Origin of the sequence: Amycolatopsis sp. NPDC101161 (assembly GCF_044768185.1) — a bacterium.
Lineage (GTDB): Bacteria > Actinomycetota > Actinomycetes > Mycobacteriales > Pseudonocardiaceae > Amycolatopsis.
Map to the genome: position 1 here is coordinate 486783 of NZ_JBIWPI010000003.1, position 112842 is coordinate 599624.

The window sequence follows — 112842 nt, forward strand, 5'->3', positions numbered from 1 at the left end:
GATGCAGTTCGAAAACGTTGTCGGGTACCGCCGAATCGGCTTCGGAGCCGCGCTGGTCCGCGCGGTGCGCCTGAGCTTCCGGCCCCGCGGGCGGGCCTCTCGGCCGGAGTTCTGGTACTTCTTCCTGGTCTACGTGCCGCTGGTGCTGATCCTCGGCGGCGTCGAGAACGTCGTCGACGAGGAGTGGCTCTACACCGTCGGCACGATCCTCTACCTGCCGTGGCTGGTGCCGTTCGTCAGCGTCGGGATCCGGCGGCTGCACGACACCGGGCGGTCCGGCTGGTGGTGCGTCGGCGTCATCTCCTGCATCGGCTGGATCATCCTGACCGTCTTCTGGAGCGAACGGGGCAAGCCGGGGGAGAACCGGTACGGCCCGCCACCGGGATGAGGAGTTTCGTGGACCGCCCGCGTGAGCGCGGGGCGCGTCGTGGCCGGCCGGTATCGGCTGGCCGAAGCGCTCGCTGGATGGGGACGCCGGGCAGAGGCGCCGATCGGTGCCGGGATGCGCGTCGGCCTGCGCAGGCGGCTGCTCGCCGGCGCCGCGGTGGCGGTGGCCGCGCTCGCGGCCGGGTTCTTCCTGTCGTGATGCGGGATGTGCCGGGACCGGTCCCCGGCGCCTGCCGCCACAGTGTGGTGTCGTCGTGAGAGGGATGGAAAGCGAGGTGCCCGTGACAGCGGATTCGGAACTCGGCGAGCTGCTGGCGATGCATCACACCCTGACCCACCGCCGGGGGTGGCTCGCGGTTGCCCTCCTGATCGCGGGGGTTCTCCTGTCTCTGCCGACTTGGGTGCTGTGGCTGCTGAACGCCACGGCCGGCGAGGACCCGTTGGATCATCTCGGGCCGTTGTCCGGCGTGCTCGCAGGCGCGGCGATCGGCATGCTGGTCGCCGCGGTGTTCTTCGGTGTCTGGGCGCTACGCCACCGCGGTGAGGTCTACGAAGTTCATCAGAACGGCCTTCGCGTGGAGCGCGCCGGCCGGATACGGACCTACGACTGGACCGAAATCGTGGTTGTGGAACCGCAACCCATCGTCAGGGATACTGCTTTCACGCAGTGGACCGGCGGCGACTTCCGGTGCTTCATCCACTTGGCGGGCGGCGAGAAGATCGTCGTCACCGGCCTCACCTATGCCGCACGCGATCTCGTGGCGAGCATTGAAACGTCGACCGGCCGGTGACCGTTCGTGCTCCGGTGCGGGCACGGCCGACCGGGTGATAACTGGTTCCGCCGACCGCAGCAGTGACGCGGTGTCAGCATATCGACACGGCTTTTCGTACACTCCCCGGGTGAGCAAGGGACGAGTCGTGGCCAGCCGCTATCGGCTGGAGGAGGAGCTCGGCCGGGGTGGCATGGGCGTCGTGTGGCGGGCGGTCGATCTCGAGCTCGGCCGGCAGGTGACACTCAAGCGGGCGCTGGGCGAGGACGCCGGGCAGATCCGCCGTGAGGCACGGATCGGCGCCGGGCTGCTGCACTCGAACGTCGTCACGGTGTTCGACACGGTCGTCGACGGGGACGCCCGGTGGCTGGTCACGGAGTACCTGGCCGCGCGGAGCCTCGAGGAGCTCATCGACGACGACGGGCCGCTGCCCGAGGACCGGGTCCGGCGGATCGGTGTCCAGCTCGCCGCGGCGCTCGCGGACATGCACGCCCGCGGCATCGTGCACCGCGACGTCAAGCCGGGCAACGTCCTGGTGACCGCGGACGACGTCGCGAAGCTCACCGACCTGGGCATCGCCCGCTGGACCGAGGTCACCCGCACCGGCGGCGCGCAGCTGACCGGCACGCTCGGGTACGTCGCGCCGGAGGTGGCCGACGGCGCCGAAGCCGGCCCCGCGTCGGACGTTTTTTCCCTGGGTGCCACCCTCTACGCCGCGATCGAAGGCCGGTCGCCGTGGGGCTCGGGCGAGGACGGCCCGTTCGCGCAGATGCGCCGCGCCGCCGCCGGACGGCCCATGCCTGCCGAGCGCGCCGGGCGGTTCGCGCCGGTGCTCGCCGCGCTGATGGCGCGGCACCCGGCTGACCGGCCCGGTGCTGCCGAGGCGGTCACGCTGCTCACGGCGGACGCGCCTGCGCCCCGGCCGCCGCGCCGCCGCCTGCGCCGGCAGTTTCTCGCCGGGGCCGCGGTGGCGGCGGTGGCCGCGCTGGTGGCCGGGTTCGTCCTCGCCCGGCCGCTGTGGACCACCACCGACGGCGGCACGGCCGGGCCGGCCAGCCAGGCCCCGGCCGGCGCGAACACCCTCGGTGCCGATCCGGCCGCGACGGACCCGTGCGCGGCGATCTCGCTCAACTCGCTCACCGGGTTCGGGGAACCGTTCGTGGACCCGGAGGTGCTGAACTTCGGCAGCTGCGTGGTCACGACCACGTTGGCCGGCAAGGCCGGGCAGGTGCAGACCCGGCTCGATCTGACCGGCCCGCTGCGGTACCCGCCCCGGCCGCCGGTACCCGGCAAGATGGGCGAAATCGAGTATCCCGAGGCCCACGACGGCTCCTGCGAACGCGCCATTTCGCTGGCGGACGCCAATCGGATCGTCATCACCTCGCGCGCGGTGACGGACGCGAAGGACGCGCCGTTCTGCTCCTTCTCGGAGTCGGTGCTGTCCGGCGTGCTGGCCACGCTCGCCAACGGCCCCCTGCCGCGGCGCACCCAGCCGTTCCCGGACCGGTCACTGGCGCACGTCGACGCCTGCGGCCTGCTCGACGACGCCACGACGTCGGGTGTGCTGGGCCGGGTCAAGAAACCGGACCGAGGGTTCGGTGGCTGGGACTGCACCTGGGAGCACGATCCGCGCACGATCACCGTCGAGTACAGCCGGGAATGGCCGATCGAGGGGGACGAGGACGTGCCGGGCGACCGGATCCGCATCGGGAACCGCAACGCCGTCGTGGCGCCGGTGCCGGGCGGGCACCCGGAGTGCGCGGTCAAGGTCGTGCACCGCTCCTACACCCCGGCCCTGCCGGTGCTGCCGGGCACTCCGCCGAACCGGGAGGAAGTCGCCGTGGTCTCCGTCGAGGACACCTCGGCGGCCGGTGGGGACGCGCTGTGCGCGACCGCGCGCTCGCTGGCGGAGGTCCTCGTCCGGCGGCTTCCGTGAACCGGGGACCGGTCCCCGGCGGTCCCCGCTAGAAAGAAGCGGAGCCGGAACCGGCCGGGGAGGGACGAGAAGTGACGATTCGGGTGCTGGCCGGTGTCGCGCTCTTGATTGCGGCCACTGCCGGTCCGACGGTCGAGGGGGCCGCCGGACCGGGGCCGCGCACCCGGCATGTCGGGCCGCAGGGGACGTACCCCAGCGTCCAGGCGGCGGCCGACGCGGCCCGGCCGGGGGACACCGTCGCGATCGAGGCAGGCAGCTATCCAGGCGGGCTGACCGTCCACCGCGACGGCTCCCCCGGCCACCCGATCCGGTTCACCGGCCTCGGTGGTACCGCGGTGCTGACGGGCGCCGGCGGCCTGACCGTCGGCGGGCACAGCTGGCTGGAGTTCACCGACGTGACCGTTTCCGGTTCGACCGGCTTCGGCGTCTACGCCGAAGGCGCGCACGACCTCGTGTTCGACCGGTTCGGCATCGACGGCTCCCGCGACGGCGGCCTCGTGCTGGTCGGCACCCGGCGGGTACGCGTGGCGAACTGCGACATCCGCGGCACCAACGCCCGCGGCACCGCGGCCGACCACGAAGCGCTCAGCATCGCCTCCGGCTCGTCGGACGTCGAGGTGTCCGGCTGCCGCGTGCACGACAACGGCGAGGAAGGCATCGACGTCAAGTACGACGACGAGGCACGGGTGAAGATCCACCACAACGTCGTCATCGGCAACCGCGGCCCGGACGTCTACGTCGACTCCGCGTCCATTGTGGACGTCTACGCCAACGTGGTCGGCGGAACCCGCGAGGCCACCAAGGCCGGGATCGGGCTCGCCGTCGAGGACTACTCGGAAAGCCGCCTGCTGTCGAAGGTCCGGGTGTTCGACAACCTGTCCACCGGCAACGCGCAGGCCGGGCTGAGCCTCTGGGCCGAGTCGACCGGGACCATGCGGGACCTGACGATCGTCAACAACACCTTCGCCGGCAACGCCCGCAGCTCCCTGCTGATCGACGCCGACCGGTTCACCGGAAGGAACACGTTGCGGAACAACGTGTTCGGTGACGGCCCGGTCGACACCGGGCCGTTCGCGGCCGACCACAACTTCGCCGGGAACCCAGGATTCGCCGACCCCGCCGGCGGTGACTACCACCTCGCGAAGGGGTCGGCCGCGGTCGACGCCGGCAGTCCCGAGCGCGCGCCCGCGTTCGATCTCGACGGTGTCGCCCGGCCCGCAGGCGCGGGTTTCGACATCGGTGCTTACGAACGGAGGTGGCCGTGACCACCGGACGGCTCGACCCACACCACCAGCGCAGTCTGCGGCACGGCGTCGCCGGCACGGTGCCGGGCATGTTGAGCGCCCTCACCGTCAGCGGCGGCGTCGCGGTGCCGCCGTCGGCCGGGAGCCGGGTGAGCTTCGGGCGCAACCGGCTGGAGGTCGACGTCTGCGTCGGCGAGGAGGACGTGCGGATCAGCCGGGTCCACGGGCTGCTCGTGCGTGAGCGGGACCGCTGGTGGCTCAGCAACACCGGCCGCTCGCCGATCCGGCTGTCCGACAACGTCCTGCTGCACCGCGACAGCGAACCGCTGCCGCTGGCCGACGGCTACACCGCGCTGTTCCTGCGCGGCACCCGCGAGCACGTGCTGGAGCTGCTCGTCTCCGACGGCGAGCCCGGCGCCGCCACGCGCCGCCCCACGCATCCGACGGCACCGCCGAAACGCTGGCGGCTGTCCACGGAAGAGCACCTCGTGCTGGCCGTGCTCGGGCAGCGTTACCTCGGCTACGACCCCCACCCGCTGCCGCTGTCCCGCCAGCAGGCGGCCGCCGAGCTCGCCGAACGACGGCCTCGCGAGAACTGGACGGCCAAGCGCGTCGAGCACCTCGTTTCCCGGGTGCGGCAACGGCTTTCCAACGCCGGGGTGCACGGGCTGCGACGTGAGGAGGTGGGGGAGCCGGTAGGGCTGACCCTGACCGTGAACCTGCTGCGCGAGCTGGTGCTTTCGACGACGCTGGTGCCGATGGACCTCGAATGGATCGAGTTTTCCGATCAGCCGCTGTTCCCGGGATGAGGCCGCGCCACGCTGCGCGACCAGCCCGGCGAAACGGCCGATCGGGACTTACCACCCGCCCTGCGACCTCGGTCCGACGTGGACACCGCCTGAGGAGAGATGATGTGGCTGAATCGGCTCACCGAAGCGCTATCAGAAGATTCGTATATCCAAGCCTCGCAGCAGTCCCACTACCGGATGCTGGCCAAAGCGATTCTCGACAATCAGCCTGAGTGGGTCGAAGCCCAGCGCCTGGTCACCGTGTACGAGGAAGCGCTGTCGGTGGCTGATCAGCTTCGGAGGTTCACCGGCCAGGTCGCCCTGCATTCTGTCGACGTGCAGATCATGAACCTGCCCCGGCTGGGCCGTAGCGAATTCGGCCAAGGATACGCCGCGGGACTGCTTGCGGCACGTAAGCATCACCTGTTCGAGCGTCTCGGACCTCCTTCGCTACCCCCTGCTCGCGTCCCGGACTATCTGTTGCGGACCTATGACCACGATATTGAACTGCCCGATGCTGAAACAGCCGCAGCGGGCGTCACCGAATTGCTGTCAAGCTGGCTGCGCGGTGGTCGGCCGACGGACAGCGCCAACGCGGCCGTACGGTTGGCATCGGTGATCACCTCGGTGGCCCAGAAGTCCCTCAGCGTCGCCCAGGCGCACATCAGTGGGGTCCAGACCGAGATCGCGGACTTGGCCGGCGCACTCCGGGCGCCCGGTGATCTTGTGGTGACGAACCGATCGGTCAGTTCGTTCCTCCGGAGCGAACTGACGACTTTGAGCACGGCCGTGCGCCGGTCTGCGATTCCCGGCAGCGGATTCGGCGGAGGCTTCTACGCCGCCTGCGACCACGTGAGCCGGCTGCTCAACTCGCGTGCGGTCAGCCTGCGCTTTCCCCGCGCCGGAGACCGAGCGAGCATCAAGTGGTGACCGCAGGGCCGCGCGCACAGTCGGACGAGCTGATCAGATAGTGCACGCCGGCGGCTGAGGAACCGACCGAAGTCGACCACGACCTCGCGGTCGGCAGCGTCCGACTCGCGCGGCGGGCAGGCGGTCGGCGTGCTGGATCCACGGGTCGTCGACCTCGGGTCCTCAAGGACGTCGCCGCGCTTGAGGAGGCGGTCGCGGCGACGCCGCACGCCCACCCCGAACAGTCGCAAGTGGACGTCCACGTGGTACTCCACCGGCGTGGAGCCGCGAGCGTCGGACTCCTGGGCGATCCGGGGTGCACGTGCCGGATGTCAGGCTGCTTCGAGGGTTCAGCCGAGGGAATTCCGGCCACGGTGGCGGCGTCGGGCGATCATCGCCGCGGCCGCGGCCACCACCATGACGGCCGCGGCACCCGCCGGCCACCAGCGGGCGAGCGTCGACCCCGCGGCCGGAGCAGCCGCCGGGTGAGCTGCCACCTGCTTGTCCGCGTAGCGGTCGTGGACCTGGTGCTGGTAGTCGGCCAGGGAGACTAACGCTCCCAGCGCGCTTTGGGGCAGGCTGGCGCGCAGCAGGCGGACGCCGGTCGCGCCGAGTTCGTACCAGCCGTTGATCTGGGGTTCGTTCAGCAGCACCGTTCCCGGGTGCAGCTGCCGGGCCAGCCGGGTCTCGTCGTCGCCGGAGAGGACGCTGTCGACGCGCCAGCCGGAATCCGGCCGGCCCGCCGTCGACGGGGCGGCCTCGATCGTGCTGGTGCGCCCGTCCGGGGTCCGCGCCACGACCGCGACGTAGCGCAGGACCGCCGCCGGGCCGGTCCCGTCGCGGACGAAAGCCGGGGCGAGGGTGTAGGCCGGGATTCCCGTGTCCGCAACGGTGATCCCGGCGGGTTCCGGCTGACCAGGTCTGCGCAGGTTCGTCCGCGCGTAGCCGAGCGCTCGCGGGGTGTGGGCCGCTACGACGGCCGCCGAGAGCTGGCTCGCCGTCGTCGGTTCCCACGCCGGTGCCGCGGCCGCCGCCGGACCGGGCACGCCCAGTGCCAGCACGGCCGCCGCCACCACAGACCACGCAGACCTGGCCACGGCTACCTCACCGTCCGCCGGCGATGTCGACGACCGTGTCGCCCCACGTGAAGTCGCTGTTCTGCAGGTAGCTGTCGTAGGACTGGGTGCGGTAGCGCTGGTAGGTGGGCCACGGGTCGCCGACGTCCATCGACTGGTTGGCCGCGTCGTAGCCGTAGATCACCTCGGCGTGGCCGCCGCCGGAGGTCCAGTAAATCCCGGTCAGCGCCGGGTTGCCGGCGTCGATCTGCTGGGTGATCGTCGAGTAGGACACCGCGCCGCCGGCGCTGTCGGCGGAGAAACCGGTGCCGTGGAACCCGTTGACGATTTCGTCGATCTGCGCCGCCTCGTTCGGGCAGTACCCGGGGGTGGCCCCTTTCCCGGCCGCGCAGAAGGCGTCCTGCGACGTCGCCGCGCCGTGGAACTGCTCGATGCTCGCGCCGTCCGCGGCCCAGCACCATTCGTCGTTCTGCTGGACCTGCTGGCTGTAGTTCAGGCTGACCGCGGCCTTGGCGGCCCGCGCGCTCATCGCGCCCAGCTTGAAATGGCTGTTGTCGGCGAGCGGGTGGGTCAGCGTCAGGCCGTTCGGCACGGGAGCGCCGTGACCGTTCACCGTCGCCGCACCGGCGGCCGGGCTCAACGCCAGCGTGACCGTCGTGGCGACGACGCCGCACGTCAGCGCCATTCCCATCAATTTCTTGTCGAGTGCGATGGCCATGGAATTCTCCTTCACGCCGAAAGGGGACTCGTTTCTTCGGGGAAACCGTGTCCGATACTGTGCGGCGGTGGGAAATTTCCGACAACCGACGAAGGTCGGTTGGTGCCGATGTTATGGCAGGAGTTATGCCGCCGATCCGGCTGTCCTTCTCGGCTCTCTCCGTTCGTCCAGAAGGTGAATGACCAGAGGCACGAGGAGGGACTCGGATCATGCGACTCCACACGATGGCCGTCGTCGCGGCGATGGCCGGCGTCGTCATCAGCACGACCGCCGCCACCACCTGCGATGTGACGGTGTCCGACCCCCACGTCGTAGTGCACCTCGACGAGAGCGCCGGGCAGACGCCGGAGGCCGTCGAGGTCGAACCGGACGGCTCGGCGGACATCTCGTTCTCGGCCGCCGGCCAGGTGGCCCGGGTGACGCTCGGCGGACAGGTCCAGGTGCTCGGTCGGCTCCCGCGGACGGGCAACTGCCCGGTGGCCGGCGCCCCCAGCAGCATGGGGCTCGCGCGCTCGTCGGACGGCGCGCTCTACGTGCTCGACTGCACCGGTGACGCGAACACCGGCGTCTGGCGGATCAGCCGCGGCCAGGCGCCCGTCCAGCTCGCCGCGCTGCCGCCGAGCGGGTTCCCGAACGGCATGGTCCTCGATCAGCTCCGCGGGCAGCTGTACATCGCCGACTCCACGCTGGCGACCGTGTGGCGCGTCCCGATCGGCGGCGGAACGCCCGTGGCCTGGGCCACCGATCCGGCGCTGGCGAGGACCTCGTTCCTGGGCGCCAACGGCATCAGCCTGCACGGTGGCGCCGTGTGGGTCGGCAACACCGACCACGGCACGATCCTGAGGATCCCGATGCGGCCCGACGGCAGCGCGGGAGCCGTGCAGACGGTCGCAAGCGGGCTGGGTGCCGTCGACAGCTTCACCTTCGTGCCCGGCACCGACCTCGTTCTGGTGGCGCTGCCCCTCGCCGACCAGATCGTCCTCGTCCACCCGGACGGCCGGGTCCGCACGCTGCTGACCGCCGCCGACGGCCTTTCCGGCCCGACCGCGGTCAAGGTGTCGAACGGCACCGTGTACGTGTGCGACGGGGCGGTCCTCAGTCACATCGACCCGAACCTGCTCGTCGCGCACATCGACTACTGACGCCCGCGCTGTCCGGGTACTCGTGTGGACAGCCGCCGGGAGAAGGGTTCGAGATGTGTCGTCTGTTCGGTTTGTCCGCCGCGCCACAACGGGTACACGCGACGTTCTGGCTGCTCGAAGCCCCCGACAGCCTCGCCGCGCAGAGCCGACGGGAGCCGGACGGGACCGGCCTGGGCGTCTTCGACTCCCAGGGCCGGCCGCACGTGTGGAAGCAGCCGCTGGCTGCTTACGCGGATGAGAAGTTCGCCTATGAAGCCAAACAATGCGAGTCGGCGACGTTCCTCGCGCACATCCGCTACGCCTCCACCGGCGGCCTGGAACCCCGCAACACCCACCCCTTCGTGCAGCGCGGCCGCCTCTTCGCGCACAACGGCGTGATCGGCGACCTGCCGGGCCTGGAGGAACGGCTCGGCGACCAGCGGGACCTCGTCGAAGGCGACACCGACTCGGAGCGGTTCTTCGCCTTGGTCACCAAGGAGACGGACGCGCGCGGGGGCGACGTCGGCGCGGGAATCGCGGCCGCCGCCCGGTGGGCCGCGGAGCACCTGCCGATCTACGCGCTGAACCTGATCCTGACCACCGCCACCGAGCTGTGGGCGCTGCGCTACCCCGACACCCACGACCTGTTCGTGCTGCGGCGCGCGCCCGGCGGCCCGCACGGCGACCGCCACCTCGAGCACGCCAGCACGGCAGGCCGCATCCGGGCCCGGTCCGGCGCGCTGGCCCACCACCGCGCCGTCGTCGTGGCCAGCGAACGGATGGACGAGGACCCCGGCTGGCAGAACCTGGAGCCCGGGCAGCTGCTGCACGTCGGCGCCGACCAGGTCGTCACCCGCCGGACAGTGCTCGAGCACCCACCTCGCCACCAGCTCACCCTCGACGACCTCGGCACGCACGCCGCAGCGTCCCAGCACGGCCGGTGACCCCGGCGGAACCACCCCGACGGCCCGGTCACGCCGGCGCAACGGTCCGTCCGCCGCGGGTTTCGACGGCGGGGGCCGGGAAGTCGCTCCGGGGGGGGCATGAGCAGGTTGGCATGGCGGCGACACCGGGCCCTCTTCGGTGTCCGGTGCGGCCTGCTTGGTCAGCCTGGTCGCCGCGGCCTCGGCGGGGACTGGGGTCAGCCCGGGAAGTAGCTTGGTGGCTGCCGGCGCAGGGTGGTCGCCGCCCTGGCCAGGTCGCTTTCCGGGATTGCCGGTGACCCGGTGCCGATCTCGATGACCCGGTCGCCTTTGCGGGCGAGGTAGCGCGACACCCAGCCGTGGGAGGGTGCGGTGACCCGCCAGACGTCAGGTCCGGCTGCGGTGCACGGCACGGCGGCTTTGCCGTCGTTGCCCGAGTCGGGGAGCGCGCAGTCGGCCGGGGGGTTGAACCGCGCGGGCGCAGGCGTCTCGAACACTGCGATGTTCGGCGAGGCATCGGCCGCCTGCGGGGGCGCCGACGTGGGCCGAAGCCAGAAGGCGAACAAGGACCCGGAGTCCTCGAAGTGGTACTCGGTGATCGTGTAGCCGGGCAGGTCCGGGGCGAACAGCGGATGCGGGAAGGTCGCCAGCTGGGCGGCTTTGCCGGCAGCCTCGTCGGCCACGCGGGCGGCCCGCTGCATCGGAGCCACCACCAGCTGTGCCGGGATCAGCGCGAGCACCCCCGCGGCCACGATGACCCGCCGATGGGGCCGGGTGCCCGGACCGACGGCGAACGCGGCCGCTGCATAGCCGCCGGCCGTCACCACGGCTACCGCGAACACGGTGGCCGCCGGCAGCCACTGGCCGAGGGCTGGGGTGTAGGGGTCGAGCATGGCGAGCCCTCGCGTCAGCGCCACCAGCGCCACGGGGGCCAGCAGGGCGGTCAGCAGGGGCCGTCGCACCCGTGCGATCCGCAGTAGCGGCCAGGACAGCGCCCAGGCTGCCAGCACCGCGACCGCCAACTCGGCCAGCGCCTCCAGTTCCTTGTTGCGGAGGGTGAGGGTGAACACGGTCATCGCCAGGCCGAGTGCGCTGCCGACAGCCGCGGCTCGGGCGCACTGCCCCGCCGGCCCACGCGCGGGAAGGATCTGTTCGGGCGACGCGGCTACTGGCTTGTCCACGGCGGGAATCTTTGCGCCTGCCTGCGTGGCTCGGCATCCGGGCAACTACTCAATTCCCAGCGGGTCCGCACGGTCAGGCAGCGCGCCGCCGTCACCGGCTGAAGGCGACGAAGGCGGCGAACGCGCGGCACCTGACGATCGGGTTCGACTTCGTGTCCGAGCGGCCGGGTGGGCGGCAGCGGATCACCCTGGAGTTCGGCGAGGTCGAGGTGCTGTGCATCGAGCCTTGCTTGCCGACGGGCGTCGACCCCCGGTACGCGGTGGAACTGACGGCCACGGTGAGCTGACTCGACCGCTGAGGGCCGCCGGACGGTGACACCGTCCGGCGGCCTGTCGCGTGGATGCCTTGCCGGGACTAGATACCCATGCTCGCGCCGAGGCTGTCCAGTGCCTTTTGGACCAGGGCCTGGGCATTGGCGTTCAGGTTCGAGTTGGTGCCGTTCACGACCCAGGACGAGCCCGAGAAGATCACCACGGTCACGCCGTTGTCGACGCCGCCGGTGGTGCCGCTGCTGGGGATGCCGAGCAGCGAGGCCGACTTCACCGACGCCTCACCCAGTTCGCGGGAGTCGTTGTCCGAAGTGGTCTGGTTGTTCCCGGTCTGCGTGTCGCCGAAGATGGCGCCGATGCACTTGCTCTTGTAGAACATCAGGGCGAACTGACGGCCCTTGATGTTGTGTTCCTTGTAGAAGAAGTGCGGGCAGGGGGACTTGCGGTCGTAGCAGTCGTCGCCCAGCACGTAGAACGGCACGTGGTGCGCGGCCAGCTGCTTGCCGTTGCTGTCCTGGAAGGTCGTCTGGCCCTGGTGGTCGGGATCGGGGTCGGGGTCGCTGCCGTCGTCGTCGACGGCCAGGCTGGAACTGTAGGCGTAGACGCCCGTCGCCACCTGGTAGACGTTGACGTTCTTGGCCCGCGTCATGGTGTTGATGTGCGGCTTGGAGTTGACCTGGTGCGCGGACGTGCTGTTCTTCTTGACGCCGGCCAGCACCTGGGCGGCCGTGTACGTCTTGTCGGCCGACGGGGCGGCCTGGGCATCGGTGTTCATCGTGGCGGCGTCGGCGGACTTGAGAGCGAATGGCGTGACGAGCGCCAGAGCCGCAGCGGCTGCGACAGCGAAGCGCGTACGGGATGTCATGGCTGGGGCCTTCCATCGATCGCGGGGACACCGGACTTCGTTAGGAATACTTCCTAACTGAGGGAACCACCTGAGACGCCATCACGTAACACTTTTACGGAAATTTTAATCAGATGTCCCGGTGTCCGGGGCAGGCGCCCGGTTGGAGCGGCGAACGGTGGTGATACGCGGCGTCGAGGGCGAGGGAGCAGGCAGCGTGGTCGAGACCGCGGCGTCCAAGGTGGCCCCAGTCATCCGCCCCCTGGTGCGCCGAACGGCAACCTGCCTGTGCGCGACGACCGCGCGTACGCCGAGCGCCTCTGTGCCCTCCGGTCACGGTGAGCGCTGCTGTTATTCGGCGGTGAACAACATCGCCGAGGACTCACCTTGGCGGCTAGGTCGCCGCAGCCTCAACAATATCGTCTGCGGCCATGCTCCTCCCGCTGCACGAGCACGACCGCGACCCATCGTGAACGGCACGACCCGGTGGGGGAGGACGGGCGAACCGGTCATGCCTGCTTCCTCGCGTAGGTTTCGAGGACCGCCGCCGCGGTCCCGGCGTCATCGACGGTGACGACGATCGAGCGGCCGTCGCGCCGGACGACCTCCAAGCCGGGTCCGCGCCGCGTGACGATGCCCCACCTTCCCTTGCCGCGCGGGCCGATCACCCAGCGGATGCCCCAACCGCCGAAGTCCGCCATCGGATCGACCGGGACCGTCCCCGCCGACGCCAGGTCGGAAGCAGGGACGCTGAATCGTGGCCATCCGAGCGTCGACCGCACGACGAACCCGCCCGGCCCGGCCGTCACCACGAACTGCGCAGTCGTGAGCAGGGCCGTGAGCATGAGGGCCGGTGCGAAGAAGATCGGCCAGAACTGCCGGCTCACCGTGAGGAACAACAGCACGCCGAGCACGATGAGAACCGCGGCGACCACAGCGATGAGCGACAGGAACCACGGCGCGAGGTCGACCCTGCCGATCCAGACGGCGACCTCTCCGCGTCTGACCGGCAGCCCGTCCGATGCCTCCACGCCGGTGGTCGCGGCGGCCTCACGGGGGAGCAGCCACCAGGTGAGCAGGCCCGCGGCGATGGCCAGCACGACCCCGCCCCCGAGCGGCAACGCCGGGGCGAGAGGCGAATGGTTGAGCACGACCAGGCCGACACCCATGCCGACGGTGTGGAACACCGTGATCGCCACCGCGATCGCGGGCATCCAGGTGTTCATCCCGGCCATCCGTGTCGACCGGGCGATGAAGAACCCGATCAGTGCGATCACGGGAAGCCCGATCGCGGCAGTGAGGATCGCGTAGCTCCACCAAGGTCCGTAGCGATCTCCCTGGGCGCCCCACCGCACGACCAGCTGTGAACTGCCTGCCGCACCGACACCGATCACCACAGCCTCGGACGCCACGACGATCGCGAGCGGGACCCAGATCGTCGCGATGAGCGCCGCCCGGTGAGCGGCCGCGTGGCCGACGACACGACCGGTCATGACTCGTACTCCTTCCGGACCAGGGCGAGCAGGGTGCCGATCGGGATATCGGCGGCTTTCGCCTCGTCCGCGGCGCGCACCACGGCGTCCCTGACCCGATCGGCGGTCGGGCCGCCGACGACGACGGCGCCGCGACCGCGGCGGAGCTCGATCTGGCCGTCGTCGCGCAGCTCCTGATAAGCGCGCAGCACAGTGTGGACGTTGACCGCGAGTGAGCCGGCGAGGTCCTTCGCCGCCGGCAGCCGCGTCCCGGTCGCGATGGTCCCCGTCGCGATCTGGGTCGTGATCGAAGTCGCGATCTGGGCAAAAACCGGCGTGGCCGAGGAGGGGTCGACAAGGACGAACACAGGGTTATTCTAGTTCAACTAGAAGAACCGCGTCACCCCCAACGCAAGGGAGAGCGCATGCCCACGGACCAAGCAGTGTCCTCGATCGGTTCCCGGCGGCCCGCCGGTCCGCGATGAGCAGGATCTACACCTACTTCGGCGCGCTCGTCGGCCTGGTCTGCGCGTACTTCGTCGTGCGGCTCGTCTTCTTCACGGACTTGACCACGAGAACCGTGCCCGCCGACGTCCTCCAGGGCGTTCTCCTCGGCTGCGGGCTCGCGCTCGTCACCGCCCTGATCATCGGGCGGATCCGGGCCACGACCTCGCACGGGTGGACGACGATGTACGGGTGCGGCCGGCCCGGCAACGGCATGTTCTTCCGGGCGGCGCAGGCATGGGCCTTCCCGGGGCCGATCACCGTTCCCGAAGAGGCGATGTACTGGCGGACCACTTCGGACGGCTCGGGCCGGACGCTGGACGGCCACCGGGACTACGTCATGCACTTCGAGCCGGGACGGCTTCCGCCCACCACCGCGTTCTGGTCGCTGACCATGGGCGATGGGAGGAACCGCTACGTGCCGAACCCGCTCGATCGGTACCACGTCGGCGATCGCTCCGGCCTCGTCCCGAATGCCGACGGCTCGGTGGACGTGTACATCCAACGGCAGGCTCCGGTCGGCCACGAGCCGAACTGGCTGCCCGCTCCCGCGGGCAGCTTCATCCTCTGGCTGCGGGTCTACCTGCCTGGCCGCGAGATCGTCGAGCGCACCTACTCGGTACCGCCGGTGGAGGTGAGCCATGCCCGCGGGATATGAACACCTGATCATCCTCGGGGTCGTCGCCGTCGCGGTATCGCTGCCGGCGACCTACCTGTACCCGCGCCTCCTGCTCATCGCGTACAAGCGGGCGATCCTCGTCAAGGGGGTGGACTCCGGCCCCATCCCGGTCAACACGCTCTACACCCAGCCTCAGGCACTCTTCCGAGACCCCTTCGCACCCTTGCCGCCAGGTGGGTCGCGACTGATGAGCATGGGCACGAACCGCGACACCCTTTACGTCGCGGGCTCGCTCGACCTCGCGGCGGGGCCGCTCGTCCTGCACGTACCGGACATGGGAGACCGCTACTACAGCGTGCAGTTCACCGACCCCGCCACGAACACGAACTTCGCCTACGTCGGCACGCGCACCACAGGGACGGCTTCCGGCGACCACCTCGTCAGCGGACCTCGCTGGGCGGGAACCGTCCCGGACGGCATGGGACACGTGTCGGCGCCGCACAACGCCGTCCTGCTCATCGGACGCGTGTTCGTCGCCGACGATGACGACCTGCCGACCGCATACGCACTCGCTCGGAAAATCCGTCTCACCTCGCGGAAAACGTAGTATTGGAAAGGCAGTCGGTGGATCAGCTGTCCCTTAGACTGCGGGCGCGGTGCCGTCGATCTCCGCCGTCAGGAGTTCCGCTTCCTCGGCGGCGACCGTGGCCTGCACCTTCTCCGGGGCCAGCGCCGAATTGACCGCCCAGTAGAAGATGGCCAGCGCGAAGACGACGACCGCGACGAGGTCCCACCATTCCGGGAGGATGTTGCGCGGAGCCACGTTCTGCGCGTACCGCCCCAGGAAACCGATGATCGCGGAACCGACGAGCCAGGGGATGACCCAGACCGCGGCCTTGAGCTCCAACGGGCGCCGTTTCTCGGCGGGGGCCGTGGCGTAGCTGATCGCGAAGATCAGGAGGCCCACGGCGACGGCGGCGAGGATCTTCCACGTCGTGTCGTAGCCGCCCCAGTAGATGATCAGGTTGGCGCTGACGAACCCGATCGGGGCAAGGACCTTCGCGTAGGGCGTGCGGTAGGGGCGCGGGCGGCCGAGGTCGCGTTTGCGGAGCGCGGCCAGCGAAATCGGGGCGAACGCGTACATCACCGCTGTCGCCGAGGTCACCACGTTGACCAGCGCCTGCCAGCTCGGGAAGGGCAGGAAGGAGAACTCGCCGACGACGAAGGCGAGGATGATCGACCAGAGCGGGATGCCGCGAACGTTGACCTTGCCGAGGATGCCGGGCAGCAGCCGGTCGCGCCCGAGCGCGTAGGTCAGGCGGGCCGACGTCGCCACGTAGACGAGGCCGGTGCCGGCGGGGGAGACGAACGCGTCGGCGTACAGGACGTAGGCGAGCCAGCCGGCGCCGGCGGCGAAGGCGAGCGTCGCGTACGGGCCGAAGTCGCCCTTTTCGATCGGGTTGGCCCAGCCCTGGATCAGGTTGTGCGGGTCGATGCTGCCGATGAACGCGATTTCCAGCAAGATGTAGACCAGCGCGCCCACCGCCATGGCGGTCAGCACCGCGCGGGAGAGGTCACGTTTCGGGTTCCGTGCCTCACCGCCGAGCTGGATGGCTTGTTCGAAGCCCTGCAGGGCGAATACGACACCGACCGGCAACGCCGCGAAGATCCCGTGTGCCCCGTATGGCGCGAAACCGCCGCCCGCCGTGAAGTTGCCGGCGTGGAAGCTCGTCGGGATCAGCACGAACACGGTGACCAGCGGGACCGCGGTCTTCCACAGCACCGCGTAGGAGTTGGTCTCCGACATCAGCTTCACGCCGACGATGTTGATCAGGGTGAAGACCACCATCAGGAGGCTGGCCCAGCCGAACCCGCTGGCGGTGAGCGTGCCGTCGTCGGCGTGCAGGAGGTTCAGGTTGTCCTTGACCCACGCGATGTTGTTCAGGTATTCCAGGCTCGCTTCGACCTCGATCGGCGCGATGGCCACGGCCTGCAGCCACGCGGACCAGCCGGCGACGAACCCGGTGACCGTGCCGTAGGCGAACAGCGGGAACCGCGCCGTGCCGCCGGCGACCGGATAGGCCGCACCGAGCTCGGCGTGGATGAGCGCCAGCACGGCGAGCATCGCCGCGGCGAGCAGCCACGAGACGATCGACGCGGGGCCGGCGACCTGGGCCGCCTTGAGCGCACCCAGTAGCCAGCCCGAGCCGATGATCGAGCCGAGGGAAATGAACGTCAACCCGTAGAAGCCGACCGCTCGCTTCAGCTGTCCGCTGCCTTCGTCCGAGGCCACGACGGTTCGCGAGGAAGCCATGCACACTCCTGTCTGCGAAATCCGGAGTTCTCCGGGAGACCCTCCGGTGGCGTTCGGAGCACTATGGCGCATGCGCACTCCGAACCAAACCGCTGTGGTGGCAGAGTTTTGATACTTAAGGGCGACTTAACATGAGACTCGGACATTCATCGCTTATCCGGACCGCGGAGGGGAGGTGAATACGCATTCCGGGCAATGCGTGGAAAATACGGTCGAGCGACAGGAAACGGACATGTGGAATGGGGCCGCGTTCTGAGGACCCCGTATTCCGTGAGTGGCTGCACGTGCGTCCGCGCGAAGCACCGCATCGAGGTCACCAAGGGACCGGGCTCACGCGCGGCCGGGCCGGCGATGGCGTTCAAGGACTGCTCGGCAGGCTTCCCCCGCGCTCGCACGGGAAACGGGTCCGCGCCGGTCGCGTTCAGGCTGCGACCATCGCGTCCAATTCGGACCTCGGGTCGTCACCTGCGGTTCGCGCAGCTGATGCAGATCCGCGTGGCCGGCAGGGCGAGCAGGCGGTCCTCCGCGATCGGGCCGCCGCAGCGTTCGCAGACGTCGTAGACACCGGCTTCGACCCGGTCGGCGGCCTTCCCGAGCGCCGCGAGGTCGTCCTGCGCCTGCCGCAGCAGGGCCTGGACCTGTGCGCGCTCGAAGGCGATGGTCGCGCCTTCGGGGTCGTGTTCGTCGTCGCCGCTGTCGAACTGCGACGCCGCCACGATGTCGTCGCGTTGCCGCGCCAAGGCCGTGACCAGCCGCTCGGTCTCGGCTCGGGCCCCCTCGATCAACTCCGTCGCGACGCGCTTCTCCACGCTTCCGACGATACGCCTGGCGCCCAGTGGCCTCCGCCCTCGAGCGCCCGAGGTGAAGACGCCGAAGTGCCCGGCGATCAGCACTCGGAGGTCATGGGGCAGTCGCTCGACGCGGTCGCGGATTCGGTGAGGCCGCGGCCGCGGGGGAGTGCTCCACGGTGAGGGTCGCGGGACCGACCCGCAGGATTCCGTCCTCGAGAGGAGTGCAGCGCACGCCGCCGCGCCCGCGCAGCCCGCGGAACGCGCCGGGTGCCAGCACCACGTCCATCCAGGCGCACGGGTGGGCCGGGCGATGGGCCTGGAACCGGACTTCGCCGGCGCCGGAGTCGAGGCCGAAGACGGCTCCGGTCCCGCCACGCGGCGCAGCCAGCTCGTCGACGGGAAACCCGTGTACGACGATGTTGCGTCGTGGCAGGTGCGGGTCCGGCACGGCGGCGAGGCCGAGGTCCCGCGCGAGAACGTCGAGTGACTCGGCGGCGAAGAGGGTGACGGTGGCCCGGCGGTGGGCGGGCTGGTTGAAGTACCGGTCGCCGACGAGCCCGAGGCCGGCGCGCACGGCGACCTCGTCGTGCTCGACGGGTTCGGGGTCGGGCCGCGGGCCGTCCGCGGGACGGCCTTCGAAGGCGTGCACGGGGGAGACCAGCAGCGCGACGATCTCCACCGGGGCCGAGATCGTGGCCGGCATGGGGCTCTCCTCGATCGGGCCGGCGCGCGAACCGCAGTTCGCGCGCCGGTGTCCTCACTTGTCGCTGGTGAACAGGGTGCGGTAGTCGCCGTAGCCCGCGTCATCCAGGTCGTCGAAGTGGACGAAGCGCAACGACGCGGAGTTGATGCAGTAGCGCATTCCGCCCTTGTCGAGCGGGCCGTCGTCGAAGACGTGGCCGAGGTGGCTGTCCCCGTGCAGCGAGCGGACCTCCGCCCGGATCATCCCGTGGCTGAAGTCTTCCCGCTCGACGACGTTCGACTTGACGATCGGCTTGGTGAAGCTCGGCCACCCGGATCGGCTGTCGTACTTGTCGACCGAAGCGAACAGCGGCTCGCCGGACACGACGTCGACGTAGATGCCCGGCTCGTGGTTGTCCCAGTACGCGTTCGCGAACGGGCGCTCCGTGCCGTCCTGCTGGGTCACGCGGTACTGCTCCGGATCCAGCCGCGACACGGCTTCCGGATTCTTGTGGTACTCGGCCTGCTGAGGCACAGCTCTCCCTTCCCCGCCTTTCGGCGCGAAGCTGGGGCACCAGGTGAAACGCACCTGGACGTGCAGCTGTACAGACGTGCGGCGCACCCGCGCTATTCCGCTGGGCGGCCGGTCGGCGCGGGCGTGTTCTTCTTTCGTAAGGAGTGGGTGAACACGCCCGAACCGGCCGCGCGCCGAGTTCCTGACGGCTGCCGGCACGCGGTCACCTGGTGAGCAGGCCGGTCGTCTGGCCGATCTCGATCAGGTAGCCGTCCGAGTCGCGAAGGTAGCACCGCACCTCGGCCCCGCGGTCCTGCGGCTCGGTCAGGAACTCCGCGCCCTGCGCGCGGGCTCGAGTGTGGAACTGCGCGATGTCGGCCACTCGGATGTTGAGGAACGCCGACACCGGGTCACCGGGCTCGGGTGCGGTCAGGATCACGTCCGGCTTGTCCGGTGTGGGGCCGCCGCCGGGGTTCATGATGATCCACGTGTTGGCGACGCGCACGGTGGCGGGGTTCTCGGCCAGCACGACGTGCCCGCCGAAGATCCTGGCGTAGAACTCGCGCGACACTTCGACGTCGCGCACGGTCAGGAAGTGCGTGACAACCAGGCCCTGATCCGGCGCGGGAAAACCTTCCACCACCGAAATCCTTTCCACGAATGAGTCCTCCTTGTCCGACGAATCAGCTCGGCCGCGCGTGGCCCAGCGTGAGCAGGTCGGCCAGGCCGTAGGTCGGTCCCGCGGCGGGCAGGGTCGGTCGCCAGCCCGGTTCGCCGTTCAGGTAGCTCGCCGGGTCGGCGCGCAGCAGTCCGATCAGGACTTCCGCGACGATGCGGCCGCCGACCTCGCCCAGGCGGTCGCCGCCGCCGTGGTGCCGGGCTTCGTCGAGGACGTAGATCCACAGCGGCGTGCCGTGCGGCCAGGAACCTTCGCCCGCGGTCAACGGCGGCGCGCCGATGTGCTGGGCGACGGATTCGCCGCTGGGCAGTCCGGTGGTCTCGCCGCGGAGGAGGTCGCGGACCGCGAGCGACCGGTGGGCGACGGCGTCGACGGTGCCGGTGAGCTGCTCGGGCAGCGCGATGAGGCTCGCCGGAAGGCGGCCGTCGATGCGTTTGGCCCGTTGCGCCGGCGGGTGGCCGGGCAAGTCGAAGATCAGCGCGAGGTCGAGGTGCCGGCCGGCGGGCACCGGCCGGAACCCGACGAGGTCCGGGAACAGCGGCAGTTCGGGGCCGCCGGGGACGAGCCGGTAGGTGTGGCGGATCTGGCTGTGGCCGTAGCGGAAGGCCGCGTGGGAGAACTCCAGCGGGATGGAGGCCTGTCCCGGCGGCGGTGCGAACCACCGGCCGCCTGTCGCGAGCACCTGCTCGACCAGGGGCAGCCCGACGAGCCTGGGCAGGAAGTCGTGGACCACGATCCACTGGTGGTGCCAGGTGAGGGCCTGCCGCGCCCGGTCGAAAACGTCGGTCACGCCGTCGTCGCGCAGCAGATCCACGATGCGGTTGTGTGCCCGCAGCAGCGCGGTGTGCAGGGTCAGTGCGACCAGGTGCGAGTCGTTGCGGGGGTCGCCGATGAGGGCCACCCCCTGCTGGTTGCGGGGCACGTCGTAGCCATCGGGGCGGCCGAGCAGGAACTTCGCCGGGTCGCCCGTGTCGTAGAGGAACGGCGAACCGATGGGGCCGTCGGAGTAGAGCATCTCCAGGTCGAGCTTCAGTGCGCGGGCGTTGCGCAGTGCTCCCGGGGGCAGGTCACCGGTGATGGACGAGCGGTCGGCGGTGAGGTCGTGCGCGATCAGCTGGCCGAAGAACGGCCACCCGGCCGCCTCGGCCGCGTCGTCGCCGCTCGGCCCGGGCATCGCCGCCGCGTCGCAGATCCCGCCGTGGCCGCCCGCGCGCGTCAGCAGCCGCGGATCGGTGACCAGTGGGGCGAGACCGGGGAACATGCGCCCGTACCGGCTAGGCCCGGCCGCTTCCGCGATGGGGGTCACCACGGTCGTCACGGCATACCTCCTGTCCGCCGGGGATCATCGTGATCCCGTTGCCAGTGAAGACAAGACCGCCCTGCGGCGTGTGACAGCTCCCGGGTGATGGTGAAAGCGACCAGCAAGGCGCAGGCCGTCGCGATGCCCGCGACCACGACGGCCACGCCGGTCCACGGCGCGGCGAGCGGGAGCAGGAACACGACGGTGGCGCACGCCAGAACCGCGCCGGGACGCAGGACGGTCCTCGCCACGATCGGGACGTGGATCAGCCACAGGAGCACGAGAAACACGCCCACGGAGGCCGCGACGGCGTAGCTGATCAGAAGCGGTGAAGCCGGCAGGTGGTGCCCGGTGTCCTCGACGGCGACCTCCAGGCTCGCGCCGAGTGTCGCGAGCGCCGCGAAGGTGCCGAAGTGGCCGTAGCCCCACAGGTAGGATCCCTCGCGGCGATCGCGCAGCCCGTCCCCGGCCGGTTCCAGGAAGTACAGCCACCAGGTGGCGAAGAGCAGCACGAGGCCGGAGACCGCGATCGTGACGAACGCGGCGCTGATCTCCGCCGCCTGCAGAACTCCCCGGACACCCGTGATCGCGGCCGAGACGCTCTCGCCGAGCAGGATGATCGTGAACAGCCCGTAGCGCTCGGCGATGTGGTGCGGGTGCCAGGTGGTGGCGCCGGGCCGCTCCGCCCAGCGCGGCACCGCGAGTTCCGCGGCAGCCAGCGCGAGGAAGCACACCGTCCGGGTGCCCGGCGAAAGGACACCCGTCTCGCCGAGGACGAGCCAGCCCACCCAGCCGATCTGCAGGACGGTGATGCCGGCGGCGTACCGGAACGCGGTCCGCCTGCGCGCCGGGTCCTCGAGGCCGGCTCGCAACCACTGCGCGACGAGCCCGATCCGCATGACGAGGTAGCCGGCCGCGACGGCGCGGTAGTCGCCGGTGGCCGTGGCGGGCACCCCGGCGGCGAGGACGAGCACACCGGCCATCTGCACCATGGTCAGCAGCCGGTAGGCCACGTCGTCGGTGTCGTAGGACGACGCGAACCACGTGAAGTTCATCCACGCCCACCAGATCGCGAAGAAGACCTGGAGGAACCCGGCCAGGCCGGTCCAGGCGTGGCCGTCGGCGATGTGGTGCGCGAGCTGGGCGGTGGCGGCCGCGACGGCGACCACGAAGACGAGGTCGAACAGCAGCTCGAGCTGGCTCGACGCGCGGTGCGGTTCGTCGATCGGGCGCGCGCTCATCCGGACGCGGATCCGGATCCTGGTGCTCATCGGCGGCAAGGGCTCGCTCCATCCCACGGGGTCGGTCGCGAGCCAGGACAGCGCAGCACCGGCGTTTGTGACCGGAACTTCGGTCGCGCCTGTCACACCACGGCGGCCTGCCTTGTCTCAGGGGACATGAGCACACCGGACAACGAAGAGTTCCTGCACGGGCTCGAAATCGAGGTGGCGGCCGAGCTGGACATCGCCGAATCGAGCCACCCCGAAGACGCCGCCCGCACACCGGTCACCGAATGGCTGTTCGACCCCACCGACGCCGAGCGCTACGAGGTCAACCTCCGCGGTCTGCTCGGCGCGGTCGAAGCGGTCGAGGAAGGGGAGACCAAGTGAGCAGATCCCTGGCATCGAAGACCGGGGTCGACGAACCGGTCACGGTCATCAAGTACTACACCGTCCCGGCCGGCGAAGCCGGTTATTTCGTCGAGAGGTACCAGGAGAACGCCCGGATCATGGCGGCCCAGCCCGGCTTCGTCCGCTCCCGCCTGCACCGGCCGCTCGCCGACGGGCCCGAGGTGCGGTTCGTCCACATCGCCGAGTGGTCCTCGGGCACCGCGCTCGACAAGGCCACCGGCAACCCCGAATGGCAGGCCTCGCTGCGGCGCTTGTTCGACGATCCGGGCTTGCACCTCACCTCGGAACCGGCCGGCTATCGCGTCGTCGTCGAACTTCAGCCCTCCTGACCGCGCGGATTGCCGCTCACGGGTGAATCTGCAAGCCGACCCCGGCCTCCAGCCGCAGGGACTCGAGGATGACGAACGTCGTGCTGGCGATGAAGACGTCGGCCGCGCCCAGTACCCCGGCGTATTTCCGGGCGACGGGCGCCGCGGCGTACTCGGTCGCCGTGTCGAGGTAAGCCTTCACCGCTGCCCAGGTGTTGTCGCCGTACTCGGCGTAGAACGGCATGGGATCCACTGTGGACAGTGCTGCCCGCGCGCTCTCCGCGATGTCCTCGATGTACTGCCGGTGCAGCACGACGTCGTCGCGGGTGCCCAGGCGGCCGAGGTGGCCGCCGATGAAGTGCTTCCACGGGAACGACAGCGCGGTGCCGGGGGCGGCCATGGAGCCGGGCACGTCGCTGTTGACGTTGAAGGCGGCGAACGACCCCCAGCCCGGCACCACGACGTCGATGAGCATCAGGGTTTCGTGATCGGGCAGGTGGAGGTAGATGTTGTCCGGCGTGTGGTTCGTGCCGCGCCAGGCCAGGTCGACGCGCTCGCCGCCCACCCGCAGGGTGTGCTCCTGCTCGAAGGTGACGTCGGGCAGGGGCCGCGCCGGGTCGTCGTAGCGCTGCAGCAACCGCTTGGTGCCGGCGTGGCCGACGCGCACCACGTCCTTGCCGAACAACGAGGAGGCGCCGATGTGGTCGGCGTGGTGGTGGGAGTAGACGAGGTGCGTCACCTTGTTGGACACGCCGTTCGCCGAGGCGATCTCGTCGACGGCGCGCTGCAGGTTGTGCCCGATGGTCGGGGGCGCGTCGAACAGCACCACGCCGTCGGGGGTGGTCAGGAACGCGGCCTGGTAGCCGCCGTCGGTGACCCAGTAGAGGTTCTTCTCCACGCGGCCGACGAAGTACCCCTGCTCGTTGACGGCGGGGCCGTGTGCGGAGGGCGGTACCGGCGCGAAGTTCGTTGTGGTCATGGGACCAGGTTCGTCACCCGTCAGGTGAGCGGTCGTCACTGGATCCAGGTGATCCCGTGTCCGCCCTGATCGACCGCGCCGGCCTCGTCGCCGCACTGGAAGCCGCGGTGGGCAAAAGGGTGACGGTCGTCTCAGGGCCTGCCGGGAGCGGGAAAACCTCGCTGCTTCGCCTGTGGGTCGAGCATCACGGGCAGGACCGCCGGATCGCGTTCGTGTCGGTGCGACCCGGAGCGGAGCTGTTCTGGTTCAGCGTGCTCGGCGGGATCCGGGCGGCGTGCGGCGGGGAGCCGCCCTGCGCCGCGCCGGACTGCGACGGTCGCGAGAAGGTGCTCGCCGAGATCAGCGGCGTGGCGGGTCCGTTCGTGCTGGTCGTCGACGACGCGCACGAGCTCGATGCCGCCGAGGAGCTGTCCGCGCTGCTGGCGGCGCTCCCGCCGCGGGCGCACGCGATCGTGGCCACCCGCCGCGACCTCCCCCTGGGCTTGCACAAGCTGCGGCTCGCGGGGGAACTGGCCGAGATCCGCCCGGACCGGTTGCGGTTCACGGTCGAGGAGACCGCCGCGCTCGTGGCCGCGTCCGGGATCCAGCTGCCCGAACGGGTGATCGCGGTCCTGCACGCACGGACCGAGGGCTGGGCCGCCGGACTGCGGCTGGCGGTGCTGTCGCTGGCCGGTCACCCCGACCCGGAACGGTTCGTGGCCTCGTTCTCGGGCAGCGACCGGACCGTCGCCGAGTACCTGATGGCCGAGCTGCTGGAGCGGCAGCCCGCCGACGTGCTGCGGCTGCTGCTACGCACCTCCATTGTGGACCGCGTCAGCGGCGCGCTCGCCGACCTGCTCACCGGCGCGACCGGGTCCGAGCGGATCCTGCTCGACCTGGCCGAGGCCAACGCCTTCGTCCTGGCGCTCGACCCCGAGCGCACCTGGTTCCGCTACCACCGCCTGTTCGCCGGGTTGCTGAACCTGGAACTGCGCCGCACCCAGGCCGCCGAAATCCCCCGCCTGCACCGGCTCGCGGCCCAGTGGTTCGCCGAGCACGCGCAGCCCGCCGACGCCGTCCGGCACCTCCAGGCCGCCGGCGACTGGGCCGAGGCAGCCGCCCTGCTGTCCGGCCAGGCGCTCACCATGACCCTCGACGGCGAGGCGGAAACGGTGCGGGCGCTGCTGCGGGCGTTCCCGGCGCCCGACGATTCGCTCGCCCTCGTCCGCGCCGTCGACGCGCTGGGCGGGATGCGGCTCGACGAGGCCGCGGAGCACCTGGAGACCGCCCGGTCGGCCGGCGCGGACCGGCTGGCGGTCACCGCGCTGGACCTGCTGCTCGCCCGGCTGCGCGGGCACTTCGACTGCGTGGTCGCGAACGTGGACGCCCTGCCCGCGGCCGGGGCCGACCTGCGTGCCGTCGTCCTGCTGAACGTCGGGGTCACCGAGGCGTGGTCGGGGCGGGCCGCCGACGGCGAACGCCACCTGCTGGCGGCTGCCGCCCTGGCCCGCGACCTCGACCGCCCGTACCTGGAGGTGGCCGCCCTCGCGCACCTCGGGTTCGCGTCCACGCACCGGTCCTTCGCCCTGGCCCGCCGCCGCTGCGAGGACGCGATCGCACTCGCCGCCCGGCACGGGTGGGACGCCGAGCCGGTCATCGCGCCTGCCCTGGCCACGCTCGCCTGGGTTTTGGCCTGGACCGGCGAGTTCGAGGACGCGCAACGCCGGCTGGACCAGGCGAGGCAGGCCGCCGAAGCCGACAGTGAACCCGGCGTCCGGCTGCTCGTGCACGTGGTCGCCGCACTCCTCGCCGCGGCCCGCGGCGAGCACCGCGCCGCGCTGACGGAGTTCGCCGCCGCGCGGGAGAGCCAGGCGACGATGGCCGACGAGCACGTGCTGTCCGCCCGGGTGGCCGCGTGGACGGCCGCCACCCGGGCCCGCGCCGGGCACGCCCCCGCTCCGGCGCTCCTGCCCGTCGCCGACGAGGACGTGCTCACGCGGATCGAAGGGCACTTGATCACCGCCCTCGTCGGCGCCGAGGATGGCGACGAGCGCGCCGCCGCGGCCGCCCTCGAACGGGCGCTCGACCTCGCCGAGCCGGACGGGCTGGTGCTCCCGTTCGCGATGACCGGCGCGTGGCGGCTTCTCGAAGCCTTGCCGGCCTGGGAAACCCGGCATGCGGCCCTCATCGCGACCATTCTCGACGCGGTACGCGGCCGGGTTCCGGCCCCGTCGGTGCGGGCACCTCTGGAGGAGCTGAGTCCGAGTGAGCTGCGCGTCCTGCGGTACCTGCCGACCAACTTGACGCGGCCGGAGATCGCGGGCGAACTGCTGGTCTCCCTGAACACCGTCAACACGCACATCCGCCGGATCTACGCCAAGCTCGGCGCCGCCGACCGCGGGGCGGCGGTCCGGCGGGGCCGCGAACTGCGCCTCCTGTCGGCGAGCGGCACCCTCGCGACGCCGCACCGCGGCACGTGACGGTCCGCCGGTCACAGATCGCGGGGCTGTCCGCTCGTAGCGGGTGTATCCGTTCGTGCCGGAGGGGGCGCATGCGATGACGATCGTCATCGAGTACCCGCCGGGCGACCCGGCACCCCGCCGCACCGCCACCCCGGACCATGCTGTGCGAACCGGGCAAGCCGATGGTCGACCTCGTGACCGAGGACGAACTCCAGGCGAAGGGATGGTCGCGGAAGTGAAGATCGCCGTCATCGGCGGGACCGGGCTCGCCGGCTCCCGCGTGGTCGAGATCCTGGCCGCGAACGGCCACGAAGCTGTCCCGCACTCGCCGTCCACCGCGTCAACCTGACGAATTCGCCGACGTTCGACGACGCCTCGCCCGCGTTCTTCCGGACCACCATGGACAACTTGCTGAAGGCGGCGGACGCGGCCGGTGTCGGGCACGCGGTCGTCCTCTCGATCGTGGGCGCCGCTGCAGGAGGACATCCTCGAGGCCGGGCCGGTGCCGTACTCGATCGTGCGGGCCACGCAGTTCTTCGAGTTCACGGGCGCGACGACCTCCTGGACCTCCGACGAGAACACCGTCCGCCTGCCCGCGACGCGGATCCAGCCCATCGCCGCGGACGACGTCGCCCAGGCGGTCGCCGACGTCAGCACAGGTGCCCCGCTGCGGGGGAGTGCCGTCCTCGCGAAGACCACCTATCGGGAGTGGCTGGCCTGGTCAACCGCGGTGCCAGGCGGCCGGCATCCGGTCCGGGCACGGCACCATCCCGTTCCCCAGCCCGGAGGAGGCGGCCGGCTACGAGTGGACGGACCGGGAACGGGCGGTGGTGGCCGACCGGGTGCGCACGCAGTTCGTCGGGGCGCCCGAGGAGGTGGCGGAGGGACTGGGCGCGCTGCGGAGGTCCACCGGCGCCGACGAACTGCTGGTCACGTCGATCACCCACCGGCACGAGGACCGGGTGCGCGGCTATGAGCTGCTGGCGCGGGTGTGGGCGAAACAGGACTGGTGAGGCGGGTTCAGGCGGGTTGCTCGGCCCCGCGCCCGACGGCCTGCAGGAGCAGTTCGCGCAGCTGCTCCTGCGCCGCCGCGGTCAGCTCGCCGAGGGGTGATTCGAGGGTCATCACGTCGAGCAGTCGCAGGCGCAGCTCCTGGCCGTGCGCGGTCAGCACCAGCCGCTTCGCACGCCGGTCATGCGGGTGGGGCTGCCGGTCGACCAGCCGGAGCTTCTCCATCTTGTCGATCACGAACGTGATGTTCGAGGGCTCGCAGGACATCCGGTCGGCCAGCTGGCGCATCGTGAGCGGGTCCCGCAGCTCGTGCAGCGCCATCGCCTGCGGAGCGGTGAGGCCGAGGGTCGCGGCGCACTCGTGCACGTGGTCCTGGATCCGCCGGGCCAGCTCGTTGACCAGCCCGCACAGTTCCCGCGCGGACAGCTCGGCGCCCGGCTCCGGATTCTCCATGACGGCCAGTCTAACCGGAGTGCATCAACCTTGCATACTTGCAGCTTGAAACATTCATGCTTTAAGCTTTTGCGCGCCACACCTGGCCCTACTTCCTTCGAGAGGCGCAGACCGATGACAGAAGACCTCGACCGGGCCACGGTCACGGCCGCACCGGCCGACGCCCTACCGGCCGGCTCCCCGCGGATGACTCCCCGGCAGCGGCTCATCCTGGCCGTGCTCCTCGGCGCGCAGTTCATGATCGCCGTCGACTTCTCGATCCTCACCGTGTCGCTGCCGGTCATCGGCAACGAGCTGGGCTTCGCCCTGGGAGGGCTGCAGTGGATCACCACGGCGTTCGCGCTCGCCTCCGCCGGCTTCATGCTGCTGTTCTCCCGCATCGGTGACCGGATCGGCCGCCGGCGGATCTTCCTGGGGGGCATGGCTTTGCTGATCCTCGGCTCGCTCGTCGGCGGTATCGCGCCGAACCCGGCCGTGCTGATCGTGGGGCGGGTCGCGCAGGGGCTCGCCACCGCGGCGGTGATGCCGGCGGCACTCGCGCTGCTCACCACGTCCTATCCCGAGGGCCCGCTGCGCAACCGGGCCCTGGGTTCCAACGGCGCGCTGCTGTCGCTGGGCTTCGCCGCCGGAGCGCTCCTCGGCGGTGTGCTGACCGACGCGCTCAGCTGGCGCTGGAACTTCTTCGTGAACGTGCCGGTCGGCATCGCGATCCTGATCTGCGCCCCGCTGGTCATCGCGCCGAGCCGGGCCGAACAGGCGAAGCGGCTCGACCTGCCGGGCGCGGTCACCGTCACCCTCGGCCTGCTCGCGCTCATCTACGGGCTTACCGGCGCCCAGACCCACGGCTGGGAGAGCGCCCAGACCCTGGTGGCGCTGGCGGCCGCCGTGGTGCTGCTGGTCGGCTTCATCTTCATCGAGCTGCGGGTCCCGGACCCGCTGGCACCGCTGAGGGTGCTCACGCGCAAGACCGTGAAGTGGGGCAACCTGGCCGGTCTGGTCACCCTGTCCATGCAGAGCGGGCTGGCGTTCCTGCTGACGCTCTACATGCAGGAGGTGCTCGGGCTCTCCGTGTTTTCGACCGGTCTGGCCTTCGCGGTCGTCGGCCTCGGGGTGTTCTGCGGTGGTCTGCTGGCCCCGAAGGTCGTCGCGCACTTCGGCCCGCGCGGCACGCTGCTGCTCGGCCTGGGCGTGCAGGCGATCGCGACCGGGGCGCTGGCCCTGGCCGGGGACCGCATCGGCGTCGGGATGACGATCGTGCTGATCGGGTCCGCGATCGGCGGCTTCGGGCACGTGTGGGCGGTCGTCTCGTACACGATCACGGCGACGTCGGCGCTGCCGGACAGCGAACAGGGCCTGGCCACCGCGCTCACGTCGATGACGCAGCAGATCGGCTTCACCGTGGGCATCCCGGTGCTGAGCGCGATCGCCGCCGCGAAGATCGGCACGCCCGCCCCGGCCGAGCGAGCGCACGCCATCCTGGACGGCGTGACCTTCGGCATTCTCATCGACGCGGCGTTGTGCGTCCTCGGCGCGTTGCTGATCGGCTTTTTCTTGCGGCCGAAGGACTTGGCGGCGTCCCGAGCGTGACGTCCGGTAGCGCGGGCCGCAGGACGTGACCCGAGGAGGAGCCGTCGGGCTCCTCCTCGGAAGTCGGCCGATCACCACACCACGCGATCTCCAGGGTCAGCCTCGGTGCCACTTCTGGTTCGCGCCACCGGTGCAGTCCCACAGGATGAGGGGCGCCCGGTCGTCGCCGTTCCACGCCTTGATGTCGACGCACTTGCCGGACTGCGGGTTGACCAGGTCGCCGGCCGGGGTGAGGACGAACTGCTGCGCGGGGTTGCCGCTGCAGGTGGCGATCTGGATGGCCGCGCCCCTCTCGCGGGAGCCCCAGGCGACGTCCATGCACATGTTGTTCGGGACCCGCAGCGTGTCACCGGTGAACGTCCAGTCCTGGGCGACGGTGCTGTTGCAGAAGAAAGTCTGCAGGTGGACGCCGTCGGCGAAGTTCCGCTTCGGCACGTCGACGCACTTGCCGTTCCAGTCGCTGATCAGCCTGGTGCCGGAGGAATGCGACCCGCCGCCGGTGAAGCTGTTCAGGGTGATGCCCGCGGACCGGGGGCTGCCGTCGTTCACCAGGGACTCGAAGTTGCCGACGTCGTCGAAGGCGAACGCGTAGGCCTTGCCGTCGGCCATGTTCCCGTGCACCAGTTTCGCGTACTGGTTGGTCGGGTCGCTCCGGTAGAAGTCGGCGCCGGCGCCGCCCGGCTGCGTGTCGACGGTGCCCAGGGTGCCGCGGTTGAGCGCGGCGCACAGCGTGCGGGCGATCGGCCCGACGACCTGGTCGTTGGGGGCACCGAGGGCGCCGTCGCAGCCCCAGACGTTCGCCGAGCTGGGCTTGGTGAACGACGCGACCTGCCGGCCGGCACCGTTGGTGAAGGTCATGACGGTGCCCGAGGTGCGGCCGAAGTACTTGGTGTTCGGCTGGTCGGCGAACGGGACGACGGTCAGCACCTTGCCCGTGTAGGCGTTCCACGCCGACGAGATGTAGGAGTCGAGGTAGCCGCCGCCGAGCCGGCCGGCGTCGGCCGCCTTCCCCGGGGCCAGGACGCGCAGCACCGTGCCGTCCGAGCGGGTCTGGACGGAGCCCGCCCAGCCGGGCTGGGCCTTGATGCCGTCGATGACGTTGTCGCGGCCGCCCGGGACCAGCGTGCCGGTCGACTTCACGGCACCGGATCCGGTCGTCACGCTCACGGTGTGGGGCACGGCGAACATGTCCACCTGGGAGCTGTTCAGCCATAGGCCCGCGTCGTTGTAGGTGAACTCGCTCCAGTCGAACAGGACGTCGCGGTTGGCGTCGCCGCCCGCCCAGGGTGCGGGCTGGACCAGACCACCCGGGGCGAGGAAGAACTTCAGGCGCTCGCCGAGCGAGAAGTAGACGCGTCCGGAGACGCCGCGCGGCACCTGGATGGTCGTGGTCCCGCCGTTGCCGGGGCCGGGAATGGAGACGTCGGGTGCCGGAACCGGCGGGGTGCCACCGGGGCTCCAGGCGGTGAAGGCGCCTCCCGCGTTGACGTAGCCCAGCTTGCCGGTGCTCAGGTCCACACCGAGGACGTAGAGGTGGACCGCGTCCGCGCGACCGGTGTTGTTGGTGACGGAGAGGGGGAGGAGAGCGGGGCCGGAGGCCGCGGCCGGGGTGGCGCCGCCCGCCAGCGTCGTCGCCGCCACCGCCACCAGCGTGGTGAGGATCGCGGACAGTTTTCTTCGAGTGTGCAACAGTAACTCCCTTCTGGTGGAAGGGAACGTAGGCACCCACCTGTCGCCCGTCCATGGCCTGAGCGCAGATGGGGTTCGTCGGTGCACCACCGCTGCCCGGACGGCTGTAGGAGCGGTGTCACGTTCGGTAGCGCCCGGGAGGTGTGGGTAACCCCCCTGGCAGTATCACCGCGCATCGTTAGGATGCTGCCATGACCCGACACCGGATGGCGGTCGTCCTCCTCGAGGAGGTCTTGCCGCTCGACTACGCGATCCCGGTCCACGTCTTCGGCCGGGAGGCGCCGGAGGCCTACGACCTCGTCACGGTGTCCGTCGGCGGCGGTGCGGTGAAGGTGGCCGGCGGGACCTCGGTGGTGCCGGACGGCGGGCTGGAGCTGCTGCGCCGGGCGGACACGATCGTCGTGCCCGGTTACGCCGACGCGGTGGAGCGTGAGCTGCCCGGCTCGCTGCTGCGGGCGCTGGTGGGCGCGCGTCGCCGGGGCGTCCGGATGGTGTCCATCTGCTCCGGGGCGTTCGCCCTGGCGCGGGCCGGGATCCTCGACGGGCTGACCGTGACCACGCACTGGTCGTTGTGCGAGGCGCTCGCCGAGCGGTTCCCGGCGATCACGGTCGACCAGTCGGTGCTCGTGGCCGGCACCGGCTCGGTCCTCACCTCGGGCGGTGTCACCGCCGGCGTGGACCTGTGCCTGCACCTGCTGAACGTCGACCTGGGGCCGGCGGCCGCGCGGCACGTCGCGCGGCGCATCGTCATGGCGCCGCGGCCGGCCGACGGCCAGCGGCAGTTCGTGGAGAAGGCGGTCGTCCCGCCGGGCGACGACGTCATCGCCCGCGCCCAGCAGTGGATGCTCGTGTCGCTGGAGCAGAACTTGTCGGTGAAGGACGTGGCCACGCGGTTCGCCATGTCCGAGCGGACCTTCCACCGGCACTTCCGCGAGAAGATCGGTTCCCCGCCCTTGACGTGGCTGCGCGACCAGCGCATCGCCCGGGCCAAGGAGCTCTTGGAGAACTCGGAGCTTTCCGTCGAAGACATCGCGCGCCGGGTCGGGTTCGGCACGGCGACCAACCTGCGGGTGCAGTTCCGGCGCGCGACGAGCGTTTCGCCGCGCGAGCACCGGAAGGCGTTCGCCTTCGACCGCGCGTGAGTGTTGGCAGCGACGTTTCGATAATCGGCAGTACTGCCACTGTCCGCGGGGATCCCCCAGGGCGAGACTCGGTGCCGTACCGAGTCGACCTCAGGAGATCGAACCCATGAACCAGCCGACCTTCGTCCTCGTCCACGGCGCGCTGACCGATGCCTCGGTGTGGCGCCGGGTCTCCGTGCGTCTCCAGGACGCCGGCCACCCCGTCATCGCGCCGTCGCTGCCGATGCGTGACTTCGACGGCGACGTCGCCTACCTCAAGCAGTTCCTGGGCACCCTCGACGGCCCGCTCGTGGTCGCCGCGCACTCCTACGCCGGGTCGGTGATCTCGGCTCCGGACGCGGTGACCGCGGAGGTCCGGTCGCTGGTGTTCGTCACCGCTTTCCAGCAGGACGCGGGCGAGACCGCGGGCGCGCTCAACGGGAAGTTCCCGGGCAGCCTGCTGACCCCGGACAACCTGGTCGTGCGGGAGTACCCCGGCGGCGCGGAGATCTACCTCCGGCCGGACAAGTTCGGCGAGGTCTACGCCGGCGACGCGAGCGAGCGAGACCGGAAGGTCCTCGCCGCCGCCCAGAAGCCGTTCGACCCGGTCACCCTCGAAGGCAGCTTCACGAAGGCCGCCAGCTGGCACACCTTGCCGTCCTGGGTGGTGGTGTCCACTCAGGACAGATCCATCCCCACCGAGGCCCAGCGGTGGATGGCCGAGCGCGCCGGTTCGACCGTCGTCGAGGTCGACTCCACCCACGCCGTCCCCCTGGTGCACCCCGATGTGGTGGCCGAGGCCATCCTCAGCGCGGCGAGCTGAGAGTCTGACGCGCCCGGGATCGAGTCGGCCGGGATCCTCGCCGGCGCCGCGGCTGTCGCCGAAGGTCGGCCCTTCGTTCACTCAGCGTCTACTCAACCGGTTTGTCCTATTGTCGGACGCGCGTATTCGAGTGGAAGGGGGCCTGATGACCGCAGTCGTGATCGTCGCCGTCATCCTGTTCTGCGGTGCCATCGGGTTGCTGATGTGGAGTCCGTCGTTGACCTCGATGGGGAGCGCACCTGAGCCGAAGCGGCCGCGGGAAACCCGCTCGGCCGGCAAACGCGCACCGCGGTAGGCACGGCGTCTCAGCGTCCTCACAGGGGCCTGCTCGTTACATTCGCGTCGGCATACCTCTGTGGACGCAGTGAGAGGACACCGATGGACGGGGCACGATCAGACCCGGAACACCTGCAGCGGCTTCGGTCGGTTCGCGTGGAACTGGCGCATCTCGAAGAGCTGCTCTGCCACGGCGCGCACCCGGTGTCCGATGCGGTGCACAGCGTGGCGGACAGCGCCAAGCGCGCGCCGGCCTGGCTGCGGGTCACCCGCGGCGAGCAGCGGTGGGCCGTGACGCTGGCGATCGCGCTGGCGGTGACGCTGCAGCTCGTCCTGCCCGACCGGCTCGCCTTCCGGCCCCACTGGTTGCTGCCGGTGCTGGAGGTCGCGCTCGTCGCGGTTCTGATCGTGCTGAACCCGGTCCGCATCTCGCGCGGCCACCCGTGGCTGCGGCCGCTGTCGGTGGCCTTGATCGCCCTGATCAGCCTCGCCAACGGCTGGTCGGCGGCGTTGCTGGTGGTCGATCTGCTGGCCGCGCGCGCCGGCGAGGAACCCGGGCCGCTGCTCGGCAGCGGCGGCGCGATCTGGCTGACGAACGTGATCGCGTTCGCGTTGTGGTACTGGGAATGGGACCGCGGCGGCCCGGTCTCGCGAGCCCTCGGCGAACGGCCGCGGCCGGACTTCCGCTTCCCGCAGATGGAAGACCCGCAGCTGCACCCCGACTGGGAACCGCACTTCGTGGACTACTTCTACCTGTCCTTCACCAACGCGACCGCGTTCAGCCCGACCGACGTGATGCCGATGTCGCGGTGGGCGAAGATGCTCATGCTCAGCCAGTCCGCGGTCTCGCTGGTCACCCTCGCCGTCGTCGTGTCGCGGGCCGTCAGCCTGTTCAAGTGACGGCCTCGGAGGTTCCGCGGGCGGGGATGCCCCGCCAGGCCGTGCCCGCCGGGAGCCGTTCACCCTTCATTACCAAGGACATCGCGTCGACGACGGTGTCGCTGCCGACTTCGCTGTCGTAGAGGACGACCGTGCGGGCGCCGACGCTCGCCCCGGCTCCTACGTCCACAGTGGACATCTTCATCACCCGGTCTTCGAAGAGGTGCGTCTGCAACGACGTCGCGGCGCCGACGCACGTGTCGTCTCCGAGCCGGACGAGGTCGAACTCCGTCAAGTACGTGGTCGCGATCCAGCAGCGCTTGCCGATCTCGGCGCCGAACAGGCGAAGCGCCGGGCCGAGCAGCGGGGTGCCGGCCAGGCTCGAGAGCAGCGCGGGCACGGCGGCCGTTTCGTACAACGCGGTCACGAACTCGGTACGCCGCACGAACCGGCTCCACAGGGGCTCGACCCGGGGCCGGTACCGGCCGACGACGAGCCATTTGACGGCGACGACCGCGAGAACCACACCGAACCCGCCGAGCAGGCCCGCGACGGGGGTGACGCCGACCGCCGCGACCGGCCCCGCCGTGCGGGCCGCCCACAGTTGCGTGAGCAGCACGAGGTAGCCCGCCGTGGCCAGCAGGCTGCCCGGCACGACGATGCGGAAGAACTCGATCACCAGCCGTTCGAGCACGCGCAGCCGGGTCGGCCGGAAGGTGAGCTCCTCGGCGAACGAGCCGCTGTCCTGGCGGCGTGGCAGCCGGATCGGCGGGGTGCCCAGCCAGGACGTGCCGTCCGGGCTGCCGTCCTCCGGTGCGCGGGTGTGCACGCCGATCAGGCAGCCGTCCCCGACGGCGGTACCCGAGCGCACGAACGCGGCGTTGCCGATGAACGAGCGGCTGCCGACGGTGGTGCCGGCGAGCGCCACGTGCCCGTGGCAGTAGGTGGCGGCGCCGACGGCGGCCATGTCGGCGACGAAGCTTTCCGCGCCGAGGGTGAGCAGGCCCGGGTCGAGCTGGGAGGCGGTCGAAACTTCGGCGCGCGGGCCGATGCGGGCTCCGAGCGCCCGCAGCCACCCTGGTGTGTACAGCGTCGAGTAGAGCGAGTTCGTCGCGGCGAGGCTCGCCTGCAGGAGCTTGTCCGCGACCCACTTGCGCACCCCGAACGACGAGGCCACCCGGTGGATGCCGGGCGGGATCGCCGGCAGCACCAGCCGCTTGCCCGTGAACACCACCAGGCACGTGGTGCCCACCGACAGCGGGCCGGTCAGCAGGCACGCCCACCAGCCACCCGCGACGCCGTAGGTCAGGTAGGCCCAGCTGCCGAGCGCGACGGACGGCGCGAGGAAGATCAGCGGCAACAGCTCGACCACCAGCCAGGCCGCGCCGAACGCGGCCAGCAACGGCCGGGACGGGGGCCGGCTCACGCGTGAGCGCAACGCGGCGATCAGCGGGTCGATCCGCGCGCAGCGTCGCGACGGCGAACCGGACCAGTACTGCCCCGGCGGGATGCGCTGCCCGGCCGTCGCGGCGGACATCTCCGCCAAACCCGCACCGGCGCCGAGCACCGCGCCCGGCCCGGCGACCGCGTTCGCTCCGACGAAGACGTGATCTTCCAGCACCACGGGCGCGATGTGCAGCCGGTTGTCCAGCACCCGGTAGGCCTGCAGGTGCGCGCCGTAGCCGACGCTGACGTCGTCCCCGATCGTCAGCATCGACGGCAGCGACAGGTTCGCGCTCGCCAGCTGGCAGCCTTGCCCCACTCGGGCGCCGAGCAGCCGGAGGTACCAAGGCAGCAGCGGGCTCCCGCTCATCGTGGTGAGCGGGGCCAGCGCGAGCAGCGTCTGGATGAGCCACACCCGGAGGTAGGCGACGCTCCACAGTGGATACTCTCCCGGGCGGACCCGGCGCGACAGCAGGCGTACTCCGGCCACGGGGAGTCCGAACCGCCCGGCGACGTAGGTCACGGCCGCGGCGGCGATCACGGTCCAGACGGTGCCGAGGGACAGCACACCGGCCGACCATCCGAGAACCACCGCGACCGGGGCACCGAGCAGCAGGAGCATCGCGCTGAGCGCGCCGACCTGCGCCGCGCCGCAACCGAACAGGCGGGACGTGGTCGTTCGCCGGTCGGCGCGAGGCGCGGAAGCACGCGGCGCCTGGGCCGTCCGGCCGGGCAGTGCGGAAGCCAGGGCGCGGATGGTGGGGTGTGCGTAGACGTCGGCCACGGACACACCGGGTGCCACGCCACGGTCACGCAGGATCGACACCGCCCGCGCGGCCAGCAGCGAATGCCCGCCCAGGTCGAGGAAGAAGTCGGCCGTGACCGAGACGCCGGCGGTGCCGAACAGCTCGGCCCACACCGCGGCGAGCGCCCGTTCGGCGTCGGTGGCCGCGGCCACCGACGCCGCGCGGCCGCTGTGGAAGCGGGCGCCGGAGGGGCGGGGCAGCCGGGCGCGGTCGACCTTGCCGCTGGGCATCATCGGGAGCCGGTCGAGGGTGTCGACGTAGGCGGGCACCATGGAGGGCGGGAGCCGCTGCCGCAGGGTGGCGCTCAGCCGGCCGATGATCGCGTCGCGGTCGTGTCCGGCGCCGGTGAAACTCAGGTACGCCGCGAGGTCTTCGGTCGGGGCGTCCGGATGCGGGGTGACGGCCGCGACCGCCACCGCCGGGTGTTCCATCAGGACGCTTTCGATCTCTTGCAGGTCGATGCGGTGGCCGCGGATCTTCACCTCGCTGTCGGCCCGGCCGAGGTACTCGATCTCGCCGTCGGGGAGCACCCGGCCGAGGTCGCCGGTGCGGTAGAGCCGTCCGCCGCCGGTGATCCGCGGGTCGTCGAGGAACCGCTCGGCGGTCAGCTCCGGCCGGTTCAGGTAGCCGGCCGCGACGCCGGGCCCGCCGATGCAGATCTCGCCGACCGTGCCGTCCGGGACCGGTTGCAGGTCCTCGTCCAGCAGCACGATCCGGTACGTCGGCAGGGCGCGGCCGATGGTCACCGGGAGGCCGGGCCGGAGCTCGCACCAGGTCGCGGTGACGGTGGCCTCGGTGGGGCCGTAGGTGTTCAGCATCCGCCGACCGGGCCGGCTCCACCGCTGGACCAGCTCGGCCGGGCAGGCCTCGCCGCCGACCAGCAGGGTGCGGACACCGGGCAGCTCGCCATCGACGGTGGCCAGCACCGTGGGGACGCAGTACAGGATCGTGATGCGGTTGCGTCGCAGGAACTCGGCGAGGCCGCTGCCGATCCGGTCGGCGCCGGTCGGCCCGGCCACCAGGGTCGCGCCCGCGGCCCAGGTCGGCCAGATCTCCTCGATCGAGAAGTCGAACGCGATCGTCATGCCCTGGTAGACGCGGTCGGTGCGCCGGACCCCGTAGATGCCGGCGACGACGTCGATGAAGTTGCAGATGCTCGGCTGGCCGACCGCGACGCCCTTGGGGCGGCCGGTGGATCCGGAGGTGTAGATGACGTAGCACGGTTCGTCGCCGGCCGGCCACAGCAACGGCCGGGCGGGGCTGGCTTGGCGGAGTTCGGCGGCGAGGTCGCCGGGCCGCAGCACCGGGCAGCCGACACCGTGGGCGGCGGCGTCCAGCTCGGGGGCGACCACCAGCAGGTCGAGTGCCGCGTCCGCGGCGACGTAGGCGACCCGGTCGGCGGGGGCCGCCGGATCGATCGGGACGAACGTGGCGCCGGTCTTCAGGGCCGCGAGCAGCGTCACGTACATCGGGAGCGAGCGGGGTACCAGGATGCCCACGCGGGAGTGCGGGCCGATGCCCCGGGCGATCAGCACGTGGGCCATCCGGTTGGCGTGCGCCTCCAGTTCGCGGTAGGTGAGCCGATCGGTGCCGCATTCCAGCGCGACGGCGTCCGGTGTTTCGTCGCACGCGCGCTCGAAGAATTCGTGCAGCCGCGCGGGTCGCGGCTTGCCGAGGGGGACTGTGCCGAAGCGCGCGGTGTCCTCGAGGGAGATCGAGAGGTCCTCGCTCACTGGATTCCGTTCTGTGTGGCGATGGTGCAGCTGTCGGGAAAGGGGGATGCGGTCCGGGCGGTCAGGTCCGCACCAGACGTCGGACGAAGTCGAAGCCGAGCTCTCGGAGGGCGTCGCCGGGCTGGTCGAGGTCGTAGGCCTGGTACCAGTCGGCGGTCGCTTCCAGGTGCGGACCGGACACCGCGACCAGTCCGCGGCCGTAGCGCGCGATCAGCGCGGCGGCGAGGCCGTTCGGGTAGGTGGCGACGACCTCGGACGTCGCGGGGCCGTCGGCGGGGAACGCCGGTCCGTCCTGGAAGAACAGGAATTGCCGACGGCCATTCCAGTCGACCTGCACGACGGTGTCCTCTTCGGTACGCACGGTCGCCGCCCGGGAGGTGATGTACTGGTCCACCGGGACCGGCAGCAGGTCGAATCCCGGGTCGGCGCCGGCGAGGTAGCCGCCGAGGCAAATCCCGAGATAAGTTCCGCCGCCGTCGACATAAGCGCGGAGCAAGTCGCGGTAAACCCGCATGTGCCGGTAACCGTCGCGGAGGTCGCCGCCGCCGGGCTGCGCGTAAAGTCCGGCTTTGCCGAGCGTTTCCCCGGAGATGGGAATCCGTTCGCCTGGGCCGGCGAAGTGAACGTCGAGTTCGATCGGGGAATCGCGTAGCAGACCGGCCAGTGCGTCGGCGCAGTCCGCGTCGGCCGCGGGGCCGCGGTAGACCAGTGCGAGCGCACGCGAGTTTGCCGTGGTGGGAAGGATTTTCGGCTTCGCGGCGGGCGTGGCGCATCCGGTCAACGCGGGGAGGCCGCCCAGCGCGCAGGCGACCGCGAGGAGTTGCCGGCGGTTCAACGCGGGATTTCCCTTGGGGTGGAAAGGCCTCGTCACCTGATGTTCCCGGCCTTGTGGGGCGGCACGCTTTCTGCTCCTCTGCCTGTTTTTTCCTTGCGATGTCAGCGGCGACGGTAGGTTATGGATCAGGCGCTGTGAGGACACTGAGAGGCCGGTGGCCGGGAGAGGTGAGTGGACGGCACGGAAATATGAAGGAAATTTGCGGGAGATTCGCTCGGCGCGCGAGGCACGGCGCCCTCGGCCAGAATCACGGGTGTGATGACTCAACGTGACCCGGCACCACGCTCGTCGAGGCCGGGAACCGGATCGGGCTGGACGCACCGCCACCGGGACGTCTCCGGCGGCTGGCTGCGGCCCACCGTGTTCGGGGCCGTGGACGGACTGGTCACCAACGCCTCCCTGATCGCCGGCGTGGGAGGCGGCGGGGTCGCGCCGCACACGATCGTGCTCACCGGCCTGGCCGGGCTGGTCGCCGGGGCGTTCTCCATGGGCGCCGGCGAGTACGTCTCGGTCACCAACCAGAACGAGCTCGTGCACGCCGAAGTCGCCCTCGAGGCCGACATGCACGCCCGGTTCCCGCAGCAGGAGCACGAGGAGCTGGTCGACCGCTTCGTCTCCTACGGCGCCGACCGCCGGACCGCCACGACCATGGCCGAAGCGGTCGCCCGCGACCCGGAACAGGCCCTGCGCCTGCACACCCGCGACGAGCTCGGCGTCGATCCCCACGACCTGCCCTCCGGCTTGCTCGCGGGTGGAGCGTCGTTCGTCGCGTTCTCGGTGGGGGCGCTGCTGCCGCTGCTGCCCTACCTCTTCGGCGGCCGGACCCTCATCGCGTCGCTGGTCATCACCGCGGTCGCGCTCCTGGCCGGCGGGATGACGGTCGGCAAGCTCACCGGCCGACCGCTCCCGCGGTCCGGTCTGCGCCAGCTCGTCCTCGGCGGGCTGGCGGTCGCGGTCACGTTCGGCATCGGCCAGCTCATCGGCGCCCCGCCGGCCTGACGTCCAGGTCGCCGTGTCGCCGGGGGCCGGCGGCAAGCGCCGGTTCGCCCGGTTCTCAGGCGGGTGCCCGATGCGCGGCCGTCGCTGCCCAGTGGGCCGGGTCGAGGGTGATCTGCCCGGTGTCGGTGTCGTAGTCGAACAGTTCCGCGTAGCGGCCCCAGTCGATGGCGGTGTTGAGCTGCTGCTGGGCGTCCTCGGGGGAGAAGCCGCGGCGGAGCAGGTCGAGGAAGAACCCGGCCCGCAGGTTCCCGTCGGCGCCGGCGGCCAGCGCCTTGTGGATGGTGCGCACGAGGGGCGCGCGATCGCGGGCCTGTTCGGCGAAGATCTTCTTGCTGTCCTGGATGTCGGCGGTGGTGAACGTTTCCCCGGCCGGGGTGAGGTGCAGGTCGCCGCCGGCGACGAACAGGAAGTCGAGCATGGCGGCGGCGTCGACCAGCGGAAGCAGGTCGTCGACTTCGAAGCCGATTTCGGCGGCGATGTCGGGCAGGTCCGCGCGGCCGCCGCGGGCGTGGACGATCTCGACGAGCCCGGCGAGCCCGCCGACGGACGCGGCCGGCAGCGGGCGCGCGGTGGGGGTGGCCTGGGTGGGTTCGGGCACGGTCTCGCCGGGTTCGCGACCGGTGAGCAGGTCGTAGAGCCGGTCGACGAGGGCCGCGAAGGCCGGGGTCCTGCGGTCGCGGGGGCGGGGGAGGCCGACGGTGACCTCGGCGCGGATGTGGCCGGGGTTGGCGCCGAGGACGACGACGCGGTCGGCGAGCTGGACGGCTTCCTCGATGTTGTGGGTGACGATGCAGATCGCCTTGGTGGGGAAGCCGTCCTGCTCCCAGAGGGTCATGAGCTCGGTGCGGAGGTTTTCGGCAGTGAGGACGTCGAGGGCCGAGAACGGCTCGTCCATCAGCAGCACGTCCGGTTCGAGAACCAGGGCGCGGGCGAACCCGACGCGCTGGCGCATGCCGCCGGAGAGCTCTTTGGGGTAGGCGGATTCGAAGCCGTCGAGGCCGATCATGTCGATGGCTTTGAGCGCGCGTTCCCGGCGTTGCGCAGGCGGGATCCCTTGGGCGGCGAGGCCCAGTTCGACGTTGTCCTGGACGGTCAGCCAGGGCATGAGCGCGAAGGTCTGGAAGACCATGGCGGTGCCGGGGTTGGCGCCGTTGAGGTCGGTGCCGCGGTAGCGGACCGACCCGCTGGTGGGGCCGATCAGCCCGGCAACCGTGCGCAGCAGGGTGGACTTGCCGGACCCGGACCGGCCGAGCAGCGCGACGATCTCGCCGGCGCGCAGGTCGAGGGTGATGTCGTCGAGCACGCGCAGCTCATCGCCGGCCGGCCCGGCGAAACTTTTGCTGACCTTCTCGACGGCGACGAGAACTTCGGAGCGGGACACGGGGAACCTCGTTTCAGGACAGGGAGAAGCGGCGTTCGGCCAGGGCGTACAGGCGCCGCCAGAACAGCCGGTTGAGGCCGACGACGTAGAGGCTCATCACCGCGACACCGATCAGGATCCGGCCGGCGTTCCCGGCGCTGGTGGCGTCCTTGATGTAGGCGCCGAGCCCGGTCGCGGTGAGGGTGAGCCCGTTGTAGGAGACGACTTCGGCGACGATGGAGGCGTTCCACGCACCGCCGGCGGCGGTGATCCCGCCGGTGACGTAGCTGGGGAAGATCGCCGGCAGGACCAGCCGGCGCCACCACAGCTTCCGCGGGAGCCGCAGGTTGGCGGCGGCTTCGCGCAGGTCGTTGGGGACCGCGCTGGCCCCCGCGATCACGTTGAACAAGATGTACCACTGCGCCCCCAGGGACATGAGCAGGATGCCGCCCCAGTCCAGCGAGATCCCGGTCGCGACGAGGACGGCGGTGATGAGCGGGAACAGGAAGTTCGCGGGGAACGACGCGAGCACCTGCACGACCGGCTGGGCCAGCCGGGACACCCTGGGGTCGAGCCCGATCCACGCCCCGACCGGCACCCACACCAGCGTCGCGACCGCGACCAGCACGAGCACCCGGGCGAAGGTGATCAGCCCGAGCAGCAGGGCGTGGGCGACCTCGCCGAAACCGGCGGTGCCGGCGATGAACGTGACCATCCGGACCAAGCCGTAGGCGATCAGCGCGAGCACCGCCGCGGCGAACACGACGTCCCCGGCCCGGCGGCGCACCGGCGAGACCCGCAGCGGGTGTTCGGCGAGCCCGAACCCGGCCATCGCCCGGTCGATCGGGTGCACCAGCGGCCCGAACACCCGGCGCAGCAGGGCCGGGACCCGGGAGCGGCGCAGCAGGTCCAAGGTGAGACTCCGGGGCGCCTGGGCGGCCTCGGAGTGTTCGATCCGGAATCGTTCGGACCAGGCGGTCAGCGGTCGCCAGAACAGCACGTTGACCCCGACCACCATGACGATCATGACGGCGATCGCGAGCAGCACCTTGCCCAGAGCGCCCTCGTCGGAGGCGGCGGCGACGTAGGCGCCGATGCCGGGCAGGGCGTAGGAGTGGTTGTCGACGCTGAGGGCTTCGGAGGCGGTGAGGAAGAACCAGCCGCCGCCGAAGCTCATCATCCCGTTCCAGACCAGCGGGATCATCCCGCTCGGCACGTCCACCCGCCAGAACCGCTGCCACCGCGAGAGCCGCAGGTCGCGGGCGGCCTCGTCCAGTTCGCGCGGCTGGGAGATCAGCGAGTGGTAGAACGCGAAGGTCATGTTCCAGGCCTGGGAGGTGAAGATCGCGAAGATCGACGCGCACTCCAGGCCCAGCTCCGAACCGGGGAACAGGGCGATGAACCCGGTGATCGTCACCGACAGGAACCCGAGGATCGGCACCGACTGCAGGATGTCCAGCGCCGGCAGCAGCACCTTCTCCGCGCGCCGCAGCCGGGCGGCGGCCGTCGCGTAGACGAAGGTGAAGACCACCGACGCCACCAGCGCGAGGAACATCCGCAGCAGCGAACGCCCGGCGTAGTAGGGGAGTTCGGCCGGATCGGTGGACACAGTGGACGGTGCGGTCGCCGGTGTCCACGGACCGGCGGCGCCGTGCGCCAGGCGCACCACCAGCCACAGCAGCGCCGCAGCGCCGAGGAACACCGCGACGTCGGCGAGGGTGCGCCGCGGTCGCGCGAGCACGCCCTTGGTCGGGAAGGTTCGCAGCAAGGACATCGTTCACCTGTCCTCGGTGTCGTCGTGGTCGGGGGTGGTGACCTGCCAGCGGACGCTGGTCACCGAGGGCTCCAGGGACAGCCGGGACACCGCGGACTCCATCTGCTTGTCGTCGCGCTGCTCGGCCGACAGGTCCGCGCGCACCTCCACCCGGCCGTCGTCGGCGGCGTTGAGGCTTTCGATGGACCGCAGCGCGAAATCCGTGCGCGACAACGACTGCACGAGCAGGGTGCGCACGTGCGCCTCGGCGTCGTCGCGGGTCACCGCGCGAAAGGTGTAGGTGGCGGGGGTTTCGGCGCGGGTGTCCGGCCGGCGGTCGACCGCGCGCCCGAGCGGGCGCAGCGCCACGTTCACCGCCACCACCACGACCGTGCCCGCCGTCGCCTCGACGTACAGCCCGGTGCCGGCGAGCGATCCCACCGCCGCCGAGCACCACAGGGTCGCCGCGGTGTTCAGGCCCCGCACGGTCAGGCCCTCACGCAGGATCACCCCGGCGCCGAGGAACCCGATCCCGGACACGATCTGCGCCGCCACCCGCGTCGGATCGGCGCCCGCGCCGGTGAACCCGTGCGCGGACAGCAGCACGAACAGCGTCGCCCCGGCCGCGACCAGCGCGTTGGTGCGCAACCCGGCCATCCGGGCCCGGTACTGGCGCTCGAAGCCGATCACCGTGCCCAGCCCGACACCACTGCCCAGGCGCAGCAGCATCTCCGCAGTCGTCATCCTGCGCTCACTCTCGTTCAGGTAGGCGGAAAAGGGCGGTTACCACCAGGCGGGGCGGCGGCCGTGGAGCCGTTTGGCCAGCTGCGCGGCCACGGCGTAGGCCACCAGGACGAGGACGAGCCACAGCAGGTAGCCGCCGGGCAGTTGGTGCAGGCGCAGCGGCCCGGCCAGGGGCGACAACGGCAGCAGCAGCCCGGTCAGCCCGGCACCCGCCGCCGCGGCCACGACCACGCGAGCGGGGCGGGCGCCCCGCGCGAACCCGGCCCGGCCGCGCAGGACCAGCACCACCAGAAGCTGGGAGAGCAGGCTTTCGGCGAACCAGCCCGTCTGGAACAGCAGCGGGTCGGCGCCGGCGCCGAACACCCACCACAGCACGGCGAACGTCGAGAGGTCGAACACGGAGCTCAGCGGGCCGAACACGAGCATGAACCGGGTCAGCCCGCGCGCGTCCCAGCGCCGTGGCGCGCTCAGGTACTCCTCGTCGACGCGGTCCCAGGCCAGCGCGAGCTGGGCGAGGTCGTAGAGCAGGTTCGCGACCACGAGCTGGATCGGCAGGATCGGGAGGAACGGCAGGAACGCGCTCGCCGCGAGCACGGTCAGCACGTTCCCGAAGTTCGACGCGGCGGTGATGTTGACGTACTTCAGCGTGTTGCCCAGCGTGCGGCGGCCCTCGACGACGCCGCGGGCGAGCACGCCGAGGTCGCGCTCCAGCATCACCAGGTCGGCGGCGTTCTTCGCCGCGTCGGTCGCGGTGTCGGGGGCGATGCCGACGTCGGCGGTGCGCAGCGCGGTGACGTCGTTGACGCCGTCACCGATGAACCCGACCGCCCGGCCCCGCGCCCGCAAAGCCGCCACGATCCGGGCCTTGTGCGCGGGGGCGAGCTTGGCGAACACCGTCGTGCGCTCGGTCAGCACCCGCAGATCGGCGTCGTCGGCCCGCTCGACGTCGCTGCCGAGCACGACCTCCCCGACCGGGACCCCGACCTGTTCCGCCACGCGCGCCGCGGCGTGGCGGTTGTCGCCGGTCAGGATCTTCACCGTGATCCCGTGCCCGGACAGCGCCCCGACGGCCTCGCTCGCGCCGTCGCGGACCGGGTCGACGAACCCGATGAACCCGACCAGGACCAGCCCGGTCTCGTCGTCCTCGGTGTAGCGGCCGGGCCGGGCCGGGCGCTCGCGGGCGGCGACGGCCAGCAGCCGCATGCCGTGCTCGGAGTGGGCCCGGACGAGGTCCGTCACTTCGGCCCGGGCCGCGTCGGTCAGCTCGGCGACTTCGCCGGCGCGGCGGGCGTGGCCGCAGCGGGGCAGGATCTCGTCCGGATCCCCCTTGGTGACCACGATGTGGGCGCCCGCGCGGTGGACGACCACCGTCGCGCGGCGGCGCGCGTGGTCGAAGCCCAGCTCGTCGACCTTGGTGAACAGCGCGTCGGTCACGAGGTCGTCGTCCGGCTCGGCGAGCCGCGCGACGATCGCCTCGTCGAGCCGGTCGCGCTGGTCGGCCTGGAAGTGCACCGCGAGGTAGGCGTACTCGGCGGCTTCGCCGTCCGGGCGGCCGCCGGCGTCGATGCTGTGCGCGAAGGCGACGCGGTCCTGGGTCAGGGTGCCGGTCTTGTCCACGCACAGCACGTCCATCGCGGCCAGGTCCTGGATCGCGTTGAGCCGCTTGACGATCACCTTCCGGTGCGACAGCGCGGCCGCGCCGCGGGCCAGGTTGGTCGTGACGATCACCGGCAGCATCTCCGGCGTCAGGCCGACCGCGACGGCGACCGCGAACATCGCGGCCTGCGCCCAGTTCCCGGTGACCGTGCCGTTGACCACGAGCACGATCGGCACCATCACCAGCATGAACCGCACCAGCGTCCAGCCCACGCGGCGGACGCCGTGGTCGAAGCTGGACTCGGTGCGCGGCGCCGCGGCCTGCGTGGCCAGGGAACCGAAGTACGTCCCGGCGCCGGTGGCGACCACGACCGCGGTCGCGGTACCGCCGACCACCGACGTCCCGGCGAGCACGACCGCCGGCGCGTCCACTAGATCCGTCGCCGGCGCCGGTCGTCCTCGACGCGGCGAGGGTGCCCGCTTCGCCACCGGCAGCGCCTCACCGGACAACGCCGACTGGTCCACCACCAGGTCCGCGGCCGCGACCACCCGGACGTCCGCGGCCACCACGTCGCCCGGGCCGAGCAGCACCAGGTCGCCGGGGACGAGGTCGGCCACCGGCACCTCGCGCTCGGCGCCCGGGAAGCCCTCGCCGGCCCGGCGCCGGACGGTGACCGTCGTGCTGACCCTGGCCCGCACGGCACCGACCGCCCGCTCGGACCGCGCCTGCTGCCAGAACCGCAGCAGCACGTTCAGCGCCACTATCACCGCCACGGTCACGCCGCCGCGGAGGTCTCCGACCACCGCGAAGACCAGACCGAAGCCGGCCAGCAGCGCCACGAACGGGCTGCGGGCCGCAACCCATCCGCGCTTGACCACTCCCGTCGCGACAGCGGGATCGAGGCGGTTGTCACCGAAGCGGCGCAGCCGGTCGGCGGCCTCGGCTTCGGTGAGGCCCTTCGGCGAGCTTTCGAGCCGCTGGAAGACCGTGATCACGGGCGCGTCGCCCAGTTCGGGCGGCACGCCGGGGAAACGCGTCATGGGGAGGTCCTGTCCATCGAGGGCACAGCTGTACGAGACGACAGCGGCACGACCACGCGGACCACCAGGCTTACCCCGGCGCGGCGGGGGAGGGCCGGACGTCCACGGGGTCGTGGCGACTACTTCCTTCGCCGGTCACCCGGCTCACCTCCCTCCACACGACAGGCCGCGGCACCCGGTGGGCGACGACCGGGCACCAGTACACCCCACCCCGACACGAACAGTCAAACACTTGTCCAAGTGACCGTCCTTACGCCACCCTGTGGGGACACTCGAGAGGATGTACCCCGTGCCTGCCCCACCCGACCCCGACGCGCTGCCGCCCGATCTGCTCCAGGACGCCGCGACCACCTTCGGCCTGCTGTCGGCCACCGTTCGGCTGCACCTGCTGTGGCTGCTCGCTCAAGGCGACCGCGACGTCGGGACCCTCGCCGACGAAACCGGCCAGAGCGTCGCCACCGTCAGCCACCACCTCGGCAAGCTCAAACTCGCCGGCCTCGTCCGCGCCCGCCGCCACGGCAAGCACCAGATCCATTCCATCGACGACCCCCAGGTCGCCGGCATCGTCCAGCTCGCCATCCGGCACCACCAGGAACTCCGCACCGGTTCATCGCGGGCGCGCCGTACCCGCGGCGCCTGAGCCGGACGTCCGCCGCTCGCGGTGGCGTCGTCGTCTCTCAGTGTCCTATCAGGACAGATCTGAGAGTCTCCCATGGGATTCTCGTGCCGGTCCGCGGGAATCAATCGGACGACGGGGTGGCGGATGTGGCAGCCGAGGTGAGCGGTGGCCGGGGCGCACGGCTGCACGCGGCGGTGTTCGGGTGGCTTTCCCGTCCGCTGGCGTCGTTCCACCTGGTGTTGTGCCTGTGTGGTCTGTTGACGTTGCTCGGCGCGGTGATGGTGCTGTCGGCGTCCTCGGCATCGGCGTACGACCCGCACGCCGGGGGGAGCGTCTACGGCACGTTCTACCGGCACCTCGCCTCCATCGCCGCGGGGCTCGTGGCGTTGTGGGCGGGGCTGCGGCTGCCTTTGCCGGCGATCAGGCGGGTATCGCCGACGCTGATGATCGGGGCGCTGGTCCTGCTGGTGCTGGTGATCACGCCGCTCGGGACGCTGGCCGAGGGGGCCCGGCGCTGGTTCTCCTTCGGTCCGCTGTCGGTGCAGCCCGTCGAGATCGCGAAGGTCGCCCTCATCCTGTGGGGAGCGCACATCCTGGTGACGAAGGCCCGGGTTCTGCGCTACTGGCGCCACCTTCTGGTGCCGGTGGTCCCGGCTGCGCTGCTGATGTTCGCGCTGGTGATGGCCCAGCCGAACTTCAGCGGCACGATCACGCTCGGGATCGTCCTGATGACTCTGCTGTGGTTCGCCGGCGCGCCGAAGCGGTTGTTCGCGGCGTTGCTGCTCGGGGCCGGCGTGGGGGTGGTCGTGCTGGCCGTGGCCGCGCAGTACCGGCTGGCCCGGGTGCTGTCGTTCGTGTCCGACGGAACCGACGCGTCGGGTTCGGGCTACCAGGCGCTGCAGGCGGAGTACGCGCTCGCCGACGGCGGCCTGTTCGGCGTGGGACTGGGGCAAGGCGCGTCGAAGTGGAAGTACCTGCCGGACGTCCAGAACGACTTCATCTTCGCGCTCATCGGTGAGGAACTCGGCTTCGTGGGCTGCGTGGTCGTCCTCGCGCTCTTCGGGGCGCTGGCGGTGGTGGGCTTCCGGATCGCCGCCCGCAACCGCGACCCGTGGAACCGGATGGTCGCCGCCACGATCACGGTTCTCCTGGTGACCCAGGCGGCCATCAACATCGGCTACGTGGTCGACGTCCTGCCGGTGACCGGTGTCACGCTCCCGTTGGTCTCCTACGGTGGAACCTCGCTGGTGGTCACGATGTTCCTCTTCGGCCTTCTCGCTCACTGCGCCCGGCACGAGCCGGAAGCCGTGGCGGACCTGACGCACCTGGGCCCGGGCCGCCTCGGCCGGCTCCTGCGCTTGCCCGCACCCGGGGCCTCGACGCGGCCGTCGGTACCGCGCGACCCGCCGCGAAGCGAGCGCCGGCGGCGTGGTCGGACCGATCGTCGCCCGGTCGTGCCCATCGGCGAGCGTGGCGGCGGGCGGCCGCCCAGGTAGTGCGCACCGGCCGGGGTTCTCAGCGTTTTGCCAGCATGAGGCGGATACCATCGCGCGCCTCGGGACGGCTCACGCCCGCACGCGCGGATGGTTGTCCTCCGGGGACCGCCGTGAGGAGTGCGTTATGTCCGAAGTGGACTGCGGGGTATGAGGCTTGCCGCGTGGGCGGTGCTGTGCGTCGTCTGCCTCGCCTCGGACCACGTCGTGCTCGGCGTACTCGGATTGCTGGTGCTCTTCGCCGCTCACGGTGGCTCCGCCGACGTTCGCCCAGTAACCACCGCGCGCATCCGCTCGATCCTGCCTCCCGCCTGAAGTGGCGGTTCCGGCCCGGCGTGGCGACACTGACGAGGTTCGGAAGGAGCCCGCCGATGAACCTGTCCACGCTGGCGCTGGTCCTGCTGGCCGGACTCGCCGGTCCGCTGCTGGCGGCGTCGCGACGCGCCCGGGTCCCGATCGTGGTCGGGGAGATCCTGCTGGGCGTGGCGGTCGGGCACACCGGCGCCGGCTGGGTGAACGCCGACGACCCGATCCTGTCCTTCGTCGCTTCCGCCGGCTTCGCGCTCGTCATGCTGGTGGCCGGCAGTCACGTGCCGCTGCGCGACTCGGCGCTGCGGGTCGCGAGCGGCCGGGGCGCGCTGCTCGCCGCGGTCGTCGGCGTCCTGTCGGTGCCGGCCGGGCTCGGGGTGGCCGCGCTGGTCGGCACCGGGCACGGCCTGCTCTACGCGGTTCTGCTCGCTTCCAGCTCGGCAGCCCTGGTGATGCCGGTGATCGACGAGGCGAAACTGGGCACGCCGCCGGTGATCGCGATGATCGTGCAGGTCGCGATCGCCGATACCGCGTGCATCGTCGCGCTGCCGCTCGCGGAGGATCCCGCCCGGGCCGGCCACGCGGCATTGGGCGCGCTCGCCGTGATCGCCGCCGGCGCCGTCTGGTTCCTCGTGCTGCGCCGCCTGCACGCCGAAGGACTGGTGGAGCGGGCGCACGAGCTGAGCAAGACCCGGCATTTCGGGCTCGAGCTGCGGGTCGCGTTGATCGTCCTCTTCGGACTGGCCGGGCTGGCCCAGCTCGTCGGCGTGTCGGTGATGCTCGCGGGGTTCGTGGCCGGGCTGGCGTTGGCCGCGGTGGGTGAGCCCCGGCGGCTGGCCAAGCAGTTGTTCGCGGTGACCGACGGGTTCCTCGGCCCGGTGTTCTTCGTCTGGCTCGGCGCTTCGCTCGACCTGCGCGCGCTCGGCCGGCACCCGGAGATGCTGGCGCTGGCGGCGCTGCTCGCCGTCGGCACGGTCGTCGTGCACGGCGCGACCCGCGTGCTCGGCCAGCCGCTGTCACTGGCGGTGCTCGCCGGTGCGCAGCTCGGCGTCCCGGTCGCGGCCGTCACCATCGGGAACCGCGAGCACCTGCTCGCTCCGGGCGAGGGTGGTGCGATGCTGGCCGCCGCTCTGGTCAGCGTCGCGGTGACCGGGTGGGCCGCGCGGTCCGCTACCCGCAACAGCACGCAACAACGGAGGTCCGCGTGAAGGAAAACTGGAAAACCGAACCCGACGAGCACGACTACCCGGCCGCTCTCGACTACCTGACGCTGGTCACCGACGAACGGACGGCCGCCCGTCTGGTGGAGGAACTCAGGCAAGCCGAGCTGACCCACCGCAAGGCCAAGGACATCCTGCGCGCCGGGCGCCTGGAGCTGCTGGACGCGGACAACGTCCACGTCGCCAAGGACCTGCGCAAGGTCAAGAAGGGCAAGGCCCTCTCGCCGGTCCTGCTCGTGCGCGGACACGGCCACCCGGGCTTGGAGACCGCCGACGATCTCCTCGTCGCCGACGGGTACCACCGGGTCTGCGCCTCTCATCACCTCGACGAGAACGCCGACATCCCGTGCAAGCTGATCTGACCGGGCAGCGTCACCAGGCCTCTCAGCGATTTGCCAGCGAACGGTGAATAGCATCGGGAACAGCTCGGCTCCGGCTGTCCGTTGTCCTTCGTGACGATGCCGGTGTGCCCGGGCCGTTCAAGTGTGTCCACACAGGACATCACATCCGCTGGCTCCGGTGAGGTTGTCGGGATCGATGATTCCCCGTCCGAAGAGGACGGTGCCGGGCGTGCCGCCCGAAGCGCCGTCCCAGCCGTCCACGACGCGCCGCGGTACCGAGCTGGTGATGCTCGCCTTCGCCACCGTCATCGTGGTGTTCGCTTTCGTTCTGGTGGAAAGCAACCAGGACCACGAACTGACCCTGAGCGTGCTGTGGTACGGGCTCGGGTACTTCGCCATCTTCGGGGTCGCGCACTTCGCGACCCGCCGGTGGGCACCGCACGCCGACCCGCTGATCCTGCCGTGCACGGCCCTGCTCAACGGGATCGGCCTGGTGATGATCTACCGGATCGACCTGGCGCAGGCCGCGAAAGCCGTCCAGAACAACGACACCTTCTCGGCCGAGGCGCCGAAGCAGGTCCTGTGGACCGTCCTCGCGCTGGCGCTGTTCCTGCTCGTCCTGATCGTGGTCAAGGACCATCGGCGGCTGGCCCGGTTCGGGTACACCGCGGGGCTGGCCGGGATCGTCGCCGTCGCGCTGCCGGCCGTACTGCCCAGCGCGATCTCGGAGGTCAACGGGGCGAAAGTGTGGATCAAGCTCGGCCCGTTGTCGATCCAGCCCGGTGAGTTCGCCAAGATCCTGCTGCTGGTGTTCTTCGCGTCGTTCCTCGTGGCGAAGCGGGAAGTGTTCATGTCGGCGGGCAGGAAGGTGTTCGGCATCGAGCTTCCGCGCGCCCGCGACCTCGGCCCGATCCTGATCGCCGCGCTGGGCTGCATGGGCGTCCTGGCCTTCGAAAAGGAGCTCGGCGCGGCGTTGCTGTTCTTCGGGATCGTGCTCGTGCTGATCTACGTCGCCACCGAGCGCGGGATCTGGGTCGGGTTCGGGCTCGTCGTGTTCGCCGCCGGCTGCGTGCTCGCGTACCTGCTGTTCAACCACGTCCGCCAGCGCGTGGCGAACTGGATCGACCCACTGGCCACCTACGACCAGCCCGGCGGGGGCTACCAGCTGGCCCAAGGGCTGTTCGGGATCGCGACCGGCGGCGTCGGCGGCACCGGACTGGGCGCGGGCCGGCCGGACATGGTGCCCGAGGCGAGCACCGACTTCATCACCGCGGCGATCGGCGAGGAACTCGGGTTCGTCGGTCTCGCGGCGATTCTGATGATCTACCTGATCCTCGCGATGCGCGGCATGCGGGCCGCGCTGGCGGTGCGGGACACTTTCGGGAAGCTGCTCGGTGTCGGCTTGTCCTTCGCGGTCGTGATGCAGATCTTCGTGGTCGTCGGCGGGGTCACGAAGCTGATCCCGGAAACCGGGATCACCGCCCCGTTCCTGTCCAAGGGCGGCTCGTCACTGCTCGCGAACTACATCCTCGTGGCGCTGCTGTTGCGGATTTCCGACACGGCCCGGCGGCCCACGCCCCGCCCGGCGGCGCCACCGCCACGCCAGGCGCCCTTGGCCGACGCGCACACCGTGCTGGTCGGCGTCCCGGGCACGCCACCGGCCCCATCACGGTGATGCCGGAAATCGGCTGATCACCGCGGGTGGTAGCCGGTCCAGACATCCCGACCAGTCGCCGTCCGGGCAGATCCCGACGCCGGTGATCGTCGTGCCGAGGGTGACGCGGTGTCCGGGGTCCAGGCAGGTGCTCGAGGCTTCCCGGCCGACGCAAGCGGTGTAGTCACCGGACTCGAACACGGTGACCACGGTTCCCGGGATGGTCACGGCACCGACGCCGCCGCCGAAACACAGGTCGGCGCGGGGAGATGCGACCCGCAGCACGATCGGCGCGGGACGCCGGGCGGAGCCGCAGTCGCTGCGGGCGATCGCCGAGTTCGAGCCAGGTGCCGCGCCGCATCCGGTGAGCAGGCCCGCGGCGAGCCCGGTAGCCGACACCAGCGCGGCCCACCGCCGGAACTCGTTCACCACAGCCACTTCCCCAGTGTGCGATGGAGTCATTGAGAAGACGTTGAGAGAGCGCCGTGTCCGTTGCCGGAGATGTCACCAGTGTCCTTTCCGGACTTCGGTTCCCGCAACTCACGGTCCCCTCACTCATCAAAACCTCAGCATCTTCCCGGTACGGTCGCGACGCGCCGCACGCGGCACGGGTCCCTGGGCAGGGGCGCCGCGCGCGGCGCACCGATGAGTGCCGGCCGGGCGGAGGTGGGCTCCGGGGACGGTGATGGGGGTGGAGAGTGGATCACGAGCAGCGTCGAACGCCGCCCGTTCCGCCCGCCCGTCGTCGCCCCGCTCGGCCACGGCCGGCCGCCGGACCTCCCTCAGCGGCCGAGCATCGCGTGGACCGGGAAGCTCGCACGGTCCGCACCGCTCCCGTGTCCGCGGCCGCGGCCCGCCGTCGGCGGCGTCCGGCCTGGGTCGCGGGCCGGGTCGCGGTCGGGCTGGCGTCGTTGCTGGTGCTGACCGGCACCGGGGTGGCCTCGACGATGTTGACCAGCCTCGTCGACGGCCTGAACACCTCCGACGCGCTGGGGACGGACGGGCCGAAATCCACCGGCCAGGATCAGAACATCCTGTTGATCGGCCTGGATTCGCGCAAGGACCAGGACGGCAACCAGCTGCCGAAGGAAATCCTGGACCAGCTGCACGCCGGCGACGGCACCGAGGGCGGCTACAACACCAACACGCTGATCCTCATGCACATCCCCGGCGACGGCGGCAAGGTCTCGGCGGTCTCGATCCCGCGCGACGACTACGTCCCGGTGCAGGGCCTTCCCGGCTACACCCACGCGAAGATCAAAGAGGCCTACGGGCTGGCGAAGTTCTACGCCGAGCAGGACCTGGCCAAGCAAGGCGTCACCGACAAGGCGGAGCTGGAGCACAAAGGCCGCGAAGCCGGCCGGAAGAAGACGCTCGAGACCGTCCGGAACTTCCTGGACGTGCCGATCGACCGGTTCGCCGAGATCAACCTCGCCGGGTTCTTCGACCTGGCCACCGCACTCGGCGGGATCGAGGTGTGTCTCAACCACGCCGTCAAGGACAGCTACTCGGGCGCGGACTTCCCGGCCGGGCACCAGACGCTCAACGGGTCGCAGGCGCTGTCGTTCGTGCGGCAGCGGCACGGCCTCGACAACGGCGACCTCGATCGCACCCACCGCCAGCAGGCGTTCATCGCCTCCGCGGCGCACAAGCTGCGCAGCGCGGGCACCTTCACCGACCTCGGCAAGCTGCAGGACCTGATCGACACGGCGAAGAAGGACGTGGTGATCTCCGCCGGGTGGGACATCCTGTCCTTCGCGCAGCAGGCGAAGAACCTCACCGGCGGCAATCTCGAGTTCACCACGCTGCCGATCGCCGGGTACGAGAAGGTCAACGGGCAGGACGTGAACAAGGTCGACACCGAACAGGTGCGGGCCGCCGTGCGCACCGCGTTCGGCATCGCCGCCCCGCCACCGGCGACGCCGCAGGTGAAGGCGTCGGCCACGATCGACGTCCGCAACACCACCGGCAAGACCGGCCTCGCCGCGGCCGTGACCCAGGCGTTGACGCCCTACGGGTTCCGCGCCGGCGAGCGGACCACTACCGCTCCCGCCGCATCGGCTGTCGCCTACGGCGCGGGCGCGCAGGATGACGCCGCCGCGGCGGCGTCACTGCTGGGCGGGCTGCCGGTCGCGGCCGACAGCCATCTGCCGAAGGGACACGTCCGGATCACCCTCGGCACCGGCTTCGCCCTGCCGGCCACGCTCGGCCCGCACGGCGCCGACGCCCCATCCGGCGTCTCCGCCTCAGCCTCGACGCCGGCCGGGCCGGAACCTCCTCCGGCTGCCGGGCCGCAGGGCGGCACGGTCGACGGCAGCGGCGTCCCCTGCGTCAACTGAGCGTTCACGAGGAGCCCCGAGCCGTGTCCTTGCCCGTACCGTCGTCGACTTTTCCCGCCCTGCTCGCCGGGCGCCGCTGCCGGGTGGGGTTGGTGACCGCGCAGGTCGTGTTCGCCGTCGCGGGCGGGCTGCTGGCGGTGTTGCACGTGGACCCCCGGTGGGGACCGATCAACCCCATGACCGGGATGTTGTCGGACTACGCGTGGTGCCCTGGCTGGTGGATGTGGGATACGGCGCTGGTGCTGATCGCCGCCGGGTCGGCCGTGGTGCTGGCGGTGCTGCACCGCCGCCGGGTGCTGGTGGGCCGGCCGGCGGTGTCGGCGATGGTGGTGTGGTGCCTGAGCGTGCTGGCGGTCGCGGTGTTCAGCAAGGATCCTCAGGGCGGCGCGGTCACCGCGACCGGCAAGGCCCACCTGGGTGCCACCGCGATCTCGTGCGTGAGCCTGCCGCTGGCGGGCTGGCTGCTGGGGCGCCGCCACCGCCACGAGCCGAGCTGGCGGCGGTCGGCGGCGTGGTCGCGGCGCCTGGCGCTGGCCACGATCCCGTTCTTCCTGCCGTTCATCGTTCCGTTCACCGCCGACGTCGTGCTCGGCGGGCACTTGCCGACCGTGGCGACCGGGTTGGTGGAACGGGCGATGGCGGCCCTCGAGCTGGCCTTGCTGGTCGTGCTCGCCCGCTGGGTCCGTCCCGCAACGGCCGGCGATGCCTTGGACTCGCCGCCGTCGGCAACCTGAGCGGCACTCCGCCTGGGTGGTTTGTGGTTCTTGCCGGAGTTCCTACTGAAGTTCATTCACATTTGGCGATGATTTTCCTAGTCTGCGGGAGATCGAAAAGTCACCATCATCGAGGTTTCTTTCATCGGTAGCTCGGGCAAGGAGGACTTGTGCGGAATCGGTTGCGTTCTCGGCGGTCGTGGGCGATGCGGCTCGGCGTGCTGGCCGGTGTCATCGCGTCGACGGCGGGCATTTCCTCGGCCACCACAACGGCGATGGCTTCCACGTACGACTCGTGCACCATCTCGGGATGCTCCGCCGCGAGGTCGGCGAATTCGATCTGGCAGTCCGATGGCTACCCGGGCAGCCGAGGGTGGTACGACTGGCCGAACGGGCAGTGCAACTTCGCCGGCGGCACCTATTACAACAACGACGGGCAGCTGCCCGGCGGAGACTCGTTCCAGGAGTACGACGTCTACCCGCGGACGTGCGGTGCGCACCGGGACGCCTACCGGATCGTGGTCGACCTCGACACCGGCGAGGTCTGGTACTCGCCCGACCACTACAGCGACTTCTACCACCTGTAACGATTTCCGGTTCGTTTCCCGGAAAATCCGCAGGCCGAGCGGTGAACGCTCGGCCTGCGTCCGTGGTGTTTCCTGTGAAGACGCTGAGAACGTGTCCACCGTGCCGAGCGTGAAGTGCCGGACGGTGGGTACACATCGTTTCGTTCGAAGTCGGCGTCGAAAGGAGCGGTCATGGGGTTGCTGATCGGGTTGCTGGTCGTCTGGGCGGTACTGGCAGTGCTCGGAATCGTGATCAAGGGACTGTTCTGGCTGGTCATCGTGGGTGCGATCCTGTTCGTCGCGACGGGGGTGATCGGTATCGTCAAGCGCGGCGCCCTGAGCGCCCGCCGATGAGGCGACGCCTGCCAACTGCACGCTGCCGGCGAGACACCAGGCCACTGGAGTCCCCGAACCGGGGGGCTTGCGGTCGGGCGACATCGTGACCGAGTTCCGTTCGGCGAACAGCTGGAACAGCAGCTCCGCGCCGCGCTGGTCCGGATACCCGAGTTCGTCGAGGCGGAGCAGGTAGCCCTTGCTGTAGCGGGGCCTGCTCCGCTCCAGGCGGCGGCGGGTCAGCGCTTTCCCACCGCCGCACCGGCTTTCGGCCAGTTCGCGCGCAGGTTCTCCAGGTAGGTCCGGGCCTGCGCGCCGGGCTTGGTCCCGCGGGCGAACGCCATCATGTTCCCGGGCCCGGCGTTGTAGCCGAGGGCGAGCAGTTCGCCGGTGGTGTACTCGCCGCTGTGCTTCGCGGGCAGCCGGGCGGCCAGGTCGTGCAGGTACCAGGCTTCGGCCTGGATGGCCAGATCCGGGTCGTCGGGCAGCTCCGTCCACTGCTGGGACGCGAACGGCCGGCCGCGGCGGGTCTCCTCGAACGTCGCGCGGTGCATGTTCGCCACCCCGAACGCCGCGTCCGGCTTCAGGTTCTGCCACGCCCGCTCGAGCTCGGGATCGTGCGGTTTGTAGTCCTCGTTGTAGAGGATCGCCAGCACCAGCTGCGGGTCGACGCCCGCTTCGCGGGCCCGCGCGGTGACCTGCGGAGCGAATTTCGCCGGGTCGGGGTTCCCGGCCGACTGGCTCGGCGGCGGTGCGGCCGGGGTGGGCGACGTCGAGGCCGGCGGGCCGGTGGGAGCTGCCGCGCACCCGACCGGCGCCAAGGCCAGCACGCAAGCGACCGCGAGCACCCGATCCAGCCGCATGGACCCCGCCTTTCCCCGGTTCGGCAACCACGATAGCCGGTCCGGAGCCCGCCACCCACGCACGGCTCCGCGGCGCCGGTCGACCGGCCGGCTCCGCGCCCCGGGGGCGGAACCCTGAGTGTCCGAAGAGGACAGTGCAGGGCCGCGGCGACGGGCAGCCGGCGCGGAAGCGTGCGACACCACGGTCGATCCGCTCTTTCAGGGCAGCCATCGGGGATATCCCCGATGGCCGAAGGGTTTCCGCGTAGGAGACTAGGTCCGTAATCGACTGGGGGAGATGTTCATGCGAGGCAAGCGGTTCGCAGCCGTGTTCGCGGTGACCGTGGTGATGGTGTCGGGGGTCTGCGTATCGTCGGCGGCCGGCGTCCGGTTCGGTGGCGCCCCGCAGCCGGCCGGCCCGGGTGCCGGGAGCGCGGTGAACCTGGTCGACTACACCGACAACGACGGGGCGGCGTCGACGGTGATCCTCACCGGCGGGATCGGGGACTTCGGCGCGGCGGTGAGCGTGGATGCGAACGGCGCGGTCAACCCGAACCACGACAGCGACCTCCTGCTGGCCCTGTCGCAAGGTTCGTTCCGCCTCGACGTCGCCGAGCTGGACCGTGCGGTCGCGGCCGTGATGAGCACGTTCCCGCCGGACCGCCGCAGCTGCTCGGGTACCGTGCGCGCGACCGCGCCGGTGCCGATCGTGGCGGGCTCGGGCACCGGCGCGTACCGGGCGATCCGGGGCGCCTTCACGCTGACCGTCACGGTCGCCGAAGTCGACGCGAAGGCGAATTGCGGGCCGGGCAGCGCTTTTCTCGACCAGGTCGTCGTCACGGCCGGGCCGGGAACCGTGACCTCGGCGTGGGGATCAGGCGAGGCCGACGCCGTAGGCGTTCAGCGCCGCGGTGACCGGCTGGAAGTAGTCGGTGGTGCTGTCGCCGCCGGACACGGTGCCCAGCGCGGTGCTGCCGTCGAACAGGGCGCCGCCGCTGTCGCCGTGGTCGGAGTAGACGTCCGTTTCGATGAGGCCGTAGACGACGTCGCCGTTGCCGTAGTTGACGGTCTGGTCGAGCGCGGTGACCGTGCCGCAGGTCAGTCCGGTCGTGCGGCCGCTCTTGCAGACCTGTTCGCCGACGTAGGCGTCGCCGGCCTGGGTGATCGGCTGGGTGGTGCCGTCGTAGAGGTCGACCGCGCCGGGGCCGTCGCCGGAGTCGTTGCGGATCAGGCCGTAGTCGGTACCCGGGAAGCTGGAGTCGACCGAGGGGCCGATGCCCTGCCAGGACGGGCCGCCCTGGGTGCAGTGGCCGGCGGTGATGATGTACTGCTGGCCGCCGCTGGTGACGTTGAACCCGGCCGAGCAGATGATCGAGCCGGTGCTGATCTCGTCGCCGTCGTAGACCTGGGTCGTCAGGGGTTTGGCGGTGTGCTTGACGCGCACGGCCGAGCCGAGGGACGCGATCGCCGAGCGCAGCCCGGCCATCCCGGCGCCGTGCGCGGCGTCGGAGATCGTGACGACGACCTGGTGCGTGGCGGGGTCGATGCCCCACGCGGTGTTGGGCACGTCGTGCACGCGGTCGAGCGTCGCCTTCGCCGACGCCAGGGCCGCCGCGGTCGGGGCCGCCGAAGCGGGCACCGCCAGTGCGAGCACCGAGGCCGTGGTGATCCCGGCGGTGAGCAGGATTCTGGGCAGGGACGTGATCATGAGGCACTCCCAGGGAAAACCGGTACGGGGACGCCCAAAGAGTCCCCGCACACGCGCCTTGGTCACCACCTACTTCGGTAGGGAGATGTCGGTGAATTACCCTCTGTTAACCGACCTGGTGGCGTTCTCCCGGCCGACGGATCAGGGCGCGCGGTGGCCTTGGTAGCCGACGATGGCTCCGGCGAAGGTGTCCGCTTCGGTGCACGGATCGCCGTAGGCGTTGAGCTTGGTGTCCCGGGCGTCGGTGACGACGTCGAGAACCACGCTGTCGGTCACGCCGACGACGACGCGGCAGTGCCCGGCGGCGGTCTCGACGTGCACGGCCGGGTAGCTGTGCACCGTCGTCACGTCGAACACCGGGAACGAGGTCCGGCGGCGGTAGACGTCGTCGAGACCGCCCGCTCCGACCGACGCCCGGTAGGTCAGGGCCGAGGTGTCGGACGGGGTCCAGGAGCACGTCGGACCGTCGATGCCGGCGGACGCGGTGCCGGGCCGGGTGACGAAGAAGCGGGTCAGCTGAGCGGCGGGCAGCAGCGTGCAGGGGTCGCGTGCGTACGCGCTCAGGTCCAGCGGGTCGCCGGGAATCGGCGGCGACAACCGCGCGGGTGGCGCCGCGGCCGAACAAGCGGTCATCAGCGCGGCCGCTGCCAGGACTGCGAACCCGGCCGGACACGACGACCTGGACACGACCGGCCCTCCTCGGGTGAGTGAAGCTTCTCGCGAAGATAGCCACTCGCCCCTGGCAAGACGCTGAGGACGCCTAGAGGGCCGAACCGGACCGCGCTCAGCGTCCTCACAGCGGTTTTCGGAAAGGGTGCGACGAAACCCCTAGGCGTACCCCGGAGTTGACGACGTGCCGATCACCACGACAGATCCCCTGATTTCGCCCGATCGAGACCGCGCGGTGGGCCGCTGATCGGCGGACGGTCATGGCACACACCCGCGTCTACCGCAACGGCGTGCTCGAAGCCGAAGGCTTCCCGGTCGCGGCGGTCTCCGACCACCTCGCCGACCCCGCGGCCACCGTCTGGCTGGACTTCTGCGCCCCGACCGAAGCCGATCTCGCGGCGATCAGCGAAGAGCTCGGCCTGCACCCGCTCGCGGTCGAGGACGCCGTGCACGAGCACCAGCGGGCCAAGCTCGACCGCTACGACTCCCACGCGTTCCTGACCGTCTATTCCGCGAAGCTGGACGACGCCACCGGCACCCTCGTCGTCTCCGAACTGGCGGCGTTCATCACCGGCCAGGCTCTGGTCACCGTGCGCAAGGACGAGAACTTCGCGATCGACGCCGTGGTCGCGCGGTGGGACTCGGCGGGGGAACTGGCCAAGAACGGCGTCGGCTTCCTGCTGCACGGGCTGCTGGACTACGTCGTCGACGGTCACTTCGAGGTCGTGCAGTCCCTCGACGAGCAGATCGAGCACCTCGAAGATCTCGTGTTCGACGAGCGGCCGCGGTACACGGACATGCAACGGCGCTCCTTCGCCCTGCGCAAGAGCCTGGTCCAGGTGCGCCGGGTCGTGCTGCCGATGCGGGAGGTCGTCAACGCGATCATGCGCCGCGACCTGCGCGTCGTCGACGGTGAGATGCAGCCGTACTTCCAGGACGTCTACGACCACGTGCTGCGTGCCTCGGAGTGGACCGAGTCGCTGCGCGACCTGGTCACCACGATCCGCGAAACCCAGCTCAACATCCAGGGCAACCGGCTCAACACGATCATGAAGAAGGTCACCAGCTGGGCGGCGATCATCGCCATCCCGACCGCGGTCACGGGGTTCTACGGGCAGAACGTGCCCTACCCCGGGTTCCAGACGACCGCCGGGTTCTGGACTTCCACGCTGGTGATCCTCGTGCTTTCCGCCGGCCTGTACGTCTCGTTCAAGAAACGAGACTGGCTGTGAGCCAGGAAGGCTCCGGTTCGCCGTTCTCAGCGTCCGCAAAGCGAGCGACGGGTACGTTCTCACGGTGTTTGGTCTCAGCCTGGAGCACCTGGTCATCCTGCTCGCGGCGGCGTTGTTCATCCTCGGACCCGAGCGGTTGCCCGGTGCGGTGAGCCAGGCGGCCCGCGCGGTGCGCCGTGCCCGCGAGTTCGCCACCGGCGCCCAGCAGCAGCTGGAGGCCGAGCTGGGCCCGGAGTTCCAGCAGCTGCGCAAGCCACTGCAGGACCTGCAATCGCTGCGCGAATTCGATCCCCGGACAGCCCTGCGGCGCCACCTCATCGACGACGACCCGCCGACGGCTCCGGCGATCCCGAGCGCCGGGCTGCGCCCGGGGGAGCGCCCGCCGATCGATTCCGACGCCACCTGAGCCCGGTCAGCCGACGCGGGGAACACCGCTGCCATCGACCGGCTCCGGTGGGTGTCGGCTACCCGGTGATGCGGACGATGACCTGCTCGTTGGCGTAGGAGTATCCCGCGTACTCGATGGACACGCCGGTGCGCTCCACGTATTCCCGCAATGCCCGGTACTCGTGGTCTTGCCAGCCCTGGAAGTTGAAGAACTCGTCGAACACGAGCACGGAGCCCGGCCGCAGGCGAGGGCCGACGAGGTCCAGCACGGTCTTCGCGGAGCTGTAGAGGTCCGCGTCGACGTGGACGAAGTCGACCGGTTCGGGATGGCGGGCGAGAAAGCCGGGGAGCGTGTCGTCGAACCAGCCGACGACCAGTTCGGCCCCGGCGACGTCGGGGAGGCCGTCGACGGTGAAGCTGCCGGCCGGGAAGTCGATGCGCCAGTCTTCGGGCAGGCCTTGGAAGGAGTCGAAGCCGTAGACGCCGCCGGAGGTCCGGGCGGCGGCGATGATCTTCAGGGTCGTACCGGTGTAGACGCCGAACTCGAGAGCCATGCCGCCGGTGGGAGCCAGGGAAAGAGCGTGTTCCAGAGTCCGGTGTGGATCGTCGAACCGCGGTGCGTGGGGCATGTGGGCGCGGACGAATTCGGCTGATTCCCGGGTGGCTTGCTGGTCGGCGGCGTACACGATGTCGCGTCGCGTGCGGATTTCGAACTCGATGAGCCGGTCGTAGATCCGCCGGGTTTCGGCCCGCAGCTCGGCTATTTGCCGTTCCTGCTGTGCCAGCAGCGGTTCGACGGCCTCCGTCATCGTGCTCTTCAGCCGTTCCCGGATCGGTCGCAGCAGCCGGTGCCGCCAGGACGCATGCATGGGGATGGGGTTCCTCTCGTCACCGAAGGTGGGGATTGTAAGCCGTACGTCGACGTGTGACGAGGCATTCGACCGTGGAGATTTTCGTATCTGCTCAGCGTTCTCTCAGGATGGACAATTCCCGCCGTGCCGCGCATCAGTATGCTGTCCGGCAGGTGGCGGAAAGGGTGCGGGGGAATGGTCTGGGTTCGGTTGTTGCCGCTGCTGGCGCTGTTCGCGACCGTGGCCTTCGCCGCGACTGCGTCCGTGGCCGCCGAGGACACGGACGGAGCGATCGCGGTGGCGCGATCGGCCTCGCCGGCGCCACCGGCTACCGAACACGACTGGCCGAGCCGCAGGGTTCCTGCTCCTGCGCCGGAGCCACGCGCCACGGCCGTCATGGCACCGCCGCCAGACGCCGGACCGTCTTCCACCGTCGTCCCCGGTCACACCGATGTCCCAGCCCGGCCGGTGGTGTCCGAAGGTGCCCGTGCGCACGTGGTGGACCCCGGTAGCCGGCTTGCCGTCGGTGCGTTGTTTTCGGGCGACGGTCACTACTGTTCGGCCAGTGTGGTGGACAGTCCGAAGGGGAACCTGGTGCTGACGGCTGCGCATTGCGTCCACGACGGCGCCGGTGGGGGTGCCTACACGAACGTGACGTTCGAACCCGGCTACCACGATGGGACAGCGCCGTTCGGTGTCTGGGCCGTCTCGCAGATCTTCGTCGCTCCCGGCTGGGAAGCCACTTCGGACCCCGACCTCGACTTCGCCTTCCTCACCGTTCATCAGGAAGGCAACCCCGTCCCACTCGAGAGTCTCACCGGAGCCAACCGACTGGGCTCCGACCGCGGCTACACCAACACGGTCGCGGTCACGGGCTACCCGGACTCCGCCGACGCGCCGGTGACCTGCCTGGGCGCCACGACTCAGCAAGGTGCGAACCAGATGCAGATTTCGTGCCCCGGGTTACCGGAGGGAACCAGCGGCAGCCCGTGGGTCCTCGACGTCGACCCGGCGACGAACCTCGGCACGGTCATCGGGGTCGTCGGCGGTTTCGAGGCCGGCGGTGACGATGATGTGTCCTACAGCAGCTACTTCGACGCCGACATCGAAGCACTTTACCGAGCGAGTGTCACCGGATAGCGGATCACGGTTCGCCGAGGCGCTCACCGGGTCCGGCGCCATCGTTTCGTTCTGCGCCGTTCACCGGAGCGTGGTTTGCGAGGGGCCGCCGATCGGCGAGTGTGTCGGGATGAACGACGACGAAAAGATCTTCGCCCGCCACTTCGGCCGCCGTGGCTTCCTCGCCGCGGCCGGCGCCGCGGGAATCGCCTTCGCGGCGGGACCGCTCGCCGGGACGGCGGACGCTCAACCCACCACAAAGGACATTCCGGACGCATCCGGCGGCGACGCCGCGAAGAGACCTCCCGTCGAAGGATTGCACCTGCAGTTCGGCGCGGACGCCGCGAGCGAGGTCGTGGTGTCCTGGCACGCACTGCAGCCGGCCCGCGACCCGCGTGTGCTCGTTGGGCGTCCCGACGGCCGTTACGAGAGGAGCGTCCCGGCGAAGACCGTCAGCTACACCGACGCGAAGTCGGGCCAGGTCGTGTACGCGTTCCACGCCTCACTGCGAGGACTCCACCCGAACAGCGACTACGTCTACGCGGCGCTGCACGACGGCGCGGAGCCCGTGCTCGCGACCTTCCGGACCGCTCCGCGGGGCCGGGCGGCGTTCACCTTCACCAGCTTCGGCGACCAAGGCACCCCGACGCTCGGCAAGCGCTACGTCCCTCCGGCCGGGGTCACCCTGCCGAACCCGCCGCTGGTCAACGACAACCTCGGTTCGCCGGCGGCCGGTGACACCACCGCAGGCGTCGAACGGGTGCAGCCGCTGTTCCACCTGTTCAACGGTGACCTGTGCTACGCCAACCTGGCCACCGACCGGGTCCGCACCTGGTGGGACTTCTGGACGAACAACAGCCGCAGCGCGCGCAACCGGCCGTGGATGCCCGCCGCGGGCAACCACGAAAACGAGCTGGGCAACGGCCCGATCGGCTACGCCGCCTATCAGACGTACTTCTCGGTGCCGCCCGCCTCCGGCCAGACCGACGTCACGCGCGGCCTGTGGTACTCGTTCACCGTGGGTTCGGTGCGGGTGATCAGCCTGGCCAACGACGACATCTGCTACCAGGACGGCGGCAACTCCTACGTGCGGGGCTATTCCCGGGGCGCGCAGAAGGCGTGGCTGGAGACGGAGCTCGCGGCCGCGCGCGCCGATCGCGACGTCGACTGGGTGGTGGTGTGCATGCACCAGGTCGCGATCAGCACCGCCGACCAGTTCAACGGTGCCGACCTGGGGATCCGCGAGGAATGGGTGCCGCTGTTCGACCGCTACGGCGTCGACCTGGTGGTGTGCGGGCACGAACACCACTACGAACGCTCCCACCCGATCCGCGGGGCGGCGGCCACCGCGACCCGCACCCCGGTGCCGGCGGCCACCCGGACCGACGTCGTCGACACCAGCAAGGGCACCGTCCACATGGTCCTCGGCGGCGGCGGCACGTCGGCGCCGTCGAACCAGCTGTTCTTCACCCCGCCGCGCTGCCGGGTGATCACCGCGGTCGGCGCACCCGACCCGGCGACCGGCAAGCGGCCGCCCGTCTACGTCACCGAGAACGCTCCGTGGTCCGCGGTTCGCGACGCCGCCAACTCGTACGGCTTCGCGGCGTTCACCGTCGATCCCGGCACCCGCTCCGGCGGCCTGACGACGATGCGGGTGACCTACTACGACGTCGTCGGCACCGGCGGCGCGCTCAAGCCGTTCGAGACCTTCACCCTCCAGCGCCCTCGCTCGGACGCCTGACGGCCACGCTCCGCCGGCGCCACGCGCGCCCACGACGCGCGTGCCGCCGGCGGAACGATCCCGTCGGCGCGCCCGGACCCGCCGGCGGGTGGACGAGCACCGAGGGGAGGGCGGGGGCGGCCAGGACCGTCGGGACGTTCCGGCCGGAGTAGGCGAGCGCCAGGCCAGGGCGTCGGCGTCAGCTGTGGGGCGCAGTGGTTCGGCGCTGCCGGGCCCGGTCGGTGAGCACACCGAGGATCCGTCGCCAAGCCGGTGACGCTTCGGCCACCCGAACGGATACCAGCGACATGGTCCCTTGCTGTCCGCTTTCCGCTTCCTGCTCGATCTGCCAGGCGTCCAGCTCGTCGACGAGCCGGTCCACGCGCGGATCGAGCGGATCCCAGTCGATCGACTGATCACAGAGGAGGTACTGGTGCGTCTTCGCCGGGTCGTCGAACCTGGCGTTCCTGTCCTGTATCCACTGCGGCATGGCGCACGGGTCGAGTGCCTGCATCAGGATCCACGTGTCCCGCTCGAGCCGCACCGTCCGCTCGCTGACCCCGAGCTCGCGCATCCGGTCCAGGATCGCGACGACCTCGGGCGGCAGCACCAGCCCGTCGCCGCCGGCCAGCGCGGCGATCCGACGCCGGTGCTCGGTGAGCTGGTCGACCTTGCGCCGCAGTTCGGCGTCGATGTCGGCGATGGCCGCGGCGAACTCGGCCGGCTGGGCGTGCAGCACCGCGTCGATGCGAGCCAGGGGCACACCGGCCTCGGCAAGGGTCCTGATCCGGATGAGGTCGACCGCCGCCTGCGCGCTGTAGCGGCGGTAGCCGGAGGCATCGCGTTCGGGCTCGGGCAACAGGCCGATGTGGTGGTAGTGGCGGACGGTGCGCACGGTCACGCCGGCGGTCGCCGCGAGCTGGCCGATCGTGAGCACCGGCTACCTCCGCTCTTCGGAAAGGCGCTCTTCGAAAAGAGCTAGGCGCGACCCACCCGGTCCACGACATCGCGGATCGCTTCGACCACGATATCGGGGCGCGCGAAGCAAAGCTGGCTGTGGCCGATGCCGGGCACGACCCGCCGCTCCCCGTGCGAGACCCCGCTCACCAGGGCCTCGACCATCTTCCTGCGGCCTTCGGCGATCTCGCGCAGGGTCTGCTCCGAGACACCCTGCCGCGTCTCCTCCGACGTCAGCGCCCGCTGAGCCGGGTCGACCCCCTCCGTGGTGAGGGCGATCAGCGGGACGTCGGGCAGGTCCGGCCCGGCCCGCAGTTCGTCGGCGAGGGCGACCAGGTTGCCACGCTCGGCGAAGCCGCCCAGGAGCCAGTTGTCACTCACGTGGGCCTCGATGAGCGACGGCCGCAGGTGCTCCGGGTGGTGCCCCAGCAGCTCGGCGTACATCCGGCGCAAGTCCGGGCGCTGCCGCCGGATCCACGCCAGGTCCGGTGCCATCCGCTCGCCCGCGGCCAGGCCCGCCTCGGCGGGCATGAACTCGTCCCAGTCCCGGTGGAAGGCGTCCAGCCAGACCAACCCGGCCATCTCCGGCGCGTACAGCTGGGTGAATCGATGCGCGTAGGCGCCGCCGAGGGAGTGCGCGACCAGAACGTACGGGCCGGCGATGGCCTGGTCGTGCAGCAGCTCGTGCAGTTCCGTGGCGACCGCGGCGGCGGTGCGCGGCAGCGGGACCGGGTCGCTGTAGCCGGTTCCGCCTCGGTCGTACACCACGGCGGTGGTGAACCGCGCTACCCGCTGGTGGACGAGGAAGTAGTCCAGGCCGACCATGCCGGCGCCCGGCAGGACGACGACAGCCGGGCCGCCATCACCCGACCGGTGCACGAAAACGCGGCGGCCGTGGATCTGCTGGAAATCGCCGATCGGCGGAATGAGGGCCGAAGAAAGGGTGCTGTCCGTCATGCCACCAGGCTCCAACCCTGACGCACGGTCAGGGTCAACCCCTTCCGAACGGAAGTTCACCGCGACACGCGCTCCACGAATTGCTGCCGCCCGACCTGCTGCGGGACGCCGCCGCGACCTTCGGCCTGCTGTCTGCCGGTGGGTGCGGTCGAGGTCGCCGTTGGTGAGGCCGCGTCGCTGCCGCTGAGCGCCTTCTCCTGGGGTGAAAGCGCAGCATCCACAGTTGACGCCCCGACCGCGGTCGATGCCTGGATGGAGAACCTTCACTCTGCCAGGCCCGCCGCCTCACGGGCAGCGTCGTCGACTGCGTTGCCCGCTTTGGCGGCCAGGTCGGCCAGGTCGGGCAGGTCCGGGTTCAGCTCCCTGGCCCTGACGGCGAGCCGCTCCAGCAGCGCCGCCGAGTTCTGGGCCAGCCGCACCGCGTCGGCCATCCGGTCGTCCGCGGCCAGCCGTTCGATGTGCCAGGCCAGCCCGCCGAGCGTCTCGTCGTCGGTGTCCGGGGACAGGTAGCCGGACAGCCCCGGCGGGTACCGGGTGTCGGCGCGCAGTTCGGACAGCGCGGTCACCACCGAGGGCTCGGCGCTGAACGTGTCCAGCAGGTCGATCAGCGCGAACAGCCTGGCCACGATCTTCGCTCGGCCGGGGAAGCGCTCCAGCCACCGCACCAGCTCGGCCTCGCCGCCGAGGTGCTGCACGATCCGGGTCATCTGCGCGGCGAGCGCGGTGGGCAGCTCAGCGTGGAACATGACGATGAGGGCCACCTGGTCGGCCAGCTCGGCCTGACCGTCCTCGGCCAACTCGTCGGCGACGAACCTCTTGACCAGCTTCGCGTCCAGAAGGAAACCCGGTTTCGGCGGCTGCTCGTGGTCGGTCATGGGCCTCCTAGGTTCAGGACGGCGTCCGCTGTGGACGATGTGTGGACGGCCGGGGACGAGGATGCATCGGATGGCACCGGCGCCGTATCGACCCGGCACGTCGAAAATCAGCACGGCGAACGGGCCTGCCAGACGCATCGGGCGGTGCCGCGGACCAGCACGCTTCGACCTCCCGAGGCCAAAGAAGCCGCACGTTCCGCCATGTCACGGTGAACGGCCGCCACTCACCCGTGACCGCGCAGGCCGAAATATCCTTCCCCTGGAACCATGCCACCGGTGTAATTCACCGATCGCGGCACACCTGTCGGCCTGGCAGGGTGAATCGGCCCGGCGAAATCCGTCCCCGGCGTCGGAGACGCCGCCCGCCCGCGGCTGCCATGCTCGGCCCATGGACTACCAGCAGTTCGTCGACGAAGTGGCCGAGCGGGCCGACGTCTCGCGGGAACAGGCCGAGGCGCTGGCCCGGGCGACCCTGTGGACGCTGGGCGAACGCATCACCGGCGGGGAGGCTCGCCACATCGCCGGGCAACTCCCCGTGGAGCTGCAGACCTCCCTGGTCGCGGCCGAGGAGGAAGCCGAGGGGTTCAGCCTCGACGAGTTCATCCGCCGGACCGCGGAACGGGCCGGCGTGGACCGGGGCACCGCGGACATCGGCACGGCAGCGGTCTTCGCCACGCTGCGCGACACGATCAGCGGTGACGACGTCCGCCACATGATGAGCCAGCTGCCGCTGGAGTTCAGGGAAGTGGCGCCCGGCCCTCGTCTCTCGGACGTTCGAGCAACAGGAGGAGACCTACCATGACGCTGCCCGTCAGGCGTTCTGTCGGCCAGACGGATCGATGGAACCCCTTCCACGAATTCGAGGATCTTTATCGACAGGTGGACCGGCTCGCGCAGTCGGCGCTGGGCACCGCACGGGACGGCGGGCCGTGGCTGCCGGCCGGAGACGTCTCGGAGACCGACGACGCCTACCTGGTCGAGCTCGAACTGCCCGGCGTCCGGCGGGACGACGTCGACGTCGAGCTGTACGGCAACGAGCTGGTCATCACCGGTGAGCTGAAAGAGCGGGAGCGCAAGGGTTTGCTCCGGCGCCGCACCCGCAGGGTCGGCGAGTTCGAGTACCGCGTGACGCTGCCCGGCGACATCCGCGCCGACGGCATCGAGGCAGCACTCGACAGCGGCGTGCTCACCGTGCGCGTCCCGAAGGTGGACGCCGCCAAGCCCAGCAAGATCAAGATCACCGGGAGCTGACCGATGACCCGAATCCTGGTGGTGCTCTCCGGCAGCGACCACTGGACGCTCGAGGACGGTACCCGGCACCCCACCGGCTACTGGGCCGAGGAGTTCGTCGTGCCGCACAACGGGTTCCGTTCCCAGGGGGTCGAGGTGGTGGTCGCGACCCCGGGCGGGGTGGCGCCGACGGTGGACCAGCGGAGCCTGGACCCGGAGACGGTGGGCGGCGAGAGCAAAGCCACCGCGTTCCGCGACTACCTCGACGCGATCGCCACCGAACTGGCCCGGCCCATGGTGCTGGAGCACGCGGTGGGGCACGTCGCCGACTACGACGCCATCTACATCCCCGGCGGGCACGGGCCGATGGAGGACCTGGCCGGCTTCCGGCCGCTCGGCGAGCTCCTCGTCCAGTTCTTCGACACGGGCCGCGTCGTCACGGCGGTCTGCCACGGTCCGGCGGCACTGCTCTCGGCCGACCGGCGCAACGGCGACTGGCTGTTCGAGGGCAGGCGACTGACGGGGTACACGAACGAGGAGGAGCGCCTGGTCGGCCTCGCCGAACGCGCGCCGTGGCTGCTGGAGGACCGGCTGCGGGAGCGTGGCGCGGACTTCAGGACGGGCGCGCCGTGGGAGCCGCACGTCGTGGTGGACGCCAACCTGATCACCGGCCAGAACCCGGCGTCGTCCCAGGCGGCGACCGACCGGACGCTGAGTGAATTGCGCGTATACAACGCACTGTGACGGCGGCCTTCACCGACAGCGCCGGCGTTGCGGCCGGACTTTCAGGCCCGGCGCCAGGTCGTATAACGATCTATACGACAAGGCTGACGCGATCAGCCGCCCGACTTGTCCGGAGTCGAGGCGCCGGGCGCGGCGGGAGCGCGGTGGTCAAGATCGCTGTGCTCACGCCGCTGCTAGCGTGCTGGGGTGAGCAACCCGCTGATCGCGCAGACCCAGGACTCGACAAAGGCCTACTCCGGCATCTCCCTCCTGGAATCCGCCAACGATCTCTCGACCGCCATCAAGAGCGGCGACTGGGCCTCGGTGGCGATGGGCGCGGTCGGCACGGCGCTCGACGCCCTGTCGATGGCCATGGACCCGTTCGGCGCGATCCTCGCCGCCGGTGTCAGCTGGTTGATGGAGCACGTCGGCCCGCTCAAGGACGCCCTCAACGCGCTCACCGGCAACGCCGACGAGATCCAGGCCCAGTCCGAGACCTGGGCCAACGTCGCCAAAGAGCTCGGCAGCGTCTCCTCGGACCTGACCGACGCCATCAAGGCCGACCTGCAGTCGTGGTCCGGACCGGCCTCGGACGCCTACCGGCAGCGCGGACAGGACGTGTCCACCACCCTGGAAGCGGCGCAGAAGGGCTGCGAAGGCGCCTCCAGCGGCGTCAAGACCGCCGGCGAGGTCGTGGCCGCGGTCCGCACGCTGGTGCGCGACATCATCTCCGAACTCGTCGGCCACCTGATCAGCTGGGCGCTGCAGGTCGTCTTCACCCTCGGCATCGGCCTCACCTGGGTCGTTCCCCAGGTCGTCACCGCCGTCGCGAAAACCGCCTCGAAGATCACCGACCTGGTCACCAAGCTCGTCAAGGCGCTGAAGGCCCTGGTGCCGCTGCTGAAGAGGGCAGGAACGCTCTTCGAGGACGCGGGCAAGGCGCTCAAGAACCTCAAGGTCGGCAAGACCGCGCCGCCGCCCAAGGTCCGCGACATCAACGGGACCCCGAAGGCGCCACCGGTGAAGACCCCCGGCGGCGACGGCGGAGGCACCCCCAAGGACCACACACCCCCACCGGCGGCCAAGGGCGGCGACGACGCCACCCACACCTCCAGCACCGGCGACGGCGGCTCTCACGGCGGTGGCAGCACCCCACCACCGCCGAAGGCCGACGAGGCGCCGCCGGTCAAGACCGACCCCGAACCGCCGCCGGCGCAGACCCCGAAGGGGCCGGGGGACGACAAGACCGTCACCTCGAGCTCCGGCGGCTCCGGCGGCGGCAAGAGCATCAAGGACAGCAACGCGAACCCGCACGAGAACGGCACCCCGCCGCCGGACCGGTCGGTGTGCGGCGACCCGATCGACGTGGCGACCGGGTGGATGCTGCTGACGCAGACGGACCTGGAGATCCCCGGCGCGTTGCCGCTGGAGGTGTCGCGCACGCACATCTCGTCCTACCGCGCGGGCCGCTGGTTCGGCCCGTCATGGGCCTCCACCGTGGACCAGCGGCTCGAGGTCGAGGACGACGGCGTGCACGTCGCGCTCGCCGACGGCAGCCTCCAGAGCTACCCCGTGCCGGTGAGCTCCCCGGTGCTGCCGGTGGCGGGCCCGGCACGGCCGCTCCGCCGGGTCGAGGGCGGCTACCTGGTCGAGGATCCGCAGCAGCAGCACACGCTGTTCTTCGAGGAGTCCGCCGACGGCGTGTTCCCGCTGAGGACGATCTTCGACGGCGACGGCAACCGCGTCGATGTGGTGCCCGGTGCGAACGGGGTGCCGGCGGAGCTGGTGCACTCCTCCGGCGACCGGGTGCTGTTCGACAGCGCGGGCGGCCGGATCACCGCGCTGCGGGCGGCCGACGGCACGGTCGTCGCGAGCTACTCCTACGACGCGCGCGGCCGGCTGGCCCAGGTTGTCGACGCCGCCGGCACGCCCACCCGGTTCACCTACGACGCCGACGGCCGGATCGTGCGCTGGGAAGACGTCAACGGCCGCTGGTACGGCTACGGCTTCGACGCCGTGGGCCGGGTCGTGCGGGCTCGCGGCACCGACGGCTACCTCGACTGCACGATCGACTACGACCGCGAGAATCTCGTCACGAGCGTCACGGACTCGCTCGGCGCGGTGCGCCGCTTCCACCTCGACGACCGGCTCCGCGTGATCGCCGAGACCGACGCGCTGGGCCACACCACCAGCCTCGCCTACGACGAGCACGGCAGGCTGCTCACCCGGACCGATCCGCTGGGCCGCCAGGTCCGCTACGAGCGGGACCGGGCCGGCCGGGTCGTCGCGATCACCGCGCCGGACGGCACGCGGTCGCTGACCGAGTACAACGAGCAGGGCCGCCCGGTCACCGCGATCGGCCCCGACGGCGCCACGTGGCGCTACGAGTACGACGCGCGCGGCAAGGTCACCGGTGTCGTCGACCCGCTCGGTGCCCGGACCTCCTACGCCTACGACGAGCGCGGCAACGTCGCCGTGGTCACCGACGCGCTCGGTGGCACCACCCGGATCTCCTCCGACGCGGCGGGCCGGGCGCTGACCGTCGAAGACGAGGACGGCGCCGTCACCCGCTACACGTACGACCTGCTCGGCCGCACCACGTCGGTGACCGACGAGCTGGGCGCCGTCACCCGGTTCGCGTGGGCGGCGGGCGACCAGCTCGCCGAACGGGTCGAGCCGGACGGCGCGACGTGGCGGTGGCAGGACTCCGCCGTCGGGAACACCGACGAGAGCACCGACGCGCGCGGCAACACCACCCGCACCGAGTACGCGCAGTTCGACCTGCCGGTGGCCGAAACCGGCCCGGACGGCGCGCGGCTCGCCTACGCGTACGACACCGAGCTGCGCCTGGTGGCGGTGACCAACGAGCAAGGCCTGATCTGGCACTACCGCTACGACCCCGCCGGGAACCTCATCGGCGAGACCGACTTCAACGGCCGCACCCTGCACTACCGCTACGACGCCGCCGGGCAGCTGATCGCCCGGACGAACGGTGCGGGGGAGACCACGACGCTGGAGCGCGACGTGATGGGCCAGGTGGTCCGCCGCGTCACCGGCGAAGACGTCGCGACCTTCGCCTACGACGAGGCCGGCCGCATGGTCTCCGCGCGCAACGCCGACGCCGAGGTCACCTTCGCCTACGACGCGCTGGGCCGCGTGGTCGCCGAGACGGTGGACGGGCGCGTGGTGCGCTCGGAGTACGACGAGCTCGGCCGGCGCCGCGCGCGCCACACGCCGTCGGGCGCGATGTCGCGCTTCGAGTACGGACCGGCCGGCACGCTCGCCGCGCTGCACGTCGGGAACCGCTCGCTGCGCTTCGAGCACGACCTCGCCGGCCACGAGCGGGTCCGCCGCTTCGGTGCCGCGGAACTGCGCCAGAGCTGGGCTCCGGGCGACCGGCTGGTGGCCCAGACGGTCGTCGCGGGCAACCGCACGACCCAGCACCGCGAGTACGGGTACCTCGCCGACGGTTACCTGGCTTCGGTGGCCGACGCGATCACCGGTACCCGCACCTTCGAGGTGGACCGCTCGGGCCGCGTCCAGGCGGTCGTGGGCCACGGCTGGCAGGAGAACTACGTCTACCACCAGACCGGCGTCATCGCCCAGGCGCAGACTCCGGGAGCGCCGACGGCCGGGCCGCGCGAGTACCGCGGCACCCTGCTCACCGCCGCGGGCGCGGTCCGCTACGCCCACGACCCCGAAGGCCGCACCACCCTGCGCGGTGCCGGGCCGGCCGGTCCGCAGTGGCAGTTCCGGTGGAACGCCGAGAGCCGCCTGACCTCGGTGCTCACGCCCCGGGGCGAGCACTGGCGCTACCGCTACGACGCGCTGGGCCGGCGGGTCGCCAAGCAGCGCCTCACGCCGGACGGCCGGGTGGCCGAGCAGGTCCAGTTCGCCTGGGACGGCGACGCGCTCGCCGAACAGGTGCGCACCGGGCCCGGTCAGCCCCCGGTCGCCACCGTGTGGGAGTGGGAACCGGGCACCGGCCGCGCCCTCACCCAGACCGAACGCGTCCTCGGCGCGCCGGGCGAGCGGTTCCACACGATCGTCACCGACCTCGCCGGCACGCCGAGCGAGCTGCTGGAGGAGTCCGGTGAGGTCGCGTGGCACCGCCAGGCCACGCTCTGGGGCAAGGTCCTCGACGGACCGGGCCGCACCACCACGCCGTTGCGGTTCCCCGGCCAGTACCACGACGCCGAAACCGGGCTGCACTACAACCTCAACCGCTTCTACGACCCCGAGGCCGGCCGTTACCTGTCCCACGACCCGCTGGGCCTCGACCCCGGCCCGGACTCGCAGGCCTACGTCCACAACCCGACCGCACTGGCCGACCCGCTCGGCCTCGCCCCGACCGTCACCCCGTGCGCGGCGAAGAAGAAGCAGCAGGCGGCCGCCTCCGGTTCCTCGAAGTCCAAGGTGAGCAAGGCGAAACAGCAGTTGGTCGGGACCGGCGGCGCGGGGCCGAGCAAGAAGGCCCCGAAGGTGAAGACCAAGCCGGACGGCAACCCCGCGAAGTCCGACGGCTCGTACGGCACGACGAAGCACGAGCAGGCGCGCACCTGGGAGAAGTACCAGAACGAGATCAAGAACGACTCGACCTGGAAGGACCCGAACAAGCTCGTCAGCGGCAAGACGCACGAGTCCGAACACCCGATCGGGTACAAGGCCATCGGCGGCGACGAGTTCCAGCGGGCGAACGCCCACGACACCCAGATCCGTGACGGCGTCAAGGCCGGCGATCGCGGGCCGAAAACCGCGGACGAGGCCGCCAACATCAAGGACGCCCGGCGCATGGAAGACGACGCTCCCGCTTACCAGGAGTCGGCGCAGGCGCACCGCGACAACATCGGCACCGGCGTGCGCGGCGAGAAGGACGGCTCGGGGTTCAACGCCGACACCTACCGCGAATCCCTCGGCAACACGTTGCGGGAAGGCCGGCCGAGCGACGGCGTCCAGCTCAACCAGCTCACCTACGCCCACCAGCACAAGGACGGGGGCATGATCGACAACCCCGCCTACATCAGCGACAAGAAGACCCCCGGTGTGCCCCAGCGAATCCAGAACTGGGAGCCGAACCCGCACTACAAGAACGACATGGAGACGCCCAACGAGCCGAAGATGACCCACGCTGAGCAACCCGCTCCCGGACGGGACAGCTTCCGGCCGACCGCGGGCACGGTCCAGGGCAAGGTCGCCGACGACTCCTACCACCACATGGTGGACAAGATGGAGGGCAAGTCGGTCGAGTACAGCGACGGCACCGGCGGTGTCGGCAAGCCGGGCGGCACCACCCACACCCCGCCGGTCTCGCACGACGACGTCATCGAGATGCACACGGCGCGCGACGTCGTGCGGGACGGCGCCGGAGTGTCCAAAGAGGACATGCCGATGTTCCTCCACGACAAGGAGATGGGCCACCGCCTCGGGCAGCCGACCGACGCGGACAAGCAGAAGTACTGGGGCGACGACGTCAAGGACGTCGACATGTCGGACCAGGCGGTGCGGGACCGGATCCAGGCGCAGCAGGACCGCATGCAGCAGATGGTCGGCCAGCAGCGCGCCGGTCGCGAACCGGGCTGGGCCGCCGACCCGGACGCCATGGAGGTGGACGGCTGACCGGCGTGCGGACGAGAGTGACCCCGGCAAGCACGACCCCCGGCTCGAGGATTGGACGCAATGGGACGCTCGTCGGTGTTCACCTTCCAGTACATCGCCATCGACACGGAGGCTGGTGTCACGCCGGAGGAGTTCGAGACCTTCGTGCGTGGTGAAGGAGTTCACCTGCCCTTGTACCCGGGGTGGCGGTGGACTCTGCTGCGCGGGTTGCGCGGAGAGCGGACCGGGCAGTACCTGATGTTGTACGAGATCGAGAGCGCCGAGCAGCGCGACCGCTACGTCACGGCCCGGGGTGAGCAGACCGAGCCGGCCCGGCAGTTCTGGGCGCAGCACCCGGAAGCGGAGGCTGTGCTGGCGCGGTGGCGACGGCTGGGCACATACGGTGAGCTGCCGACGTTGTTCACCGACTACCGGCTGCTGGCCGACAACCCGCGGAGCACGGTCACGCCCGGCCCCCGCTACCGCGACCGCCCGGGGGAGGAGCCCGTCGCCCGGGTCGTCGGGATCCACAACCTGGCGTTGCGCGCCGGCGTGACCGAAGAGGTGTTCGACCGCTTCATCGCCGAGAACCACCACCGGATCGACGACTACCCGGACTGGCGGTTCCACGTGCTCAAGGGCGAGCGGGGCAACCGCCTCGACCAGTACGTGATGATGATGGAGATCGCGAGCCTGGAGGCGCTGGACGTCTTCTACCCCGAGCCGGACATCGCCACCGGCGAGGCCGCGGAGTTCGCGGCGGCTCACCGTGACACCAAGCAGATGTACGAGGAGTGGAAGCAGCTGGCGTCGTTCTCGGGTTCGCCGCAGATCTACACGGACTACCTCGCCGTCGCGGAGAACCCGGCGTAGCCCCGCACGACCGGACTGTCCCGGGATCGCGATCGGCAGGTGAGCGAAAGTGCGGGCACGGTGACTCTGAGCTTCAGTGGGTTGTCGGCCCCGGGAGCAGGACCTGCAACGCTCCCGGCCGGATCTCGCACACGATCGGGACGTCGAGCTGCACGGGTTCACCGTCGATGCCGGCGGGCAGCTGCGCGTCCTTGCTGTGCAGGGTGATCCGGGTCGCGGTCCAGGTGACGATTCCGGCGCCGGGTGGTCCGGCGTGGCCTTGTTGCCGCAGTTCCGCCAGTTCCCGGCGCAGGCGGGGGAGCAGATCCGGCGGTGGCGAGCCGTCCGGGTGCTTGATGACGATCCCGCCGAGCCGGCCGGTGTCGAGCGCGGACCGGTGGCCCAGCCGGCGCAGCGCGCCGAGGTCGTACGGGTTGTTGGACACGAGGACGATCTGCGGGCCGTCGATCGGGCCTTCCGGGGTGTCCACGACGGCATCGACCCGCTGCTCGCCCTGGAGGTATCCCGGCGCGATTTCGGCGAACGTGCGCGCCTTCGCCTCCCGGTAGCCGGGTGTCAGCAACGCGTCCGCGTAGGCCCCGAACGAGACGTTGTTGACGAAGATCCGGGAGCCGACCCGGCCCAGATCGACCGGGCGGGGCGCGCCCGCCCGCAGGGCGTTCAGCGCGGACGCCGGGTTTCGGAGGTCCAGGCCCAGATCACGGGCGAAATGGTTGCGAGTTCCCGCCGGGATCACCACCAACGGCAGGCCGGCCTCGGCGGCTTCCGCGGCCACCGCGGCGACCGTGCCGTCGCCGCCGGCGACGCCGAGGATCCCGGCTCCGTCGGTGATGGCGGCTCGGGCCAGCGACGCCACGTCCTGGCCCGGGCCGGTCAGCCTGACTTGCGCGCCCATCGCCTGGGCCCGCTCCGCCAGCCCGAAACGGGCCACCTTCCCGCCTCCGGAGTGCGGGTTCATCACCACCACGGTGCCGGCGGACGACTGGTCGGCGCCGTTCGTCATCACGATCTCCTGCCGGTCCCGGGCGGCCTGGCCCCGACGACGCTATCGGATGTGAAGTACACGCGGGAGAGGCTGTGGGCCTGCACCGCCGGTCCGGGTTACGGCGCTGCGGGGTCCGGCTGCAGGGTGAGGTAGACGGCGCGGACGGCCAGGGTGCGCTCGATCTCGTCGATGATGGGGGCGAAGAACTGCTTGCGGTGCTCGGTGTCGCTCATCGAGGTGACCGCGAAGTACATGCTGCCGAAGCCCGCGAGCAGAGTGGCGTTGCGCAGCAGGGCGACCGGGACGCCGGGCAGCAGCGGCGAGATCGCCGGCTTGGCGCCGATCCACTGTTCGGCCGCGGCGGGCGTCACGATGATCACGCCGAGGAGGACGAAGAAGGCGAACAGCGCGAGGCCGACCACCGCGGCCTGGACGAGCTGGCGGGTGGCGAGCATCAGCAGCAGGTTGCGCTTCTGGCGCCCGTTGAGGCTGACCGCGCGGACGGGCCCGTCGATGGTGACGGCGGCGAGCGGGGTGCCGGCGCAGGCGGCGGTCAGCATGGGTGGGCTGAAGTCCTGCTCGACCCGGCCGATTTCGTCGCGGAGGCGGGCGGCCGCGGCGAGGACGGTGACCGCGGCGAAGAGGGCGACGACCAGGGCGAGCCGCCACCAGGCGAGCTGGTTCATCAGCTGCCAGAGCTCGCCGGTGAAGAAGAGGAACAGGGTGACGAAGAGCAGGACCGGCAGGGCGCGGCCGAGGACTTGCACGCTGTTGCGGAGGTCGGTGATCGCCTGCTTGATGCTTTGGCGCACGAGGGTGCCGAAGCCGTAGGTGGTGGCGAGGGCCGTGGCCGCGAACGCGGCGGCGAAGAACACCAGGAACGCGAGAACGCCCAGCGCGCGGGCGCCCGGGAGGGTGATGGCGCCGTCGAAGGCGAGCTGCAGCAGCGGCACCGCGACCGGCATGGCGGCGTAGGCGGCGAGGATGGCGATGGTCGCGCCGCGGGAGAAGCGGGGGAGGCGCCGGACGAACAGCGAGATCGTCACCCAGGCCGCGATCGTCACCGCGATGACCACGCCGAGCAGGACCCACCGGCCCGAGCCGGCCGTCTTGAGCGGGACGAGCCAGGCGAGGCTGGCGAGCATGACGAAGGTGAGCGCGGGCAGCATCCGCGGGAGGATGTGCGCGGTGAAGCCGTACCCGGCGATCATCGTCGGGGTCCCGCGGCGGAGGAACCAGCGTTCGGTCCGCTGGACCCGGGCCCGAGGTGAAGAGGTCGGCATGAGGAGATGATTCCCGGCGGCTCCGGGCCGGGCTCACCGGGCCCGGGCCGCCGCGACGGTCGCGTCGGCGAACCGGAGCTTGTCCTGGACCACGGGCGACAGCGTGAACGGGTACAGGTCGTCCTTGCCCATGCTGCGGTTGAGCTGGTTGAGCGCGCGCGACAGCGGGATCCAGGTCGCGATCAGGTCGTCGACGTCGTCGGTGTGGTCCTCGGGGACGGCGTCGACCCGGCTGCCGGGATGGGGCGCGATCGGCGTGCCGGCGACGAGCACGCCGAGCGCCGCGGCGGTCTGCACCGTGTCGCGGATGTGCAGGAGGTGGGCGAAGGTCTCGGCCCAGTCTTCCCAGGGGTGCGCGGCCGCGTAGTGGCTGACGTGGGTGTCCGCCCACTCCGAGCCGGGCGCGCTTCCGTAGTGGTCTTCCAGCGCCTGCCGGTAGTCGGCCCGTTCGTCGCCGAACAGGGTCCGGAACGCGTCCGGCGTGCCGGCGATGAGCAGGTCCCAGTACCAGTGGCCGATCTCGTGGCGGAAGTGGCCGAGGAGGGTGCGGTACGGCTCGGCCAGCCGCGCGCGCAGGCCTTCGCGGAACCCGTCGTCGCCTTCGGCGAGGTCGATGGTGATCACGCCCGAGGCGTGGCCGGTGGTCACCGGCCGGTCGGTGCTGGAGAGCAGGTCGAACGCCAGGCCGTGCGCGGGATCGGTCGTGCGCGGGGTCACCGGGAGGCCGAGGTCGTCCAGCTGGTAGAGCAGCCGTCGTTTGGCGGTCTCCGCGGCGCGGAAGGCTTCGAGGGCCTCGACGTCCTCGTCGGCCGGGCGGGTGCGGGTCAGCGCGCAGCAGCCGCACAACGGCTCGGCGGTGGCGATCCAGTTGCACCCGGCGAGCTCCGCGTTGGCGCAGCGGGCACGCCCGGCCGTCTGGACCATCGACCGGGTCGCGCGGTCGTAGCCCACGTCGGTGCCGCACACCACGCAGGCCGAGTTCTCGAAGAACAGCAGGTTCGCGCAGTGCGGGCAGGTGAACGTGCGCATGCGGGGTGAATACCCGCCGCGAAGCCGGTGAACCGGGCCGGCGGGGTGATCCGGGACGCAGGACGGCACCGCGATTTCCTCGATAGCGAACGGATAGCACGGCTGAGCCACGATCACCCCGTCGATTCCCGCTGACGAGAGGAGTGATCATGGCTCGCATGATCAACACCCTGGGCGACCGGTTGCTGGGGCTGTTCCTGCGCGAGGTCAAGGCCGGCGCCTGCGTGCCCGAGCACGGCCAGGTCTGCAAGACGCTCCACTACGACTGCTACGGCAGCTGCAAGTAACGGTGGCGCTCGCGCCTTCCCCGCCGCGGTTCCCGTGGCGGGGAAGGCGTGGCCCGGCAAGGGAGGTCACCGATGATCAGCGCGCAGTTCGTGCTCGCCGTCCGGGTGCTGGCCGGGCTCGTGTTCGGGGTCGCGGCCGTCGGCAAGCTCGCCGGGCGGGCGCGGCTGGCGGAGTTCGCCGCGTCGCTGGCGCCGCTGGGCCGGTCGCCGGTGGGCTGGCTGCCGGTCGCCGCCGGGACCGCCGTCGTCGAGCTGGCCGTGGCCGGGCTTGTTTCTTTCCCCGCCACCGCCCGGCTCGGGCTCGGGCTGGCGACGGCGGTGCTGCTCGTCTTCTGCGCCGCGATCGCCCGGTCGATGCGGGCCGGCCGCCGCGTCACCTGCCGCTGCTTCGGCCGCTCCGGGGCGGTGCTCGGCCGGGCCCACCTCGTCCGCAACGCACTGCTCGCCGCGGGGACCGCCGCGGCGGCCGCCGTCCCGCCGGGACCGGCGCTCGGCCTCGACTCCGGGGCGGCCGCCGCGCTCGTCGGCGCGTTCGCCGCGCTCGTCGCGATCAACTGGGACAGCCTGGCCGGCCTGGTCCGCACCGCGGACACCGCCGGCCGCCGGGCGAATCACTGAAAGAGGTATCCCATGTCATTCCTGGTGGCCGTGGTCGCGGTGCTGGCCGTGCTGACGGTGCTCAACCTCCTGCTTTCCGCGGCGATCATCCGGCTGCTGAACGAGCAGCGGCGGCCGGCGCTGCCCGCGCTGCCGGCGGCGGGCACCGAGATCGGGGCGTTCGAGGTGACCGACGCCGACGGCGCGACCGTCACCGACCGGGAGCTGGACGACGCGCTCGTCGCGTTCCTGTCGCCCACCTGCGGGCCGTGCCGGCGCCTGGCCGGGGAGCTCACCGAGCCGGCCGTCGCCTTCATCATCGACGGCGGGGACCGGGACGCGGCCGTCGAGTACGCGGCCGGGCTGGGACCCGCGGTGCGCGTCGCCTTCGTCGGCGACCGCAGCCCGGTGGCGGCGGCGTTCGGCGCGGGTGACGTCACCCCGACGCTGATCCGCGTGCGGGACCGGCGGATCACCGCCGCCGGCCACGACCTCGACGCCGTGCGCCCGCAGCCCGTTCGATGAGCCTGGTCCGGGCGGCCGGCCCCGCGTTCGGGGTCGCCTGGCGCGCGTCACGGGTGGCCACCGGCGCCACGATCGCGCTGGCGGTGCTCGCCTCGGCCCTGCCGGCGGCGTCGGCGTGGCTGGGGAAGCTGCTGTTCGACGAGCTGACCGGCGGCCGCGACCAGGGCCTGATCGTGCTGCTGGCCATCGGCTCGGCGGCCGGCCTCGCCTGCGCGACCGCGATCACCGCGGTCGCGTCGTACTGCACTTCTCTCGTGCGGGCCAAGTCCGCGATCGAGGCGGAGGACCGGCTGGTCGGCGCGGTCGGCGCGCTGCCGGGACTGCGCCGGCTCGAGGAGCCGGCGTTCCTGGACCGGGTGCGGCTGGCCGAGCAGGGCGCGCAGGAGGCGGCGCCGGCGGTGCTGGCGCTGACCGTCGAATCGGTGCGCACCGCGGTCGCCGTGCTCGCGTTCGGCGGCGCGGTCCTGCTCGTGTGGCCGCCGATGGCCGGGCTGCTCGCCGTGTCCCTGGCGGCGGCGGCGATCTCCCAGCTCACGCTGTCCCGGCTGCGCGCGCGGGAGGCCGAGGCGATGATGGCCACCCACCGCGAGCGGTTCCTGTTCCGCTCGCTGTGCTCGGACATCCGGGCGGCCAAGGAGATCCGGCTCTTCGGCCTCGCGGACCTGTTCCGGTCGCGGATGGTGGCCGCGGTCCGCGCGGCCACCGCGAGCGAGTGCGCGATGCAGCGCCGGATCGCGGTCGCCGGGGTCACCGCCGCGATCGTGTCGGCGGTGGTGGCCGGCATCGCCCTCGTGGTCGCCGCGACCGGCGCCGCCCGGGGGTCGCTGTCCATCGGCGACGTCACCCTCTTCACCGCCGCGGTGGCCGGCATCCAGTCACCGGTGAGCACGCTGCTGGGCCAGCTCGGCCGGGCCGGCGGCTCGCTCGGGTTGTTCCGGCACTACCTCGACGTCGTGACGACCGAACCCGACCTGGCTTCCGGAACGGACGCCGTGCCCGCGCTGCGCGGCGGCATCGAACTGCGTGACGTGTGGTTCCGCTACGACCCGACCGGCCCGTGGGTGCTGCGCGGGGTGAACCTCGTGATCCCCGGCGGCGCGGCGGTCGGGCTGGTCGGGGTGAACGGCGCGGGCAAGTCGACGCTCGTGAAGCTGCTGTGCCGCTTCTACGACCCGGACCGCGGCCGGATCCTGTGGGACGGCGTGGACATCCGCTCCTGCGACCCGGCCGCGTTGCGGGCCCGCATCGGCGCCACCTTCCAGGACTTCACCAGCTACGACCTGACCGCGGCCGACAACATCGGCATCGGCGACGTCGCCCGCCTCGGCGATCTCGACCGCGTCCGCGCGGCGGCCCGCCTGGCCGAGATCGACCCGGCGCTGTCGGCGTTGCCGCGCGGCTACGAAACCCTGCTGTCCCGGGCGTTCCTGGACGTCGACGACAAGGCCGGGGCGGCGCTGTCCGGCGGCCAGTGGCAGCGGGTGGCGCTGGCCCGGTCGCTCATGCGAGCCGAAGCCGACCTGCTCATCCTCGACGAACCCAGCTCCGGCATGGACGCCGACGCCGAGGCCCGGACCCACGAGACCCTGCGCGCCCACCGGGCCGGCCGGACGAGCGTGCTGATCTCCCACCGCCTCTCCGCCCTGCGCGGCGCGGACCGGGTCGTCGTGCTCGGTGGCGGCCGGGTGATCGAACAGGGCACCCACGACGAGCTGCTCACCGCGGGCGGTGAGTACGCCCGGCTGTTCTCGTTGCAGGCCAAGGGATACGCGATGGTGGAGGCGTGATGGCCGGACTCGCCGCGGTCGTGGCGGTACTGGTGCTGCTGGTCGTGCTGCTGCGCCGCCGGTACGTGGTAGCGCGCGTCCGGGGCCACAGCATGTCCCCGACCTTCCGCGACGGCGAGCGGGTGGTCGCGACCCGGCGACGGCACTACCGCGTCGGCGACGTGATCGTCTTCCGCGCGCGAACCGGGGCGAAGGACGTCGCGTGGCGCATCAAGCGGATCGCCGCGGTCGCCGGCGACCCGGTGCCCGCCTGGCTGCCCGCCGACCACCCGGTCGTCCCGGCCGGCCGGGTGGTGGTGACCGGCGACAACACCCGCCACAGCCAGGATTCCCGCCAGCTCGGCTACATCGACCTGGCCGGCGTCGCCGGTGCGGTCCCTCATCGCCCCGCGCCGGAGGGCACCTGACAGTCGATCTCCGCCAGCACCTTTTCGACGCCGACCCGTTCGACCGGGCTGTCGAACCGGTCCTGCAGGCGCAGGGACGCGTGGGCGACGCGGCGGGCGGCGGCGCGGTCGCCGGCGGCCAGCTCGATCGAGGCCAGCGCGAGCAGCGCCGCGGACTCGGCGTCCGGGCGGCGGGTGCGGCGGGCCAGGCCCAGCGCGCGGTCGGCGGATCTCCGGGCGGCGGGCAGGTCGCCGTTCGCGCGATGGGCGTCGGCTTCGGCGGTGAGGCACCAGGTCTGGCCGATCGGGTCGCCGTTCCGCTCGGACAAGCAGCGGGCCTCTTCGGCGAGGCCGGCCGCGGCCGCCGCGTCGCCGCAGGCCAAGGCCGTGCGCGACACCACGAGCCGCACCTGCGCCCGGGTCTTCCAGTCGCCGGCGGCGTCGGCCAGCCGCAGGGCCTTCGTGCCGTGCAGCCGCGCCGCTCGGAGGTCGCCGAGGTGGTCCCGGTACAGGGCGGCCAGCGTGGCGTGGCCGCCCGACATGCCCGCCAGGTTGCCGGACTTCCGGAAGCACACGACCGCTTCGCGCGCGGCGGTGATCGCGCGGTGCCAGTCCCGGCACCGCTCGTACGCGTCACCCAGCTTGGTCAGCACCTCCGCCCGCAGCGCGAGGTCGACGTCGGCCGGCGGCACCTCGGTCAGGATGGCGACGACGTCGGCGTACCGGCCGCGGTGCATCCGCGCCGTCGCCGCGACCAGCGCCGCGGTCACCCGCACCACCGGGTCCGCGCCGGCGACGTTCGCCAGCCGCGCGCCCGCCCGGGCGCCGTGGTCGGCCAGGTCGAGCCGCACGAGCGGGGCCCGCAGCACCAGCAGCAGCGCCGCCGCGGACCGGGGCAGGCCGCCGCGCACGGCCAGGCCGAACACGGCGAGCAGGACGTCGACGTCCGCACCCAGCCACGGCAGCGGCTCCCGCATCACCCGCTCCAGCACGTCCTGGTCGAGGCGCGCGGCGGTCTCGGCGAGCACCGGGTACCCGGCCCGCGCGCCCAAGAGGCCCTCGTGGGCGTGCCTGGTCAGCGCGACCGCCCACCCGGCCAGCCGGTCCAGGGCGCGCGGGTCGAGCAGCGGACCGATCGTGCGGCAGTAGGCCCGCACGAGGTCGTGCATCCGGTAGCGCGGCACCCCGTCCCGCCCCGGCCCGGCCCGGTCGAGCAGGTTCATCGCGCACAGGTGGGCCAGCACTTCGTCGGTGCGGGGGAGCGGCACGTCGAGCGCGGCCGCGAGCGGCCAGCCGGTGAACGTCGGCGACCCGATCGCCGCCAGCGCCAGCATCGCGGCCCGCGCGTCCCGGTCCAGCAACCGGAAACTGGCGTCGAGGCTGTCCCGCACGCTCCGCTGCCCGACCACCAGCTCCCGCATCCGCCGCGACTCGTCGGACAGCCGCGCGGCCAGCTCCGCCACGCTGAGCTTCGGGTACGCGGCGAGCTGCGCCCCGGCGATCCGCAACGCGAGCGGCACGCCCCCGCACGCCTCGAGCACCGTGGCGACCGTGTGCTCGCCCTCCGCCAGCCGGGCCGCGCCCGCCACGTTCGCCAGCACCGTCGCGGCGACCTGGTCGGACAGCGGCGCGAGCGGCACCCGGACCGACGGCTCGATCTCGGGCAGCACGGACCTGCTGGTCACGATCGTGGCGCAGCCCGGGTCGGCGGCCAGGAGCGGCTCGATCTGCCGGGCGGTGGCGGCGTTGTCCAGCACCACGAGCACCCGCTTGCCCGCCGTGCGGCTGCGGAACTCGGCCGTGCGCTCCTCGACGCCGGCCGGGACCGACCGCGCCGGCACGCCGAGCGCCCGCAGGAACGAGGCCAGGATCTCGTGCGGCGCGGCCGGCCGGGCGTCGGCGCCCCGCAGGTCGGCGTAGAGCTGCCCGTCGGGGTAGGCGTGCGCCGACGCCGCGCCCGCGTGCACGGCCAGCGCCGTCTTGCCGATCCCGGGCATCCCGGTGACCAGCACCAGCGGTGACGCCTCGGTCCGGCGCGCCAGCGCGGCCCTGATCGCGGCCGACTCCGGGTCGCGCCCGGCGAACCCGGAGGCCCGCGGCGGCAGCTGGGCGGGCACCACGGTCACCGCCGGCGGCGCCTCGACGGCGAGGATCTCCGCTTCCAGCGCGAGCAGCTCCCGGGACGGGTCCACCCCCAGCTCGTCGCGCAGCACGCGTCGGGCCTCCTGGAACGCCGCCAGCGCGTCGGCCCGCCGCCCGGCGCGGTGCAGCGCCAGCATCCGCCGGCGGTGCAGGCCCTCGCGCAGGGGGTGCGCCTGGACCAGCGCGGTCAGCTCGGGCAGCAGCCGCGGGGCCCGCCCGCACGCGATCTCCGCGTCGATCCACTCCTCGGCCAGGCAAATCCGCAGCTCGTCCAGCCGGGGCAGTTCGGCACCGGCGAGGTGCGCGCTCACCCCGCCCAGCGGCGTGCCGGTCCACCGGTCGAGCGCCGACCGCAGCAGGCCCGCCGCGTCCGCGGGATCGTCGGCCGCCCGCGCCGCGCTCAGCAGCCGCCGCACCTCGCCGACGTCGGCGAGGCAGTCCAGCAGGTACCCGCTCGGCACGGTGACCACGGCCGCGGCCGCGCCCGCCCGGTCGAGCGCGGCCCGGAGCTTGGACACCTGGATGTGCACCTGGGTCCGCGCGGTGGCCGGGGGCCGCTCGCCCCACAGGGCGTCGATCAGCCGGTCCACCGACACCGGCTGCCGGCAGGCGAGCGCCAGCGCGGCGAGCACCGTGCGCCCCAACCGCCCCTTGACCGGTACCGGTGTCCCGTGGACCCGCGCGCCGACCGGGCCGAGCACCGTGGCTTCCAGCAATCCCGTGCCTTTCGAGATCGGTGGCGTGTGCGTCCGCTCCGAGACGTGCTCGACCACGCCGTGACGATGGGATTTCGTGCGCTCGGCGGTGGTGGGTCCTCCCGCGGCGCGGTGATCAGCGGGCGTCGGCCTTCCCCAGAAAGTGCCGCCCGGTGGCGAGAGCGCTCGGCTCCCCACCCGCGCCTTCCCCAGCCGGGTGCTGCCCGCTCTCGCGGTGCCGACGGTGCCAGCGGCTCGCGAGCGCCGTCAACCGGCCCGAAAACGTTTCGCGCTGACCCGAAACATGCGGCCGCTCCCCGGATCGCGCCGCCGCTTGTCCGTTTTGGACGGAGCCGGTGACGCAACCGCGGCCACCATGGCGGTATGGCGTTCACCGAACCCCCCGATCCCGGCCACGCGCGCACGCTGGACGAGCTGGTCGCGCAGCTGCGGCTGCTCAAGACGTGGGCGGGTGGCCCGTCGTACGCGCAGATCGCCGAGCGGGTCAACCGGCTCTGGACCGCGGCCGGGCGCCCGCCCGGCGAGCGCACGGCCCGCACGACGGTCGCCGACTGCTTCAAGACCGGCCGCGCCCGCCCCAACACCGACCTGGTGCTGGCCGTCGTCGAGGTGCTGCACCCCGCCCCGGGTTACGTGGCCGCCTGGCAGGAGATGCTGCGGGTGGTCCGCAGCCGCGCGGAGGCGGCGACCTTCGTGCAGGCCCAGCTCGGCCTGCCCGAGGCGATTCCCCACTTCACCGGGCGCCGCGCGGAGCTCGCGCGGCTGTCCGCGGTGCTCGGCGACGCCGTGGGCGGGCAGGTGGCGGCGATCGCGGGCATGGCCGGGGTCGGCAAAACCGGGCTGGCCGTGCACGCGGCCCACGAGCTGCTGCGCACGGGCCGGTTCGACAACGCGCTCTTCGTGAACCTGCGCGGTTTCCACCCCGACCCCGGCCGGCCGCCGGTGGACCCGGCCGCGGTGCTCGACTCCTTCCTGCGGCTGCTCGGCGTGCCCGGGCACGCCGTACCCGCCGACCTGCCGGGCAAGCAGCGGCTGTACCGGGAGCGCTCGGCCGGGCGGCGCCTGCTCGTCGTGCTCGACAACGCACGCGGTGAGGACGAGGTCCGGCCCCTGCTGCCCGACGAACGGGGCGGGCCGGTGCTGGTCACCAGCCGCACGGCGCTGTCCGGGCTGAGCGGCGCGGTCCACGTGCGGCTGGACGTGCTGGATCCGGACGAGGCGGTGGCCTACCTGCGGCGCACCGTCGGCGCGGAGCGGGTCGACCGGGAGCCCGGAGTCGCCCGGCGGATCGCCGCCGAGCTGGGCAACCTGCCGCTCGCGCTGACGCTCGCCGCGTTGCGGATGACCGCGCCGGCCCACCGGTCGTGGCGGCTGGCCGACCACCTCGAGCGGCTCGAGCAGCGGCGCGCGCACCTGCGCCTGGACAACGCCGTGGACGCGTCGATCAGCCTGTCCTACGACCAGCTCGGCGAGCCCGAACAGCGGGCCCTGCGGTTGCTGGCCCTGCACCCGGGCGCGGACCTGGACGCCTACGGCATCGCCGCGCTCGCCGGCGCCGGCCTGGCCGAGGCGACCCGGACCGCGGACCGGCTCGCCGCCGCGAGCCTCGTGCGGCGCCGCGGGGCGGACCGGCTGGAGCTGCACGACCTCGTCCGGGCGTTCGGGCTGGCGCGCGCCCAGGACGAGGACGTCTCCGCCGGCCGGCGGGCCGCGCTGGCGCGTCTGCTCGACTACTACGCGTTCGCCGCCGTCACCGCGATGGACCGGTACGCGCCGCGCGTGCGGGAGCACCTGCCGCGCGTCCCCGACCCCGGCTTGCCGATCCCGCCGCTGGCCGACCGCGCGGAGGCGGCCGCGTGGCTGGACGCCGAACGGGCCAACCTGGTCGGGGTCGGCGTCCACGGGGTGGCGTCCGGCCACGCGGGACTGCTGTCGCGGATCCTGTTCCGGTACCTGCAGACCGGCGGCTACCTCAGCGAGGCGCTGGTCCTGCACACGAGCGCGGCGGAGTCGGCGGACCCGGTCGCCCGCGGGCACGCCCTGGTGAGCCTCGCGGCCACCCACGGCCAGGTCGGCCGCTACGAGGCAGCGACGCGGTCCGCCGGCCAGGCGCTGGACTGCTTCCGCGGGGCGGAAGACCGCTGGGGCGAGTGCCGGGCGCTCGGCACGCTGGGCGCGATCGCCTCCTGGGACGCCGACTTCGCGCGGTCGGCGGGGTTCCTGCGGGAGGCGCTGGCCCTGGCCCGCGAGGTCGGCGACCGATCGGGCGAACGCACCGCGCTGACCAACCTCGGCTACGTCCACGGCCGGCTGGGACGGTCCGCCGAGGCGCTGGAGTTCCACGAGCGGGCGCTCACCATCGACCAGCAGGTCGGCGACCCGAGCGACACGGGCCGCACCCTGCTCAACATCGGCGACACGCACCTGCGGTCCGGCCGGCACGCCGAGGCCCGCGGGTACTTCCGCCGCGCGACGGCCATCGCCGAGCAGGCGGGCGACCGGGACCTGCACGTGGAAGCGCTGCTGTGCCTCGCCGACGCGTCGGCGGAGCTCGGCCGCACCGACCACGCCCGGGCGACGCACGAGTGCGCGCTCGCGATGGCGGTGGACCTCGGCAGCCTGCACCAGGCAGCCCGCGCGCACACCGGTCTCGCCCGGGCCCTGACCGCGCTGGGCGACCCGGTGCGGGCCCGGCACCACTGGCTCGCCGCCCGCGACCACCACCGCGAGCTGGGCCTGCCGGAGCCGGCCGAGATCACCGCGGGCGTCGGCGGGGCGGTCACCGCCGGCGGGTGAGGGCGTCCGGGTTCGTCCGGGATTGCTGCCCGGGCACGTGGGTGCCCGCAATGCTCGCAGCCGGCGCGGGATCGCGGAACCGCATCCCGCACCGTGGACGTCCACCGTCGAAGGGAGAAATCATGGGGCGCCTGATCGACCGCGTGCTCACCCGGATCGTGCCCACCGCCAAGGCTTCCGCCTGCAGCGGCAACTACTTCTGCAACGCCGCGGGCCACCCCGGCTACTGGTACCGGTTCTGCTGCCCGCAGGACGGCTGCGAGTGGACCAAGGTCCGCAGCAGCTGCTGAGCACCGTCCCGGGCTTGCCGGGCGGTGTCCGCCTCCTTCCCCGCGGACACCGCCCGGCGTCGAAGGAGTGACGTCGAAGGAGTGCCATGGAGTACCTCCGGGCGGCCGCCGCGGCGCTGATCGCCGTGGTGTTCGCCGCCTCGTCGGTGGCGAAGCTGCGGGACTTCCGCGGGTTCGCGCGGTCGGTGCCCGTGCTGGTGCCGATGCCGGCGAGTTGGGTCCTGCCGGTGTCGGTGGCCGTCGTGACCGCCGAAGGGAGCATCGCGGCCCTCGCGGTCGTGCCCGCCACGGCGACGGTGGCGTTCATCCTCGCTGTCGGCTTGCTGCTGGCGTTCACCGCCGCCATCGCCGCTTCGCTACGCCGCGGCCGGCCCGCGCCGTGCCGCTGCTTCGGCGTGGCCGACACCCCGGTCGGACCGCGCCACCTGTTTCGCAACACCGCGCTGGCCGTCCTGGCCGTCCTCGGCGCGCTCGCGCCGGGGCACCTGCCGCCCGTCGCCGGGGCCGCCGTCGCGGTGGCGGCGGGTGTGGTGGCCGCCGTGCTCGTCATCGCGATGGATGACATCGCCGTCGTGTTCGCAAGGAGTTCCTGATGCCCTTCGTCGTCGCCGCCCTGGTGCTGCTCGGCCTGCTGTGCCTGGTGAACCTGCTCCTGACCGTCGGGATCCTGCGCCGGATGCGGGCCCAGAGCGCCGCCGAGACGCTCTTCGCGCTGCGTCCGGGTTCGGCCGTCGGCGAGTTCGCCGCCACCACGACCGACGGCGAGCCGGTCACCACCGCCACGCTGACCGGCACGGTGGCGTTCTTCTCCGCCGACTGCGCGGCTTGCCACGACGCTCTCCCGGATTTCCTCGCCTACGCCCGCGATCAGGGCCGGGACAACGTCTTCGCCGTCTTCGGCGGCGACGAGCCGGAAACCGTGCGCGCGCTCGCCGAGGTCGCGCGGGTGGTGCCGGCGGACCTCGACGGCGGCCCGGTGGCCGCCGCGTTCCGCAACACCTGGACCCCCGCGCTGTACGTGGTGGCCGACGGGCGGGTGGTCGCGACCGCGGGGCGGGTGCCCGAGCTGCCCGTGCCCGCCGGGCGCTGACCGGTGCGCGAACCGGTGCGCGAACCGGACCGGCGGATCGGCGCGGACCAGGTGCGGGCGGCCGGCGCGGCCGCCGCCGTGCTGCTGTGGCGGTCCGGCCCGGCGCGGCTGGCCGGGCTCCTGGTCATGACGGCGGCCGCGGCGACCGCGCCGATCGCCACCGCCTGGCTGACCAAGCTCGTCCTCGACCGGCTCGTCGGGCGCACCGGCGCGGTCGGCGGCCTCGCGGCGGCGCTGGCGTTCGCTGGGCTCGCCGTCGCCGCGCTGCCGGTGGTGGTCCACTACGTCCGCGCGCAGATCGGCCGCGCGGCGAGCGCGGTCGCCACCGACCGGCTGTTCGCCGCGCTGGGCCGTCAGGTCGGGTTGCGCACCTTCGAGGACCCGGCCTACCAGGACCGGCTGCGGCTGGCCCAGGAGAGCTGCGGCCGGGTGCCGGAGATCGTCGACGGCGTCGGCGGCACGCTCAGCGGAACCCTTTCGCTGGCCGGGTTCCTCGGCTCGCTGCTCGTGCTGAGCCCGGCGATGACCGGCGTCGTGCTGGCCGCCGCGATCCCCGCGTTGCTCGCCGAACTGCTGCTGGCCCGGCGCCGCGCCGCCGTGGAATGGCGCGTCGAGCGGTTCGCCCGGCGCGAGTTCTTCTACAGCCAGCTGCTCACCGGGGTCGCCGCCGCGACCGAGATCCGGCTGTTCGGCATCGGGGCGTTCCTGCGCGCCCGGCTGATGGACGAGCGCCGCAGCGCCAACGACGCGCAGCGCCGCATGGACCAACGCGAGCTGTGGACCATGGGCGGGCTGACGGCGCTGAGCGCGGCCGTCGCCGGTGCGGGGCTGTGGTGGGCGATCACGTCGGCGGCGAGCGGGTCGCTCAGCGCCGGCGACGTGTCGATGTTCGTGGCCGCCGTCGCCGGGGTGCGCGTCGGCGATCGCCAACGGCCAGGCCCGGCTGCTGTCGTTCGCGCACTACGTCGCCGTGGTCCGCGCGGAACCCGATCTGCCGAGCGGATCCGGTGCCGCGGCGCCGGCGTTGCGCCAGGGGCTCGAGCTGCGTGACGTGTGGTTCCGGTACAGCGACGAGCACCCGTGGGTGCTGCGCGGGGTGGACCTCACCATCCCGCACGGCGCGGCGGTCGCCCTCGTCGGCCTCAACGGCGCGGGCAAGAGCACGCTCGTGAAGCTGTTGTGCCGCATGTACGACCCGACGCGCGGGCGGATCCTCTGGGACGGGGTGGACCTGCGCGACCTCCCGCCCGCGTCGCTGCGCGAGCGGATCAGCGCCGTGTTCCAGGACCACATGAACTACGACATGACCGCGGCCGAGAACATCGGCCTCGGCGAGCTGTCCGCGCTGGACGACCGCGACCGGCTGGTGGCCGCCGCGACGCGGGCGGGCGCGCACGACCGGATCGCCGCGCTGCCGCGCGGGTACGACACGCCGTTGACCCGGATCTTCGAGCTCGGCGAGGACACCTCGACCGGCGTGGTGCTCTCCGGCGGGCAGTGGCAGCGCCTGGCGCTGGCCCGCTCGCTCGTCCGGGAGGGGCGGGATTTGATGATCCTGGACGAGCCGAGCTCCGGTCTCGACCCGGAGGCCGAACACGAGGTGCACGCGCGCATCCGCGAGCACCGGCGAGGCCGCACGAGCCTGCTCATCTCCCACCGGCTGAGCGCGGTGCGCGCCGCCGACCGCATCGCCGTCCTCGAGGACGGCCGGATCGCCGAGCTGGGCACGCACGAAACCCTGCTCGCCGACGGCCGCGGCTACGCGCGCCTGTTCCGCCTGCAGGCCGACGGCTACCAGGCCGTGCCGTGAGAGTCCTGGTCCTCGCCGGACTGCTGGCCGCCGCCGTGGTGCGCCGCGCGCTGATCCTGACCACAGTGGACGGTGCCAGCATGACCCCGGCCCTACGCTCCGGCGACCGGGTCCTGGTGCGCCGCACCCGCCGCCCCCGGCGCGGTCAGGTGGCCCTGCTGCGCTACCCGCCCTTGCCGAGCGGAGCGCCGGCGGGGGACCAGCTGCTGCTGAAACGCGTGGTGGCGGTAGCGGGCGACCGCCTGCCGCCCGCCTGGGCAGACCCGGACGTGCACGGCCTCGGAGGTGCGTCGGTGCCCCCGGGCTGCACCGTCGTCCTGGGTGACAACCGGCCGTCCAGCTGGGATTCCCGGCACTACGGGTTCGTGCCGAGGGAGCGGCTGGTCGGCGTGGTCGTGCGGCGGGTCTTCGGCGAGTGACTCGTCGGGGGGCGCCGGCGTAGCTGGTGGCGACGGCTGGGCCGGGCGCCCGCGCCGCCTTGGTCCCGTTCGCCTCTTCGGCGGAGATGAGGTCGATCGCGTTCGGGCCGAGCAGTCGGACGCCGTCGACCGTGCCGCCCCGGCAGAACCCGGTCGCGTCGAGGACCGTGTGGTTCCCTCCCTCGCTCAGGCGTGGTCCAAGCCGAGGTGCTCGCGCGAGGTCGTCGCTCGCGTCGGCCGGGACCAGGTCGTCGATCGCTGCCGCCACGGTCGCGGGTGGACAGTTCTTCGCCTCGGCCAGCTGCCGCCATTCGCGGGCGGTGGCCAGCGCGTCGCGGTACATGCGGATGCTGGCGCGGCCGGGCGCGATCGTGGTCCCGTCGATCACGGGATCCAGCTCCCTGGCCGGGGATCACTTGACGCCCGACCGGGAAGCGAGAAGCGCGGAGGGTCCACGACCAGGCCGGGCGTCGCCAGGGGGCATTCGACCTCGGTAAGCGCGTACGCGAAGGACAGCTCGATGAAAATGACTGCTGGACGCCGCTGTCAGTGGTAGAACCGGGTTGTTTCTGTGAGTGGCTCTCGGCCGACGTCGATTCCGTTGATCGCCGCGGTGGGGGTTGGCGTAGAAGCTGAGCATTCCCTGGGGACAGCTGGCCACTTGGATGCGCCTCTAGGACGCCGGTTTGGCCGACAGGCAGGCGCGGGCTTCGGCGACGGTGTGCTTGATGGTGATCTCGCGGTTGAGGGCCGTCAGTTGTAGGTGCCGGAGCATCGTGCGCTGGGCGCTCACCAGGTAGAACGCGACGCCCGCGGAGCCGGCCGCGTGGGCGAAGATCTGGAGCGCCGCCAGTCCGGAGGACGAGAGAAACGCGACCTGGTCGAGGTCGGCGATGACCGCGGTCGGGGGGCCGGTGAGGGTCGATTCGAGGTGCTGGGCGAAGGTGTGGGCCGTGGCCAGGTCGATCTCGCCGGACGCGGTCGCCAGGACCACGCCGGCGTCGCGGGTGATCGACAGCGCCAGTTTGCCCCGGCTGGAACGTCTTGCCGAGTCAGCGTGCGGATGAGCACGGGCGCGTTCGCCGTCCGGCGCGGGGAATCCGGGCCGTAACGTCGCGTGCACCCGTTGCGGTGGGGTGGGCAAGCCGAGCAGACGGTGCATTCCTGTGCTCCTTTTCCTGAAACTCGTGGCCTTCGCGTAGTGCCGGTCAATACCTTCCGACCGCCGGCGTGCGCGCGGCCGGGATCCGGTACGTCCAGTGGGGTGCCCGGCGGCGCTCCCGCCGCGACCGGCGGACCAGGACCAGCAGCCACAGCACGCCGATCAGGGCGATCACGCCCTCGCCCGTCCAGGTCAGCACCGTGTACACCGTCGTCACGTCCTCGGGCGGTACGACGAGGCCGCGCGGGTCGTACTCCGCCACCTGGCCGGTCAGCACCAGGGTGATCACCAGGGCGATGGACGACATGGAATCCCACAGCGCGTGCAGCAGCGCGACGCCGAGGAAGGCCAGCGCCAAGCGCAGGCTCAGCACGAAGTGCTCGCGCGTGCTCCACGCGAACAGCAGCCCGCCCAGGATGGCGGTCCACAGCCCGTGCCCGACCGGTGCGAGCAGCCCGCGCAGCAGCTCGGTCGTGACCAGGTCGGTCAGCGACAGGCCGTGGGCGGTGAACAACGACGTGAGCGCGTAGCCCGCGGATTCGAAGGCGGAGAAGCCGAACCCGACCGTGGCGCCGAGGATCATCCCGTCCCGCATGGACTTCACGACCAGGCCGCGCGTCAGCAGGGCGAGGGCGATCAGCTTGACCGCCTCCTCGATGAGCCCGACCCACAGGTACAGCCACGTCGACGGGTACAGCAGGTAGGCCTCCAGCACCGAAGCGCCGAGAACGCCCAGCACCCCGCCGACGAGGAAGGTCCGGAACACCAGCTCGGCGGTGATCTCGCCGGAGTCGCGGCGCTCGAACGCCCACGCCACGAACGTCACCGGCACCAGGAAGCTGCCGAGCAGCACGAGCGTGGGCAGCAGGTTCGGGTTGCCGGTCGCGTACGTCACGATGACCGAGAGCACCCACAGCAGCAGGCCGACCACGAAGATCCGGGCCCAGGTCCGCCGGTGGTGGCGGCTGACGGTGGTCATCGGCGCCTCCCGAACCGCTCGCCGCGACCGGTGGCCCCGGTGTCGACGAACGCGCGGAAGCGGGCGGGGGAGCCGGGTTCGGCGACCCCCTCGAAGCCCTGGGGGCAGCGCAGCGCCGCCCACCTCCGCAGGCCGCTCTCGAAGGCGGCGCGGTACTGCGCGAAAACCTCGCCGAGCGCCTCGTCGTCCAGCTCGTACAGCACCGGCGGGGTCAGCCCGATCAGTTCCAGCGCACCGCCGCCGGTGGTCAGCCGGTCGCCGAAGCGGCGCAGCAGGCCGAGGAGGTCGTCGCCGGGGCGTTCGACCCGGGAGAGGTCGATGACGAAGTGGCGGGCGCCCGCGTGGACGAGCCCGGCGAGGTACCCCGCGAGGGTCGGCAACGCCGGCGCGTCCGTCCGGCCGGCGATCGCGACGACGGTGTAGCGCCCCGGGTGCAGGGTGGAGCTGATGGTGAGCTCGGACGGGGGTGCCGCGCGGCTGATCAGCCCGTCCAATTCCGCGAGCGCGATGGGCGGGTGGGAAAGCCTGGTGGTCATGGGAGTCCTCCCGTTGTCAGGGTTCTTGCGCGAGGTGCTCGTGCACCAGTCGGACGGCCATGGCGCCTTCGCCCACCGCCGAGGCCACCCGCTTCACCGAGCCGTGCCGGACGTCGCCGACGGCGAACACACCGGGGCTGCTCGTCTCCAGCGGCAACGGCGCCCGCGAGATCCCGGCCGCCTGGAACGCGCCGGCGTCGGAGCCGGTGAGCACGAACCCGTCCGCGTCGAGCGCGATGTGGCCGGACAGCCAGCGCGTGTGGGGAGCGGCCCCGATGAAGACGAACAACGCGCGGGCGGCGAGCCGGGTCCGTTCGTGCGTGCGGTTGTCCTCGACCTCGACGCCCGACATCGCCTTGCCGTCCTCGGCGATCTCGCGGACCTCGGTGTGCAGGTGGACCTGGACGCGCGGGTGCCGCTCCACCTGGTCGACCAGGTAGCGCGACATGTTCGCGCCGAGATCGCCGCCGCGCACCAGCAGGTGCACCACGGGCGAGGTCCCCGCCAGGAACACCGCGGCCTGTCCCGCGGAGTTGCCGCCGCCGACCACCGCGACCGGGTCCGCCCGGCACTGCCGGGCCTCCTCCGGCGTCGCCGCGTAGTAGACGCACGTGCCTTCGAGGTGCTCGAGCCTCGGGATGGGCAGCCGCCGGTACCGGGCGCCGGTCGCGATGATCACCGTCCGCGTGACGACTTCGGTGCCGTCGTCGAAACCGACCGCGTACAGCCCGCCCCGCGGTTCGAGCGTGCGTGCTTCGCCCGGGACGTCGACCCGGACGCCGAACTTGGCCGCCTGGATCACCGACCGCTCGGCCAGCTCCGCCCCCGAGATCCCGGACGGGAAGCCGAGGTAGTTCTCGATCCGCGACGTGGTGCCCGCCTGCCCGCCGGCCGCGACGGCGTCGAACGCCGACGTCGCGAGCCCTTCGGAGGCGGCGTAGACGACGGCCGCGAGCCCGCCGGGCCCGGCACCGACCACGAGCATGTCGCGCACGCCGGCCCGGGGTTCCTGGTGCCGCAGCCCGACCGCGCGCGCCAGTTCGGCGTTGCTCGGGTTGCGCAGCACGCCGGCGCCGGGCAGCACCACCACCGGGGTCTGGTCGACCGTGACGCCGAGCCGGCGCAGCAGCGCCTCGGCCCCGCGGTCCTGGTCGAGGTCGTCCAGGCGGTAGGGCAGGCGGTTGCGGGCCACGAACTCCAGCAGCCGCCGGGTGTCCGGCGAGTAGCACGAGCCGACGATCCGCAGCCCGTCGCCGGAGCCGATGATGAGGGCGCGGCGGACGAGGTAGGCCCGCAGGATCAGGTCGCCGAGGACCGGGTCGCCGGTCACCAGCCGCTTCAGCTCGTCGATCGGGACGACGAGCACCTCGCCGGGTTCGGCGGCGACGGCGGTGAAGAACGACGGCTGCCCTTCGAGCAGGCCCAGTTCGCCGAGGAACCGCCCGGGACCGTGGACGCGCACGGTTCTGGTCTCGTCCCCTTCGGTGTGCTGGATGGCGACCTTGCCGCTCAGGACGACGTACCAGTCCGACGAGCGTTCTCCTTGCGCGTAGAGCACTTCACCCGGCCGCACCGGCCGGCGCTCGCCCGCGGCGGAGAGCGTCTCGAGCTGCTCGTGGGTCAGCCGGGGGAACGCGCCGTGCGGATCCGGCGTCTCGACGAGGTCCTGCGCCGCGACCGTCATACGAACGCCTCGTGCGCGTAGCACCAACGCCAGTTCTCGCCGGGCTCGAACGAGCGCACGATGGGGTGGCCGATGGCGTGGGCGTGCCGGCGCGCGTGCCTCATCGGCGAAGAGTCGCAACAGCCGACGTGCCCGCAGGTCAGGCACAGCCGCAGGTGCACCCACGCGGTCCCGGCGGCGAGGCACTCCTGGCAGCCTTGGGGAGTCCGGGGCACCACCTCTCGGACGAGAGCCAGGTGCGGGTCGGTGACGGTGGTCATGTCTTCGCCTCCTCCGGCGAGTTCAGTGCTTGGTCGAGCCACTCGCGCAGAACGTTTTCCGGCGCCGCGCCGGCCTGCCGCCGGACGACCTCGCCGCCGCGGAGCACCAGGAGGGTCGGCACGGCCATGACGTCGAACCGGCGTGCCGTCGCCGGTGCCTTGTCGACGTCGACCTTGACGAGCTTCACCTTCCCGGCCCGCGCGCGGGCGAGCCGGTCCAGCGCCGGGCTCACCGACCGGCAGGGGCCGCACCAGGTGGCCCAGAGGTCGACGAGCACCGGGAGGCCGGCCTGCTCGGCGATCGGCGCGAAGTCGGCGTCGCCCGCGTCGACCACCCACGGCAGCGGCTGGTGGCAGTTCCCGCACTTCGGTGTTCCGTCGGCGGCGACGGGAATCCGGTTGCTCTTCCCGCAGTGCTCGCAGGCGACGACTACGGTCCTCATGCTGCCTCCTGTCCGGCGGCGCGGAAGTCGACGGTCAGGTCACCGTCGACCGCGTCGACCACGATCACCAGCCCCTCGGTCAGCTCGCCGCGCAGCAGCGCGCGCCCGATCCGCGTCTCGACCTCGTGGGAGATGTAGCGGCGCAACGGCCGGGCGCCGTACACGGGGTCGAACCCGCGCCGGGCGATGAACTGCCGCGCCGCGGGGGTGAGCTCGACCGTGATGCCCTGTTCGGCCAGCCGGTGGCGCAGCTCGTCGAACTGCAGGTCGACGATCCGCTCGATCTCGGCCGGCCCGAGCGGGGTGAACAGCACGGTGTCGTCGACGCGGTTGAGGAACTCGGGCCGGAAGTGGTGGCGCAGTTCGGCCAGTACGGCGTCCCGGGCTTCCGGCTTGATCTCACCGGTGGTGGTGACGCCGTCGAGCAGGTGCTGCGAGCCGATGTTGGAGGTCATGATGATCACCGTGTTGCGGAAGTCGACGGTACGGCCCTGCGAGTCGGTGATCCGGCCGTCGTCGAGCACCTGCAGCAGCGTGTTGAACACGTCCGGGTGGGCCTTCTCGATCTCGTCGAACAGCACGACCGAGTAAGGCTTGCGCCGCACGGCTTCGGTGAGCTGGCCGCCCTCGTCGTAACCGACGTAACCCGGGGGAGCGCCCAGCAGCCGCGAGACGGTGTGCCGCTCCTGGTACTCGCTCATGTCGAGCCGGACCATGTTGTCCTCGCTGTCGAACAGGGCCGCCGCCAGCGTCTTGGCCAGCTCGGTCTTCCCGACCCCGGTCGGGCCGAGGAAGATGAACGACCCGATCGGCTTGCGCGGGTCGCGAATCCCCGACCGGGCCCGGATGACCGCGTCGGCGACCAGCCGGACGGCTTCGTCCTGGCCGATCACCCGCTCGTGCAGGATTTCGTCCAGGCGCAGCAGTTTTTCGCGCTCGCCTTCCTGCAGCCGGGAGACCGGGATGCCGGTCCACGAGGCGACGATCTCGGCGATCTCGTCCTCGGTGACGACTTCGCGCAGCAGCCGGTTCCGGCCTTGCTTGCCCGCGAGCTGCTCTTCTTCCGCGGCCAGCCGGCGCTCGGCTTCGGTGATCTCGCCGTAGCGCAGCTCGGCCGCGCGGTTGAGGTCGTAGTTGCGTTCCGCCTCTTCGGCTTCGTGGCGGAGCCGTTCGAGTTCGGACCGCAGCTCCTGGACCCGCCGGATCGCCTGCCGCTCGGCTTCCCACTGCGCCTTCTTCGAGTCCGCTTCGGCACGAAGATCCGCGACTTCCCGGTCGAGGTCCGCCAGCCGTGCCTTGCTGGCCTTGTCGGTTTCCTTGGACAGCGCGGCCTGCTCGATCTCCAGGCGGGTGACGCGCCGGGTGAGCTCGTCGAGCTCGGCGGGCATGGAGTCGATTTCCGTGCGCAGCCGCGCGCACGCCTCGTCGACGAGGTCGATCGCCTTGTCCGGCAGGAACCGGTCGGTGATGTAGCGGTGGGACAGGGTCGCGGCGGCGACGAGCGCGCCGTCCTGGATCTTGACCCCGTGGAACACCTCGAGCCGTTCCCGCAGTCCGCGCAGGATGGAGATGGTGTCCTCGACGGAGGGCTCGTCGACGACGACGGGCTGGAACCGGCGCTCCAGCGCGGCGTCCTTCTCGATGTGCTTGCGGTACTCGTCGAGCGTCGTCGCCCCGATCAGGTGGAGCTCGCCGCGCGCCAGCATCGGCTTGAGCATGTTCCCGGCGTCCATCGCGCCTTCGGTGGCGCCGGCCCCGACGACCGTGTGGAGCTCGTCGATGAAGAGCAGGATGCGTCCTTCTTCGGCTTTGACCTCGGCCAGCACGGCCTTGAGCCGCTCCTCGAATTCGCCGCGGTACTTCGCCCCGGCGACGAGCGCCCCCATGTCGAGCGAGAAGATCGTCTTGTCCCGCAGGCCTTCCGGCACGTCGCCGCGCACGATCCGCTGGGCGAGGCCCTCGACGATCGCCGTCTTGCCGACGCCCGGGTCGCCGATCAGCACGGGGTTGTTCTTCGTCTTCCGCGACAGGATCTGGATCACCCGGCGGATTTCGGCGTCCCGGCCGATGACCGGGTCGAGCTTGCCCGAGCGCGCGTCGGCGACCAGGTCCCGGCCGTACTTCTCCAGCGCCTCGTACGCGCCCTCCGGGGTGGCCGAGGTGACCCGCTGGTTGCCGCGGATCTTGGTCAGTGCCGTCAAGAACGACTCGCGCGTCACGCCGTGCCGGGTCAGCAGCCGTCCCGCGGCGGACTTCGCGCCCTCGTCGGCGAGGGCCAGCACGAGGTGTTCGACGGAGACGTATTCGTCCTTGAGCCGCTTGGCTTCCCGTTCGGCGGCGTCGAGCAGGCCGGCCAGGCGCCGGGTGAGGTAGACCTGCCCGGGCGTGGCGCCCGGGCCGGTCACCTTCGGCCGCCGCGCGACCTCCGCTTCGACGGCTTCGCGGAGACTGTCGACGTCCGCGCCCGCCTGCGTGAGCAGCCGGGGCGCCAGGCCGTCGGGCTGGTCGAGCAGCGCGAGCAGCAGGTGCTCGCCGTCGGTCTCGGTGTGGCCGTGGCGCTGCGCCACGCTCTGCGCCTCTTGCAGTGCTTCCTGCGACTTCTGGGTCAGCTTGCTCATGTCCATCGCCGATTGCTCCTGACTTGTCCTTCGAGGACGTCGATGCGGTCGAGCAGGTCGAGCACCAGCCCGATCGCCGCGTAGTTGAGGGGCAGGACGGCGTGCAGCCGCTGGATCCGGGCCACCCTGGCCATCGTCGACAAGGGGAAGCACGGGCGCCCGTTCGCGTCCGGGGTCGTCTCCACCAGGCCGAGCGCCGCGAACCGGCGGAGCAGCTCGGGGTGCAGCCCGGTGCGCGCGGCCACGGTCTCGAGGTCGAGCCGCGCCGGGCGGACGAGCACGTACCGCGCCATCAGGTCCTCCTGGGATCGAAGTCGGACACCGCGGCGAGCTCTTCGAACAGCTCGCGTTCCCGCTTGTTCGGGCGCTTCGGCACCATGATCTTGACCTCGGCGTAGAGGTCGCCGGGCTTGCCCTTCGGGTTCGGCATGCCCTCGCCGCGCAGCCGCAGCCGCCGTCCGCTGGACGATCCGGGGACGACCCGGGCCTTCACCTCGCCACCGGGGGTGGTGATCGGGACCGTGGCCCCGAGCGCGGCCTCCGACGGCGTCACCGGGAGCTCGACGTGGATGTCGCGCCCCTCGAGCCGGTACCGGCGGTCCGGCCGGACGCGGACGACCAGGTACAGGTCCCCTGGGGCGGCGTTGCCCGAGCCCCGGCCGCCCTGGCCGGCCAGCCGGATGCGCTGGCCGTCGAGCACGCCCGGCGGGATCGTCACGTCGTACTCGCGGGCACCGCCGAAGTTCAGGTGCCGCCGCCCGCCGCGGTAGGCCTCCTCGACGGACAGCTCCAGCTCGGCCTCCTGGTCCGCGCCCGGGACCGGGCCACCGCGCCCCCGGCCGCCGAAGAGACCGCCGAGGAGATCCTCGATGTCGACGCCTTCGAACCCCTCGAACCCTTCGAACCCGCCGCCGGAGGTGCTGTAGCGGACCCGGCCACCGCGCTGCCCGGCACCGGAGCCGGCGCCGACGCGCTGCTCCCAGTCGTCGGGCACCTGCCGGAAGTCGTCGCCGAACCGGTCGTACTTGCGCCGCTGCTCCGGGTCGGACAGGACCTGGTAGGCCTCGCTGACCTCCTTGAACCGCTCTTCGGCCTTCGGGTCCTTGTTGACGTCCGGGTGGTTCTCGCGAGCGAGTTTCCGGTACGCCCGCTGGAGTTCCTCGGCGCCGGCGTCACGGCCGACCCCGAGCGTGGCGTAGAAGTCCCGTGCCACGAGCGCTCACCCCCGCGGTTTCGCCACGGAGACCGCGGTCGGCCGCAGCTGCCCGTCGCCGGTCCCGTACCCGGGCCGCATCACGCGGGTCACCGTGTTCGGCTCGGCGCGCGGGTCGTCGTCGACGGCGACCACCTCGTGCCGGGCCGGGTCGAACGGGACGTCGCTTTCGTCGTCACGCTGGTACCCGAGGCCGGCCAGCAGCTGCACGGCCTGGTCGCGGATCGCCAGCACGCCCTGCACGATGGCGGCGGGGTCGGCCTGGGCGTGCGCGAGCGCCAGCTCGAGGTTGTCGAGGATCGGCAGGAAGGCGGCGGCGACCCGGGCGCGTTCGGCTTTGCGCGCGGCGGGCAGCTCCGCCGCGTACCGCTTGCGCTGGTTGTCGGCGTCGGCCGCCGCCCGGCGCCAGCGGTCCTCCAGCTCGGCGACCTTCGCCTCGAGCTCGGCGATCCGGTCCTGCCCCACCGCCGGAACGGGCGCGTCCTGGGGGCCGGACTCGGCGCCCGTCCCGGCGGCGTCCGCGGAGGGTGTCCCCGGCTCCGCGGATTTCCCTGTGGTGGCCATGGTTTCCTCACGCCCGGTCGAAGTCGGCGTCGATCACGTCGTCGTCTTCGGCGGGCGCTCGCTCCGGCGGCGGACCGCCGTCCCCGCCCGGCCGGGCCGCGGTGAGCCCCGCCAGAACCTGCTGCAGCTCCGACGTCAGCTCGCGCACCCGGTCCAGCGGCGCGTTCGACTGGACGGCTTCGCGTGCGTCGGTGACCAGCATCTCCGCGCGTGCCTTCTCGTGCGCCGGCGTCCGGTCCGTGATCGCCTTCTCGACCTGGTAGGCGGCCGTGTCCAGCAGGTTGCGCGCCTCGACCTCCTCGCGCAGGCGCTCGTCCTCGGTGCGGTTGCGCTCGGCCTCGGCGACCATCCGTTCGACCTCGGACTGGTCGAGGTTCGAGCTTTCGGTGATCGTGATGCTCTGCTCGGCACCGGTGTCCTTGTCGCGCGCGGTGACGTTGACGATGCCGTTCGCGTCGACGTCGAACGTCACCTCGATCTGCGCCTCGCCGCGCGGGGCCGGCCGGATGTCGGTGAGCTGGAACCGCCCGAGCACCCGGTTGTCGGCCGCGCGCTCGCGTTCGCCCTGCAGCACCACGACGTCGACGGCGGGCTGGTTGTCCTCCGCGGTGGAGAACACCTCCGTGCGCCGCGCCGGGATCGTGGTGTTCCGCTCGATGATCTTCGTCATCACGCCACCACGGGTTTCGACGCCGAGGGACAGCGGGGTGACGTCGAGCAGCAGGACGTCCTTGACCTCGCCCTTGAGCACGCCGGCCTGCACGGCGGCGCCGAGCGCGACGACCTCGTCCGGGTTGACGCTCATGTTCGGGTCCTTGCCGCCCGTGAGCCGGCGAACCAGGCTCTGCACGGCGGGGATCCGGGTCGAGCCGCCGACGAGGATGACCTCGTCGATGTCGTTCGCGCTCACCTTGGCGTCGGACATCGCCTGTTGCACCGGGCCGAGGCAGCGCTCCACGAGGTCCGCGGTGATCTGCTCGAACTCCGAGCGCCGGATGGTGGTGGTCAGGTGCTTCGGCCCGCTCGCGTCGGCCGTGATGAACGGCAGGTTGACGCTCGTCTGGCTGACCGAGGACAGCTCGACCTTGGCCTTCTCCGCCGCTTCGAACAGCCGCTGCAGTGCCTGCGCGTCCTGCCGCAGGTCGATGCCGTTGTCGGACCGGAACCGGTCGGCGAGGAAGTCCACGATCCGGCGGTCGAAGTCGTCGCCGCCGAGGTGGCTGTCCCCGGCGGTCGACCGGACCTCGACCACGCCGTCGCCGACGTCGAGAAGGCTCACGTCGAACGTGCCACCGCCGAGGTCGAACACCAGCACGGTCTCGTGCTGCTGGGAGTCCAGCCCGTAGGCCAGCGCGGCCGCGGTCGGCTCGTTGATGATCCGCAGGACGGTCAGCCCGGCGATCTTCCCGGCGTCCTTGGTGGCCTGCCGCTGCGCGTCGTTGAAGTACGCGGGCACGGTGATCACGGCCTCGGTCACCCGCTCACCGAGGTTCTTGCCCGCGTCGTCGGCCAGCTTGCGCAGCACCTGCGCGCTGATCTCCTCCGGCGAGTAGAGCTTGCCGCGGATGTCGAAGCGGACGACGCCGCCCTCTCCCTCGACGACGTCGAACCCGACCGCCTTGGCCTCGTCGGACACCTCGTCGAACTTGCGGCCGATGAACCGCTTCGCCGAGTAGATGGTGCCCTTCGGGTTGAGGATCGCCTGGCGGCGGGCGAGCTGCCCGACCAGCCGTTCACCGCTTTCGGTGAACCCGACGACCGAGGGGGTCGTCCGGGCACCCTCCGTGTTGGGGATGACCCTCGGCTCACCGCCTTCCCAGACGGCGATCACCGAGTTGGTGGTGCCGAGGTCGATTCCGACCGCCCTGGCCATCACGCACCTCCTGACTCGGCGGGCAGCTTCGCCAGCAATGCCCGGGCCTCATCGGCCACTTCGGCGTCGGCGACGACCTCGTAGCGGGTGGGCGTCATCGCGCGGACCGACGCGAAGTCACGGCGGCCGCGTTGCATCGCGTGCGTGACCAGCCCGAAGACCGCCCCGACGATCGCGCCGAAGACCAGCCCGTAGAGCGCGAGCGTCAGCGTGGCCAGGACCGGGGTGAACCAGTTGAACAGGCCGAACAGCCAGCCGATCAGGAGCCCGGTCAGCGCTCCGGAGCCGGCGCCGCGCAGGGCGGCGCCGCCGAGGCCGAGCCGGCCGATGACCTGCTCGACGAGCTGCACGTCGCGGCCGATGATGGCCGTCCGCTGCACCGGGAACCCCTGGTCGGAAAGGTAGTCGACGACCCGCTCCGCCTCGCTGTAGTCGTCGTACGAGGCGATGGGGACACGTTCGGCGGCGTGACGGGGTGCAGGCGCGGTCGCGCCCGGCTGTGCGGTCATGGTGGTTCGCCTCCTAGGCGTTCGCGTGTTCTTCGGCTCGAGCCTGCGCGGGGGCGCCCGCGCGATCGTCGGTGAGCTGGCGCCGCTCGTCGTGGCTCCCGATTTCGACGCGGCGGGGTTTGCTCGACTCGGCCACGGGGATCCGCAGCGTGAGAACGCCGCGCTCGAAGTCGGCCGACAGCTTGGAGGTGTCCAGGTTGTCCCCGAGGAACAACTGGCGGCTGAACTCGCCCTGCGGCCGCTCGTCGATGATCAGCTCGGCGTCCTCGCCGCGGGCCGGCCGGCGGGTCGCCCGCACGGTGACGACATTGCGTTCGACGGACACGTCGACCTCGTCCGGGTCGACGCCCGGCAGGTCGAGCGCGACCTGGAATTCGTCGCCGCGGCGGAACGCCTCCATCGGCATGGCGCGTGGGGCCGTGCGCCCGCTCAGCACCTGTTCGCTCACCCGCTCCCAATCACGGAAGGGATCGAAGCGCATCAGTGTCATGATCTTGTCCCAATCCGGGACGGATCGTCCTACCGGGAGTGTCCGATCCGAACCGATTTCGCGTTGGTTTGCCCGGCGGGCAGGCTTTTCCGCGTGCCAGGCCCGGTGTGCGGCGACGGGGCGTGCCTGTCCGATGCGTCCACCGTGGCAAAGGCGCCCACCGCCCGCGTGCGCCCGGCAGGCCGAATTTCCGGGGGGTTTGTCGGCCCGGCAGAACAGATGCAGACGGCGTAAGGTGCGAAACACCAGGTCGGGGTCGGGGAGGCCGAAATGACGCCCGAGGACGATACGGCCTCACGAGGCCAGGAAGCCAAGTCGGACAGCTGGTGGCGTGCGCAGCTGTCGAATCTCTACGGCCTCTTCGCGATTTCGATGATGATGTTCGACGGCCGCGAGGCGGCGGACATCATCCGGCTCGCCGCGACCTCGGTGCCGTCGCTGAGCGGTTGCACGACCGATGCGGCGTACCTCGTCGACGAGGACGGCAAGATCACCGCGCAGGACGGTGCGGAGGAGGCCCGTCCCGACCTCGCCGCGGAAGTCGGCAAGCTCCACGGGCAGAGCGGGCAGATCGAGCTCGCCGATGGCCACTGGCACTGGTGCTACGCGCTGCGGGGGCTGGGCGGCCTGACGGGCTACCTCGTGGTCCGGGCCGAGCAGTCCCCCTCCCGTGACGAGTTCTTCCTGCTCAACTCGCTCGGTCACCAGACCGCCGCGGCGCTGGCCAACTCCGCGCTGCTCAAGCGGGAGCGGCGGCAGTCGGTGGCGCTGCGGGAGCTCAACGACCAGCTGTCCACGTCGCTGGAGCGGCTCAAGCAGCAGACGCAGGTGCACGACGTGCTGTCCACCATCTCGGCCTCCGGGGCCGGCGAGCCGGGCATCGCGCACGCGCTGCACCAGCTGACCGCGCTGCCGGTAGCGATCGAGGATCGGTTCGGCAACCTGCGCACCTGGGGCGGTCCCGGCCGGCCGGACCCGTACCCGAAGGTCGCCGTGCACCGGCGCGAGGAGCTGCTCCGGCACGCCGCGACCCTGCCCGAACCGGTCCGCGTGAAGGACCGGCTCATCTCCCTGGTGAAGCCCCGGCACGAGGTGCTCGGCGTGCTCGCCTTGATCGACCCCGCGCGGACGGCCGGCGCGTACGAGGTGTTCGCGCTCGAGTACGGCTCGACCGTGCTGGCGCTGGAACTCTCGCACCAGCGCAGCCTGGCCGAGGTCGAGCTGCGCCTGCGCCGCGACCTCGTGGACGACCTCATCGCCGGAACCGACGACGAGAGCGCGTATGCCCGTGCCGAGGCGATCGGGCACGATCTTCGCCGTCCGCACCACGTGGTCGTGCTGCGGTGGGCCGGCGGCCTCGCCGACGACGTGGTCGCCGAGGCCACGGGACGCGCCGCGACGGCGCTCGGGCTCGAATCACTCGTGTCGCGCCACTCGGGCGCGGTCGTGCTGCTGGTCGCCGGGCGGCCGGACGGCGCGGTGCTGCACGCCTCGCTCTCGGAAAGCCTCGGTGCCGAGGGGGCGATCGGGATCGGCAGCCGCTGCGACACCCCGGAGCGGTTGCCCAAGTCCTACGCGGAAGCGGTGCGGGCGCTCGAGATCCGGCGCGGCTCGCAGACCCCGAACGGGGTCACCGGGATCGAACAGCTGGGGATCTACCGCATCCTCGACACCGGGCAGAACCACGGCGACGTCGTCGAGTTCGTCCGCGAGTGGCTCGGGAAGCTGCTCGACTACGACACCCACCGCAACGCCGAGCTGGTCACGACGCTCGCGCAGTACCTGGAGTGCGGCGGCAGCTACGGCGACACCGCCGCCGCGCTCATGATCCACCGGAGCACGCTGCGCTACCGGCTCGGGCGGATCCGGGAGATCACGGAGCTGGACCTCAACGACGTGGACAGCAGGCTGAACCTGCACCTCGCCACCCGGATGTGGCAGGTACTGCGCGGATCGCCGTGACCGGAGGTGACGATGGACCAGCACGATCGGACCGATCGCGAGGTGACCCTCGGCGGAGTCGTGCTCGCGCCGGGTGACCACCTCTGCGTCTTCCACCGGGGCAGAGCCGAGCGGGACCGCCTCCTGATCCCCTTCCTGGCCGAGGGCATGTGGGCGGGGGACGCCGTGCTCTACCTGGCCGCGGAGGGGGAGCGGGAGAACATCCGCGAGCGGCTCGCCCGCACCGGCGACCTCGTGCTGACCGAACCGGGCGGCGGCCACCTCCGGCACGGTGAGTTCGCGCCCGACGCGCTCTTCGCGATGCTGGACGGCTGGTCGCGGCGCAAGCTCGGCACCGGTCGCCGTCCGTTCGGCCGCATCGTCGGCGACATGAGCTGGGCCGCGCCCCGGCTGAATCCCGCGCTGATCGACGCACTCCTCGCCGAAGAGGTCGCCGTGACCGCCTGGGGGGAGGATTTCCCGCAGGTCGTTCTGTGCTTCTACGACCTGGATTTGTTCGGCGGCGACTTGATCCTCCCGTTGATCAAGGTGCATCCGAAGGTCTGGATGGCCGGAACGCTCGTCGAAAACCCCTATTACGTTTCATCGACGGAGAACGGGTACCGCCCGGGCTTCGAACGGAGGATTCCGTCGTGACCGCTTCCCGCAAGTTCGGCACCCCCGGCGTCGTCATCGAGCCGGGGCAGCACATCTGCGCACTGCACGTGGGCGAGGAAGATCGGGACCGCGTCCTCCTGCCCTTCCTGAGCGAAGGCTTGCGCGCCGGCGAAAAGTGCCTGTTCGGGGTGCACGAAGACGAGGTCGGGGGTTTTCTCGACCGGCTCGGCGAGGACGTCGACGACATCGGGGCGCGCGTCGACTCGGCGCAGCTGGACATCCGGGCCGCGGGGGACACGCTGCTGGCGCCGGACGACTTCACCGTGGACCGGATCATCGACTTCTGGGACGAGGCCGTGTCCACCGCGATGGCCGCGGGCTACCCGTTCGTCCGGCTCGGCGCGGAGGCGCGCTGGTGGCACCCGCAGCTGCCCGGGATGACCGAGCTGTTCCGGTACGAGGCCGCGTTGAACGACTTCACCAGCCGCTACCCGCAGGCGATCCTGTGCGTGTACGACATCTCGCGCTACCGCGAGAACATCGTGGTCGACCTGCTCAAGACGCACCCGCAGGTGCTGATGTGCGGAGTGCTGCTGGAGAACCCGTACTACTCGTCGCCGGCGACCCTGGTCTAGCCCTCCCTCCGTTCCTCCCCGTGTGAAAGGTGACTCGGCGGGTACGCGACCCGAAGAGCACACGTGGGAAGGAGAACGCCGTGGTACAGCACGAGAAGTGGCTGACCGCCGTCGAAGACGTCGCCGAGCTGGACGACCCGGCCGAAGCGAGGGCCGTGCTCGGCGCGGTCGTGGCCGCCCTCGCCCGGTGCCTGCCGGACGCCGGCCGCGAGTGGCTGGCCGAGCGGCTGCCCAGCCCCGAGGCCGGGCCCGCGCGCGATCCCGGGCCGGCGAACCTGAAGTCGGGCACCGACGTCGAAGCCGCGGTGGCCCGGCGGCTGCGGACCACCCCCGCGCGGGCCCGCTACCTGACGCAGGCCGTCCTGACCGCGCTCACCCGGACCGATCCCGGACTGGCCGAGGAGCTTCGCGGCCGCCTCCCGCGTGCCGTCGTCGAGGTGCTCGCCCCCGCGGGCGAGTCGCCCCGCGACGCCGCGAGCCATCGGCCGGAGGTCCCGACGCGGCTGTCGGACGAGGAGGTGGCCCGCCGCCTGCGTCACCTGACCGGGTGGTCCGGGGACCGCCACGGGATCGAGCGCACGGTCCGGCTGCCCGACGACCGGATCACGCCGCTGGTCGAGCGCGTCCAGCGGGAGGCGCGGGCGATGAACGACCACGCCCACGTAGAGCGGGCCGACGGCGGGGTGACATTCCGGCTGCGCACCGGCCGCGAGGGGGTCGTCACCGAACCGGATCTGCGGCTGGCCGAGCGGATCGACGAAGCCGTCGCGGCGGTGGGGTCCGGCGGGCGACCCGGCTGAGCGCGGCCGGAGGGGATATCCGTGGAAGGCTCCGAGAACTGGTGGCGCGACGCCGTCGTCTACGAGGTCTACCCCCGCAGCTTCGCCGACTCGAACGGCGACGGCACCGGGGATCTCGCGGGCCTGCGCTCGCGGCTCGGCTACCTGGCCGGCCTGGGTGTCGACGCGGTGTGGACGACGCCGTGGTACCGCTCGCCCATGGTCGACGGGGGCTACGACATCGAAGACCACCGGGCCGTCGACCCGCTGTTCGGGACCGACGCGGACGCGCTCGAGCTGATCGACGAGGTGCACCGGGCCGGGCTGCGGCTGCTGATCGACGTCGTGCCGAACCACACTTCCGACCGCCACCGGTGGTTCCGGGCCGCGCTGGCCGCCGGGCCCGGTTCGCCCGAACGGGCGCGGTACCACTTCCGGCCGGGCCGCGGCGCCGGCGGCGAGCGGCCGCCCACTGACTGGCGCAGCGTCTTCGGCGGTCCCGCGTGGAAGCGGGTGCCGGACGGCGAGTGGTACCTGCACCTGTTCGCCCCGGAGCAGCCCGACCTGAACTGGGACCACCCCGAGGTGCGAGCCGAGTTCGAGGACCTGCTGCGGTTCTGGTTCTCCCGTGGCGTCGACGGCGTCCGCATCGACGTCGCCCACGGCCTGGTGAAGGACACGTCGTTCCCCGATCTGGGGTCCGACCACGGAGACCTGGTCCAGCCACCGGGCCGGGGCCGGCACCCGCACTGGGACCTCGAGGGCGTGCACGAGATCTACCGGTCGTGGCGCAAGATCGCGGAGGAGTTCGGGCCGGACCGGGTGTTCGTCGCCGAGGCGTGGGTCGCGAAGCCGGAGCGCCTTGCGTGCTACGTCCGCCCGGACGAGCTGCACACGGCGTTCAACTTCGACTTCCTGCGCTGCTCGTGGGACGCTCGCGCGCTGCGCTCGGTGATCGACTGCACGGTCAAGGCCCTGCACGCGGTGGGCGCGCCCGCGACGTGGGTGCTGTCCAACCACGACGTCGTCCGGCACGTGACGCGGTTCGGCCGCACCGTCACGCGGGTCGAGGACCACCCCTGCCCGCCCGAGCCGGCCGACCTCGCGTTGGGCCGGCGGCGGGCCCGGGCGGCGTTGCTGCTGATGCTGGCGCTGCCCGGCGGCGCGTACCTGTACCAAGGCGAAGAATTGGGCCTTGAAGAGGTCGAGGACCTGCCCGAGGACGTGCTGACCGACCCGACGTGGGAACGCTCCGGCCACACCCGACGCGGCCGCGACGGCTGCCGGGTGCCGCTGCCGTGGTCGGGAACCGAGCCTCCGTTCGGCTTCACCGACGGCGGTGTGCGGACGTGGCTGCCGCAGCCGGCCCGGTGGCGGGAGCGGACCGTGCGGGCGCAGGGCGACGCCCCGGAGTCGATGCTCTGCCTCTACCGCGCCGCCCTCGCGGCGCGGCGCGAGCACCCGGCGCTGGGGGACGGGACGATGACGTGGCTGCCCGCGCCGGACGGCGTGCTGTTCTTCGCGCGTGAGCCGGGGTTCGAGTGCGTGGTGAACCTGTCCGCCGAGCCCTTCGAGCTGCCGGAAGGCGCGCGGGTGCTGCTGGCCAGTGCGCCGCCGGGCGGAGGCCCGGTGCCGCCGGACGCCGCCGCGTGGCTGGTCAGGAAGTGACGAGGCGGATCCAGCGGTAGCCGTGGCCGGCGATGGCCACGTCCGCGGGGTCGATCCGGTCGTCGTAGCCGCTGTCCTCGAACACCGCCATGGCGATGTCGTCCGCCTCGGCCGGGATGCGGACGCGGCAGGCGGACGGGCCCAGGTTGTGCACGAACACCATGCGGCCCTTGGCCGTTTCGGCCCGGTGCACCAGCACCTCCGGCGGGCCGCCGTCGACGGGCTCGTGCCGGCCGACGGCGATCTCCGGGCACTCCTTGCGGGTGTGCAGCACCCGTTCGAACCAGGTGAGCAGGCTGGTCGCGTCCCGGCGCTGGCCGAGGACGTTGACCCGCTCGTACCCGAACGGCCCGCCTTGGACGAGCGGGGCGACCAGCTGCTCGGCCGGTGCGCCGGAGAACCCGCCGTTGGGCCCGTCGGACCACTGCATCGGCGTGCGGATCGCGGTGCGCTCGGGCAGCGCCAGGTCCTCGCCCATGCCGATCTCGTCGCCGTACCGCAGCACGGGGCTGCCCGGCATGGTGAGCAACAGGCTGTAGGCCAGTTCCAGGTGCCGCCGGTCGCCGTCCAGCATGCACGCCAGCCGGCGCCGGATGCCGCGGTCGTAGAGCTGCATGCGGGGCTCCGGCCCGAACCGGCCGAGCACGTCACCGCGTTCGGCGGGGGACAGGCCGCCGAGGTCGACCTCGTCGTGGTTGCGCAGGAAGGTGGCCCACTGGGCCTGGCCCGGCAGCCGCGGCGAGCGCCGCAGCCGCTCCCGGACGGGCTCGGCGTCGCCGCGGGCCAGCCCGAGCATCAGGGCCTGGTCGAGCCCGAAGTCGAAGAGCATCGTCGCGCGGCTGGCCTCGTCGTCCGCGGTGCCGAAGTACTCGAGCAGCTCGTCCTCGGGCACGTTCGCCTCGGCGAGCAGGATCGCGTCCCCGCGTTGCCAGGAAGCGGTTTCCCGCAGCCGCCGCAGGAGGCCGAAGTCCCGTTGCCCGCGTGATTCGATGAGGAACGGGGCCGCGTCGACCCGGAAGCCCGCGACGCCGAGCCGCAGCCAGAAGGTGACGATCTTGGCCAGCTCGGCCGCCACCGCCGGGTGTTCGACGTCGAGCTCGGGCTGGAAGCGGTAGAACCGGTGCCGGAACCAGCGGCCGACGGACTCGGCGTAGCTCCAGGTCTCCTCTTCGGAGCCGGGGAACACGCAGCCGTCCCACCGGTCGGCGGGTTCGTGGTCGGCCCACACGTACCAGTCGTGGTACGGCGCCTCGCGGCCGGAGAGGGCCGACCGGAACCACGGGTGCTCGTCGCTGGTGTGGTTGACGACCAGGTCCAGCACGATCCGGATGCCGACCTCGTCGGCCTGGCTCACGAGCTCGGCGAAGTCCCCGAGCGTGCCGAAGCGCGGGTCGATGCCGTAGTAGTCGGTGATGTCGTAGCCGCCGTCGCGACGCGGCGAGGGGTGGCACGGGTTGAGCCAGATCGTGTCCACCCCGAGCCGGGCGAGGTAGTCCAGCCGGTCGGTGAGGCCGCACAGGTCACCGACCCCGTCGCCGTCCGAGTCCTGGAAGGTCTCGATGTCGAGGGAGTAGATGACCCCGTTGCGGTACCACCGATCCACGGTGCGGCGGCTACCCGCGGCCCCCCGGGACAAACTCAGTCATGAGCCCGCGCGAGGTGCTGGCCGCGCAGGACGGCGTAGAGGTGGTCCGCGTCGTGGGGGAAGGGGAATCCCATGGCGCAGGCCCGTTCGGCGTCCTGCCGGACGCCACGCAGCGCATCGGGGGACAGCTCCCGGACGCCCGGGCCCTCGGAGCGCAGCCAGCCGAGCAGGTCGTCCCACCCCGCCCAGTCGCCGGTCGCCAGCACCGTCTGCACCGCGGCGCGGTCGAACTCTTCGGCGCGCAGATCGTCGTCGGTCGTCATAGCGTACTTTTCGGTCATGCAACGGCCGTACCCCGTGCTCCGGGCGGCAAACGCCCGGCCGGGCGCCGGCACCGAAGGAGACCAGCCGTTTGCCGCTGCTCGAGCCGGGAACCCGGAGAGCTCACTCCGGAAAACCCGAGGGAAGGCTCGAGTATGACCGCCCAGCGTGCGCCGGAGGCCCTGGTGGTGGGCTTGCTGACCGATGACGGGTTGCCCGGGCAGCTCGCCGGGAGAATCGCGGACGACCTGCCCGCCCGCCTGGCCCGCGATCTCGGCGAGGAGACGACCTGGCGCGTCGAGCACGAGACGCAGTCGCTTCCCCTGAACGAGAAGGGGGACATCCCCATGCTGGCCCTGGCGGAGGAGCGCCGGGCCGAACACGGCTGGGACCTGCTGGTGCTGATCACCGACCTCCCGCGGCGAGCCGGGACGGTCCCGATCGCGTCGGACTACAACGGCGACCACGGCGTGGCGATGGTGTCCCTGCCCGCGCTGGGTGCCCTGCGGTTGCGCGGCCGGGCGTCCCGGCTGGTCATCCACCTGGTCCGGCACCTGGTGGCGCACCGCTCGGAGAAGGAGGCCGATCCCCCGCGGGGGATGCTCGACCGGCTGCGGGAGCTGGTGGCGCCGACGCGGCACATCCACGGCCGCGGCGCCGCCGACGAGCACCTGGCCCTGGTGGGGGTGCGCGGCCGGCTGCGGCTGCTCGCCGGGATGATCCGGGACAACCGCCCGTGGCGGCTGGTGCCCAACCTCGCCGGCGCCACCGCGGCCGCGGCGGCCACCGCCGCGTACGGCATCATCACCACCTCGTTCTGGAACCTCGCCGAAGCCCTGCCCTCGCTGCGGCTGGCCGGGATCACGGTACTGGCGATCGTGGTCATGGCGGGCTGGCTGATGGTGCACAACCACCTCTGGGACTCCCCGTCCGGGCACCTCGACCGGC

The 112842-nt window shown here is 71.8% G+C and carries 109 protein-coding genes (1 of these 109 cut by a window edge); 59 read left to right on the forward strand and 50 right to left on the reverse strand.

Features of this window, described 5'->3' with window-relative positions; translation table 11 throughout:
* Nucleotide 1 precedes the first annotated feature (1 nt).
* The 7 genes from ACIRSS_RS24045 (at nt 2) to ACIRSS_RS24075 (ending at nt 6055) form a co-directional block, all read left to right on the forward strand.
* Complete coding sequence (locus tag ACIRSS_RS24045; protein ID WP_400898472.1) at nt 2–388, forward strand: DUF805 domain-containing protein; 387 nt, start codon at nt 2–4, stop codon at nt 386–388.
* A 21-nt stretch (nt 389–409) separates the two neighbouring features.
* Entirely contained in the window at nt 410–586 is a 177-nt protein-coding gene (locus ACIRSS_RS24050; protein WP_400898474.1) for a hypothetical protein, read from the forward strand.
* Between the two features lie 64 nt (nt 587–650).
* Nucleotides 651–1178 carry a hypothetical protein gene (locus ACIRSS_RS24055; RefSeq protein ID WP_400898476.1) on the forward strand — a complete coding sequence of 176 codons (528 nt, stop codon included), beginning with the start codon at nt 651–653 and terminating at the stop codon, nt 1176–1178.
* 109 nt (nt 1179–1287) lie between these two features.
* The gene (locus ACIRSS_RS24060; RefSeq protein WP_400898478.1) at nt 1288–3093 is read left to right on the forward strand and encodes a serine/threonine-protein kinase; all 1806 of its coding nucleotides are present in this window, start codon (nt 1288–1290) and stop codon (nt 3091–3093) included.
* 71 nt (nt 3094–3164) lie between these two features.
* A complete protein-coding gene (locus tag ACIRSS_RS24065; RefSeq protein WP_400898480.1) occupies nt 3165–4358 on the forward strand; it encodes a right-handed parallel beta-helix repeat-containing protein in 1194 nt (397 codons plus the stop codon).
* Nucleotides 4355–5146, forward strand: coding sequence for an FHA domain-containing protein (locus ACIRSS_RS24070; RefSeq protein WP_400898482.1), 792 nt, complete (start codon nt 4355–4357; stop codon nt 5144–5146). Before ACIRSS_RS24065 ends, ACIRSS_RS24070 begins: the two co-directional genes overlap by 4 nt.
* 102 nt (nt 5147–5248) lie before the next feature.
* Nucleotides 5249–6055, forward strand: coding sequence for a hypothetical protein (locus tag ACIRSS_RS24075; RefSeq protein ID WP_400898484.1), 807 nt, complete (start codon nt 5249–5251; stop codon nt 6053–6055).
* 329 nt (nt 6056–6384) lie between these two features.
* On the opposite strand, the gene ACIRSS_RS24080 is transcribed toward ACIRSS_RS24075, so the two are convergent.
* Nucleotides 6385–7131 (reverse strand): hypothetical protein, encoded by a 747-nt coding sequence (locus ACIRSS_RS24080; RefSeq protein ID WP_400898486.1) that lies wholly within the window; start codon nt 7129–7131, stop codon nt 6385–6387.
* Nucleotides 7132–7138: 7 nt separating this feature from the next.
* A complete protein-coding gene (locus tag ACIRSS_RS24085; RefSeq protein ID WP_400898488.1) occupies nt 7139–7828 on the reverse strand; it encodes a papain-like cysteine protease family protein in 690 nt (229 codons plus the stop codon).
* Between the two features lie 209 nt (nt 7829–8037).
* Here ACIRSS_RS24085 and ACIRSS_RS24090 point away from each other — a divergent pair, with 209 nt between their 5' ends.
* On the forward strand, nt 8038–8970 hold the full coding sequence (locus tag ACIRSS_RS24090) for a hypothetical protein (protein ID WP_400898490.1): 933 nt from the start codon (nt 8038–8040) through the stop codon (nt 8968–8970).
* Nucleotides 8971–9023: 53 nt separating this feature from the next.
* Nucleotides 9024–9893 carry a class II glutamine amidotransferase gene (locus ACIRSS_RS24095; RefSeq protein WP_400898492.1) on the forward strand — a complete coding sequence of 290 codons (870 nt, stop codon included), beginning with the start codon at nt 9024–9026 and terminating at the stop codon, nt 9891–9893.
* 197 nt (nt 9894–10090) lie between these two features.
* On the opposite strand, the gene ACIRSS_RS24100 is transcribed toward ACIRSS_RS24095, so the two are convergent.
* Entirely contained in the window at nt 10091–10948 is an 858-nt protein-coding gene (locus ACIRSS_RS24100; protein WP_400898494.1) for a hypothetical protein, read from the reverse strand.
* Between the two features lie 257 nt (nt 10949–11205).
* Between ACIRSS_RS24100 and ACIRSS_RS24105 the strand changes: the two genes are divergently transcribed.
* Nucleotides 11206–11340, forward strand: coding sequence for a hypothetical protein (locus ACIRSS_RS24105; RefSeq protein WP_400898496.1), 135 nt, complete (start codon nt 11206–11208; stop codon nt 11338–11340).
* A 68-nt stretch (nt 11341–11408) separates the two neighbouring features.
* On the opposite strand, the gene ACIRSS_RS24110 is transcribed toward ACIRSS_RS24105, so the two are convergent.
* From ACIRSS_RS24110 to ACIRSS_RS24120, 3 genes are all read right to left on the reverse strand, one after another.
* The gene (locus tag ACIRSS_RS24110) at nt 11409–12098 is read right to left on the reverse strand and encodes a glycoside hydrolase family 75 protein (protein WP_400898498.1); all 690 of its coding nucleotides are present in this window, start codon (nt 12096–12098) and stop codon (nt 11409–11411) included.
* A 578-nt stretch (nt 12099–12676) separates the two neighbouring features.
* Complete coding sequence (locus tag ACIRSS_RS24115; RefSeq protein WP_400898500.1) at nt 12677–13660, reverse strand: hypothetical protein; 984 nt, start codon at nt 13658–13660, stop codon at nt 12677–12679.
* Complete coding sequence (locus tag ACIRSS_RS24120) at nt 13657–14007, reverse strand: GntR family transcriptional regulator (protein WP_400898502.1); 351 nt, start codon at nt 14005–14007, stop codon at nt 13657–13659. The genes ACIRSS_RS24115 and ACIRSS_RS24120 overlap by 4 nt, the downstream gene beginning before the upstream one ends.
* A 113-nt stretch (nt 14008–14120) precedes the next feature.
* Between ACIRSS_RS24120 and ACIRSS_RS24125 the strand changes: the two genes are divergently transcribed.
* A complete protein-coding gene (locus ACIRSS_RS24125; protein WP_400898504.1) occupies nt 14121–14801 on the forward strand; it encodes a DUF1214 domain-containing protein in 681 nt (226 codons plus the stop codon).
* Entirely contained in the window at nt 14785–15369 is a 585-nt protein-coding gene (locus ACIRSS_RS24130) for a DUF1254 domain-containing protein (RefSeq protein ID WP_400898506.1), read from the forward strand. The genes ACIRSS_RS24125 and ACIRSS_RS24130 overlap by 17 nt, the downstream gene beginning before the upstream one ends.
* 33 nt (nt 15370–15402) lie before the next feature.
* Here ACIRSS_RS24130 and ACIRSS_RS24135 read toward each other — a convergent pair whose 3' ends face one another.
* The 7 genes from ACIRSS_RS24135 to ACIRSS_RS24165 form a co-directional block, all read right to left on the reverse strand.
* Nucleotides 15403–17076 (reverse strand): APC family permease, encoded by a 1674-nt coding sequence (locus ACIRSS_RS24135; RefSeq protein ID WP_400898508.1) that lies wholly within the window; start codon nt 17074–17076, stop codon nt 15403–15405.
* A 461-nt stretch (nt 17077–17537) separates the two neighbouring features.
* A complete protein-coding gene (locus ACIRSS_RS24140) occupies nt 17538–17885 on the reverse strand; it encodes a TraR/DksA family transcriptional regulator (protein WP_400898510.1) in 348 nt (115 codons plus the stop codon).
* A gap of 91 nt (nt 17886–17976) precedes the next feature.
* On the reverse strand, nt 17977–18570 hold the full coding sequence (locus ACIRSS_RS24145) for an MOSC domain-containing protein (RefSeq protein WP_400898512.1): 594 nt from the start codon (nt 18568–18570) through the stop codon (nt 17977–17979).
* 54 nt (nt 18571–18624) lie between these two features.
* Entirely contained in the window at nt 18625–19083 is a 459-nt protein-coding gene (msrB, locus tag ACIRSS_RS24150; RefSeq protein ID WP_400898514.1) for a peptide-methionine (R)-S-oxide reductase MsrB, read from the reverse strand.
* Nucleotides 19084–19285: 202 nt separating this feature from the next.
* On the reverse strand, nt 19286–19720 hold the full coding sequence (locus tag ACIRSS_RS24155; RefSeq protein ID WP_400898516.1) for a VOC family protein: 435 nt from the start codon (nt 19718–19720) through the stop codon (nt 19286–19288).
* Nucleotides 19721–19745: 25 nt separating this feature from the next.
* Nucleotides 19746–21059, reverse strand: a complete 1314-nt coding sequence (locus ACIRSS_RS24160) for a peroxidase family protein (protein WP_400898518.1) — start codon at nt 21057–21059, stop codon at nt 19746–19748.
* The gene (locus ACIRSS_RS24165) at nt 21056–22312 is read right to left on the reverse strand and encodes a low temperature requirement protein A (RefSeq protein WP_400898520.1); all 1257 of its coding nucleotides are present in this window, start codon (nt 22310–22312) and stop codon (nt 21056–21058) included. The genes ACIRSS_RS24160 and ACIRSS_RS24165 overlap by 4 nt, the downstream gene beginning before the upstream one ends.
* Nucleotides 22313–22438: 126 nt before the next feature.
* Between ACIRSS_RS24165 and ACIRSS_RS24170 the strand changes: the two genes are divergently transcribed.
* Nucleotides 22439–22651 (forward strand): hypothetical protein, encoded by a 213-nt coding sequence (locus tag ACIRSS_RS24170; RefSeq protein WP_400898522.1) that lies wholly within the window; start codon nt 22439–22441, stop codon nt 22649–22651.
* The gene (locus ACIRSS_RS24175) at nt 22648–23001 is read left to right on the forward strand and encodes an antibiotic biosynthesis monooxygenase family protein (protein WP_400898523.1); all 354 of its coding nucleotides are present in this window, start codon (nt 22648–22650) and stop codon (nt 22999–23001) included. The genes ACIRSS_RS24170 and ACIRSS_RS24175 overlap by 4 nt, the downstream gene beginning before the upstream one ends.
* 16 nt (nt 23002–23017) lie before the next feature.
* Here ACIRSS_RS24175 and ACIRSS_RS24180 read toward each other — a convergent pair whose 3' ends face one another.
* Entirely contained in the window at nt 23018–23959 is a 942-nt protein-coding gene (locus ACIRSS_RS24180; RefSeq protein ID WP_400898525.1) for an MBL fold metallo-hydrolase, read from the reverse strand.
* A 56-nt stretch (nt 23960–24015) separates the two neighbouring features.
* Here ACIRSS_RS24180 and ACIRSS_RS24185 point away from each other — a divergent pair, with 56 nt between their 5' ends.
* Both ACIRSS_RS24185 and ACIRSS_RS24190 read left to right on the forward strand, forming a co-directional pair.
* On the forward strand, nt 24016–26418 hold the full coding sequence (locus tag ACIRSS_RS24185; RefSeq protein ID WP_400898527.1) for a LuxR C-terminal-related transcriptional regulator: 2403 nt from the start codon (nt 24016–24018) through the stop codon (nt 26416–26418).
* An 812-nt stretch (nt 26419–27230) separates the two neighbouring features.
* The gene (locus ACIRSS_RS24190; RefSeq protein WP_400898529.1) at nt 27231–27413 is read left to right on the forward strand and encodes a hypothetical protein; all 183 of its coding nucleotides are present in this window, start codon (nt 27231–27233) and stop codon (nt 27411–27413) included.
* Nucleotides 27414–27420: 7 nt separating this feature from the next.
* Here the strand turns inward: ACIRSS_RS24190 and ACIRSS_RS24195 are convergent, their stop codons facing one another.
* Entirely contained in the window at nt 27421–27864 is a 444-nt protein-coding gene (locus ACIRSS_RS24195; RefSeq protein ID WP_400898531.1) for a MarR family winged helix-turn-helix transcriptional regulator, read from the reverse strand.
* Between the two features lie 114 nt (nt 27865–27978).
* Between ACIRSS_RS24195 and ACIRSS_RS24200 the strand changes: the two genes are divergently transcribed.
* Complete coding sequence (locus ACIRSS_RS24200) at nt 27979–29451, forward strand: MFS transporter (RefSeq protein ID WP_400898533.1); 1473 nt, start codon at nt 27979–27981, stop codon at nt 29449–29451.
* Between the two features lie 96 nt (nt 29452–29547).
* Here the strand turns inward: ACIRSS_RS24200 and ACIRSS_RS24205 are convergent, their stop codons facing one another.
* A complete protein-coding gene (locus ACIRSS_RS24205; protein ID WP_400898535.1) occupies nt 29548–31140 on the reverse strand; it encodes a beta-1,3-glucanase family protein in 1593 nt (530 codons plus the stop codon).
* Between the two features lie 191 nt (nt 31141–31331).
* On the opposite strand from ACIRSS_RS24205, the gene ACIRSS_RS24210 reads away from it, so the two are divergent.
* The 4 genes from ACIRSS_RS24210 (at nt 31332) to ACIRSS_RS24225 (ending at nt 34260) form a co-directional block, all read left to right on the forward strand.
* A complete protein-coding gene (locus ACIRSS_RS24210) occupies nt 31332–32282 on the forward strand; it encodes a GlxA family transcriptional regulator (RefSeq protein ID WP_400898537.1) in 951 nt (316 codons plus the stop codon).
* Nucleotides 32283–32388: 106 nt separating this feature from the next.
* On the forward strand, nt 32389–33084 hold the full coding sequence (locus ACIRSS_RS24215) for an alpha/beta fold hydrolase (protein WP_400898539.1): 696 nt from the start codon (nt 32389–32391) through the stop codon (nt 33082–33084).
* 145 nt (nt 33085–33229) lie between these two features.
* Nucleotides 33230–33379, forward strand: coding sequence for a hypothetical protein (locus tag ACIRSS_RS24220; RefSeq protein WP_400898541.1), 150 nt, complete (start codon nt 33230–33232; stop codon nt 33377–33379).
* Nucleotides 33380–33516: 137 nt separating this feature from the next.
* Nucleotides 33517–34260, forward strand: coding sequence for a hypothetical protein (locus tag ACIRSS_RS24225; protein WP_400898543.1), 744 nt, complete (start codon nt 33517–33519; stop codon nt 34258–34260).
* Here the strand turns inward: ACIRSS_RS24225 and ACIRSS_RS24230 are convergent.
* Both ACIRSS_RS24230 and ACIRSS_RS24235 read right to left on the reverse strand, forming a co-directional pair.
* The gene (locus tag ACIRSS_RS24230; protein WP_400898545.1) at nt 34253–38221 is read right to left on the reverse strand and encodes a Pls/PosA family non-ribosomal peptide synthetase; all 3969 of its coding nucleotides are present in this window, start codon (nt 38219–38221) and stop codon (nt 34253–34255) included. The genes ACIRSS_RS24225 and ACIRSS_RS24230 overlap by 8 nt on opposite strands.
* A 61-nt stretch (nt 38222–38282) precedes the next feature.
* Nucleotides 38283–39200: a hypothetical protein gene (locus ACIRSS_RS24235; protein WP_400898547.1), complete on the reverse strand. Its 918-nt coding sequence runs from the start codon at nt 39198–39200 to the stop codon at nt 38283–38285.
* Between the two features lie 114 nt (nt 39201–39314).
* Between ACIRSS_RS24235 and ACIRSS_RS24240 the strand changes: the two genes are divergently transcribed.
* Entirely contained in the window at nt 39315–40055 is a 741-nt protein-coding gene (locus ACIRSS_RS24240) for a VIT1/CCC1 transporter family protein (RefSeq protein WP_400898549.1), read from the forward strand.
* A gap of 55 nt (nt 40056–40110) precedes the next feature.
* Here ACIRSS_RS24240 and ACIRSS_RS24245 read toward each other — a convergent pair whose 3' ends face one another.
* The 4 genes from ACIRSS_RS24245 to mgtA are packed head-to-tail and all read right to left on the reverse strand — an operon-like array spanning nt 40111 to nt 46549.
* Nucleotides 40111–41436, reverse strand: a complete 1326-nt coding sequence (locus ACIRSS_RS24245; RefSeq protein ID WP_400898551.1) for a nitrate/sulfonate/bicarbonate ABC transporter ATP-binding protein — start codon at nt 41434–41436, stop codon at nt 40111–40113.
* Between the two features lie 13 nt (nt 41437–41449).
* The gene (locus tag ACIRSS_RS24250; protein ID WP_400898553.1) at nt 41450–43189 is read right to left on the reverse strand and encodes an ABC transporter permease; all 1740 of its coding nucleotides are present in this window, start codon (nt 43187–43189) and stop codon (nt 41450–41452) included.
* Nucleotides 43190–43192: 3 nt separating this feature from the next.
* On the reverse strand, nt 43193–43912 hold the full coding sequence (locus ACIRSS_RS24255) for an MgtC/SapB family protein (protein ID WP_400898555.1): 720 nt from the start codon (nt 43910–43912) through the stop codon (nt 43193–43195).
* A gap of 39 nt (nt 43913–43951) precedes the next feature.
* Nucleotides 43952–46549 carry a magnesium-translocating P-type ATPase gene (gene mgtA, locus ACIRSS_RS24260; protein ID WP_400898557.1) on the reverse strand — a complete coding sequence of 866 codons (2598 nt, stop codon included), beginning with the start codon at nt 46547–46549 and terminating at the stop codon, nt 43952–43954.
* Nucleotides 46550–46829: 280 nt separating this feature from the next.
* On the opposite strand from mgtA, the gene ACIRSS_RS24265 reads away from it, so the two are divergent.
* The 6 genes from ACIRSS_RS24265 (at nt 46830) to ACIRSS_RS24290 (ending at nt 52206) form a co-directional block, all read left to right on the forward strand.
* A complete protein-coding gene (locus ACIRSS_RS24265) occupies nt 46830–47189 on the forward strand; it encodes an ArsR/SmtB family transcription factor (RefSeq protein WP_400898559.1) in 360 nt (119 codons plus the stop codon).
* Between the two features lie 125 nt (nt 47190–47314).
* Nucleotides 47315–48664: a putative lipid II flippase FtsW gene (gene ftsW / locus ACIRSS_RS24270; RefSeq protein ID WP_400898561.1), complete on the forward strand. Its 1350-nt coding sequence runs from the start codon at nt 47315–47317 to the stop codon at nt 48662–48664.
* A gap of 147 nt (nt 48665–48811) precedes the next feature.
* On the forward strand, nt 48812–48976 hold the full coding sequence (locus ACIRSS_RS24275; protein ID WP_400898563.1) for a hypothetical protein: 165 nt from the start codon (nt 48812–48814) through the stop codon (nt 48974–48976).
* Nucleotides 48977–49032: 56 nt separating this feature from the next.
* Complete coding sequence (locus tag ACIRSS_RS24280) at nt 49033–50178, forward strand: cation:proton antiporter (protein ID WP_400898565.1); 1146 nt, start codon at nt 49033–49035, stop codon at nt 50176–50178.
* Nucleotides 50175–50552: a hypothetical protein gene (locus ACIRSS_RS24285; RefSeq protein ID WP_400898567.1), complete on the forward strand. Its 378-nt coding sequence runs from the start codon at nt 50175–50177 to the stop codon at nt 50550–50552. The genes ACIRSS_RS24280 and ACIRSS_RS24285 overlap by 4 nt, the downstream gene beginning before the upstream one ends.
* Before the next feature lie 265 nt (nt 50553–50817).
* Nucleotides 50818–52206, forward strand: a complete 1389-nt coding sequence (locus ACIRSS_RS24290; protein WP_400899766.1) for an FtsW/RodA/SpoVE family cell cycle protein — start codon at nt 50818–50820, stop codon at nt 52204–52206.
* Here the strand turns inward: ACIRSS_RS24290 and ACIRSS_RS24295 are convergent.
* Entirely contained in the window at nt 52198–52623 is a 426-nt protein-coding gene (locus ACIRSS_RS24295; RefSeq protein ID WP_400898569.1) for a hypothetical protein, read from the reverse strand. The two genes, ACIRSS_RS24290 and ACIRSS_RS24295, sit on opposite strands and share 9 nt — an antisense overlap.
* Before the next feature lie 362 nt (nt 52624–52985).
* On the opposite strand from ACIRSS_RS24295, the gene ACIRSS_RS24300 reads away from it, so the two are divergent.
* The 4 genes from ACIRSS_RS24300 to ACIRSS_RS24315 all read left to right on the forward strand — a co-directional run bounded on the left by ACIRSS_RS24300 (nt 52986) and on the right by ACIRSS_RS24315 (nt 56157).
* Nucleotides 52986–54524 carry an LCP family protein gene (locus ACIRSS_RS24300; protein WP_400898571.1) on the forward strand — a complete coding sequence of 513 codons (1539 nt, stop codon included), beginning with the start codon at nt 52986–52988 and terminating at the stop codon, nt 54522–54524.
* 23 nt (nt 54525–54547) lie between these two features.
* The gene (locus ACIRSS_RS24305) at nt 54548–55258 is read left to right on the forward strand and encodes a DUF998 domain-containing protein (RefSeq protein ID WP_400898573.1); all 711 of its coding nucleotides are present in this window, start codon (nt 54548–54550) and stop codon (nt 55256–55258) included.
* Nucleotides 55259–55407: 149 nt separating this feature from the next.
* Nucleotides 55408–55824 carry a ribonuclease domain-containing protein gene (locus ACIRSS_RS24310; RefSeq protein WP_400898575.1) on the forward strand — a complete coding sequence of 139 codons (417 nt, stop codon included), beginning with the start codon at nt 55408–55410 and terminating at the stop codon, nt 55822–55824.
* Between the two features lie 171 nt (nt 55825–55995).
* Nucleotides 55996–56157, forward strand: a complete 162-nt coding sequence (locus tag ACIRSS_RS24315) for a hypothetical protein (RefSeq protein WP_400898577.1) — start codon at nt 55996–55998, stop codon at nt 56155–56157.
* A 218-nt stretch (nt 56158–56375) separates the two neighbouring features.
* Here ACIRSS_RS24315 and ACIRSS_RS24320 read toward each other — a convergent pair whose 3' ends face one another.
* The 4 genes from ACIRSS_RS24320 to ACIRSS_RS24335 all read right to left on the reverse strand — a co-directional run bounded on the left by ACIRSS_RS24320 (nt 56376) and on the right by ACIRSS_RS24335 (nt 59373).
* Nucleotides 56376–56999 carry a transglycosylase SLT domain-containing protein gene (locus ACIRSS_RS24320; RefSeq protein ID WP_400898579.1) on the reverse strand — a complete coding sequence of 208 codons (624 nt, stop codon included), beginning with the start codon at nt 56997–56999 and terminating at the stop codon, nt 56376–56378.
* Between the two features lie 429 nt (nt 57000–57428).
* A complete protein-coding gene (locus ACIRSS_RS24325) occupies nt 57429–57818 on the reverse strand; it encodes a hypothetical protein (RefSeq protein ID WP_400898581.1) in 390 nt (129 codons plus the stop codon).
* Between the two features lie 34 nt (nt 57819–57852).
* Nucleotides 57853–58686: a S1 family peptidase gene (locus tag ACIRSS_RS24330; protein WP_400898583.1), complete on the reverse strand. Its 834-nt coding sequence runs from the start codon at nt 58684–58686 to the stop codon at nt 57853–57855.
* Nucleotides 58687–58827: 141 nt separating this feature from the next.
* Nucleotides 58828–59373 carry a DUF3558 domain-containing protein gene (locus ACIRSS_RS24335; RefSeq protein ID WP_400898585.1) on the reverse strand — a complete coding sequence of 182 codons (546 nt, stop codon included), beginning with the start codon at nt 59371–59373 and terminating at the stop codon, nt 58828–58830.
* 242 nt (nt 59374–59615) lie between these two features.
* On the opposite strand from ACIRSS_RS24335, the gene ACIRSS_RS24340 reads away from it, so the two are divergent.
* A complete protein-coding gene (locus ACIRSS_RS24340) occupies nt 59616–60587 on the forward strand; it encodes a magnesium transporter CorA family protein (RefSeq protein ID WP_400898587.1) in 972 nt (323 codons plus the stop codon).
* 64 nt (nt 60588–60651) lie between these two features.
* Nucleotides 60652–60993, forward strand: coding sequence for a Sec-independent protein translocase TatB (locus ACIRSS_RS24345; protein WP_400898589.1), 342 nt, complete (start codon nt 60652–60654; stop codon nt 60991–60993).
* A gap of 58 nt (nt 60994–61051) precedes the next feature.
* On the opposite strand, the gene ACIRSS_RS24350 is transcribed toward ACIRSS_RS24345, so the two are convergent.
* Nucleotides 61052–61843 (reverse strand): class I SAM-dependent methyltransferase, encoded by a 792-nt coding sequence (locus tag ACIRSS_RS24350; protein ID WP_400898591.1) that lies wholly within the window; start codon nt 61841–61843, stop codon nt 61052–61054.
* Between the two features lie 177 nt (nt 61844–62020).
* Between ACIRSS_RS24350 and ACIRSS_RS24355 the strand changes: the two genes are divergently transcribed.
* Together ACIRSS_RS24355 and ACIRSS_RS24360 are read left to right on the forward strand one after the other, a co-directional pair.
* Complete coding sequence (locus ACIRSS_RS24355) at nt 62021–62965, forward strand: trypsin-like peptidase domain-containing protein (RefSeq protein WP_400898593.1); 945 nt, start codon at nt 62021–62023, stop codon at nt 62963–62965.
* Nucleotides 62966–63074: 109 nt separating this feature from the next.
* Entirely contained in the window at nt 63075–64685 is a 1611-nt protein-coding gene (locus tag ACIRSS_RS24360; protein WP_400898595.1) for a fibronectin type III domain-containing protein, read from the forward strand.
* A 178-nt stretch (nt 64686–64863) separates the two neighbouring features.
* Here ACIRSS_RS24360 and ACIRSS_RS24365 read toward each other — a convergent pair whose 3' ends face one another.
* The 3 genes from ACIRSS_RS24365 to ACIRSS_RS24375 all read right to left on the reverse strand — a co-directional run bounded on the left by ACIRSS_RS24365 (nt 64864) and on the right by ACIRSS_RS24375 (nt 67453).
* Nucleotides 64864–65601: a MerR family transcriptional regulator gene (locus ACIRSS_RS24365; protein ID WP_400898597.1), complete on the reverse strand. Its 738-nt coding sequence runs from the start codon at nt 65599–65601 to the stop codon at nt 64864–64866.
* A gap of 41 nt (nt 65602–65642) precedes the next feature.
* Nucleotides 65643–66578: an alpha/beta fold hydrolase gene (locus tag ACIRSS_RS24370; protein WP_400898599.1), complete on the reverse strand. Its 936-nt coding sequence runs from the start codon at nt 66576–66578 to the stop codon at nt 65643–65645.
* Nucleotides 66579–66841: 263 nt separating this feature from the next.
* Nucleotides 66842–67453 carry a hypothetical protein gene (locus ACIRSS_RS24375; RefSeq protein ID WP_400898601.1) on the reverse strand — a complete coding sequence of 204 codons (612 nt, stop codon included), beginning with the start codon at nt 67451–67453 and terminating at the stop codon, nt 66842–66844.
* A gap of 388 nt (nt 67454–67841) precedes the next feature.
* Here ACIRSS_RS24375 and ACIRSS_RS24380 point away from each other — a divergent pair, with 388 nt between their 5' ends.
* The 5 genes from ACIRSS_RS24380 to ACIRSS_RS24400 all read left to right on the forward strand — a co-directional run bounded on the left by ACIRSS_RS24380 (nt 67842) and on the right by ACIRSS_RS24400 (nt 75874).
* Complete coding sequence (locus ACIRSS_RS24380) at nt 67842–68255, forward strand: DUF2267 domain-containing protein (RefSeq protein ID WP_400898605.1); 414 nt, start codon at nt 67842–67844, stop codon at nt 68253–68255.
* A gap of 77 nt (nt 68256–68332) precedes the next feature.
* Nucleotides 68333–68704 carry an Hsp20/alpha crystallin family protein gene (locus tag ACIRSS_RS24385; protein ID WP_400898607.1) on the forward strand — a complete coding sequence of 124 codons (372 nt, stop codon included), beginning with the start codon at nt 68333–68335 and terminating at the stop codon, nt 68702–68704.
* Between the two features lie 3 nt (nt 68705–68707).
* A complete protein-coding gene (locus tag ACIRSS_RS24390) occupies nt 68708–69427 on the forward strand; it encodes a type 1 glutamine amidotransferase domain-containing protein (RefSeq protein ID WP_400898609.1) in 720 nt (239 codons plus the stop codon).
* Between the two features lie 186 nt (nt 69428–69613).
* Nucleotides 69614–75022, forward strand: a complete 5409-nt coding sequence (locus ACIRSS_RS24395) for a DUF6531 domain-containing protein (RefSeq protein WP_400898611.1) — start codon at nt 69614–69616, stop codon at nt 75020–75022.
* A 60-nt stretch (nt 75023–75082) separates the two neighbouring features.
* Nucleotides 75083–75874 (forward strand): hypothetical protein, encoded by a 792-nt coding sequence (locus ACIRSS_RS24400; protein WP_400898613.1) that lies wholly within the window; start codon nt 75083–75085, stop codon nt 75872–75874.
* Between the two features lie 73 nt (nt 75875–75947).
* On the opposite strand, the gene ACIRSS_RS24405 is transcribed toward ACIRSS_RS24400, so the two are convergent.
* The 3 genes from ACIRSS_RS24405 to ACIRSS_RS24415 all read right to left on the reverse strand — a co-directional run bounded on the left by ACIRSS_RS24405 (nt 75948) and on the right by ACIRSS_RS24415 (nt 79171).
* The gene (locus ACIRSS_RS24405; protein WP_400898615.1) at nt 75948–76877 is read right to left on the reverse strand and encodes a diacylglycerol/lipid kinase family protein; all 930 of its coding nucleotides are present in this window, start codon (nt 76875–76877) and stop codon (nt 75948–75950) included.
* 98 nt (nt 76878–76975) lie between these two features.
* Complete coding sequence (locus tag ACIRSS_RS24410) at nt 76976–78142, reverse strand: hypothetical protein (RefSeq protein ID WP_400898617.1); 1167 nt, start codon at nt 78140–78142, stop codon at nt 76976–76978.
* A 33-nt stretch (nt 78143–78175) separates the two neighbouring features.
* Nucleotides 78176–79171, reverse strand: coding sequence for a putative zinc-binding metallopeptidase (locus tag ACIRSS_RS24415; protein ID WP_400898619.1), 996 nt, complete (start codon nt 79169–79171; stop codon nt 78176–78178).
* 149 nt (nt 79172–79320) lie between these two features.
* Here ACIRSS_RS24415 and ACIRSS_RS24420 point away from each other — a divergent pair, with 149 nt between their 5' ends.
* The 5 genes from ACIRSS_RS24420 (at nt 79321) to ACIRSS_RS24440 (ending at nt 82774) form a co-directional block, all read left to right on the forward strand.
* Nucleotides 79321–79458, forward strand: a complete 138-nt coding sequence (locus tag ACIRSS_RS24420; protein ID WP_400898621.1) for a hypothetical protein — start codon at nt 79321–79323, stop codon at nt 79456–79458.
* A 72-nt stretch (nt 79459–79530) separates the two neighbouring features.
* Nucleotides 79531–80076: a MauE/DoxX family redox-associated membrane protein gene (locus tag ACIRSS_RS24425; RefSeq protein WP_400898623.1), complete on the forward strand. Its 546-nt coding sequence runs from the start codon at nt 79531–79533 to the stop codon at nt 80074–80076.
* Nucleotides 80077–80088: 12 nt separating this feature from the next.
* Nucleotides 80089–80580, forward strand: a complete 492-nt coding sequence (locus tag ACIRSS_RS24430) for a TlpA family protein disulfide reductase (RefSeq protein WP_400898625.1) — start codon at nt 80089–80091, stop codon at nt 80578–80580.
* Nucleotides 80577–82367 carry an ABC transporter ATP-binding protein gene (locus tag ACIRSS_RS24435; RefSeq protein WP_400898627.1) on the forward strand — a complete coding sequence of 597 codons (1791 nt, stop codon included), beginning with the start codon at nt 80577–80579 and terminating at the stop codon, nt 82365–82367. Before ACIRSS_RS24430 ends, ACIRSS_RS24435 begins: the two co-directional genes overlap by 4 nt.
* The gene (locus tag ACIRSS_RS24440) at nt 82367–82774 is read left to right on the forward strand and encodes a S26 family signal peptidase (protein WP_400898629.1); all 408 of its coding nucleotides are present in this window, start codon (nt 82367–82369) and stop codon (nt 82772–82774) included. The genes ACIRSS_RS24435 and ACIRSS_RS24440 overlap by 1 nt, the downstream gene beginning before the upstream one ends.
* On the opposite strand, the gene ACIRSS_RS24445 is transcribed toward ACIRSS_RS24440, so the two are convergent.
* Nucleotides 82747–85668, reverse strand: coding sequence for a BTAD domain-containing putative transcriptional regulator (locus tag ACIRSS_RS24445; RefSeq protein ID WP_400898631.1), 2922 nt, complete (start codon nt 85666–85668; stop codon nt 82747–82749). The genes ACIRSS_RS24440 and ACIRSS_RS24445 overlap by 28 nt on opposite strands.
* Before the next feature lie 306 nt (nt 85669–85974).
* Here ACIRSS_RS24445 and ACIRSS_RS24450 point away from each other — a divergent pair, with 306 nt between their 5' ends.
* The 7 genes from ACIRSS_RS24450 to ACIRSS_RS24480 all read left to right on the forward strand — a co-directional run bounded on the left by ACIRSS_RS24450 (nt 85975) and on the right by ACIRSS_RS24480 (nt 92016).
* Nucleotides 85975–88407 carry a tetratricopeptide repeat protein gene (locus ACIRSS_RS24450; RefSeq protein WP_400898633.1) on the forward strand — a complete coding sequence of 811 codons (2433 nt, stop codon included), beginning with the start codon at nt 85975–85977 and terminating at the stop codon, nt 88405–88407.
* A gap of 122 nt (nt 88408–88529) precedes the next feature.
* Nucleotides 88530–88697 carry a hypothetical protein gene (locus tag ACIRSS_RS24455; protein WP_400898635.1) on the forward strand — a complete coding sequence of 56 codons (168 nt, stop codon included), beginning with the start codon at nt 88530–88532 and terminating at the stop codon, nt 88695–88697.
* An 86-nt stretch (nt 88698–88783) separates the two neighbouring features.
* Nucleotides 88784–89290, forward strand: a complete 507-nt coding sequence (locus tag ACIRSS_RS24460) for a MauE/DoxX family redox-associated membrane protein (RefSeq protein WP_400898637.1) — start codon at nt 88784–88786, stop codon at nt 89288–89290.
* Entirely contained in the window at nt 89290–89787 is a 498-nt protein-coding gene (locus ACIRSS_RS24465) for a TlpA family protein disulfide reductase (RefSeq protein WP_400898639.1), read from the forward strand. The genes ACIRSS_RS24460 and ACIRSS_RS24465 overlap by 1 nt, the downstream gene beginning before the upstream one ends.
* 3 nt (nt 89788–89790) lie before the next feature.
* Nucleotides 89791–90837: an ABC transporter transmembrane domain-containing protein gene (locus ACIRSS_RS24470; protein WP_400898641.1), complete on the forward strand. Its 1047-nt coding sequence runs from the start codon at nt 89791–89793 to the stop codon at nt 90835–90837.
* A gap of 1 nt (nt 90838) precedes the next feature.
* Nucleotides 90839–91597 carry an ABC transporter ATP-binding protein gene (locus ACIRSS_RS24475; RefSeq protein ID WP_400898643.1) on the forward strand — a complete coding sequence of 253 codons (759 nt, stop codon included), beginning with the start codon at nt 90839–90841 and terminating at the stop codon, nt 91595–91597.
* Nucleotides 91594–92016: a S26 family signal peptidase gene (locus ACIRSS_RS24480; protein ID WP_400898645.1), complete on the forward strand. Its 423-nt coding sequence runs from the start codon at nt 91594–91596 to the stop codon at nt 92014–92016. Before ACIRSS_RS24475 ends, ACIRSS_RS24480 begins: the two co-directional genes overlap by 4 nt.
* 673 nt (nt 92017–92689) lie before the next feature.
* Here ACIRSS_RS24480 and ACIRSS_RS24485 read toward each other — a convergent pair.
* The 13 genes from ACIRSS_RS24485 to ACIRSS_RS24545 are packed head-to-tail and all read right to left on the reverse strand — an operon-like array spanning nt 92690 to nt 104347.
* Nucleotides 92690–93178, reverse strand: a complete 489-nt coding sequence (locus ACIRSS_RS24485; RefSeq protein WP_400898647.1) for an STAS domain-containing protein — start codon at nt 93176–93178, stop codon at nt 92690–92692.
* A gap of 46 nt (nt 93179–93224) precedes the next feature.
* Nucleotides 93225–94157 (reverse strand): PrsW family intramembrane metalloprotease, encoded by a 933-nt coding sequence (locus tag ACIRSS_RS24490; RefSeq protein ID WP_400898649.1) that lies wholly within the window; start codon nt 94155–94157, stop codon nt 93225–93227.
* A complete protein-coding gene (locus tag ACIRSS_RS24495) occupies nt 94154–94693 on the reverse strand; it encodes an STAS domain-containing protein (protein WP_400898651.1) in 540 nt (179 codons plus the stop codon). Before ACIRSS_RS24495 ends, ACIRSS_RS24490 begins: the two co-directional genes overlap by 4 nt.
* 16 nt (nt 94694–94709) lie before the next feature.
* A complete protein-coding gene (locus ACIRSS_RS24500) occupies nt 94710–96377 on the reverse strand; it encodes an FAD-dependent oxidoreductase (protein WP_400898653.1) in 1668 nt (555 codons plus the stop codon).
* Nucleotides 96374–96637: a UBP-type zinc finger domain-containing protein gene (locus ACIRSS_RS24505; RefSeq protein ID WP_364583415.1), complete on the reverse strand. Its 264-nt coding sequence runs from the start codon at nt 96635–96637 to the stop codon at nt 96374–96376. Before ACIRSS_RS24505 ends, ACIRSS_RS24500 begins: the two co-directional genes overlap by 4 nt.
* Nucleotides 96634–97080 (reverse strand): thioredoxin, encoded by a 447-nt coding sequence (gene trxA, locus ACIRSS_RS24510; RefSeq protein ID WP_400898655.1) that lies wholly within the window; start codon nt 97078–97080, stop codon nt 96634–96636. The genes ACIRSS_RS24505 and trxA overlap by 4 nt, the downstream gene beginning before the upstream one ends.
* A complete protein-coding gene (gene clpB, locus ACIRSS_RS24515; protein ID WP_400898657.1) occupies nt 97077–99704 on the reverse strand; it encodes an ATP-dependent chaperone ClpB in 2628 nt (875 codons plus the stop codon). Before clpB ends, trxA begins: the two co-directional genes overlap by 4 nt.
* Nucleotides 99695–99991, reverse strand: a complete 297-nt coding sequence (locus tag ACIRSS_RS24520) for a chaperone modulator CbpM (RefSeq protein ID WP_400898659.1) — start codon at nt 99989–99991, stop codon at nt 99695–99697. Before ACIRSS_RS24520 ends, clpB begins: the two co-directional genes overlap by 10 nt.
* Entirely contained in the window at nt 99991–100911 is a 921-nt protein-coding gene (locus ACIRSS_RS24525; RefSeq protein ID WP_400898661.1) for a DnaJ C-terminal domain-containing protein, read from the reverse strand. Before ACIRSS_RS24525 ends, ACIRSS_RS24520 begins: the two co-directional genes overlap by 1 nt.
* A 6-nt stretch (nt 100912–100917) precedes the next feature.
* The gene (locus ACIRSS_RS24530) at nt 100918–101475 is read right to left on the reverse strand and encodes a nucleotide exchange factor GrpE (RefSeq protein ID WP_400898663.1); all 558 of its coding nucleotides are present in this window, start codon (nt 101473–101475) and stop codon (nt 100918–100920) included.
* A gap of 7 nt (nt 101476–101482) precedes the next feature.
* Nucleotides 101483–103348 carry a molecular chaperone DnaK gene (dnaK, locus tag ACIRSS_RS24535; RefSeq protein ID WP_400898665.1) on the reverse strand — a complete coding sequence of 622 codons (1866 nt, stop codon included), beginning with the start codon at nt 103346–103348 and terminating at the stop codon, nt 101483–101485.
* Nucleotides 103348–103857, reverse strand: a complete 510-nt coding sequence (locus ACIRSS_RS24540) for a general stress protein (protein ID WP_400898667.1) — start codon at nt 103855–103857, stop codon at nt 103348–103350. The genes dnaK and ACIRSS_RS24540 overlap by 1 nt, the downstream gene beginning before the upstream one ends.
* A 13-nt stretch (nt 103858–103870) precedes the next feature.
* The gene (locus ACIRSS_RS24545) at nt 103871–104347 is read right to left on the reverse strand and encodes an Hsp20/alpha crystallin family protein (protein ID WP_400898669.1); all 477 of its coding nucleotides are present in this window, start codon (nt 104345–104347) and stop codon (nt 103871–103873) included.
* Nucleotides 104348–104617: 270 nt separating this feature from the next.
* Between ACIRSS_RS24545 and ACIRSS_RS24550 the strand changes: the two genes are divergently transcribed.
* The 5 genes from ACIRSS_RS24550 (at nt 104618) to ACIRSS_RS24570 (ending at nt 109988) form a co-directional block, all read left to right on the forward strand.
* The gene (locus ACIRSS_RS24550; protein WP_400898671.1) at nt 104618–106309 is read left to right on the forward strand and encodes a PucR family transcriptional regulator; all 1692 of its coding nucleotides are present in this window, start codon (nt 104618–104620) and stop codon (nt 106307–106309) included.
* Between the two features lie 60 nt (nt 106310–106369).
* Complete coding sequence (locus ACIRSS_RS24555) at nt 106370–106945, forward strand: MEDS domain-containing protein (protein ID WP_400898673.1); 576 nt, start codon at nt 106370–106372, stop codon at nt 106943–106945.
* Nucleotides 106942–107541 carry an MEDS domain-containing protein gene (locus tag ACIRSS_RS24560; RefSeq protein WP_400898675.1) on the forward strand — a complete coding sequence of 200 codons (600 nt, stop codon included), beginning with the start codon at nt 106942–106944 and terminating at the stop codon, nt 107539–107541. Before ACIRSS_RS24555 ends, ACIRSS_RS24560 begins: the two co-directional genes overlap by 4 nt.
* An 80-nt stretch (nt 107542–107621) precedes the next feature.
* A complete protein-coding gene (locus tag ACIRSS_RS24565) occupies nt 107622–108341 on the forward strand; it encodes a DUF2267 domain-containing protein (RefSeq protein WP_400898677.1) in 720 nt (239 codons plus the stop codon).
* A gap of 21 nt (nt 108342–108362) precedes the next feature.
* Nucleotides 108363–109988 (forward strand): alpha-amylase family glycosyl hydrolase, encoded by a 1626-nt coding sequence (locus ACIRSS_RS24570; protein ID WP_400898679.1) that lies wholly within the window; start codon nt 108363–108365, stop codon nt 109986–109988.
* Here the strand turns inward: ACIRSS_RS24570 and ACIRSS_RS24575 are convergent.
* Nucleotides 109978–111591, reverse strand: a complete 1614-nt coding sequence (locus ACIRSS_RS24575) for an alpha-amylase family protein (protein WP_400898681.1) — start codon at nt 111589–111591, stop codon at nt 109978–109980. The two genes, ACIRSS_RS24570 and ACIRSS_RS24575, sit on opposite strands and share 11 nt — an antisense overlap.
* A 35-nt stretch (nt 111592–111626) precedes the next feature.
* Nucleotides 111627–111914 (reverse strand): hypothetical protein, encoded by a 288-nt coding sequence (locus ACIRSS_RS24580; protein ID WP_400898683.1) that lies wholly within the window; start codon nt 111912–111914, stop codon nt 111627–111629.
* A 135-nt stretch (nt 111915–112049) separates the two neighbouring features.
* On the opposite strand from ACIRSS_RS24580, the gene ACIRSS_RS24585 reads away from it, so the two are divergent.
* Nucleotides 112050–112842, forward strand: partial view of a hypothetical protein gene (locus tag ACIRSS_RS24585; protein WP_400898685.1) — the 5' portion only. It continues 335 nt past the right edge of the window; 793 of the gene's 1128 nt are visible here — the first part of the coding sequence; the start codon lies at nt 112050–112052; the stop codon falls past the right edge of the window.

Coding starts and splice junctions, on each gene's coding strand:
- ACIRSS_RS24045 (WP_400898472.1), top strand. CDS start 2: ATGCAGTTCGAAAACGTTGTCGGGTACCGCCGAATCGGCTTCGGAGCC.
- ACIRSS_RS24055 (WP_400898476.1), top strand. CDS start 651: ATGGAAAGCGAGGTGCCCGTGACAGCGGATTCGGAACTCGGCGAGCTG.
- ACIRSS_RS24075 (WP_400898484.1), top strand. CDS start 5,249: ATGTGGCTGAATCGGCTCACCGAAGCGCTATCAGAAGATTCGTATATC.
- ACIRSS_RS24085 (WP_400898488.1), bottom strand. CDS start 7,828: ATGGCCATCGCACTCGACAAGAAATTGATGGGAATGGCGCTGACGTGC.
- ACIRSS_RS24090 (WP_400898490.1), top strand. CDS start 8,038: ATGCGACTCCACACGATGGCCGTCGTCGCGGCGATGGCCGGCGTCGTC.
- ACIRSS_RS24095 (WP_400898492.1), top strand. CDS start 9,024: ATGTGTCGTCTGTTCGGTTTGTCCGCCGCGCCACAACGGGTACACGCG.
- ACIRSS_RS24100 (WP_400898494.1), bottom strand. CDS start 10,948: ATGACCGTGTTCACCCTCACCCTCCGCAACAAGGAACTGGAGGCGCTG.
- ACIRSS_RS24110 (WP_400898498.1), bottom strand. CDS start 12,098: ATGAACACCGATGCCCAGGCCGCCCCGTCGGCCGACAAGACGTACACG.
- ACIRSS_RS24115 (WP_400898500.1), bottom strand. CDS start 13,660: ATGACCGGTCGTGTCGTCGGCCACGCGGCCGCTCACCGGGCGGCGCTC.
- ACIRSS_RS24125 (WP_400898504.1), top strand. CDS start 14,121: ATGAGCAGGATCTACACCTACTTCGGCGCGCTCGTCGGCCTGGTCTGC.
- ACIRSS_RS24130 (WP_400898506.1), top strand. CDS start 14,785: ATGCCCGCGGGATATGAACACCTGATCATCCTCGGGGTCGTCGCCGTC.
- ACIRSS_RS24135 (WP_400898508.1), bottom strand. CDS start 17,076: ATGGCTTCCTCGCGAACCGTCGTGGCCTCGGACGAAGGCAGCGGACAG.
- ACIRSS_RS24145 (WP_400898512.1), bottom strand. CDS start 18,570: ATGCCGGCCACGATCTCGGCCCCGGTGGAGATCGTCGCGCTGCTGGTC.
- ACIRSS_RS24165 (WP_400898520.1), bottom strand. CDS start 22,312: ATGAGCACCAGGATCCGGATCCGCGTCCGGATGAGCGCGCGCCCGATC.
- ACIRSS_RS24170 (WP_400898522.1), top strand. CDS start 22,439: ATGAGCACACCGGACAACGAAGAGTTCCTGCACGGGCTCGAAATCGAG.
- ACIRSS_RS24180 (WP_400898525.1), bottom strand. CDS start 23,959: ATGACCACAACGAACTTCGCGCCGGTACCGCCCTCCGCACACGGCCCC.
- ACIRSS_RS24195 (WP_400898531.1), bottom strand. CDS start 27,864: ATGGAGAATCCGGAGCCGGGCGCCGAGCTGTCCGCGCGGGAACTGTGC.
- ACIRSS_RS24200 (WP_400898533.1), top strand. CDS start 27,979: ATGACAGAAGACCTCGACCGGGCCACGGTCACGGCCGCACCGGCCGAC.
- ACIRSS_RS24210 (WP_400898537.1), top strand. CDS start 31,332: ATGACCCGACACCGGATGGCGGTCGTCCTCCTCGAGGAGGTCTTGCCG.
- ACIRSS_RS24215 (WP_400898539.1), top strand. CDS start 32,389: ATGAACCAGCCGACCTTCGTCCTCGTCCACGGCGCGCTGACCGATGCC.
- ACIRSS_RS24220 (WP_400898541.1), top strand. CDS start 33,230: ATGACCGCAGTCGTGATCGTCGCCGTCATCCTGTTCTGCGGTGCCATC.
- ACIRSS_RS24240 (WP_400898549.1), top strand. CDS start 39,315: ATGACTCAACGTGACCCGGCACCACGCTCGTCGAGGCCGGGAACCGGA.
- ACIRSS_RS24250 (WP_400898553.1), bottom strand. CDS start 43,189: ATGTCCTTGCTGCGAACCTTCCCGACCAAGGGCGTGCTCGCGCGACCG.
- ACIRSS_RS24255 (WP_400898555.1), bottom strand. CDS start 43,912: ATGACGACTGCGGAGATGCTGCTGCGCCTGGGCAGTGGTGTCGGGCTG.
- mgtA (WP_400898557.1), bottom strand. CDS start 46,549: ATGACGCGTTTCCCCGGCGTGCCGCCCGAACTGGGCGACGCGCCCGTG.
- ACIRSS_RS24265 (WP_400898559.1), top strand. CDS start 46,830: ATGTACCCCGTGCCTGCCCCACCCGACCCCGACGCGCTGCCGCCCGAT.
- ACIRSS_RS24275 (WP_400898563.1), top strand. CDS start 48,812: ATGAGGCTTGCCGCGTGGGCGGTGCTGTGCGTCGTCTGCCTCGCCTCG.
- ACIRSS_RS24280 (WP_400898565.1), top strand. CDS start 49,033: ATGAACCTGTCCACGCTGGCGCTGGTCCTGCTGGCCGGACTCGCCGGT.
- ACIRSS_RS24290 (WP_400899766.1), top strand. CDS start 50,818: ATGCTCGCCTTCGCCACCGTCATCGTGGTGTTCGCTTTCGTTCTGGTG.
- ACIRSS_RS24315 (WP_400898577.1), top strand. CDS start 55,996: ATGGGGTTGCTGATCGGGTTGCTGGTCGTCTGGGCGGTACTGGCAGTG.
- ACIRSS_RS24320 (WP_400898579.1), bottom strand. CDS start 56,999: ATGCGGCTGGATCGGGTGCTCGCGGTCGCTTGCGTGCTGGCCTTGGCG.
- ACIRSS_RS24330 (WP_400898583.1), bottom strand. CDS start 58,686: ATGATCACGTCCCTGCCCAGAATCCTGCTCACCGCCGGGATCACCACG.
- ACIRSS_RS24340 (WP_400898587.1), top strand. CDS start 59,616: ATGGCACACACCCGCGTCTACCGCAACGGCGTGCTCGAAGCCGAAGGC.
- ACIRSS_RS24350 (WP_400898591.1), bottom strand. CDS start 61,843: ATGCATGCGTCCTGGCGGCACCGGCTGCTGCGACCGATCCGGGAACGG.
- ACIRSS_RS24355 (WP_400898593.1), top strand. CDS start 62,021: ATGGTCTGGGTTCGGTTGTTGCCGCTGCTGGCGCTGTTCGCGACCGTG.
- ACIRSS_RS24360 (WP_400898595.1), top strand. CDS start 63,075: ATGAACGACGACGAAAAGATCTTCGCCCGCCACTTCGGCCGCCGTGGC.
- ACIRSS_RS24370 (WP_400898599.1), bottom strand. CDS start 66,578: ATGACGGACAGCACCCTTTCTTCGGCCCTCATTCCGCCGATCGGCGAT.
- ACIRSS_RS24375 (WP_400898601.1), bottom strand. CDS start 67,453: ATGACCGACCACGAGCAGCCGCCGAAACCGGGTTTCCTTCTGGACGCG.
- ACIRSS_RS24380 (WP_400898605.1), top strand. CDS start 67,842: ATGGACTACCAGCAGTTCGTCGACGAAGTGGCCGAGCGGGCCGACGTC.
- ACIRSS_RS24390 (WP_400898609.1), top strand. CDS start 68,708: ATGACCCGAATCCTGGTGGTGCTCTCCGGCAGCGACCACTGGACGCTC.
- ACIRSS_RS24400 (WP_400898613.1), top strand. CDS start 75,083: ATGGGACGCTCGTCGGTGTTCACCTTCCAGTACATCGCCATCGACACG.
- ACIRSS_RS24405 (WP_400898615.1), bottom strand. CDS start 76,877: ATGACGAACGGCGCCGACCAGTCGTCCGCCGGCACCGTGGTGGTGATG.
- ACIRSS_RS24410 (WP_400898617.1), bottom strand. CDS start 78,142: ATGCCGACCTCTTCACCTCGGGCCCGGGTCCAGCGGACCGAACGCTGG.
- ACIRSS_RS24415 (WP_400898619.1), bottom strand. CDS start 79,171: ATGCGCACGTTCACCTGCCCGCACTGCGCGAACCTGCTGTTCTTCGAG.
- ACIRSS_RS24420 (WP_400898621.1), top strand. CDS start 79,321: ATGGCTCGCATGATCAACACCCTGGGCGACCGGTTGCTGGGGCTGTTC.
- ACIRSS_RS24425 (WP_400898623.1), top strand. CDS start 79,531: ATGATCAGCGCGCAGTTCGTGCTCGCCGTCCGGGTGCTGGCCGGGCTC.
- ACIRSS_RS24430 (WP_400898625.1), top strand. CDS start 80,089: ATGTCATTCCTGGTGGCCGTGGTCGCGGTGCTGGCCGTGCTGACGGTG.
- ACIRSS_RS24435 (WP_400898627.1), top strand. CDS start 80,577: ATGAGCCTGGTCCGGGCGGCCGGCCCCGCGTTCGGGGTCGCCTGGCGC.
- ACIRSS_RS24440 (WP_400898629.1), top strand. CDS start 82,367: ATGGCCGGACTCGCCGCGGTCGTGGCGGTACTGGTGCTGCTGGTCGTG.
- ACIRSS_RS24450 (WP_400898633.1), top strand. CDS start 85,975: ATGGCGTTCACCGAACCCCCCGATCCCGGCCACGCGCGCACGCTGGAC.
- ACIRSS_RS24455 (WP_400898635.1), top strand. CDS start 88,530: ATGGGGCGCCTGATCGACCGCGTGCTCACCCGGATCGTGCCCACCGCC.
- ACIRSS_RS24460 (WP_400898637.1), top strand. CDS start 88,784: ATGGAGTACCTCCGGGCGGCCGCCGCGGCGCTGATCGCCGTGGTGTTC.
- ACIRSS_RS24465 (WP_400898639.1), top strand. CDS start 89,290: ATGCCCTTCGTCGTCGCCGCCCTGGTGCTGCTCGGCCTGCTGTGCCTG.
- ACIRSS_RS24485 (WP_400898647.1), bottom strand. CDS start 93,178: ATGCACCGTCTGCTCGGCTTGCCCACCCCACCGCAACGGGTGCACGCG.
- ACIRSS_RS24490 (WP_400898649.1), bottom strand. CDS start 94,157: ATGACCACCGTCAGCCGCCACCACCGGCGGACCTGGGCCCGGATCTTC.
- ACIRSS_RS24495 (WP_400898651.1), bottom strand. CDS start 94,693: ATGACCACCAGGCTTTCCCACCCGCCCATCGCGCTCGCGGAATTGGAC.
- ACIRSS_RS24500 (WP_400898653.1), bottom strand. CDS start 96,377: ATGACGGTCGCGGCGCAGGACCTCGTCGAGACGCCGGATCCGCACGGC.
- ACIRSS_RS24505 (WP_364583415.1), bottom strand. CDS start 96,637: ATGACCACCGTCACCGACCCGCACCTGGCTCTCGTCCGAGAGGTGGTG.
- trxA (WP_400898655.1), bottom strand. CDS start 97,080: ATGAGGACCGTAGTCGTCGCCTGCGAGCACTGCGGGAAGAGCAACCGG.
- clpB (WP_400898657.1), bottom strand. CDS start 99,704: ATGGACATGAGCAAGCTGACCCAGAAGTCGCAGGAAGCACTGCAAGAG.
- ACIRSS_RS24520 (WP_400898659.1), bottom strand. CDS start 99,991: ATGGCGCGGTACGTGCTCGTCCGCCCGGCGCGGCTCGACCTCGAGACC.
- ACIRSS_RS24530 (WP_400898663.1), bottom strand. CDS start 101,475: ATGGCCACCACAGGGAAATCCGCGGAGCCGGGGACACCCTCCGCGGAC.
- dnaK (WP_400898665.1), bottom strand. CDS start 103,348: ATGGCCAGGGCGGTCGGAATCGACCTCGGCACCACCAACTCGGTGATC.
- ACIRSS_RS24540 (WP_400898667.1), bottom strand. CDS start 103,857: ATGACCGCACAGCCGGGCGCGACCGCGCCTGCACCCCGTCACGCCGCC.
- ACIRSS_RS24545 (WP_400898669.1), bottom strand. CDS start 104,347: ATGACACTGATGCGCTTCGATCCCTTCCGTGATTGGGAGCGGGTGAGC.
- ACIRSS_RS24550 (WP_400898671.1), top strand. CDS start 104,618: ATGACGCCCGAGGACGATACGGCCTCACGAGGCCAGGAAGCCAAGTCG.
- ACIRSS_RS24580 (WP_400898683.1), bottom strand. CDS start 111,914: ATGACCGAAAAGTACGCTATGACGACCGACGACGATCTGCGCGCCGAA.